This window comes from Agrobacterium sp. LR_9 (genome assembly GCF_041954855.1).
GTDB classification, from domain to species: Bacteria; Pseudomonadota; Alphaproteobacteria; order Rhizobiales; family Rhizobiaceae; genus Agrobacterium; species Agrobacterium leguminum.
In genome coordinates this window covers 56753-168034 of record NZ_JAVAYA010000007.1, presented here as the reverse complement: position 1 = coordinate 168034, position 111282 = coordinate 56753, and the positions used below count along the sequence as shown (strand labels likewise).

The 111282-nt window shown below is 60.0% G+C and carries 110 protein-coding genes and 4 tRNA genes; 60 read left to right on the top strand and 54 right to left on the bottom strand.

Annotated elements, in window-relative coordinates; genetic code table 11:
• Nucleotides 1–199: 199 nt before the first annotated feature.
• The 5 genes from RAC79_RS11195 to RAC79_RS11175 all read right to left on the bottom strand — a co-directional run bounded on the left by RAC79_RS11195 (nucleotide 200) and on the right by RAC79_RS11175 (nucleotide 5047).
• Nucleotides 200–625: an NUDIX domain-containing protein gene (locus tag RAC79_RS11195; protein ID WP_142845086.1), complete on the bottom strand. Its 426-nt coding sequence runs from the start codon at nucleotides 623–625 to the stop codon at nucleotides 200–202.
• Between the two features lie 8 nt (nucleotides 626–633).
• Complete coding sequence (locus RAC79_RS11190; RefSeq protein ID WP_003520451.1) at nucleotides 634–2130, bottom strand: DEAD/DEAH box helicase; 1497 nt, start codon at nucleotides 2128–2130, stop codon at nucleotides 634–636.
• Nucleotides 2131–2349: 219 nt separating this feature from the next.
• Nucleotides 2350–3648, bottom strand: coding sequence for a M23 family metallopeptidase (locus RAC79_RS11185; RefSeq protein ID WP_174039355.1), 1299 nt, complete (start codon nucleotides 3646–3648; stop codon nucleotides 2350–2352).
• Nucleotides 3649–3740: 92 nt separating this feature from the next.
• Complete coding sequence (locus tag RAC79_RS11180; RefSeq protein ID WP_065655196.1) at nucleotides 3741–4565, bottom strand: ferritin-like domain-containing protein; 825 nt, start codon at nucleotides 4563–4565, stop codon at nucleotides 3741–3743.
• A 14-nt stretch (nucleotides 4566–4579) separates the two neighbouring features.
• The gene (locus RAC79_RS11175; RefSeq protein WP_020810868.1) at nucleotides 4580–5047 is read right to left on the bottom strand and encodes a peroxiredoxin; all 468 of its coding nucleotides are present in this window, start codon (nucleotides 5045–5047) and stop codon (nucleotides 4580–4582) included.
• A 233-nt stretch (nucleotides 5048–5280) separates the two neighbouring features.
• Here RAC79_RS11175 and RAC79_RS11170 point away from each other — a divergent pair, with 233 nt between their 5' ends.
• The gene (locus RAC79_RS11170; RefSeq protein ID WP_174039354.1) at nucleotides 5281–8664 is read left to right on the top strand and encodes a DUF3971 domain-containing protein; all 3384 of its coding nucleotides are present in this window, start codon (nucleotides 5281–5283) and stop codon (nucleotides 8662–8664) included.
• Nucleotides 8665–8903: 239 nt separating this feature from the next.
• Here RAC79_RS11170 and tyrS read toward each other — a convergent pair whose 3' ends face one another.
• Nucleotides 8904–10157 carry a tyrosine--tRNA ligase gene (tyrS, locus tag RAC79_RS11165; protein ID WP_125146578.1) on the bottom strand — a complete coding sequence of 418 codons (1254 nt, stop codon included), beginning with the start codon at nucleotides 10155–10157 and terminating at the stop codon, nucleotides 8904–8906.
• A 148-nt stretch (nucleotides 10158–10305) separates the two neighbouring features.
• Here tyrS and RAC79_RS11160 point away from each other — a divergent pair, with 148 nt between their 5' ends.
• Nucleotides 10306–11439 carry an anhydro-N-acetylmuramic acid kinase gene (locus RAC79_RS11160; protein ID WP_174039353.1) on the top strand — a complete coding sequence of 378 codons (1134 nt, stop codon included), beginning with the start codon at nucleotides 10306–10308 and terminating at the stop codon, nucleotides 11437–11439.
• A 242-nt stretch (nucleotides 11440–11681) separates the two neighbouring features.
• Here RAC79_RS11160 and RAC79_RS11155 read toward each other — a convergent pair whose 3' ends face one another.
• Nucleotides 11682–12359 (bottom strand): alpha/beta hydrolase, encoded by a 678-nt coding sequence (locus tag RAC79_RS11155; protein ID WP_035263309.1) that lies wholly within the window; start codon nucleotides 12357–12359, stop codon nucleotides 11682–11684.
• Between the two features lie 211 nt (nucleotides 12360–12570).
• Here RAC79_RS11155 and RAC79_RS11150 point away from each other — a divergent pair, with 211 nt between their 5' ends.
• From RAC79_RS11150 to sufA, 8 genes are all read left to right on the top strand, one after another.
• On the top strand, nucleotides 12571–13740 hold the full coding sequence (locus RAC79_RS11150) for a cysteine desulfurase family protein (RefSeq protein WP_174039352.1): 1170 nt from the start codon (nucleotides 12571–12573) through the stop codon (nucleotides 13738–13740).
• A gap of 197 nt (nucleotides 13741–13937) precedes the next feature.
• Nucleotides 13938–15407 carry a Fe-S cluster assembly protein SufB gene (gene sufB, locus RAC79_RS11145; RefSeq protein ID WP_065655190.1) on the top strand — a complete coding sequence of 490 codons (1470 nt, stop codon included), beginning with the start codon at nucleotides 13938–13940 and terminating at the stop codon, nucleotides 15405–15407.
• Between the two features lie 58 nt (nucleotides 15408–15465).
• Nucleotides 15466–15807, top strand: a complete 342-nt coding sequence (locus RAC79_RS11140; protein WP_174036131.1) for a GIY-YIG nuclease family protein — start codon at nucleotides 15466–15468, stop codon at nucleotides 15805–15807.
• 114 nt (nucleotides 15808–15921) lie between these two features.
• Nucleotides 15922–16677: a Fe-S cluster assembly ATPase SufC gene (sufC, locus tag RAC79_RS11135; RefSeq protein WP_003522658.1), complete on the top strand. Its 756-nt coding sequence runs from the start codon at nucleotides 15922–15924 to the stop codon at nucleotides 16675–16677.
• 24 nt (nucleotides 16678–16701) lie between these two features.
• Entirely contained in the window at nucleotides 16702–17973 is a 1272-nt protein-coding gene (gene sufD, locus RAC79_RS11130) for a Fe-S cluster assembly protein SufD (protein ID WP_174039351.1), read from the top strand.
• Complete coding sequence (locus tag RAC79_RS11125) at nucleotides 17966–19216, top strand: cysteine desulfurase (protein ID WP_174039350.1); 1251 nt, start codon at nucleotides 17966–17968, stop codon at nucleotides 19214–19216. The genes sufD and RAC79_RS11125 overlap by 8 nt, the downstream gene beginning before the upstream one ends.
• A 36-nt stretch (nucleotides 19217–19252) precedes the next feature.
• A complete protein-coding gene (locus tag RAC79_RS11120; protein ID WP_065655187.1) occupies nucleotides 19253–19636 on the top strand; it encodes an SUF system Fe-S cluster assembly protein in 384 nt (127 codons plus the stop codon).
• 106 nt (nucleotides 19637–19742) lie between these two features.
• Nucleotides 19743–20132, top strand: a complete 390-nt coding sequence (gene sufA / locus RAC79_RS11115; protein ID WP_003495415.1) for a Fe-S cluster assembly scaffold SufA — start codon at nucleotides 19743–19745, stop codon at nucleotides 20130–20132.
• A gap of 21 nt (nucleotides 20133–20153) precedes the next feature.
• Here the strand turns inward: sufA and RAC79_RS11110 are convergent, their stop codons facing one another.
• On the bottom strand, nucleotides 20154–20435 hold the full coding sequence (locus RAC79_RS11110; protein WP_174039349.1) for a hypothetical protein: 282 nt from the start codon (nucleotides 20433–20435) through the stop codon (nucleotides 20154–20156).
• A 174-nt stretch (nucleotides 20436–20609) separates the two neighbouring features.
• On the opposite strand from RAC79_RS11110, the gene RAC79_RS11105 reads away from it, so the two are divergent.
• Entirely contained in the window at nucleotides 20610–20843 is a 234-nt protein-coding gene (locus RAC79_RS11105) for a hypothetical protein (RefSeq protein WP_065655184.1), read from the top strand.
• A complete protein-coding gene (locus RAC79_RS11100; protein WP_174039348.1) occupies nucleotides 20812–21339 on the top strand; it encodes a DUF6714 family protein in 528 nt (175 codons plus the stop codon). Before RAC79_RS11105 ends, RAC79_RS11100 begins: the two co-directional genes overlap by 32 nt.
• Nucleotides 21340–21356: 17 nt before the next feature.
• Here the strand turns inward: RAC79_RS11100 and RAC79_RS11095 are convergent, their stop codons facing one another.
• Genes RAC79_RS11095 through RAC79_RS11085 form a run of 3 tightly spaced genes read right to left on the bottom strand, consistent with a single transcriptional unit; the run spans nucleotide 21357 to nucleotide 24587 of the window.
• On the bottom strand, nucleotides 21357–22565 hold the full coding sequence (locus RAC79_RS11095; protein ID WP_174039347.1) for an ABC transporter permease: 1209 nt from the start codon (nucleotides 22563–22565) through the stop codon (nucleotides 21357–21359).
• On the bottom strand, nucleotides 22555–23274 hold the full coding sequence (locus tag RAC79_RS11090; protein ID WP_174039346.1) for an ABC transporter ATP-binding protein: 720 nt from the start codon (nucleotides 23272–23274) through the stop codon (nucleotides 22555–22557). Before RAC79_RS11090 ends, RAC79_RS11095 begins: the two co-directional genes overlap by 11 nt.
• 14 nt (nucleotides 23275–23288) lie before the next feature.
• Entirely contained in the window at nucleotides 23289–24587 is a 1299-nt protein-coding gene (locus RAC79_RS11085) for an efflux RND transporter periplasmic adaptor subunit (RefSeq protein ID WP_374996999.1), read from the bottom strand.
• A gap of 237 nt (nucleotides 24588–24824) precedes the next feature.
• On the opposite strand from RAC79_RS11085, the gene RAC79_RS11080 reads away from it, so the two are divergent.
• Both RAC79_RS11080 and RAC79_RS11075 read left to right on the top strand, forming a co-directional pair.
• Nucleotides 24825–24980 (top strand): hypothetical protein, encoded by a 156-nt coding sequence (locus RAC79_RS11080; RefSeq protein ID WP_174044532.1) that lies wholly within the window; start codon nucleotides 24825–24827, stop codon nucleotides 24978–24980.
• Between the two features lie 366 nt (nucleotides 24981–25346).
• Nucleotides 25347–25808: a hypothetical protein gene (locus tag RAC79_RS11075; protein ID WP_236774877.1), complete on the top strand. Its 462-nt coding sequence runs from the start codon at nucleotides 25347–25349 to the stop codon at nucleotides 25806–25808.
• A gap of 132 nt (nucleotides 25809–25940) precedes the next feature.
• Here RAC79_RS11075 and RAC79_RS11070 read toward each other — a convergent pair.
• Together RAC79_RS11070 and RAC79_RS11065 are read right to left on the bottom strand one after the other, a co-directional pair.
• A tRNA-Arg gene (locus RAC79_RS11070) sits at nucleotides 25941–26017 on the bottom strand.
• Nucleotides 26018–26065: 48 nt separating this feature from the next.
• Entirely contained in the window at nucleotides 26066–26371 is a 306-nt protein-coding gene (locus tag RAC79_RS11065) for an ETC complex I subunit (protein WP_003507982.1), read from the bottom strand.
• Nucleotides 26372–26637: 266 nt separating this feature from the next.
• On the opposite strand from RAC79_RS11065, the gene RAC79_RS11060 reads away from it, so the two are divergent.
• A tRNA-Pro gene (locus tag RAC79_RS11060) sits at nucleotides 26638–26714 on the top strand.
• A gap of 53 nt (nucleotides 26715–26767) precedes the next feature.
• Here RAC79_RS11060 and RAC79_RS11055 read toward each other — a convergent pair.
• On the bottom strand, nucleotides 26768–27910 hold the full coding sequence (locus tag RAC79_RS11055) for a ceramide glucosyltransferase (protein ID WP_174039381.1): 1143 nt from the start codon (nucleotides 27908–27910) through the stop codon (nucleotides 26768–26770).
• A gap of 213 nt (nucleotides 27911–28123) precedes the next feature.
• Nucleotides 28124–28393: a DUF982 domain-containing protein gene (locus tag RAC79_RS11050; RefSeq protein WP_003522644.1), complete on the bottom strand. Its 270-nt coding sequence runs from the start codon at nucleotides 28391–28393 to the stop codon at nucleotides 28124–28126.
• Nucleotides 28394–28606: 213 nt separating this feature from the next.
• Between RAC79_RS11050 and RAC79_RS11045 the strand changes: the two genes are divergently transcribed.
• Nucleotides 28607–28855 carry a BON domain-containing protein gene (locus tag RAC79_RS11045; RefSeq protein WP_003522642.1) on the top strand — a complete coding sequence of 83 codons (249 nt, stop codon included), beginning with the start codon at nucleotides 28607–28609 and terminating at the stop codon, nucleotides 28853–28855.
• Nucleotides 28856–28915: 60 nt separating this feature from the next.
• Here the strand turns inward: RAC79_RS11045 and RAC79_RS11040 are convergent, their stop codons facing one another.
• Both RAC79_RS11040 and RAC79_RS11035 read right to left on the bottom strand, forming a co-directional pair.
• Entirely contained in the window at nucleotides 28916–29398 is a 483-nt protein-coding gene (locus RAC79_RS11040) for a DUF192 domain-containing protein (RefSeq protein ID WP_065655179.1), read from the bottom strand.
• Nucleotides 29398–29976 carry a cold-shock protein gene (locus tag RAC79_RS11035; protein WP_004442353.1) on the bottom strand — a complete coding sequence of 193 codons (579 nt, stop codon included), beginning with the start codon at nucleotides 29974–29976 and terminating at the stop codon, nucleotides 29398–29400. The genes RAC79_RS11040 and RAC79_RS11035 overlap by 1 nt, the downstream gene beginning before the upstream one ends.
• Before the next feature lie 192 nt (nucleotides 29977–30168).
• Between RAC79_RS11035 and RAC79_RS11030 the strand changes: the two genes are divergently transcribed.
• Together RAC79_RS11030 and RAC79_RS11025 are read left to right on the top strand one after the other, a co-directional pair.
• Nucleotides 30169–30609 (top strand): VOC family protein, encoded by a 441-nt coding sequence (locus RAC79_RS11030; protein ID WP_065655178.1) that lies wholly within the window; start codon nucleotides 30169–30171, stop codon nucleotides 30607–30609.
• Between the two features lie 156 nt (nucleotides 30610–30765).
• Nucleotides 30766–32040 carry a YcbK family protein gene (locus tag RAC79_RS11025; protein WP_174039345.1) on the top strand — a complete coding sequence of 425 codons (1275 nt, stop codon included), beginning with the start codon at nucleotides 30766–30768 and terminating at the stop codon, nucleotides 32038–32040.
• Between the two features lie 264 nt (nucleotides 32041–32304).
• Here the strand turns inward: RAC79_RS11025 and RAC79_RS11020 are convergent.
• Nucleotides 32305–32380: transfer RNA gene (locus tag RAC79_RS11020), tRNA-Lys, on the bottom strand.
• 282 nt (nucleotides 32381–32662) lie between these two features.
• On the opposite strand from RAC79_RS11020, the gene RAC79_RS11015 reads away from it, so the two are divergent.
• A complete protein-coding gene (locus RAC79_RS11015; protein ID WP_003523449.1) occupies nucleotides 32663–33409 on the top strand; it encodes a cytochrome c biogenesis CcdA family protein in 747 nt (248 codons plus the stop codon).
• A 34-nt stretch (nucleotides 33410–33443) separates the two neighbouring features.
• Entirely contained in the window at nucleotides 33444–34382 is a 939-nt protein-coding gene (locus RAC79_RS11010; RefSeq protein WP_065655176.1) for an AEC family transporter, read from the top strand.
• Here RAC79_RS11010 and RAC79_RS11005 read toward each other — a convergent pair.
• Nucleotides 34366–35574, bottom strand: a complete 1209-nt coding sequence (locus RAC79_RS11005) for a UbiH/UbiF family hydroxylase (RefSeq protein ID WP_174039296.1) — start codon at nucleotides 35572–35574, stop codon at nucleotides 34366–34368. The genes RAC79_RS11010 and RAC79_RS11005 overlap by 17 nt on opposite strands.
• A gap of 209 nt (nucleotides 35575–35783) precedes the next feature.
• Here RAC79_RS11005 and pcsA point away from each other — a divergent pair, with 209 nt between their 5' ends.
• The 12 genes from pcsA to RAC79_RS10945 all read left to right on the top strand — a co-directional run bounded on the left by pcsA (nucleotide 35784) and on the right by RAC79_RS10945 (nucleotide 47856).
• On the top strand, nucleotides 35784–36509 hold the full coding sequence (gene pcsA / locus RAC79_RS11000) for a phosphatidylcholine synthase (RefSeq protein ID WP_035263562.1): 726 nt from the start codon (nucleotides 35784–35786) through the stop codon (nucleotides 36507–36509).
• A gap of 211 nt (nucleotides 36510–36720) precedes the next feature.
• The gene (locus RAC79_RS10995; protein ID WP_174039314.1) at nucleotides 36721–38280 is read left to right on the top strand and encodes an ABC transporter ATP-binding protein; all 1560 of its coding nucleotides are present in this window, start codon (nucleotides 36721–36723) and stop codon (nucleotides 38278–38280) included.
• Entirely contained in the window at nucleotides 38270–39361 is a 1092-nt protein-coding gene (locus RAC79_RS10990) for an ABC transporter permease (protein WP_003523441.1), read from the top strand. The genes RAC79_RS10995 and RAC79_RS10990 overlap by 11 nt, the downstream gene beginning before the upstream one ends.
• Nucleotides 39361–40281 (top strand): ABC transporter permease, encoded by a 921-nt coding sequence (locus tag RAC79_RS10985; RefSeq protein ID WP_161987886.1) that lies wholly within the window; start codon nucleotides 39361–39363, stop codon nucleotides 40279–40281. Before RAC79_RS10990 ends, RAC79_RS10985 begins: the two co-directional genes overlap by 1 nt.
• Nucleotides 40282–40316: 35 nt before the next feature.
• Nucleotides 40317–41390, top strand: a complete 1074-nt coding sequence (locus RAC79_RS10980) for a BMP family ABC transporter substrate-binding protein (protein WP_003523439.1) — start codon at nucleotides 40317–40319, stop codon at nucleotides 41388–41390.
• A 382-nt stretch (nucleotides 41391–41772) separates the two neighbouring features.
• Complete coding sequence (locus tag RAC79_RS10975; protein WP_142845166.1) at nucleotides 41773–42510, top strand: FadR/GntR family transcriptional regulator; 738 nt, start codon at nucleotides 41773–41775, stop codon at nucleotides 42508–42510.
• Between the two features lie 223 nt (nucleotides 42511–42733).
• On the top strand, nucleotides 42734–44095 hold the full coding sequence (gene glmU, locus RAC79_RS10970) for a bifunctional UDP-N-acetylglucosamine diphosphorylase/glucosamine-1-phosphate N-acetyltransferase GlmU (RefSeq protein WP_142845111.1): 1362 nt from the start codon (nucleotides 42734–42736) through the stop codon (nucleotides 44093–44095).
• Nucleotides 44096–44196: 101 nt separating this feature from the next.
• Nucleotides 44197–46023, top strand: a complete 1827-nt coding sequence (gene glmS / locus RAC79_RS10965; protein WP_174039295.1) for a glutamine--fructose-6-phosphate transaminase (isomerizing) — start codon at nucleotides 44197–44199, stop codon at nucleotides 46021–46023.
• Nucleotides 46020–46523, top strand: coding sequence for a GNAT family N-acetyltransferase (locus RAC79_RS10960; protein ID WP_142845113.1), 504 nt, complete (start codon nucleotides 46020–46022; stop codon nucleotides 46521–46523). Before glmS ends, RAC79_RS10960 begins: the two co-directional genes overlap by 4 nt.
• A gap of 13 nt (nucleotides 46524–46536) precedes the next feature.
• A complete protein-coding gene (locus tag RAC79_RS10955; protein ID WP_142845114.1) occupies nucleotides 46537–47205 on the top strand; it encodes a DUF502 domain-containing protein in 669 nt (222 codons plus the stop codon).
• A gap of 118 nt (nucleotides 47206–47323) precedes the next feature.
• Nucleotides 47324–47569: a CopG family ribbon-helix-helix protein gene (locus tag RAC79_RS10950; protein ID WP_065655213.1), complete on the top strand. Its 246-nt coding sequence runs from the start codon at nucleotides 47324–47326 to the stop codon at nucleotides 47567–47569.
• Nucleotides 47566–47856, top strand: a complete 291-nt coding sequence (locus RAC79_RS10945) for a type II toxin-antitoxin system mRNA interferase toxin, RelE/StbE family (RefSeq protein ID WP_065655168.1) — start codon at nucleotides 47566–47568, stop codon at nucleotides 47854–47856. The genes RAC79_RS10950 and RAC79_RS10945 overlap by 4 nt, the downstream gene beginning before the upstream one ends.
• A gap of 24 nt (nucleotides 47857–47880) precedes the next feature.
• On the opposite strand, the gene RAC79_RS10940 is transcribed toward RAC79_RS10945, so the two are convergent.
• Both RAC79_RS10940 and recG read right to left on the bottom strand, forming a co-directional pair.
• A complete protein-coding gene (locus RAC79_RS10940) occupies nucleotides 47881–48153 on the bottom strand; it encodes a hypothetical protein (protein WP_078052681.1) in 273 nt (90 codons plus the stop codon).
• Nucleotides 48154–48165: 12 nt separating this feature from the next.
• Entirely contained in the window at nucleotides 48166–50271 is a 2106-nt protein-coding gene (recG, locus tag RAC79_RS10935) for an ATP-dependent DNA helicase RecG (RefSeq protein ID WP_142845115.1), read from the bottom strand.
• A gap of 189 nt (nucleotides 50272–50460) precedes the next feature.
• Here recG and RAC79_RS10930 point away from each other — a divergent pair, with 189 nt between their 5' ends.
• From RAC79_RS10930 to RAC79_RS10920, 3 genes are all read left to right on the top strand, one after another.
• Nucleotides 50461–50772, top strand: coding sequence for a succinate dehydrogenase assembly factor 2 (locus RAC79_RS10930; RefSeq protein WP_077982075.1), 312 nt, complete (start codon nucleotides 50461–50463; stop codon nucleotides 50770–50772).
• Between the two features lie 4 nt (nucleotides 50773–50776).
• Complete coding sequence (gene mfd, locus RAC79_RS10925) at nucleotides 50777–54274, top strand: transcription-repair coupling factor (protein WP_374996998.1); 3498 nt, start codon at nucleotides 50777–50779, stop codon at nucleotides 54272–54274.
• Nucleotides 54275–54641: 367 nt separating this feature from the next.
• Nucleotides 54642–54986 carry a hypothetical protein gene (locus RAC79_RS10920; protein ID WP_174039294.1) on the top strand — a complete coding sequence of 115 codons (345 nt, stop codon included), beginning with the start codon at nucleotides 54642–54644 and terminating at the stop codon, nucleotides 54984–54986.
• Nucleotides 54987–55044: 58 nt separating this feature from the next.
• On the opposite strand, the gene RAC79_RS10915 is transcribed toward RAC79_RS10920, so the two are convergent.
• From RAC79_RS10915 to RAC79_RS10905, 3 genes are read right to left on the bottom strand one after another with little or no spacing between them, the layout of a single operon-like run.
• Nucleotides 55045–55977, bottom strand: a complete 933-nt coding sequence (locus tag RAC79_RS10915; protein WP_174039293.1) for a DMT family transporter — start codon at nucleotides 55975–55977, stop codon at nucleotides 55045–55047.
• Between the two features lie 51 nt (nucleotides 55978–56028).
• Nucleotides 56029–56697 (bottom strand): DsbA family oxidoreductase, encoded by a 669-nt coding sequence (locus tag RAC79_RS10910; protein WP_003523423.1) that lies wholly within the window; start codon nucleotides 56695–56697, stop codon nucleotides 56029–56031.
• Nucleotides 56698–56741: 44 nt separating this feature from the next.
• The gene (locus RAC79_RS10905; RefSeq protein ID WP_174039292.1) at nucleotides 56742–58589 is read right to left on the bottom strand and encodes an extracellular solute-binding protein; all 1848 of its coding nucleotides are present in this window, start codon (nucleotides 58587–58589) and stop codon (nucleotides 56742–56744) included.
• A gap of 307 nt (nucleotides 58590–58896) precedes the next feature.
• On the opposite strand from RAC79_RS10905, the gene RAC79_RS10900 reads away from it, so the two are divergent.
• On the top strand, nucleotides 58897–59553 hold the full coding sequence (locus RAC79_RS10900) for an invasion associated locus B family protein (protein WP_174039291.1): 657 nt from the start codon (nucleotides 58897–58899) through the stop codon (nucleotides 59551–59553).
• A gap of 92 nt (nucleotides 59554–59645) precedes the next feature.
• On the opposite strand, the gene hspQ is transcribed toward RAC79_RS10900, so the two are convergent.
• The 4 genes from hspQ to RAC79_RS10880 form a co-directional block, all read right to left on the bottom strand.
• Nucleotides 59646–59975 (bottom strand): heat shock protein HspQ, encoded by a 330-nt coding sequence (gene hspQ / locus RAC79_RS10895; protein ID WP_003523419.1) that lies wholly within the window; start codon nucleotides 59973–59975, stop codon nucleotides 59646–59648.
• 88 nt (nucleotides 59976–60063) lie between these two features.
• On the bottom strand, nucleotides 60064–60984 hold the full coding sequence (locus tag RAC79_RS10890) for a DMT family transporter (RefSeq protein WP_174039290.1): 921 nt from the start codon (nucleotides 60982–60984) through the stop codon (nucleotides 60064–60066).
• 100 nt (nucleotides 60985–61084) lie between these two features.
• Entirely contained in the window at nucleotides 61085–62494 is a 1410-nt protein-coding gene (gene glnA / locus RAC79_RS10885) for a type I glutamate--ammonia ligase (protein WP_003523416.1), read from the bottom strand.
• Nucleotides 62495–62565: 71 nt separating this feature from the next.
• Entirely contained in the window at nucleotides 62566–62904 is a 339-nt protein-coding gene (locus tag RAC79_RS10880; RefSeq protein WP_003515720.1) for a P-II family nitrogen regulator, read from the bottom strand.
• 358 nt (nucleotides 62905–63262) lie between these two features.
• Here RAC79_RS10880 and RAC79_RS10875 point away from each other — a divergent pair, with 358 nt between their 5' ends.
• Nucleotides 63263–64738 (top strand): bifunctional ADP-dependent NAD(P)H-hydrate dehydratase/NAD(P)H-hydrate epimerase, encoded by a 1476-nt coding sequence (locus RAC79_RS10875; protein WP_065655158.1) that lies wholly within the window; start codon nucleotides 63263–63265, stop codon nucleotides 64736–64738.
• A 258-nt stretch (nucleotides 64739–64996) separates the two neighbouring features.
• Here the strand turns inward: RAC79_RS10875 and RAC79_RS10870 are convergent, their stop codons facing one another.
• Together RAC79_RS10870 and RAC79_RS10865 are read right to left on the bottom strand one after the other, a co-directional pair.
• A complete protein-coding gene (locus RAC79_RS10870; RefSeq protein ID WP_065655157.1) occupies nucleotides 64997–66037 on the bottom strand; it encodes a GlxA family transcriptional regulator in 1041 nt (346 codons plus the stop codon).
• A 271-nt stretch (nucleotides 66038–66308) separates the two neighbouring features.
• Entirely contained in the window at nucleotides 66309–66527 is a 219-nt protein-coding gene (locus tag RAC79_RS10865) for a hypothetical protein (RefSeq protein WP_059760262.1), read from the bottom strand.
• Between the two features lie 126 nt (nucleotides 66528–66653).
• On the opposite strand from RAC79_RS10865, the gene RAC79_RS10860 reads away from it, so the two are divergent.
• Nucleotides 66654–67592, top strand: a complete 939-nt coding sequence (locus RAC79_RS10860) for a LysR family transcriptional regulator (protein WP_020810641.1) — start codon at nucleotides 66654–66656, stop codon at nucleotides 67590–67592.
• Between the two features lie 53 nt (nucleotides 67593–67645).
• Here RAC79_RS10860 and RAC79_RS10855 read toward each other — a convergent pair whose 3' ends face one another.
• Nucleotides 67646–68566 (bottom strand): methylenetetrahydrofolate reductase, encoded by a 921-nt coding sequence (locus RAC79_RS10855; protein WP_174039236.1) that lies wholly within the window; start codon nucleotides 68564–68566, stop codon nucleotides 67646–67648.
• A gap of 90 nt (nucleotides 68567–68656) precedes the next feature.
• Nucleotides 68657–69433, bottom strand: a complete 777-nt coding sequence (locus RAC79_RS10850; protein ID WP_174039311.1) for a formyl transferase — start codon at nucleotides 69431–69433, stop codon at nucleotides 68657–68659.
• Nucleotides 69434–69625: 192 nt separating this feature from the next.
• Here RAC79_RS10850 and RAC79_RS10845 point away from each other — a divergent pair, with 192 nt between their 5' ends.
• Together RAC79_RS10845 and RAC79_RS10840 are read left to right on the top strand one after the other, a co-directional pair.
• The gene (locus RAC79_RS10845) at nucleotides 69626–69787 is read left to right on the top strand and encodes an entericidin A/B family lipoprotein (RefSeq protein WP_003495552.1); all 162 of its coding nucleotides are present in this window, start codon (nucleotides 69626–69628) and stop codon (nucleotides 69785–69787) included.
• A gap of 118 nt (nucleotides 69788–69905) precedes the next feature.
• On the top strand, nucleotides 69906–70658 hold the full coding sequence (locus RAC79_RS10840; RefSeq protein WP_374996997.1) for a phosphodiester glycosidase family protein: 753 nt from the start codon (nucleotides 69906–69908) through the stop codon (nucleotides 70656–70658).
• Nucleotides 70659–70667: 9 nt separating this feature from the next.
• Here RAC79_RS10840 and RAC79_RS10835 read toward each other — a convergent pair whose 3' ends face one another.
• Nucleotides 70668–71018 carry a hypothetical protein gene (locus RAC79_RS10835; protein WP_065655212.1) on the bottom strand — a complete coding sequence of 117 codons (351 nt, stop codon included), beginning with the start codon at nucleotides 71016–71018 and terminating at the stop codon, nucleotides 70668–70670.
• Between the two features lie 392 nt (nucleotides 71019–71410).
• Nucleotides 71411–71677, bottom strand: coding sequence for a hypothetical protein (locus tag RAC79_RS10830; protein ID WP_162934087.1), 267 nt, complete (start codon nucleotides 71675–71677; stop codon nucleotides 71411–71413).
• Between RAC79_RS10830 and RAC79_RS10825 the strand changes: the two genes are divergently transcribed.
• Both RAC79_RS10825 and RAC79_RS10820 read left to right on the top strand, forming a co-directional pair.
• Entirely contained in the window at nucleotides 71676–73079 is a 1404-nt protein-coding gene (locus RAC79_RS10825) for an L-serine ammonia-lyase (protein ID WP_174039234.1), read from the top strand. The genes RAC79_RS10830 and RAC79_RS10825 overlap by 2 nt on opposite strands.
• A gap of 65 nt (nucleotides 73080–73144) precedes the next feature.
• Nucleotides 73145–73579, top strand: coding sequence for a DUF1489 family protein (locus RAC79_RS10820; RefSeq protein WP_035260632.1), 435 nt, complete (start codon nucleotides 73145–73147; stop codon nucleotides 73577–73579).
• 85 nt (nucleotides 73580–73664) lie between these two features.
• Here the strand turns inward: RAC79_RS10820 and RAC79_RS10815 are convergent, their stop codons facing one another.
• The 3 genes from RAC79_RS10815 to RAC79_RS10805 form a co-directional block, all read right to left on the bottom strand.
• Complete coding sequence (locus tag RAC79_RS10815) at nucleotides 73665–74273, bottom strand: transglutaminase-like cysteine peptidase (RefSeq protein WP_003523403.1); 609 nt, start codon at nucleotides 74271–74273, stop codon at nucleotides 73665–73667.
• Between the two features lie 699 nt (nucleotides 74274–74972).
• Nucleotides 74973–75590 (bottom strand): PilZ domain-containing protein, encoded by a 618-nt coding sequence (locus tag RAC79_RS10810; protein ID WP_080856456.1) that lies wholly within the window; start codon nucleotides 75588–75590, stop codon nucleotides 74973–74975.
• Nucleotides 75591–75772: 182 nt separating this feature from the next.
• Nucleotides 75773–76330 (bottom strand): PAS domain-containing protein, encoded by a 558-nt coding sequence (locus RAC79_RS10805; RefSeq protein WP_162934086.1) that lies wholly within the window; start codon nucleotides 76328–76330, stop codon nucleotides 75773–75775.
• Between the two features lie 354 nt (nucleotides 76331–76684).
• Between RAC79_RS10805 and RAC79_RS10800 the strand changes: the two genes are divergently transcribed.
• Nucleotides 76685–77422: a rhomboid family intramembrane serine protease gene (locus RAC79_RS10800; protein WP_080856455.1), complete on the top strand. Its 738-nt coding sequence runs from the start codon at nucleotides 76685–76687 to the stop codon at nucleotides 77420–77422.
• 154 nt (nucleotides 77423–77576) lie between these two features.
• A complete protein-coding gene (locus tag RAC79_RS10795) occupies nucleotides 77577–78011 on the top strand; it encodes a CBS domain-containing protein (protein WP_142845125.1) in 435 nt (144 codons plus the stop codon).
• Between the two features lie 71 nt (nucleotides 78012–78082).
• Here RAC79_RS10795 and RAC79_RS10790 read toward each other — a convergent pair whose 3' ends face one another.
• The 3 genes from RAC79_RS10790 to folE form a co-directional block, all read right to left on the bottom strand.
• Complete coding sequence (locus RAC79_RS10790) at nucleotides 78083–79024, bottom strand: patatin-like phospholipase family protein (RefSeq protein WP_065655147.1); 942 nt, start codon at nucleotides 79022–79024, stop codon at nucleotides 78083–78085.
• A 94-nt stretch (nucleotides 79025–79118) separates the two neighbouring features.
• On the bottom strand, nucleotides 79119–79571 hold the full coding sequence (gene hisI / locus RAC79_RS10785) for a phosphoribosyl-AMP cyclohydrolase (RefSeq protein ID WP_065655146.1): 453 nt from the start codon (nucleotides 79569–79571) through the stop codon (nucleotides 79119–79121).
• Nucleotides 79572–79696: 125 nt separating this feature from the next.
• On the bottom strand, nucleotides 79697–80323 hold the full coding sequence (gene folE / locus RAC79_RS10780) for a GTP cyclohydrolase I FolE (protein WP_003495569.1): 627 nt from the start codon (nucleotides 80321–80323) through the stop codon (nucleotides 79697–79699).
• Nucleotides 80324–80605: 282 nt separating this feature from the next.
• On the opposite strand from folE, the gene RAC79_RS10775 reads away from it, so the two are divergent.
• The 4 genes from RAC79_RS10775 (at nucleotide 80606) to thrS (ending at nucleotide 84065) form a co-directional block, all read left to right on the top strand.
• Entirely contained in the window at nucleotides 80606–81052 is a 447-nt protein-coding gene (locus RAC79_RS10775; RefSeq protein WP_065655145.1) for an iron-sulfur cluster assembly scaffold protein, read from the top strand.
• Nucleotides 81053–81055: 3 nt separating this feature from the next.
• Nucleotides 81056–81415 carry a membrane protein insertion efficiency factor YidD gene (gene yidD, locus RAC79_RS10770; protein ID WP_142845126.1) on the top strand — a complete coding sequence of 120 codons (360 nt, stop codon included), beginning with the start codon at nucleotides 81056–81058 and terminating at the stop codon, nucleotides 81413–81415.
• Nucleotides 81412–81936, top strand: coding sequence for a DUF1697 domain-containing protein (locus RAC79_RS10765; protein WP_065655143.1), 525 nt, complete (start codon nucleotides 81412–81414; stop codon nucleotides 81934–81936). Before yidD ends, RAC79_RS10765 begins: the two co-directional genes overlap by 4 nt.
• A 125-nt stretch (nucleotides 81937–82061) precedes the next feature.
• On the top strand, nucleotides 82062–84065 hold the full coding sequence (gene thrS / locus RAC79_RS10760) for a threonine--tRNA ligase (protein WP_142845128.1): 2004 nt from the start codon (nucleotides 82062–82064) through the stop codon (nucleotides 84063–84065).
• 215 nt (nucleotides 84066–84280) lie between these two features.
• Here the strand turns inward: thrS and RAC79_RS10755 are convergent, their stop codons facing one another.
• A complete protein-coding gene (locus RAC79_RS10755; protein WP_003523389.1) occupies nucleotides 84281–85261 on the bottom strand; it encodes a hypothetical protein in 981 nt (326 codons plus the stop codon).
• Between the two features lie 110 nt (nucleotides 85262–85371).
• Here RAC79_RS10755 and RAC79_RS10750 point away from each other — a divergent pair, with 110 nt between their 5' ends.
• The 3 genes from RAC79_RS10750 (at nucleotide 85372) to RAC79_RS10740 (ending at nucleotide 87830) form a co-directional block, all read left to right on the top strand.
• Complete coding sequence (locus RAC79_RS10750) at nucleotides 85372–85953, top strand: nitroreductase (RefSeq protein ID WP_142845129.1); 582 nt, start codon at nucleotides 85372–85374, stop codon at nucleotides 85951–85953.
• On the top strand, nucleotides 85953–86570 hold the full coding sequence (locus RAC79_RS10745) for a flavin reductase family protein (RefSeq protein ID WP_080856453.1): 618 nt from the start codon (nucleotides 85953–85955) through the stop codon (nucleotides 86568–86570). Before RAC79_RS10750 ends, RAC79_RS10745 begins: the two co-directional genes overlap by 1 nt.
• 69 nt (nucleotides 86571–86639) lie before the next feature.
• Nucleotides 86640–87830, top strand: a complete 1191-nt coding sequence (locus RAC79_RS10740; protein ID WP_142845130.1) for a DUF2336 domain-containing protein — start codon at nucleotides 86640–86642, stop codon at nucleotides 87828–87830.
• Nucleotides 87831–87972: 142 nt separating this feature from the next.
• On the opposite strand, the gene RAC79_RS10735 is transcribed toward RAC79_RS10740, so the two are convergent.
• Entirely contained in the window at nucleotides 87973–88392 is a 420-nt protein-coding gene (locus RAC79_RS10735) for a hypothetical protein (RefSeq protein ID WP_078052701.1), read from the bottom strand.
• A 105-nt stretch (nucleotides 88393–88497) separates the two neighbouring features.
• Between RAC79_RS10735 and RAC79_RS10730 the strand changes: the two genes are divergently transcribed.
• The gene (locus RAC79_RS10730) at nucleotides 88498–88953 is read left to right on the top strand and encodes a GNAT family N-acetyltransferase (protein WP_078052702.1); all 456 of its coding nucleotides are present in this window, start codon (nucleotides 88498–88500) and stop codon (nucleotides 88951–88953) included.
• 183 nt (nucleotides 88954–89136) lie between these two features.
• On the opposite strand, the gene RAC79_RS10725 is transcribed toward RAC79_RS10730, so the two are convergent.
• Complete coding sequence (locus RAC79_RS10725) at nucleotides 89137–90375, bottom strand: AI-2E family transporter (RefSeq protein WP_065656017.1); 1239 nt, start codon at nucleotides 90373–90375, stop codon at nucleotides 89137–89139.
• A gap of 229 nt (nucleotides 90376–90604) precedes the next feature.
• Between RAC79_RS10725 and RAC79_RS10720 the strand changes: the two genes are divergently transcribed.
• On the top strand, nucleotides 90605–92338 hold the full coding sequence (locus tag RAC79_RS10720) for an ABC transporter ATP-binding protein (protein ID WP_059760228.1): 1734 nt from the start codon (nucleotides 90605–90607) through the stop codon (nucleotides 92336–92338).
• 24 nt (nucleotides 92339–92362) lie between these two features.
• Here the strand turns inward: RAC79_RS10720 and RAC79_RS10715 are convergent, their stop codons facing one another.
• The gene (locus tag RAC79_RS10715) at nucleotides 92363–92590 is read right to left on the bottom strand and encodes a hypothetical protein (protein WP_142845131.1); all 228 of its coding nucleotides are present in this window, start codon (nucleotides 92588–92590) and stop codon (nucleotides 92363–92365) included.
• 374 nt (nucleotides 92591–92964) lie between these two features.
• Here RAC79_RS10715 and RAC79_RS10710 point away from each other — a divergent pair, with 374 nt between their 5' ends.
• On the top strand, nucleotides 92965–94290 hold the full coding sequence (locus RAC79_RS10710) for an Nramp family divalent metal transporter (RefSeq protein WP_161987879.1): 1326 nt from the start codon (nucleotides 92965–92967) through the stop codon (nucleotides 94288–94290).
• Between the two features lie 6 nt (nucleotides 94291–94296).
• Here the strand turns inward: RAC79_RS10710 and RAC79_RS10705 are convergent, their stop codons facing one another.
• From RAC79_RS10705 to RAC79_RS10670, 8 genes are all read right to left on the bottom strand, one after another.
• Nucleotides 94297–94629, bottom strand: a complete 333-nt coding sequence (locus tag RAC79_RS10705) for a DNA-binding transcriptional regulator (protein ID WP_161987880.1) — start codon at nucleotides 94627–94629, stop codon at nucleotides 94297–94299.
• Nucleotides 94626–94778, bottom strand: a complete 153-nt coding sequence (locus RAC79_RS10700; protein ID WP_237680923.1) for a BrnT family toxin — start codon at nucleotides 94776–94778, stop codon at nucleotides 94626–94628. The genes RAC79_RS10705 and RAC79_RS10700 overlap by 4 nt, the downstream gene beginning before the upstream one ends.
• 87 nt (nucleotides 94779–94865) lie before the next feature.
• Nucleotides 94866–95000, bottom strand: coding sequence for a hypothetical protein (locus RAC79_RS10695; protein ID WP_269825597.1), 135 nt, complete (start codon nucleotides 94998–95000; stop codon nucleotides 94866–94868).
• A gap of 260 nt (nucleotides 95001–95260) precedes the next feature.
• Nucleotides 95261–99079, bottom strand: coding sequence for a vitamin B12-dependent ribonucleotide reductase (locus RAC79_RS10690; RefSeq protein WP_374996996.1), 3819 nt, complete (start codon nucleotides 99077–99079; stop codon nucleotides 95261–95263).
• Complete coding sequence (locus RAC79_RS10685; protein WP_272872067.1) at nucleotides 99069–99200, bottom strand: hypothetical protein; 132 nt, start codon at nucleotides 99198–99200, stop codon at nucleotides 99069–99071. The genes RAC79_RS10690 and RAC79_RS10685 overlap by 11 nt, the downstream gene beginning before the upstream one ends.
• A gap of 553 nt (nucleotides 99201–99753) precedes the next feature.
• Entirely contained in the window at nucleotides 99754–100251 is a 498-nt protein-coding gene (gpt, locus tag RAC79_RS10680) for a xanthine phosphoribosyltransferase (protein WP_003523375.1), read from the bottom strand.
• A 300-nt stretch (nucleotides 100252–100551) separates the two neighbouring features.
• Complete coding sequence (locus RAC79_RS10675; protein WP_125146679.1) at nucleotides 100552–101397, bottom strand: universal stress protein; 846 nt, start codon at nucleotides 101395–101397, stop codon at nucleotides 100552–100554.
• A gap of 219 nt (nucleotides 101398–101616) precedes the next feature.
• Nucleotides 101617–102408, bottom strand: coding sequence for a competence/damage-inducible protein A (locus RAC79_RS10670; protein ID WP_174039310.1), 792 nt, complete (start codon nucleotides 102406–102408; stop codon nucleotides 101617–101619).
• Nucleotides 102409–102686: 278 nt separating this feature from the next.
• Between RAC79_RS10670 and wrbA the strand changes: the two genes are divergently transcribed.
• Nucleotides 102687–103286 carry an NAD(P)H:quinone oxidoreductase type IV gene (gene wrbA, locus RAC79_RS10665; protein WP_080857032.1) on the top strand — a complete coding sequence of 200 codons (600 nt, stop codon included), beginning with the start codon at nucleotides 102687–102689 and terminating at the stop codon, nucleotides 103284–103286.
• 515 nt (nucleotides 103287–103801) lie between these two features.
• Here wrbA and RAC79_RS10660 read toward each other — a convergent pair.
• Together RAC79_RS10660 and RAC79_RS10655 are read right to left on the bottom strand one after the other, a co-directional pair.
• Entirely contained in the window at nucleotides 103802–104047 is a 246-nt protein-coding gene (locus tag RAC79_RS10660) for a DUF982 domain-containing protein (RefSeq protein ID WP_003523370.1), read from the bottom strand.
• Nucleotides 104048–104141: 94 nt separating this feature from the next.
• Nucleotides 104142–104447, bottom strand: coding sequence for a hypothetical protein (locus tag RAC79_RS10655; protein WP_174039228.1), 306 nt, complete (start codon nucleotides 104445–104447; stop codon nucleotides 104142–104144).
• A 708-nt stretch (nucleotides 104448–105155) separates the two neighbouring features.
• Here RAC79_RS10655 and RAC79_RS10650 point away from each other — a divergent pair.
• The 5 genes from RAC79_RS10650 (at nucleotide 105156) to RAC79_RS10630 (ending at nucleotide 110985) form a co-directional block, all read left to right on the top strand.
• Nucleotides 105156–105308, top strand: a complete 153-nt coding sequence (locus RAC79_RS10650) for a DUF3309 family protein (protein WP_003495626.1) — start codon at nucleotides 105156–105158, stop codon at nucleotides 105306–105308.
• A 239-nt stretch (nucleotides 105309–105547) separates the two neighbouring features.
• Nucleotides 105548–105621, top strand: a tRNA-Cys gene (locus RAC79_RS10645).
• Between the two features lie 232 nt (nucleotides 105622–105853).
• Nucleotides 105854–106525: a protein-L-isoaspartate O-methyltransferase gene (locus RAC79_RS10640; RefSeq protein ID WP_142845135.1), complete on the top strand. Its 672-nt coding sequence runs from the start codon at nucleotides 105854–105856 to the stop codon at nucleotides 106523–106525.
• 389 nt (nucleotides 106526–106914) lie between these two features.
• Nucleotides 106915–107922: a cell division protein PopZ gene (gene popZ / locus RAC79_RS10635; RefSeq protein WP_174039227.1), complete on the top strand. Its 1008-nt coding sequence runs from the start codon at nucleotides 106915–106917 to the stop codon at nucleotides 107920–107922.
• 219 nt (nucleotides 107923–108141) lie between these two features.
• The gene (locus RAC79_RS10630) at nucleotides 108142–110985 is read left to right on the top strand and encodes a valine--tRNA ligase (protein ID WP_174039226.1); all 2844 of its coding nucleotides are present in this window, start codon (nucleotides 108142–108144) and stop codon (nucleotides 110983–110985) included.
• The last annotated feature ends 297 nt before the right edge of the window (nucleotides 110986–111282 follow it).

The window sequence follows — 111282 nt, the reverse complement described above, 5'->3', positions numbered from 1 at the left end:
GTGGAGCTAATTTAAGCAATTTAAAATTGAATTAGGAAACTCCTGCGCAAAGACGTTCTTTCATTTTCGAATTTATGGAAAAGATATCGCGCGGAGGGAGCGAAGCCGGCTCCGAAGTCCACATCAACATAACTGCTTGATATGCCGGTTGACGGACATTGTCGCCTGCGAGCGAGTTCGGTCGGCCGTCTGTGCGGCTTTATTTAAGGGCGGCCAGGGCGTCCCTGGCAAAGGCGGAGATGGGTTCGGGAAGCTTATCCGGATCGAACCAGCCGATGGCGGAAAGCTTGTCGGGTTCGGTCAGTGCCGGCTCACCCTGCGCAGCGTGGGTGACGAAGATCAGCGAAACCCAGTGGTGGCGATCTTCCGTATCGATGAATTCGCTATGGCAGAGGAATTCGACGTTGCCGATCTTGAGCCCGGTTTCTTCTTCGGCTTCGCGGCGTGCCGCGGCGAGGGAGGTTTCAAGGTGATCGACCTTGCCGCCCGGAATGCTCCAGTATCCGGCTTCCGGCGCCTTCAGACGCCGGCATAAAAGCACGCGGCCGTCACGCAGGATGGCGAGGCCGACGCCGACACCCGGAAAATCGAGACCTGGCCTGGCGGTCGGCGTCATGCTGTCCATTCCCGCGGTCAGGCCTTGGCGTTGGCCACGATCAGCATGAAAGCGGGGATGTCGTCGCCGAAACCAACCGGTGTCGGGCCATCGTCATGGTCGCGATAATGGCGGCGGCGGTCGCGGTTGTCGTCATTGGCGTGCAACGGATTGCGGCTATTGCGGTCGGAATTGCGCGGGGTCTTTTCCTGCTTGCGTTCTGCTTTCACCTTGTCGTCTCCATGAGCCGCGATGTCCGTGTCCGCAGCGGATTGTGCACCCTGATTGATGTTTTCGACCGGCGCTGCGTCGCGACGGTTGCGGTCGCGGCCCCTGCCGCCCCGTTCCTTGCCCCGGCGGCCGGAATTGCTTTCAAAGCTTTCCATGGGCGCGGGAAGGGTGGAGAGGTCACCGTTCTGCCACTCAATCTTTTCGCCGATCAGCTTTTCGATCGCGTCGAGATACTTCGTGTCGCTTCTGGTGACGATGGTGAAGGCCTTGCCCGAGCGGCCGGCACGACCGGTACGGCCGATACGGTGGACATAGTCTTCCGAGTGAATGGGAATATCGAAGTTGAAGACGTGGCTGACATCGGGGATGTCCAGGCCGCGTGCGGCAACGTCGGAGGCGACGAGCAGCTTCAGATTGCCGTCCTTGAAGTTCTGCAGCATCGTGGTGCGCGAACGCTGGTCCATGTCGCCATGCAGCGCGCCGACGGAAAAACCGTGACGGTCGAGCGAACGGAAGAGGTCGGCCACATCCTTCTTGCGGTTGCAGAAGATGATGGCGTTCTTCAGTTCGGCTTCTTCGGCGCGGACGAGATCGCGCAGCACGGCGCGCTTTTCATAATCCTTGTTGTGCGCGGCAACGATGCGCTGGGCAACGGTCTTTGCCGTGGAGGAGGGCTTGGCGACCTCGACACGAACGGGGTTCTGCAGGAACCGGTCGGCCAGCTTCTGGATTTCCGGCGGCATGGTGGCCGAGAAGAACAGCGTCTGCCGGGTAAACGGGATCATCTTGGCGATGCGCTCGATATCGGGAATGAAGCCCATATCCAGCATACGGTCGGCTTCGTCGATGACGAGGATTTCCACGCCGGTCATCAAAAGCTTGCCGCGCTCGCAATGGTCGAGAAGGCGGCCGGGGGTGCAGATCAGCACATCGGCGCCGCGCTCAAGCTTGCGGTCCTGGTCTTCGAAGGAAACGCCGCCGATCAGGAGCGCGACGTTCAGCTTGTGATTCTTGCCGTATTTCTCGAAGTTCTCCGCCACCTGCGCTGCCAGCTCACGGGTCGGCTCAAGGATCAGCGTGCGCGGCATTCTGGCGCGGGCGCGGCCCTTCTCGAGCAGCGTGAGCATCGGCAGAACGAAGGACGCGGTTTTGCCCGTGCCGGTCTGTGCGATACCGCAGATATCACGCTTTTCCAGCGCCGGCGGAATGGCGCCAGCCTGAATGGGTGTCGGCGTCGTGTAGCCGGCATCTGCAATAGCGGAAAGAACTTTTTGGCTCAGGCCAAGATCAGAGAATGTTGTCAAAGGAAGAACTTTTTCCGTTCTGGTTCGGTAAGAACACCTGCGTGCCGCGACGGCACTTGCAAAGACTTGGCGCGGGGATATGCCCAAATTGCCGGAAAGTCAAGGAAACAACGGGAAAAGCGCGCGAAACAGCGGGGTTCGGGCGGGGCATCTTGGCCTTTGGTGCAGATTTCAGCGATTTATCGTAAAAAGCGCAAAAAAAGCATTAAAATCGGGCTGCTATTTTAAAAAGGTTTTGAGTTCCGTTCCGGCGATCAGGAACCGCATCGGATCGACCGGCGTATCGTTGCGGCGCACCTCGTAATGCACATGCGGACCGGTGGAGCGGCCGGTGCTGCCGGCGCGGCCGATGACGTCGCCGGCCTCGACCCTGTCGCCGGCTTTCACCAGAATGGCGGAGAGATGGCCGAATCGCGTCGAGACGCCCTGGCCGTGATCGATCTCGACCATATTGCCGTAGCCGCCGGAATTTTCCGCGACCGTCACCTTGCCCGCGCCGGTGGATTTGACGTCAGCACCGGTTTCAGCACGAAAATCGATGCCGGTATGCAGGGCCGGGCGGCCGAGAAACGGATCCATCCGGTTGCCGAATCGGCTGGTGATCGCCCGGCCGGGGGCCGGGTTGCCGAAGGGCAGGGTGGTCGCGGTTTCCTTGACGATGTCGAGCCGGTTCAGCGCATTGTCGAGATTGGTGAGCGACAGGTTGAAAGGATCGGTGTCCCCGCGCTCGGGGTCGGCATAGGGGCCGCCTATGTCATCGTTGCCGTTCTCTTCGATTTTCAGGCCCGCCTGCCGGATGATGTCCTGCATCGCATTCGCTTTGTCCTCGGCGTCGCTGGTCAGTCTGGCGATGCGCGATATCTGCTGGCGTTCGATATCCTTCAGCGACAGGGTCACCTTGGAAAACACCCGGTCGGCCCGGTCGGACGGCGTTTCGCCGGCTTCGGGTACATAGGCGGCGCGTCTGTCCGATGTGGCCGGCTTTTCCACCTGCGGCTTGCGTGGCGTCATCAGCTTTTCGATGGCTGAAAGGCCGCCGGAGAGGTCAGCGCGTTTTTCCGGCGCCATGGCGTTCGAAAGAGAAGAGGGTGCGGCCGGGGAGGCGGCGATGCCGGAATTTTCGGCGCGCTCCAGCAATTCGCTCATTCGGCCGTGCCGCGAGGTCAGCGCCGCCTGCTGTTCCAGCAGCTTTTCCACTTTCTTTTCAACGACCTGCTGATCGAGCAATTGCCGGGAGGTGACACGGTCCACCTGGGCTCTCAGCGCTGCGATGCGGTCTTCATAGTCGTTCTGCATGCGGGTCTGGCGGGCCATGGTCGCGCCGATCAGATCGTCACGCAAAATGAGATAGCCTGTGGCTCCGAGATAACCGAGCGAGAAAAGGCCGATCGTGCAGCCGGCAAGCGCCGCCATCCACGGACGGATGGTCATGTGCCGCACCCTGTCGCCGCGCGCGAGAATGAGCACGTGAGGCTCACGCTTTTTGCCGAATACCCGGTTTTCCGCCGTATCAGTCACAATCTCTCTCCGGACTGGCCGATTTCTTAAGGGAAATCATAATTCGTTAAGGTTAACGAAGTTTTGCCGGAGAGGCCTTTCGGCGATGTCGGCTATTGGCTGACGGATGTGAGCGAGCGGTAAAAGGAGGGCGTCAGGCCGGCCTCGGCGCGGGCAATGTCGTTGAAGGGCGGTTTCAAAGGGCCGCGGAAATTGGCGCGCACCAGCTGCCTGAAGGTCGCGGCCGGGTCCTTCTTTTCACGGGCGCACAGGAACCGGAACCATTTCGCGCCGATGGCGACATGGCCCTTTTCGTCATTATAGATGACATCGAGAACGGCGGCGCTTTCGAGATCGCCCGTCTCACGCATCTTCGCCTGCAGGGAAGGGGTGACGTCCAGTCCGCGCGCTTCCAGGATGAGCGGGACGACGGCGAGCCGTGCAGTGAGATCGTTGCGGGTGGAATGCGCGGCCTGCCAGAGCCCGTCATGGGCCGGCAGATCGCCATAGTCGGCGCCGAGGCTTCTCAGCCTGTCCCGCACCAGCCGGAAATGTTTCGCCTCCTCGAAGGCGACCTGCATCCAGCCGTCGAAAAAGGAATGCGGCACCGGCTCGCTGGCATAACGGGCGACAATATCGAGCGCGAGATCGACGGCGTTGAGTTCGATATGGGCTATGGCGTGCAGCAGCGCGATGCGGCCCCTGACGCTGTGAAGGGAGCGGCGTTCCACGGCGGTTGGCGGCACGAGTTCCGGTTTCTCGGGTCTGCCCGGCCGCTCGGGCAGCGGCGGGTCGAGAGGCGAGCGCAGCGACAGGCGGCGCTCGAACCAGCGTGTCGCCGTTTCCTGCGCGAGTGCGGTCTTTCTGTCGAGATCGGCGCTCACGATGGCATCCGTCGCGCCGCCTCGCAGCGAGATGATTTTGAACGGGGGCGTCACGACGGGTTGGTCCCTCAGAGCTTCTTCACAGCCTCGAGAACGGCCTGGGCATGGCCCGCGACCTTCACCTTGTTCCAGATTTCCGCGATTTTTCCATCCGGGGCAACGAGGACGGTCGTGCGTTCGACACCCATGTATTTTTTGCCATACATGCTTTTTTCCTTCCAGACGCCATAGGCTTCCAGAACCTTCCTCTCTTCGTCGGAAGCGAGCATGACGGATAGCGAATGTTTTGCCGCAAACTTGTCGTGGCTTTTGACGCTGTCGGGCGAAATGCCGATGACGACGGCGTTGGCTGCCTCGAATTCGCCGCCCAGCGCGCTGAAGTCGATGGCTTCTGCGGTGCAGCCGGAAGTATCGTCCTTCGGATAGAAATAGAGGATGACGGCCTTGCCTTGCAGTTTGGACAATGTCACCGTCCCTTCACCGTTGCGGGGCAAAGTAAAATCGGGAGCCGGGCCGCCAATCGTCAAGTCTGTCATAATCTACCTTTCTTTCGCCGGGATGTTGAGGAAAAGTCGCCACATTCGATATATAGCGAAACCGCGCGTCGTCCAGATCACTATTTAGATTTCAGGTCGAACGATCTTAAATCTCAATCGTTATCCGGGCTAAAGAATTAAAGCGGGATTCCGGACGAAAACCGCTTACACTTTTCGCCATCCCGCTTCGGTGTTGCGGCGAAACAAAGCTATTCAAGGGCAAACACGGGCGTATGGCTGAAGTCAGGGGTGAAAAGGTCAAGTTCGGCAGACGCGATATCATTGCGCTGCACGATCTTCCTTCGGCGCAGGCCGAAGATCCCATCATCGTGCATTGCCCGGCGCCGCGCTCCATGGTGCGTGCCTTCATCAAGATTTTCGCAGCGCTTTTCGTGCTGGCCTTCCTGTCCATCGGCGGCATCATTCTTTCCGTCGAGACAGGATCGATCGACGCGACGCTTTCCAGCCAGGCGCAGCAGGCGCTGGAAAGGGCGCTCGGCCCCCATTACAGCGCGCGGATCGGTTCTTCGGCGATCAGGTTTTCCACCGGGCTGCGCCTTGCGCTGGTGGCGGAGGATGTGGATATCATCGAGAAGGAATCCGGCCAGCATATGAGCCGGGCGCGGGCAATCGGCATGGCGCTCGATCCGCTTGCGCTTCTGACCGGCCGTGTCTCGGTGGAGAGCCTCGAGGCCGACGGGATGGAGCTCGATACGGCGCTTTTGCCCAAGGGTAACGGGTTCGATCTCGCCAGCGTCAAGCTCGACGCCGTGCCGCAGCAATTGCAGGAGGCCTTCGGGCAGCTCGACAAGCTCGCTCAGGCTTTTCTGAGCAGCGGAACCGAGGAAATCGATATTTCCAGCGTTTCGATTCACCTGCCACCCGGAGAGTTGGGCAAGCCGCGTACCGTCGAAGTGCGTGAACTGTCGCTGACGCCCGATCAGCAGGGCGGATATTCGCTCGATGGAGAAACGCTATTCAACGGTGAAATTGCCAGCGTGTCGCTGCAGACTTCGGGATCGGGCGGCCGGATAGACGGTTTTGAAGCCCGCATCGACGGTTTCGATATCGGCCCGTTTCTTGAGAAATACGATCCCGACGGAAATCTCCATGAAGGCCTGAACGTCAAGACGGGTATCAACATTGTCGCTCGGCGCGCCATGGAAGGGCAGGAGCCACAGCTGGAGATTGCGCTCGGCCTCGGCAATGGAACGCTGATGATCGGCGGTGAGTCCCAGACCTTTACGGCTGGCAACGTCCATGCACGTTATGACTTTGCCAAAAGCACCCTTGTCATCGACAATTCGCGGCTGGAGCTCGGGCGGACAATTCTTCCGGTCGCCGGTGAAATCAGCGATACGGAAGAAGGTTTCGGCCTTTCGCTGCGGATCGACAACGCCGTTGCTTCGTCCGAAGCTTCGGGCGAGGCCCCGGTTCCTTTCAGCCTGAAGGCCGACGGGCATTTTACGGCGGCGACGAAGCAGCTCGACGTTCCCTCGCTTTATGTGACAGGCCCGCTCGGAGACATGGCGGGATCGCTGAAAATCCGGTTCGGCCAGGGGTCGCCGGAAATCAGCTTCGGCGGGCAGATTCCGAAGATGGAGGCCACGGCGGTCAAGCAGCTCTGGCCGTTCTGGATGGCGCACAAGCCGCGCGACTGGGTGGTCTCCAATCTCTACGGCGGCACCGTCACCAATGGTTCAATCGCTGTCTTCATCCCGCAGGGGCGGATGTGCGGCCCCGGCTGCCCGCTGGTGCTCGGCGAAAGCGAAATGCAGATCCGCTTCGATATAGACGATACGCGTCTCAATACCACCGGCGACATTCCACCGTTGCGCGATGTCGACGCGCATTTCGACCTCGTCGGCGGCAAGATGGCCGTCGATATCAAGCGGGGGACATCCTATTTTCCGTCGAACCGGTCGCTTGCGCTGGAAAACAGCCGTTTTCTCATTTCCGCTGTTTACGACAAGCCGCTGCTCGGAAATCTCGAACTGAACGTTTCGGGCTCGGCCGATGCTGTGGCCGAGCTTGCGGCGCTCAAACCCATCAATGCGCTCAAGAATACGCAGTTCAAGCCGGAGGATTTCACCGGCGATGTCAAAGCCCATGCTAACCTGACCGTTGGCCTGCTTTCCAGCCATAACCCGCCTCCGCCGGTGTGGACGGCCGATCTCGATCTGAAGAACCTGTCGCTGACCAAGCCCTTTGCGGGCCACAAGGTGACTGCGCTCGACGGTTTCATGACGCTGGACGACCGCCAGCTCAAACTGGAGGGCAGAGGCCGCGTGGACGACGTGCCGATGGACATCGTGATGACGGAGCCGGTGAGCAAGAACAGCGATATCGCGCCGACGCTGTCGCTGAAGGCAAGCCTGAACGAAACGCAGGTTGCCAAGCTCGCTCCGGAACTTTCCACGGTCCTCGGCGGCACGACGGCGATTGAAATCGACGGCGCCGACCCGAAACGCCAGGATATCCGGCTCGATCTGACCAAGGCGTCGATCATTCTGCCGGGGCTCGGCTGGAGCAAGGGCATCGGCATTCCCGCCAGCGCCGCCTTCACCATGGAAATGGGAGACGGGCGCACGACGATCAGCGACTTCTCGCTCGACGGCGACGGCTTCGGCGCTGCCGGCGATATCGCCTTCAGCAAGAACGGGCTGATTTCCGCCGATCTCAGCCGCGTGCAGCTTTCGCCCTCCGATAATTACGCCGTTTCGGTCGCCGCTTCGAAGAACGGCTATATCATCAATGCATCGGGGAAATCCGCCGATGTCAGGCCTTTCCTCTCGAAGCTTCGCAGCTCTTCCGGCAGCGGCGACGGGACGTCGCGTTCGCAGCCATCCCTTGCCATCAAGACGCAATTCGACAAGGTCTACGGGTTCAACGATGAAATCCTTGCCAATGTCAGTTCCGATGTCAGCGTGCGGGATGGCAAGGTTCGCTCCATCGATTTCCGTGGCGTCACCGGCAACGGCCAGGCGGTGGTGGCGCAGACCGTCAATCGCGGGGCGACGGGAACCGTGACGCTGACCAGCAGCGATGCGGGTTCGCTCGCCCGTTTCGCCAATATCTACAGCCGCATTCGCGGCGGCCTTCTCAACCTTGCGCTGACGACCTCCAATGGCAGCGACTGGAGCGGATCGCTCGACCTGCGCAATTTTGTCGTCGTCAACGAAGCCAAGCTGCAGGACATCGTCGCCACGCCGACGGGCGAGGACGGCAGGAGCCTCAACAATGCGGTGCGCCGCAATATCGATGTCAGTTCGGAAAAATTCCAGCGCGGTTTTGCCCGGGTCGTTTACGTCAACGGTTCGGTGGCGGTGGAAAACGGCGTCGTGCGCGGCGAGCAGATCGGTGCGACTTTCCAGGGGCTTTTGAAGGACCAGAGCGGCCGTATGGACATGACCGGCACCTTCATGCCCGCCTATGGCCTGAACCGGCTGTTCGGCGAGCTGCCCTTCATCGGCATCTTCCTCGGCAATGGCCGCGACCGGGGCTTGCTCGGCATCACTTTCAAGCTCTCCGGCCAGACGGACCAGCCGAAGCTGACGATCAATCCGCTTTCGCTGATCGCGCCGGGCGTCTTCCGGCAGATTTTCGAGTTTCAGTGAATGGAGCGTCGCAAAGCTTGGCGCACGCGGCCGTTTGGCGAGAACGAGTGCACCCGCACTCCGTCACCCCGGACCTGATCCGGGGTCCAGTGCGATCAAGTCCTTGATCGCGCGAGAGCCCTTTCACGGCGCAGACGCGCCGTGGCTGGATGCCGGATCTAGCCCGGCATGACGGAAGTGGGGGTATCGGCGCATCGAGGACCGCTTTCGCAGTCCTCGACACGATGTTTTTGTAAGTCTTACGCCGGGCGAACCAGAACGTGCTTCTTCTTGCCGACCGACAGCTTGATGACGCCGTCGCCGGTGATTTCACCGGAACCGACCGTCTGGCGCTCATCCGAAACGCCAATGTCGTTGATCTTTACCGCACCGCCCTGAACGTGGCGGCGGGCCTCGCCGTTCGAGCCGGCGAGGCCGGCGCGGACGATGAGCGACAGGACGCCGAGGCCGGCTTCGAGTTCGGATGCCGGAACCTCGATGGAGGGCAGGTTTTCGGCGAGCGCACCTTCTTCGAAGGTCTTGCGCGCCGTCTCGGCCGCTTCTTCCGCCGCCGCGCGGCCATGCAGGATGGCCGTCACTTCGGTCGCGAGGATTTTCTTCGCCTCGTTGATCTCCGATCCGCCAAGGGCGGCGAGACGGGCGATCTCATCCATCGGCAGCGTGGTGAAGAGTTTCGCAAAGCGAACCACGTCCGCATCTTCCGTGTTGCGCCAGTATTGCCAGAAATCATAGACCGGCAGCAGGTCCTTGTTCAGCCACACCGCGCCGGAAGCCGACTTGCCCATCTTCGCACCGGAGGAGGTGGTCAGAAGCGGCGAGGTCAGGGCGTAGAGCTGCGGTGTCCCCATGCGGTGACCGAGATCTATGCCGTTGATGATGTTGCCCCACTGGTCGGAACCGCCCATCTGCAGGCGGCAGCCGGTGCGCTGGTTCAGCTCCACGAAATCGTAGGCCTGCAGGATCATGTAGTTGAATTCGAGGAAGGACAGTGACTGTTCGCGGTCGAGGCGCGTCTTCACGCTGTCGAAGGACAGCATGCGGTTGACCGAGAAGTGGCGGCCGACATCGCGCAGGAATTCGAGGTAGTTGAGGCCGCGCAGCCAGTCGGCATTGTTGATCATCAGTGCCGGATTATTGGCGCGGTCGTAATCGAGGTAATTGGCGAAGACATGCTTGAGCGAGGTGATGTTGTCCTCGATCATGTCGATCGTCATCAGCTTGCGGGCCTCTTCCTTGAAGGAGGGATCGCCGACCATGCCGGTGCCGCCGCCCATCAGCGAGATCGGCTGGTGGCCGGTCTTCTGCATCCAGTGCAGCATCATGATCTGGGTGAGGTGGCCGACATGCAAACTCGAAGCCGTCGGGTCATAGCCGATATAGGCGGTCACGGTTTCCTTGGCGAACAGTTCGTCGAGACCTGCCTCATCGGAGATCTGGTGAATGAAGCCGCGCTCATCGAGCGTGCGGAGGAAATCGGACTTGAACCTGGACATAACCTTTTACTTTCTGGTTTGATCTTTGCGGCCATCGAAAACCAATGACCGTCGCGGCTTTATCATTGTTTTTTGAAATGTGCACCCGTTTCGGCCATGAATGTCGGGATTCAAGCAAGCATGATTCGAGATTGCAGGGGAGCGGCAGGTGGGCGAGGTCAAAACGGCAATCGGGCTGATGAGCGGCACATCGATGGACGGCATCGATATTGCCCTTTTGCGCACGGATGGCGAAAGCGTGGTTCGGCATGGGCCGAGTGGGTATTTCCCCTATGATCCGGGCCTGCGCGCCATCTGGCAGAAGGCATTGGTCACCGCCAAAGCCATTCGTGAACGACGCGAACGTCCCGGCGATCTGGGTGAGGCCGAGCGCAAGCTGACGCTTGCCCATGCGGCGGCGGTGAAATCCTTCCTCCATCGTCACCGGCTCCAGCCCGGCGATATCGATGTGATCGGCTTTCACGGTCAGACGGTGCTGCACCGCCCGGACGAGGCGCTGACCGTGCAGATCGGCGACGGCGCGCTTCTGGCATCCGAAACCGGCATCGATGTGGTTTACGACATGCGGGCAAACGACATGGTCCATGGCGGGCAGGGCGCGCCGCTGATCCCGGCCTATCACATGGCGCTTTCCGCTAATCTGCCCGATGGGTTCGAAACGCCGGCCGTCTTCGTCAATATCGGCGGCATCTCCAATCTCACCTATATCGGTGAGGCGGGGCGGCTTGCCGCTTTCGACAGCGGCCCCGGCAATATGCTGATCGACCAGTGGATCGAGGCGCATACGGGCAAGGCCTTCGACAAGGGCGGCAAGACGGCGGCGGGTGGCAGCGTCGTCGCGTCGCTGGTGGTGCGTTATATGGAGAGCCCGTTTTTTTCAGCCAATATCCGTCGGTCGCTGGACCGCAGCGATTTCGTGCCGCCGAAAAAGGGGGAGGTCTCACTGGCGGATGGGGCGCGGACGCTGGCGCATCTGACGGGGGCTGCCATTCTGAAGTCGGCAAGTTATCTGCCGGAGGCGGCGAGGACCTACGTGGTCTGTGGTGGTGGGCGGTTGAACCCGGTGATCATGGAGGAGTTTGGTAACCTTGCCGCCAAGGTCGGCGCACGTGTGATTGCGGCGGAAGAGGCGGGGTTCGATGGCGGCGCGATGGAGGCGGAGGCCTGGGCCTATCTGGCGGTTCGGTCGGTCAAGGGTTTGCCGCTGACCTATCCCGGTACGACGGGGGTGAAGGAGCCGGTGACTGGGGGGGTGTTGGTGCGATCGGAAGGACGATCATAGTATAGGACGGAGGGCTTGGCTCACCCCCCTCTGCCCTGCCGGGCATCTCCCCCTCAAGGGGGGAGATCGAATCGTGGCGACCTTCTGGTCATTTTAGACGTAGAAACTTGGGCGAGGAGCAGGCGTCTAGCTGATCTCCCCCCTTGAGGGGGAGATGCCCGGCAGGGCAGAGGGGGGGTAAGCCACACCCACCATCGATCATTGTCTTTAGATCAAAACCTACCCTGCCAATGCTCGGCCAATCACCGAATGCGCTTCGCCGCCGGTTCCGGCACGAGTTCGCCATTGAGGCGGCGGTCGAGATAGTCCTCGCATTCGCCCATCAGGTCGTCCACCTTGCCGTTGAAGAAGTGGTTGGCGCCGGGAACGGTGCGGTGGGTGATGAGGATGCCCTTCTGGGTCTTCAGCTTCTCCACCAGGCCGTTGACATCCTTCTCAGGCGCGACCTTGTCGCTATCGCCGTTGATGATGAGGCCCGACGACGGGCATGGGGCGAGGAAGGAGAAATCGTAGGTGTTGGGCTGCGGCGCAATCGACATGAAACCTTCGATTTCCGGGCGGCGCATCAGGAGCTGCATGCCAATCCAGGCGCCGAAGGAGTAACCCGCGACCCAGCAGCTTTTCGAATCGGGATGCAGGCTCTGCACCCAGTCGAGCGCGGAAGCGGCATCGGAAAGCTCGCCGGCGCCATGGTCGAATTCGCCCTGGCTGCGGCCAATGGAGCGGAAATTGAACCGGAGCGTCGTGAAGCCGCGCTTCTGGAAAAGATAAAAGAGCTGATAGACGATCTGGTTGTTCATCGTGCCGCCAAACTGTGGGTGCGGATGAAGGATGATCGCGATCGGCGCGCTCTTTTCCTTGGAGGGTTGATAACGGCCTTCGAGGCGACCCGCAGGGCCGTTAAAGATGACTTCGGGCATTGGTACTCCGGTCGTGTTTTTTCATTCTCCAACCGCATTCTTCCGATGAGAAGACTTGACGAACTGTGTCATCTTTTCTAGAACGCAGTTTAGAATAATTCGAAACTTTGCGTGTGCTAAAGCACTCGGGTGGTGTCATAAGGCAAGCGCAACTGTAATTTCAAGAAAAATGCGTTTTGGCGCATTGAAGATTGGATGAAGCCTCATCGTCATGACGGTTTTGACGCGGACATATATGGACTGGAACGCCACGGCGCCGCTTTTGCCCGCCGTGCGCGATGTTCTCGTCTCCGCGCTCGATCTTGCCGGCAATCCATCTTCCGTCCACCGGGAAGGGCGTGCCGCCCGCGCCGCCGTTGAGGGCGCCCGCCGCGAGGTTGCGGCACTTGTTAGCGCGCAGGCTGCCCACGTCACCTTCACCAGCGGCGCGACGGAAGCCGCCAATCTGGTGCTGACGCCTGAATTCAAGATGGGGCGCGCTCCAGTGCGCTATGGCCATCTTTATGTTTCAGCCATCGAGCACCCCGCTTTCCGCGAAGGCGGCCGGTTCGGCAAGGCTGACGTTACGGAAATTCCCGTTACGTCAGCGGGTGTCATCGATCTTGCCGCGCTTGAGGCGCTGCTGTCGTCGCACGATGCTTCCACCGGCCTGCCGATGGTTGCCTGCATGATGGTGAATAACGAAACCGGCATCCTCCAGCCAGTGGCGGAAGCGGCGCGGCTGGTGCATGCGGCGGGCGGATTGATGGTGGTCGACGCCGTGCAGGCGGCAGGTCGTGTCCCTCTCGATATCAATGCGCTCGATGCGGATTTCCTGGTCATCTCGTCCCACAAGCTCGGTGGCCCCAAGGGGGCTGGCGCGCTGGTCTCGCGCGGCGAGGTAATGATGCCGAAGCCGCTTATCCATGGCGGCGGGCAGGAGAAGGGGCATCGTTCCGGCACGGAAAACACCCTGTCGGTCATCGGTTTTGGTGCCGCTGCCGCTGTTGCTGCCAAGAACCTCGAGATTGAAGCGGCGCGTCTTGCGGCTCTGCGGGCGCGGCTGGAAGACGGCATGCGGGCGAGTGCGCCTGACGTGATCATCCACGGTGAGGACGTCGCCCGCGTTGGCAATACCACGTTTTTCACCCTGCCGGGCCTGAAGGCGGAAACGGGGCAGATCGCTTTCGATATCGAAGGTATCGCGCTTTCTGCCGGTTCGGCCTGCTCATCCGGCAAGGTGGGGGAAAGCCATGTGCTGACGGCGATGGGGCGCGATCCCAAGCTTGGCGCACTCAGGATTTCCCTTGGCCATGCGACAGACGAAGCGGACATCGAACGGACGCTTGCGGCGTTTGCAAAAATTGCCGGGCGGCGCAGGCTTTCCGGTCAGGCCGCTTAAAATGCGGCAAAGAATTGCGGAATAGCAATTTTCCGCTTGCCGGGATGTGTGAAAAGCGCCATCCCGCACTTACATGGGTATAAGCTCCGCCCCGCTTAACGGCGCGGTGACATTGCCCGAAGATGGATAAGGCGGCTTTCCGCCTTGATACGTTGACAAGCCACCGGACCTTGGCTCCGGCGAGATTGGAGAACGACATGGCAGCGGTTCAGGAAACGATCGATCAGGTCCGCCAGATCGATGTGGACCAGTATAAATACGGCTTCGAAACCAATATCGAAGTCGACAAGGCCCCGAAGGGCCTTTCGGAAGAGGTGATCCGTTTCATCTCGGCCAAGAAGCAGGAGCCAGAATGGATGCTGGAATGGCGTCTTGAGGCTTACAAGCGCTGGCTGACGATGGAAGAGCCGACCTGGGCGCGCGTCAGCTACCCCAAGATCGACTTCAACGATCTCTATTATTATGCCGCGCCGAAGACCGCGCCCGGCCCGAAGTCGCTCGATGAAGTCGACCCGGAGCTTTTGAAGGTCTATGAGAAGCTCGGCATTCCGCTGAAGGAACAGGAAATCCTCGCCGGCGTCGAAAAGCGCCAGGTCGCCGTGGATGCCGTGTTCGACAGCGTCTCGGTCGTCACCACCTTCAAGGCGGAACTGGCGAAAGCCGGCGTGATTTTCATGTCGATTTCGGAAGCCGTGCGCGAGCATCCGGAACTGGTGAAGAAGTATCTGGGTTCTGTCGTTCCGACGACGGACAATTTCTACGCGACGCTGAACTCGGCCGTCTTCACGGACGGTTCCTTCGTCTTCGTGCCGAAGGGCGTGCGGTGCCCGATGGAGCTTTCCACCTATTTCCGCATTAACGAGAAGAACACCGGCCAGTTCGAGCGCACGCTGATCATCGCCGAAGAGGGTGCCTACGTCTCCTATCTGGAAGGCTGCACGGCACCGCAGCGCGACGAGAACCAGCTTCACGCCGCCGTTGTTGAACTGGTGGCGCTTGATGATGCCGAAATCAAATATTCCACCGTCCAGAACTGGTATCCGGGCGACAAGGAAGGCAAGGGCGGCATCTACAACTTCGTGACCAAGCGTGGCGATTGCCGCGGCAACCGTTCGAAGATTTCGTGGACGCAGGTGGAAACCGGTTCGGCGATTACCTGGAAATACCCATCCTGCATCCTGCGCGGTGACGATAGCCGTGGTGAGTTTTATTCGATCGCGGTTTCCAACGGCCATCAGCAGATCGATAGCGGCACCAAGATGATCCATCTCGGCAAGAACACGTCGAGCCGCATCATCGCCAAGGGCATTGCCGCCGGCTTTTCGGAAAACGTCTATCGCGGCCAGGTTTCGGCCCACCGCAAGGCGACCAACACGCGTAACTTTACGCAGTGCGACTCGCTGCTGATCGGCGACAAATGCGGCGCGCATACCGTGCCCTATATCGAGGCAAAAAACTCCTCCGCTCACTTCGAGCATGAGGCGACGACGTCTAAGATTTCCGAAGACCAGTTGTTCTATTGCCTGCAGCGCGGCATTCCCGAGGAAGCGGCGATCGCGCTCATCGTCAACGGCTTCGTGAAGGAAGTCATTCAGGAACTGCCGATGGAATTTGCCGTGGAAGCGCAGAAGCTGATCGGCATTTCGCTGGAAGGAAGCGTGGGTTAACTCTTGCTCGACGTCATCCTCGGGCTTGTCCCGAGGATCTGCTACGTGGGATGCGGCGATGAGCGGTTTCGTCTATATGATGTCCGAAAAGCCGCGAGGTGTGATCTACACCGGTGTCACCAGCGACCTGCCGGGAAGGATATATGAACATCGCACCGCGTCGCAGAAGGGTTATACCGAGAAATACAGGGCAAAGAACCTCGTCTGGTTCGAAACCCATCCAAATATCGTGCTGGCTATCCAGCGGGAGAAATCGTTGAAGCGTTACGTGCGCGAATGGAAAATTCGGTTGATAGAAGAGCTAAATCCAACCTGGATGGACCTTTACGAGCGCATCAACGAAATCGACAACGCCTATCGGCCGCACGAAAATACGCGGAAGTGGGGCGACTACAATTAACGGATTAGATCCTCGGGACAAGCCCGAGGATGACGGATGTGAGAATTGAGAGCGACCCGCAAACAGGGTCTTCGAGGCGGTCCTTGAAACCGCACCATGAACAGGAACAAAACCATGCTTGAAATCATCGACCTGCACGCAAAGATCGCCGATACCGAAACCGAGATCATCAAGGGTCTCAACCTGAAGGTTGCCGCCGGTGAGGTTGCTGCCATCATGGGGCCGAACGGTTCCGGCAAATCGACGCTCTCCTACATCCTGTCGGGCCGTGAGGACTACGAAGTCACCTCCGGTGACATTCTCTATAACGGCGAAAGCATTCTGGAGCTGGACGCGGCCGAGCGGGCTGCCAAGGGCATTTTCCTTGCCTTCCAGTACCCGGTCGAAATTCCGGGTGTTGCCACCATGCAGTTCCTGAAGGTTGCGATGAACGAGCAGCGCAAGGCGCGCGGCGAGTCCGAACTGACGACGCCGGACTTCATCCGCCGCGTCAAGGAAGCGGCCGGCGATCTGAAGATCGACATGGAGATGCTGAAGCGTCCGCTGAACGTCGGCTTCTCCGGCGGTGAGAAGAAGCGCGCCGAAATCCTGCAGATGGCGCTCTTGGAGCCGAAGCTCTGCGTTCTCGACGAAACCGATAGCGGCCTCGACATCGACGCCCTGAAGATCGTGGCTGACGGCGTCAACGCGCTGAAGTCGCCGGATCGCGCCACCGTGGTCATCACCCACTATCAGCGCCTGCTCGATTACATCGTGCCTGACAGCGTTCACGTTCTCTACAAGGGCAAGATCATCCGCTCGGGTGACAAGGCTCTTGCGCTGGAACTGGAAAACAACGGTTACGCCGACATCATCGGTGAAGCGGCCTAAGTCAAAGGCCAGGAGGTGATGTCCATGAACATTCAAGCTACCAACCGGCTGACGCCAGCGGAAACCGCGCTGGTCGACGCTTACACCGCCAAGTTCAGCGAATTGCCGGGCGACGGCGCTGTTGTTGCCGCCCGTGACGTGCTGTTCGACGATCTGAAGACCGGCGGTCTTCCGACCCGCCGCATCGAGGCGTGGCACTATACCGATCTCAAGAGCCTGCTGCGCGCCGTCCCGGAAGACCGGCCCGCGCCGGTTATCGAGAAGCAGGCGCCGACGGTTGCCGGTTCTCTGGTTGCCTATGTGCAGCATGGCGCGGCCGATATCGGCAAGATCGAGGACGTCCGTGTTTCGCGCTTTGCAGAAAGCCTGCTCGACGGTTCCGCTGCCGCCGGCCTCGCTGAAGCCAGCAAGGATGACGCGATTGGCCGCATCAATGGCAGCTTCGTGCGCGATGGCCTGGTGCTCGAGATCCCGGCCGATGCCGAGATCGAGAAGCCGATCGAATTGCAGGCGATCCATGGCGCAGGCCAAGTTCACAGCCGCTTCCCGGTCCGTTTCGGCAAGGGTTCCAAGGCAACCGTCATCGAGCGTCACCTTTCGGTGACTGCGGACGCGGCCTTTGTTTCCTCCGTCAGCGACATCGTCGTCGAAGACGGCGCGGAAGTGACCTGGATCATCTTGCAGCAACAGGGTGCAGCCGATATCCATCTTGCCCAGCTGCGCATGAAAATCGGCGCGGATGCCAAGATTCGCCTGTTCATTGTCAATGCCGGCGGCAAGCTGGTGCGGCAGGAACTGCGCATCAATGTGGAAGGCGAGGGCACTGACCTCATCGTTCGCGGCGTCAACCTTCTGGGTGGTGAAACCCATACCGACGTGACGATGGTTCTCGGCCACAACGTGCCGAACACGACCTCGACGGAAGTGTTCCGCAACGTGGTGTTCGACCGTGCAAAGGGCATTTTCCAGGGCATGATCCGGGTGGCACCCGATGCGCAGAAGACCGACGCAAAGATGGCCTGCAATACGCTGCTGATGTCTGACGATGGCGAGTTCTCGGCAAAGCCGGAACTGGAAATCTTCGCAGATGACGTTCAGTGCGGCCATGGTGCGACGGTTGCCGATATCAGCGACAACCATCTCTACTACCTGATGGCACGCGGCGTTCCGCGGGCGAAGGCACGGGCGATGCTCGTCAACGCCTTCGTCGCCGAGATCGTCGAGGAACTGGAAGAAGAAAATCTGGTAGAGGCGCTGGAGACGATCATCTCCGGCTGGCTGGAACATCATGCCTGAGAGCGAACGCGCCGCATTGGCGGCCCCTTATGACATCGAAGCCGTGCGCAAGGATTTTCCGATCCTGTCGCGCGAGGTCTACGGCAAGCCGCTGGTCTATCTCGACAACGGCGCGTCCGCTCAAAAACCGCAGGTGGTGATCGACGCCGTTTCGCATGCCTATGCCAATGAGTATGCGAATGTGCATCGCGGCCTGCATTTCCTCTCCAATGCCGCAACCGACGCCTATGAGGCGGCGCGCGAAAAGGTGCGCCGTTTCCTGAATGCCGGTTCGGTGGACGAGATCATCTTCACCAAATCCTCGACCGAGGCGATCAATACGGTTGCTTACGGTCATGGCATGCCGAAGATCGGCGAGGCCGACGAGATCGTCATTTCGATCATGGAGCATCATTCCAACATCGTGCCGTGGCATTTCATCCGCGAGCGGCAGGGTGCGAAGCTCGTCTGGGTGCCTGTGGATGATGACGGCGCGTTTCATATCGAGGCTTTCGAAAAGAGCCTGACGGAGCGCACCAAGCTCGTTGCCATCACCCATATGTCGAATGCGCTCGGCACTATCGTTCCGGTCAAGGAAATCTGCCGCATTGCGCATGAGCGCGGCATTCCGGTGCTGATTGATGGATCGCAGGGTGCGGTTCACATGCCGGTCGATGTGCGCGATATCGATTGCGACTGGTATGTGATGACCGGCCACAAGCTTTACGGTCCCTCGGGCATCGGCGTGCTTTATGGCAAGGCTGACCGCTTGCGCGAGATGCGGCCGTTCCAGGGCGGCGGCGAGATGATCCTCGATGTTTCCGAGGACAACGTGACCTATAATGAACCGCCGCATCGTTTCGAAGCCGGCACGCCGCCCATCGTGCAGGCGATCGGCCTCGGTTATGCGCTCGATTATATGGATAATCTCGGCCGCGCCGCGATTGCAGCACACGAGGCCGATCTTGCCGCTTATGCCGCAGAGCGGCTGCGCGAGATCAATTCGCTGCGCATCATCGGCAACGCGCCTGACAAGGGCGGCATCTTCTCCTTCGAACTTGAGGGCATCCATGCCCATGATGTCTCGATGGTGATCGACCGGCGCGGCGTTGCGGTACGTGCGGGCACCCATTGCGCCATGCCGCTCTTGAAACGCTTCGGCGTCACCTCCACATGCCGGGCATCGTTCGGCCTTTACAATACCCGCGCCGAAGTAGACTCTCTTGTCGAGGCGCTGGAATATGCGCGCAAATTTTTCGCCTGATATCGCAGCTTGAAATCAGGATTGAGGTTTAAGACCATGACTGCCGATGCCACTGCAAAGACCCAGGATGCGACCGAAGCTCAGGAAAAGGTGTCCACCATTCCGCCGGACGAGCTTGCACGCCTCAGCGACGACGTAATCGCGGCGCTGAAGACCGTCTACGACCCGGAAATTCCGGCGGATATCTTCGAACTCGGTCTCGTTTACAAGATCGATATCGAAGACGACCGGATGGTCAAGATCGTCATGACGCTGACGGCCCCCGGTTGCCCGGTGGCCGGTGAAATGCCGGGCTGGGTGGAAAATGCCGTCGGCGCCGTCGAAGGTGTTTCCGGTGTCGTGGTCGAAATGACCTTCGATCCGCCGTGGACGCCGGACCGCATGTCGGAAGAAGCACAGGTCGCCGTCGGCTGGTACTGACGTGATTTTGACGGGTGTCGTCCCTTGATGACATCGTCAGACGCACTTAAATTGAATTCCATAAGCATCGAGCCTTGAACTCGATTGTCGAAGGAGAAATGAGCCCATGGGCTTTGCGATCATGACCATGACCGGGGCTGCGGCCTCGCGCGTTAAAGCAATCGTCGAAAATTCCGGACCGGATGCCAGGGGCGTGCGCGTCGGCATCAAGAAGGGCGGCTGCGCGGGCATGGAATATACCATCGACCTCGTGACCGAGCCGGATGCGAAGGACGATCTGGTGGAGTTCGAAGGCGCTAAAGTCTGGGTTCAGCCTTCCGCCGTGCTTTATCTGCTCGGCACCCAGATGGATTTCGAAGTAACCAAGATGCGCTCCGGTTTCACTTTCAATAATCCGAACCAGACATCCGCCTGCGGCTGCGGTGAATCGGTTGAGCTGAAGCCCGCCGATCTGGCGGCGCTGGCGAAGCAGCGTGAGGCAGAGGCCAACGTTTGATTGGCCGCACTGCATTTCCGATCAGCGGGATGATTGCTGTTTCAGCGTATCGATAAAATCCGCCAGCGGATGAATCGATGGCGTCGTCATCAACAGCGGCTCGAGACCGGCTGCGATCATTGCGCAATCCTCCTTGGCAAGCGGCCGAAGGCTCGAAGTGATCTTGTTGTAGTCGGGCGTCCCGCGTGACGCGAGGGAGCGATTGATCACAAACAGCTCCGTCTGTCCGTCAATCCGTTCGACGAAGAGGGCGAGCGAGCCGCCGTCTGCGGCAGCGGCGCTATCCGATACCGATTTGAACATCCAAACTCCATCCGGTAAACTTGAGGCGAGCCTATCCGATTGACGCCCTGACGCAAGGTCAGCGAGGATATCGGATATTCCGCGAGGTTTGGCGGGAGAGGCGGAACCGCCTGCCGCCCATGCTGGAAGGCGTTTCGGACCGCCGACGGGATTGATCGTGGGGAGTGAACCGGAATGGACATCAGTAGCGCCTCGATTGATATCTGGACGATAGGGCTGATCGTCGCCAGCGTCGTGGCTGGCCTGACGCTGATTGCCGGTATTGTTTGCCTTGCGTTTTACCGGGAGGAGATAAAGGGATCTGCGGTATCCAAGGGTGATGCGTTGAACAGCCCCCCGCTCGAACGGACCGAGGGTGGAGACTGGCCGACAGCGCATGGTGACGGGAGTGGGGGAGCGCATCATTGAACAGGCAGACGATTTGATGAGGTCGCAACCCGATAATATTGCGAATGCGAAAGCCGCGGTGCGAGAGGCATTCGCGAGTGTTACGCTGGGTGGCGGCGTCGGCCTCTCCGAGGCGCAGGCGCTTGATGATTGTGCGAACAATGAGGTTCGCGCCGCATGTCGTGCTGGCGATGAGAAGAGTGATTGGTCCGCGATCCCGCTGGAGGACCTCAACAGACATTCCGGCAGCCCCGCCTTCCTTGATGCTGAAGGAATGCGATTTCATTTGCCCGCCTATATGATCGCCGATCTCGATGGCGACTACAGGCACGAATTCGCACCCTATTTGCGCGGATGTCAGGAGAGGTTTTCCTTACTGACCCCTTTGCAACGGAATGCCGTGGAAATGTATCTCCGCGCCATCAGTGAGAAGGAAAACCTGCCGTCCTATCAGGACGACATAGAGCGCGCGCTCGGAGAGTGGGTGGATAGTGCACGCTGCCCGGTGAGCGACTGAAGCGGATCGGCCGGCTTTCATTCATGCCGCAAGGCTTCTATCGGGCTCAGGCTCGCCGCCCGTCGTGCCGGGAAATAGCCGAAAATCACCCCGATGGCCGCCGAAAAGGCGAAGGCGAGGAAGATGATCGACGGGCTGGTGACGAAGGGCACGTTGAGATAACCGACGACGGCATAAGCAAGGCCGAGGCCGGTGAGGATGCCGACAAGGCCGCCGAAGGCCGACAGCATGACCGCTTCCACCAGAAACTGCGTCAGCACCTGTTTTTCCAGTGCGCCGATGGCAAGGCGAATGCCGATCTCGCGCGTGCGTTCCGTCACTGAAACCAGCATGATATTCATGATGCCGATGCCGCCGACCAGAAGGCTGACGGCGGCGACCGCGCCTAAAAGCCCGGTCAGCAGCGTCGTCGTGCCGGTCATGGCCGAGGCGATCTGTGTCATGTCGTTGACGGTGAAATCGTCCTCGCGGCCGATGCCGATGCGGCGGCGCTCGCGCAGCAGGTTTTGCAGGTCGCTCTGCACCTTGGCAGTCGATACGCCATCCTGCGCCGAGACCATGATCGAGGAGATGGTGGTGGTGCCGCCGATGCGTCGCTGGTGTATTTTGAGCGGCATGATGATCGTGTCGTCCTGATCGTCGCCGAGGCCGGACTGGCCTTTTCTCGCCAGCACACCGATGACGGGGCAGGAGATGTTGCTGACGCGGATCGTCTGCCCCACAGGGTTTTCCGCTCCGAACAGTTCCTGACGCACCGTTTCGCCGATGATGCAGCCGATCTGGCCGCCGCGATCTTCGGCGGGCTGGAAATCGCGGCCGAGCGCGATGGTCCAGTCCTGCGCGATCAGATAGTCGTTGGTGGTGCCGATGACGCTTGTCTGGTGGTTCTTGCCGCCGAAAATGACGGTTGCGGCAGAGCTGCGGTTCTGCGGCGCGACGGCGCGGATGCCGCTTATCTGGTTGCGGATGGCCTCGACATCGCGGTCATCGAAGCGCTTGGCTTCGGTGCTGGCCCTTCCGGGGCCGAACTGGCCGGGGCGAACGAACAGCATGTTGGTGCCGAGCCGCGACAGTTCCGATTTCACCTGCTCGGTCGTGCCGTTGCCGATGGTGACCATGGCGATGACGGCGGCCACGCCGATGACGACGCCGAGCACGGTGAGGAAGGAGCGCAGCAGGTTGCGGCTGATGGCGCGCAGCGCAAGACGCGACGTTTCAAAGAACATCGGCGGTCTCCTTTTTGTCCGTCGCACTGTCGGAGGCGAGGTGGCCGTCGACGAAACGCAGGAGGCGTCCCGCATGGGCGGCGATATCTTCTTCATGGGTGACCATGACCACAGTGATGCCCCTGTCGCGGTTGAGCGCGGTAATCAATTCCATGATTTCGATGCTGGTCTTCGTATCGAGATTGCCGGTCGGCTCGTCGGCCAGAAGCAAAGCGGGGCGGGTGACGATGGCACGGGCAATGGCCACGCGCTGCTGCTGGCCGCCGGAAAGCTCCTGCGTGGTGTGGTTCTCGCGGCCTTTCAGGCCCACCTGCGCCAGCGCCTCCATGGCGCGCGCGCGCCGCTCCGAGGCCTTCATGCCGCGATAGATCAGCGGCAGCTCGACATTCTCCACCGCCGAGGTGCGGGAGAGAAGGTTAAAGCCCTGAAACACGAAACCCAGCATGTGCCGGCGCAGCAGCGTCAGATGCTCATTATCGAAGCCGCTGGTCGGCACGCCCTGAAACAGGTATTCGCCTGATGTCGGCACATCCAGACAGCCGATGATATTCATCGAGGTGGATTTGCCGGAGCCGGACGGCCCCATGATGGCGACGAATTCCTTCTCATGAATGGAGAGGCTGACGCCATCGAGCGCGCGGATGGTCGCTTCGCCGCGGCCATATTGCTTGACGACATCGCGGAATTCGATAAGCGGCGGCTGTTGCATGGGCTTGTCCTCCGTCAGCCGGCGTTGCGGGCCGTTGCGTCGGTAATCACCTGATCGTCGGCTTTCAACTCGCCCGATTTCACCACGGTATGCTGTCCATCAGTGGAGCCGGTTTCGATGGCGACGGAGACTGGCGTGTTGTTGCGCAGCACCCAGACCGTCCTTTTGGCCTGCGCGGCTTGGCCGGCATCGCGGTTCTGCGAGCGGCCCATGCGCGGCGGGCGGAACAGGCTCATCAGCCCGCCGCCACGGGAGGCGGATTCGCGCGGCGGCGTATAACGAAGCGCGGAATTCGGGACCAGCAGCGTATCCTTGATCTCTTCGACGACGATATTGGCGGTCGCCGTCATGCCGGGGCGCAATAGCAGCTCTTCATTGTCGACGGTCAATATGCCCTTGTAGGTGACCACATTCGACACGGTCTCGGAAGCGAAACGCACGGTCTCGATCTCGGCCGGGAAACTGCGGTCGGGATAGGCATCGACATTAAACGTGGCCTTCTGCCCTGTCTCGACCTTGCCGACATCGGCCTCATCCACGGACACCTGCAATTCCATATGGCGCAGATCGCCTGCGATGGTGAACAGCACCGGGGCGTTGAGCGAGGAGGCGACGGTGGCGCCCGGATCCACGCTGCGGGTGAGGATGACGCCATCGATGGGGGAGACGATCTTCGCCTTGCCGAGATTGACTTCGGCGAGCCTCAGATCCGCTTCCGCCGAAAGCACGGTTGCTTCATTCACCTCCAGCGTCGCAGCGGCGGCATCGTGGGTGAACTGTGCCGCATCCAGATCCTGCTGGCTGGACACACGGTTCTGCACCAGGGATCGCAGGCGCTCCATGGACGTCTTTGCCGAGCCGAGATCGGCGCGCGCCTTCAGCACATTGGCTTTGGCAGAGGCGAGTTTGGCGCGGGCGCTTTGCACATCGGCTTCGAGCTTGTTGGTATCCAGCTCCGCCAATACGTCTCCGGCCTTCACAGGGCTATTATAGGTGACGTTGACCTTGCGCACGGTGCCGGAGAGTTCGCTTGATATATCGACCTGATCCGTCGGCTGAACCGAACCGGTGGAGGTGACGATGACCGAGAGATCGCCCTGCCGCGCCGCTTCCGTGGTATAGCTATAGGCGACGCCTGCCGCACGTGACTGGTAATAATAACCGAGACCCCCGCCAATCAGCACAAGGGCTGCTGCGGCATAGAGATACCGACGCGACTTTTTCTTGCGGCCGTTTCTGTTCGTTCCCAGAATCTCGCGCAGATCGGGCTGGCTGTTTTCGGTATCGCTGCCACTCGTATTGGCGTCATTCATTCTCGTCACCCGCAAAGTTCAAAATACCACAGAGGGTTGCCGCCGCTCTCCGGTTTGTCCGTCCATCTGTCGCCGTTGTATTCCTCTGATTGTGGGAAGTGACATAGCTTTCCCCAAGGGTGAAGTGAAAACTTGGTAATATTTATGATAGCTCTGGTCTGCTAGAGATAAATCCGGGAAGATCGATGCCATAAACGCGGCTGAGCTTTCAGCAGCGATAGTCAGGACGAAGATAGAATGAACGACAATGTGGTGAAGTTCCGCAAACCGGTGCCGCCGAAGAAGCCACGCGAACCGTTAGGGCCGAAAGCGAAGAAGGCTCTGACGATTGCGGCTGTCATTGCGTTTTTTGTGGCGGTGTGGGGGTATTTCACGTTGATTGGGCAGGGGTAGGCGCGTCTTTCGAGAGCGCATGAACCGCGAATCTGCACGACCGGAAGCGTAGTCACCTCCTGCATCTGGGCGCTTTGCGACAATTGATGCCGCCAGTTATCGTCGGTTATTGAATAGAGCCGCCTCAGCACGGTCATTTAATCTTGATCGATTCCACAGTATTGTTCGGCATAGCATTAGCGCCACGGTCGGGGGGACAAAATGGGGCGGGCGGTTTGCGCTATCGCAGTGGGAGTTTTGGTAAGTCTCGGCGCGTTTATGGTGCTTAGCCTGTTAGGCGTTGGGGTTGGCTGGTGGTTCTTAGACGCAATTGCCCCAACCGTATCCGGTGTGACCAAAAACACGAACACGGGAGAATGGGGGCGAATGCTTCTCTTGCCGTTGTCCATGACCGTAGGCATCGTCTGCGGAGCTCTCGTCTTTGACCCAGGCATGTCCAGCAAGACAGAGGCGATCGTGGTTTCGATCGTGTTTTTTCTTCTCGTATCTGTCTCCGGAATAAACTTCTGGACGAATGACAGCCTGATAAACGTGAACGCTCAGTTGGTGATCGACGCTTTCTTGAGCATTTCTGCTCTGGCCGTCATCATCCTGCTGCTTCGGTGGGAACCAACGCGTCCGACGACGCTGGCTGTCCAGAGAGTTGCGTTATTCCTGATAACTGTCTTTGGGTTCGTCTTGCCCCTATTTTACGGAACAAGCCTATTGCTGCAGGGGATGGGTTTCGAAGGTGAGCTGAAAACGATCTCCGACTTTATCGGCTTCATCTCCGCCGCATTGGGACTGGCTGTGGCAGCCGCGCCAAATCTGTTAGCGAAGCGTAGCTGATCCTCACCCTTGCGACAGGTGTCGGACCTCCTGATGAGGGGCTTATTGCAAACCGAATGAGTCCAGAGGCGCCAGACGCTGAGTTTCGGGGTCCTTGAGATATTCCGGACGTATCTGGCGTTGCAGAAAAGATGGCGACCCCTGCAGGACTCGAACCTGCGACCTACTGCTTAGAAGGCAGTTGCTCTATCCAGTTGAGCTAAGGGGCCGTCATGCCGGGCAATCGATGCTCCGGCAAAAACTTTGATCGTCGTGTTTCAGTGCGTCCAGGGCTGGGTGCGGTTGAAACGGAAATTGTCGGTGTAGGAAACCACCTTGCGGGTTGCTTCCTTCGGCTGGATGACGCGGTATTCGATGCCCTTGCGCTGGGCATAGGCTTCTGCCTGTTCCTGCGTCTCGAATGTCAGCTTGAGCTGCTGCTTCATGTCGGAACTGGAGGTGTAGCCCATGATCGGATCGATCTTGCGCGGAACCTCGGCGTCGAATTCCAGAACCCAGACATTGGTCTTCGCCTTGCCGGATTGCATGGCGGTTTTTGCAGGGCGGTAAATCTTCGCAGACATGTCGAAACTGCTCCGGTTGGACAGCGGGGCGAAACGCCCCGAATTATTCATCACGTACCTGAATAGAATAACCAAATCGTGTCAGGAACGTTGAATTTGAAATGGACTGACTTCAGGTGAGAGTCAAGACGATTATCCCCTTGCCGTCCGATCCTGCGCCGCCGCTTCGAGGTTACGTTTTGCTCATCGGGGTCGTGGCTGAACAAAGATGAATTTCCCTGTTGCGGACTGCGGGTGAACCGTGTATTCCCCAGCCATCGCCTCGGCGGAGTGTAGCGCAGTCTGGTAGCGCATCTGGTTTGGGACCAGAGGGTCGGGAGTTCGAATCTCTCCACTCCGACCATTTTAAAGCAAAACATCAGCTTTCGGGCGTAACTTCTTTCAAATAGCTCTTATTTATTCCGCGGACGGACCGGCCAGGGTGCTCTCTGCCGTGCCGATCGTCATGACATTGCCGCGCCATGCCACCGCGCTGCCGATCCAGCTTCGCGCCCAGACGACGGGCATGATTATGTCCCGGGCGATCATCGCCGGCAGCGTATGGAGCGATACCGGCCAGCGGTTGAGGGCTGCAAGCGCAAGTTCCGGCACATACATGAGGGCGAGGACGGCAAAGGCGGTTGCGGCGAGGTTTACATCCATCATGACGGCGGCGGCGAGCGCGAAGACAAGCGGGGGAAGCGCGCCGGTGAGGATTTCCGGCGCGAAATATTGCGGGAAGGTCACGCGTCGCAGCCGCGCCCAGCGGGTCTGGCGCGACCAGATCTCGCCGGCATGGCGCTGGCCGAGAGGCTGTTCGAAGGGGGCGCAGACCAGATGCACCTTGCGGCCGGCGCTTCGCACCAGCTTCGTCGAAGCGGCGTCTTCGGCGATTTCAGCGGCCAGTGCGCGAATGCCGCCATTGTCTTCCAGAAACGGCTTGTTCCACAACATCGACTTGCCCTGTGCGAAACCCATGCCGATGGCTTCCGCCGCATATTGCCAGCGGCCCTGCGAGCCGTTGAGGAAGGCGCATTCCACATGCGCCCAGAAACCCGCAGGCCGGGAGCCAAGCGGCGGCGAGCAGACGAGCCCGCTATCCTGCCGCCAGGCCGACATCATGGTCGCAATATAGGATTTTGGCATCAGCACGTTCGAATCGGCCAGAATCACCCACTCATGCCGGGCGGCCCGCCAGCCCTTGACGCAATTGTTCAGTTTCGGATTGGCGCTGATGCGGTCATCGCCAATGAGCAACTGCATGGAAACCGAGGGGAAGGCGGCTTGCGCTTTGCGAACCTCCTCTATCACCGGATCGAATTCATCGGCGACGCAGAACAGCAGCTCATAATCGGGCCAGTTGAGCTCGAAGGCGCGCGACAGCGTCAGGGGCGTGAAGTTCTCCACGCCGCGCAGCGGCACCACAAGCGAGACAGGCGGCTTTTGCCGGACAAGATCGTTTTCCGCGTCCCGTCTCGTCAGTCGCCAGCCGGCCAGAACGATGCCGAGAAGATTGAAGCCGAGGAGCAGAATTGCGCAAAGGGCAAAGACAGTTTCCATGCTGGCCAGTTCCACTCCCAAGCTTTTGGCGGTCTGCGCGCCAATCGATTCCATGGAATTCGTCTCTGCCGATTATAACGTTTGCGTGACAGTTACATGTCATCATCGGCCGGTGTGCAGGCTGCGCCGTGCATGGAGGCGTCGCAGAGGCCGCGCGCAAGAGAAAAAGCCCTCCGCATGGAAGGGCCCAATCGTCATGACGGTCGATGAATTTTAGTGGACGTTCAGGATATGGGCATGACTGCTTGCTATGAGAAACGATTCCCGTGCTTTCTCGATGTCGCATCTGCCGGCGATGGCATCGAGGCAGTTCCTGCGCGCCTCTTCATATTCCGGCCCGTGTTCCTCGGGCCAACGATACATCAGCATGTCCAGCGCCACCAGCGGGCTGTAGATTTCCACGGCTACGCACAGCGGCAGGTGGATTGCCACCGGCTTCATCCACGAGGCGTGGTGACACGGCTCCGTTCTGTTAATCAGCATGTCATTCTCCTCCCTGTTTTACCTGCCTTGAAGGCCTTTCACACTCCCATGCGCGAAATGCCCGCCTCACGAAATGGTTCCCGATCACCTAAAATGTGATCGATCAGGGGGTTCCAATTTTCCAAGATGAATGGAAGATGAACAAATAGATGAACCGGAGATGAACAAAACCGCCCTCAGGGCGTTGTTATGTCCATAAGAAGGAGAACGCATATGTTCAATTTGTCAGGCATTCAGGAAAGCTTCTTCGGAGACCGCATGGCCGGCGTATGCCAGGCAATCACATCGGCTCTGGCTTTCGAATCTGGTCTCGAGAAGTCGCGCATTTCCGCAACCGTCGAAAATGATGTGATCTATCTGGAAGGCACGGCCGATTCGGTCGAGGCGATCGACATCGCCATCAACCTTGCCGCTTCCATTTCCAATTGCAGGATTCTGAGCCATATCGAGCCGGTCTACTGAATATTGCGCCAGCCGGACGAAACCTCGTCCGGCTCCTTCAGACGCAATAACGCGGCAACGTCATTTCCGGTTGCCGATTTGCGCGCTGCGAACCATATCGCCCGGCTTGATGCCATAGCGCTTCGCAGTGCCGCCATTCAGTTCAAGCACAAATTTTACTGGCCCGCGGGAGCTGATGATCGCTTCCGAATGCGGAACCGCGTTTTCGTGAATATGGGTAATGCGGCCGTCACGGCCAATGAAAAGCATGTCGAGCGGAATAAGCGTGTTCCGCATCCACATAGCGACGTCACGTGGCTCACCAAAGTCGAACAGCATGCCGTTTTCAAGCGGCATGCTCTTGCGAAACATCAGGCCTTGTTCGCGCTGGGCGTTGTTCAGCGCCAGTTCGGCAGTGAAAGCGTGGCTCTTTCCCCCGGCGGTTTCAATCTGCAGCGGTTCGGAGGTGAATGTCTGCTGTTGCTGAGCCTGGGCGGCGGCGGCCAGCGTGAAAAAAAGAAGCGCCATAACGGCGCTTTTCACCATATGGGGCAGGGCGGGCATCAATGCGACATCCCGATGGAAACCGGGTTGTCGGGGTGAATTTCCGCCGCCATCAGGCCCTTGTCGCCATCGCCGTAACGTACCAGCACCACCTGGCCTGGGCGAAGCTCCGTCAGGCCGAAACGGCGCAGGGTTTCCATATGCACGAAAATATCTTCCGTTCCTTCGCCGCGCGTCAGGAAGCCGAAACCCTTTGTGCGGTTGAACCACTTGACGATGGCGCGCTCAAGCCCGCTCGAAGGCGTTACCTGCACATGGGTTCGCACCGGCGGCAGCTGCGAGGGGTGAACGGCGGTCGACTGGTCCATGGACAGGATGCGGAAGGCCTGGAAACCGCGGTCGCGCCGCTGGATGAGGGCGACGATGCGCGTGCCTTCAAGAATTGTCTGGTAACCGTCGCGGCGCAGGCAGGAGACGTGCAGCAGCACATCCTGCGTGCCGTTGTCGGGCACGATGAAGCCGAAACCCTTGGCGACATCGAACCACTTCACGACGCCGGTAATTTCGGTCAGGTCCACGGCATCGCCCGAAAGGTCCTCGACATCGACTATCGTTTTCGATGACATCCTATCAGCCATATCCTGCCAACCCCTCGATTACGCGCCATACACCGGTCAACTGATTCCTGTGCGCCAGATTAACATCTTGGTAACGGTTTCACGCAAGCCCTAGTTTTTGATTTACGCAGCTGCTTTTATGTCGCCGTCCTTGTCCGGGGCTTGCCATCATGCGTTTAACGGCTCCGGACCCGTGTAATGGAGAGGAAGAAAATGCGGTATCTGCACACAATGGTTCGCGTCAAAGACCTTGGCGAATCACTGAAATTCTACAGCGACCTGCTGGGTCTTGAGGAAATACGCCGAATCGAGAACGAAAAAGGCCGATTCACTCTGGTGTTTCTTGCGGCGCGCGACGACATTGCTGCGGCGAAGGAAAACAAGGCGCCGTGCCTCGAACTCACCTATAACTGGGATACCGAGGATTACACCGGCGGCCGCAACTTCGGCCATCTGGCTTACGAGGTCGACAATATCTACGATTTCTGCGCCCGGCTTCAGCAGAACGGCATCGTCATCAACCGGCCGCCGCGTGATGGGCACATGGCCTTCGTGCGCTCGCCGGATGGCATTTCCTTCGAAATTTTGCAGAAGGGCGAAAGCCTCGCACCAGCCGAACCGTGGATATCTATGCAGAATACCGGTTCCTGGTAGGGATTTTCCGGTGAGCAGCGGCGTTTTCGGGTGCTCTTGCCTTGTCCCGAGGGGATGAGGCATAGTCCGCGAATCAAAACGGCCAGTCCCGTTTTGGGGAAGCACACGCGCCCGTTCCCGTGCTGCTGTTGGAAATGCAAGATACGGAGGCCACCCATGACAACTGTCGAGAGCGCGAAAGGACGTCTGGTCCGTCAGCGTCTCGTCATCGCGGTTTCGCTGCTCGGGCTTTCCGGATGCGTTTCGGCAGTGACCGACGAAGAGATGGCCGCCGCGACCAAAAAGCCGGAAATTTCCGCACAACAGAAGCCGCAGACCGCCGCTTCAACTGCTGCGGCCGGTGCGCAACAGGGACACTACGTGGATCCGGCCGTGGCATCGGCGGCCGGAGCGGCCGCACCAGCCCAGCCGCAGGCATCGGGCGGCCCGGCGCAGGCCTATGGCGCTGCCCCGGATATCGGCGGATTGACGACGCAGCCAACGGCGATTTCCGCAGGAACGACAAGCATTTATTCCACCGCATCCGCAGCAGCAGCGCCCGCCGTTACCGCAGGGGCGTCGGGCACGGCCGCCGCTGCGGGCGCTCCTACCCAGAGAATCGTTCCTGCCGTCAGCAGCGTTTATTCGGCGCCGGTGCCGGCGGCGCAGCCGCAACCGGTGGCAGCGCCGGCTCAGGTCCCGCCAGCCGCACAGGTGCCGGCGGAGCAGCACAGCGAAAATCGTCAGCCGGCATCCGTACCCGTGCCGCAGTCGGCATCGGAACAGCTCGCGGCCGTTACCGCGCAACCAGCCGTGGACGCCAGGGCGGCGGGCGAGGGGCAGGAAAGCGAGGGTAAGGGCGTGACGCTTGCGGCATTTTTCGCCGGTGCGGCCAAAAAGCGCCTGCCGAAAATGATTGAAAGCGGCACGGCCGGCAATACGCAGGTCGCCGCATTGCCCGGCGTTTCGGACGGGACGATGGGCATTGCCCTTTCCGGCCGCTCGATGATGTCAGACGAATTCGACGACGCCCATCTCGATGAAGAGGATGACCAGCCGACCGGCCTGATGAAGCTAGCCTCGCTCTCCGGCCTCACCCGCGTCGCCCCGAACGGGCTTTTCCTGCAGACGGACCGGGTCGAAGTCGGCTGTTTCAAGCCGGAACTGATGCGGATGATCAAGGATGTGGAGCGCCACTATAACAGCCCGGCGATCGTCACCTCGGGCTATCGTCCGCCAAAGGGCATAAGGCAGGGTTCCAAGCACTACACCTGCGATGCCGCCGACATCCAGATCAAGGGCGTCTCCAAATGGGAGCTTGCCACCTATCTACGTTCCCTGCCGGAACGCGGTGGCGTCGGCACCTATTGCCACACCGAATCGGTCCACATGGACACGGGCGAGCCAAGAGACTGGAACTGGCGCTGCCGCCGTACTGCCGCGCGCAAGTGATATCCTGATTGGATTTGCGTGAATACTGACTGAGATTTCGGCCTGAGGAAATATCTCGAGCGATTGAAACGATTGCCCGGTCATGCCGGGGCGTTAGCGCCGAGCCGTGCCCCTTATTGCAGTGGTTGTTCTGAAACCCGGGCTTGCGGTGGATATCGTTATTTTGCGCTCGGAGACTGCGGCCGAATCTTTTCCATTACCGCCTGAGTTCGGCCACCTTCGGCGCTAACTCTTTGTGAAATATCTGAAAATTGTATTTGAAGGTGGTGAGAGCGCAGGGATTCGAACCCTGGACCTACTGATTAAAAGTCAGTTGCTCTACCGGCTGAGCTACGCTCTCCCGTGTCGGGGCTTGGCTGCCCTTCGGAAGTGCGCGGAACATATGTAGAGCGATCCGTTCGGTCAACCCAAAAAAAGCGGTTTCGACAATCAATCCGGTTTTTTTTGTCGCACCCCCGAAAAGGTGATTGGAGAGAGGGGGCGGCTGGGGATAAAACCGGCTTCAGACATGTCGGCCGGACGGGTGAAATCCTTTTGCAGCAATGACATGCACGAAAATGAAGCGTGAAGTGCCGGCGAAGCTTAAGAATCGCGGCGGCTTTGCGGAATGCGGAGTTCTTTCTTGTCGATTGCCGATATTTCCCTGTTCAGCGCGCTTCTGGCCGGCGCTCTTTCGTTTCTGTCGCCCTGCGTTCTGCCGCTGGTGCCGCCTTATCTCTGTTATATGGCGGGTGTTTCGGTCGAGCAGTTCAGGACGGAAGATACAGCGCCGCGGCCGGAGATTCGCAGGGCCGTGCTGTTTTCGGCCTTCTTCTTCACGCTCGGTTTCGCCACGGTCTTCGTGGCGCTGGGGGCCGGCGCCTCGACGATCGGTACGCTTCTGCGCCAGAATCTCGATATTCTCGCCAAGATCGGCGGTTTCATCATCATTCTGATGGGTCTGAATTTCCTCGGCGTGTTTCGCATTGGCCTGTTTTCGCGCGAGGCGCGGTTTCAGGGGGCGGGCAAGCCTGCCACGCTGTCCGGGGCCTATGTCATGGGTCTTGCTTTCGCATTCGGCTGGACGCCCTGCATTGGCCCGGTTCTGGGGGCTATTCTCGGCGTCGCCGCTGCGCGCGATACGGTTGGCGACGGTGCGGCGCTGCTTGCGGTCTATTCTCTTGGCCTTGCGGTGCCGTTCTGGATCGCGGCGGCGTTTTCCGGCTCCTTCATGCGTTTCCTCGTCCGCTTCCGCCGCCATCTCGGCCTCGTGGAAAAGCTGCTCGGCGTATTGCTGGTGCTGACCGGTCTCGCTTTCATGTCCGGTTTTATCACCAATGTGGCGATCTGGTTCCAGGAGACCTTTCCGATCCTGATGCAAATCGGCTAAGCCTCCCGCTGGAGTTGCTTGCGGGGGAAACATAGTGACGGATATCGTCGGATTGCTGTTACCGTTTTTCGGCCTGATCTTCATCGGCTACGGGGCGGCGCGCATCACGAAGCAGCCGGTCGAGGCGATGGGCTGGCTGAACACCTTCATCATCTATGCGGCGCTTCCGGCGTTGTTTTTCAAGCTGGTGTCGAAAACGCCGGTGGAAGAACTGGCGCGGATGGATTTCGTCGCGGCCAGTCTCGCCTGCACCTATGGTATTTTCTTGGCTGTGTTCCTGATCGGCCGGTTCGTGCGGAAAAACAGCCTTGCCGAAACCACGATCCAGAGTTTCGCGGCAAGCTACGGCAATATCGGCTATATGGGGCCGGGGCTTGCGCTTCTGGCGCTTGGCGAAAAGGCGGCGGTGCCGGTGGCGTTGATCGTCTGTCTGGAAAACGCCGCCCATTTCATCGTCGCCCCGGCGATGATGGCGGTTGCGGGCGGTGACAAGCGCTCTCCGGCAAGGCTTGCGCTGGATGTGGCGCGCAAGGTCATCACCCATCCCTTCATCGTCTCCGTCATCGCCGGCTTTCTCGCCGCGTCGCTGTCATGGCAGCCGCCGGAGGCGGTACAGCGGCTGGTGGATTATCTGGCGCAATCGGCGGCGCCCTGCGCATTGTTTGCCATGGGCGTGACGCTGGCGCTTCGGCCGATGAAACGGGTGCCGGTGGAAATCAGCTATATCGTGCCGGCAAAGCTGATCCTGCATCCGCTCGCCGCTTATCTCGTGCTCTCGTCGCTCGGGCGGTTCGAGCCGGTGTGGATCTATTCGGCCGTTCTTTTGGCCGCGCTGCCGACCGCGACGAATGTTTTCGTCATCGGCCAGCAATATCACGTCTGGCAGGAGCGGGCGTCGGCAACGATCCTGATTTCTACGGTGCTTTCGGTCCTCACGCTGACCGGCGTGGTGTATTTCATCCAGCCTTTTTGAAGCTGCCGAACAGCAGCGAGGGCAGGGCCTTCAGCCCACGGCCCGGTTCGATGCCCTCGCGCATCACCATGCTTCTAAGCGTGCCGATGCCGGAAAGCACGTGCAGGCCCGCCGCGCGCGCCATCTGAACCGGCAGGAGGTCGGAAAGCAGAGAGCGGTTCAGAAGATCGACGCTCAGCGTGCGGCTATAGACATCCGCCCGCCGCCTGCGGTCGAAGCTGCTGCCGGCATCGGCCGCAATCGGCCGGTCGGAGACGGCGCTCAGCAATTCCGTCAGCGCGATGATGTCGCGCAGGCTGAGGTTCAGCCCCTGCGCGCCGATGGGCGGAAAACCATGTGCGGCCTCGCCGATCAGGGCGACGCGGCCCTTGCCGAAGCGATGGGCGGTCATGGACGAGAGCGGCCATGCCTGCACGCTGTCCTCGACGGTGACGGCTCCCAGCATGGATTGCATGCGCTCCTCGACCCGGAGGCTGAGCGCTTCCAGCGGCAGCGCCGTCAATTCCTCCGCCTGTTGCGGGGTGACGACCCAGACGAGGCTGGATCGGTTGCCGGGCAGGGGAACCTGGGTGAAAGGGCCGGTGGGGGTGTGGAATTCCGTCGAGACATTGCCATGCGACCGGCTATGGCTGAAGTTCAAAACAATGGCCGTCTGCGGATAGGACCAGGATTTGACGCCGATGCCGGCAGCATCCCGCACAATGGATTTGCGGCCATCCGCGCCGATGACGAAATCGGCGGAGAGCGTTTCGCCATTTGCAAGCATCACCGTCACGCGGTCCTTGCCAATGTCGATTGTCTCGGCGGTGGCATCGAGGCGGGTAATATTGTGTTCCTGTTCGACCGCTTCGCTCAGAACGCCGAGCAGCGCCTCGTTGGGGATGTTCCAGCCGAAGGCGTCCAGCCCGATTTCGGACGAACGGAACTGCACGGTGGGTGCACGCAGCAGGCGGTCGGTGCCGTCGATGATCTGCATGGTGGAAAGGCGTGCGGCTGACGGCGCGATGCGCGACCACAGGCCGAGACGGTCCATGAAGCGGATGGACTGGTCCATCAGCGCCGTGGTGCGCTGGTCCCTCCTGTCGCTGGAAGGTGCAACGAGCGCCACGTGGCGGCCCGCCCGCGCCAGCGCGATGGCCGCGATCTGGCCCGCAAGTCCCGCACCGGTGATGGCGATATCGAAGTGTCTCATGGTCCTGATCCGTTGTTATTTCCAAAGCATCATAAAGGCTTTGGTCGGGTAAATCCACTTCGGTCCCGGAACATCCGGTTGTGAAGATTCGTTGGTTGTGCCGCGATATTAGTCTTAGGATAAGCGGATTGAGCCGGTTGCAAAGCGTGGTGAATGGCCGCATACCGGAATGAACAGGCGGATGAAAAAACGGGGCACAGACGCTGACTATGAAAATTTTCAACTATAAGCGTGTTCCCTACGCGGAAATCCGCGCCTTTTCCGTCCATATGCTCACGGCCTCCGGCTCGTTCCTGGCTTTTCTCGGCGTGGTCGCCGCAGCCGAACACCGTTTCGTCGACATGTTCTGGTGGCTGGGGCTTGCGCTTCTGGTGGATGGCATCGACGGTCCCATCGCCCGCAAGGTCAGGGTTAAGGAAGTGCTGCCCAACTGGTCTGGCGATACGCTCGATAATATCATCGACTATGTTACCTATGTGCTGCTGCCCGCCTTTGCGCTTTATCAGAAGGGCATGATCGGCGAGCCGCTGTCCTTCGTGGCCGCCGGCATGATCGTGGTGTCGAGCGCCATTTATTATGCCGACATGGGCATGAAGACGGACGAATATTTCTTCTCCGGCTTTCCGGTAGTGTGGAACATGGTGGTGTTCACCCTGTTCGTCATGGACGCCAGCGCCACCACGGCGATGATTGTCGTTACCGTTTCGGTGTTTTTGACATTCCTGCCGATCAACTTCCTGCATCCAGTGCGGGTGAAGCGATTGCGGCCGCTCAATCTCGCCGTGGTCTTCATCTGGTGCGCGCTTGGCGGTTATTCGCTGCTGATGCATTTCGAAACCCCGACCTGGGCCGTGATCGGCTTCGTGGCGAGCGGCATCTATCTTTATTGCATCGGTGGAATATTGCAGTTTTTCCCCTCGCTCGGCGCGAAATGAAAAAAGGGTAAAGCCGTTTATTGCTTGTGCAAATTGCATTTAAGCGGCTTCTTTTTCAGTTGTGCGCAGCAGCAAAACCGTTATCAATAAGTTCTGATCGCGTATCATTGCATACTTTTTGGTGCGGGATTGGGAACAATGACCGCAACCGTTTGAAACGCCTCGAAGAAGGCATGACGGTTGGTGAGAGAGGGAACTCGTGACTGGAACTTTGGCGCCGGAGGCCGTGCCTCTCCTGTCCGTTCGCAAGCTGACCAAGCTGTTCGGCAATTTCGCCGCCTGCAACGGCATCGATCTCGATATTGCGCGGGGCGAAATCCACGCGCTTCTGGGTGAAAACGGCGCGGGCAAATCCACGCTCGTCAAGATGCTGTTCGGCGTTCTCGCACCGACCGAGGGCGATATCATCTGGCAGGGCCAGCCGGTTTCCGTAGGCTCACCCAGTGAGGCCCGCCGGCTCGGCATCGGCATGGTGTTCCAGCATTTTTCGCTGTTCGAGGCGCTGACGGTTGCTGAAAACATCGCCCTGTCGCTCGATCCGAAAATTTCATTGAAGGAAATCGCCGGGCAAGCGGAAAAACTGTCGCGCGCCTATGGTCTGCCGCTCGATCCCAATGCGCATGTGGCCGATCTTTCGGTCGGCGAGCGCCAGCGCATCGAAATCGTCCGAGCGCTTCTACAGAATCCGCGCCTGATCATTCTTGACGAGCCGACCTCGGTGCTGACGCCGCAGGAGGCCGACAAGCTGTTCGAGACGCTGGAGAAGCTGAAAGCCGAAGGCCGTTCCGTGCTTTATATCAGCCATCGTCTCGAAGAGGTGCAGCGCATCTGCGACCGCGCCACCGTTCTGCGTCACGGCAAGGTGACGGGCGCCTGCGATCCGCGCAGGGAAACGCCTGCATCGCTGGCGCGCATGATGGTGGGCAGCGATGTCGCAAGCGTTTCGCGGGCCACGGGCGAGGCGCTGGGTGCGCCGCAGATCGAGGTCATGGGGCTTTCGGTCGCGCCGCGCACGCCTTTTGCCGTGGCGCTGAAGTCGATTTCCATGACTGTGCGCGCCGGCGAGGTGCTGGCGATTGCCGGCGTTGCCGGAAACGGGCAGGGCGAGCTGTTCGATGCGCTTTCCGGCGAATATCCGGTCTATAATAACGATGCGATCCATCTGCGGGGCAAGCCGGTCGGCCGTATCGGCATCAATGGTCGCCGGCTGATGGGCGCGGGTTTTGTGCCGGAAGAGCGCCATGGCCACGCCGCCGTTCCCGGCATGAGCCTTTCCGACAATCTGCTGCTGGCGCGGGCGCGCTCCGACCGCAAGGCGTTTCTGACCGGCGGTTTCCTGCGCATCGTGCGTGGCTCAGTCATTAAGGCGGCGGCGCGGCGTATTTCGGAAACCATGGATGTGCGCAAAAGCGGGGCCGATCCGCTGGCCGGGTCGCTATCCGGCGGCAACCTGCAGAAATTCATCGTCGGGCGCGAGCTTGACCGCCAGCCTGCCGTGCTGGTTGTCAATCAGCCGACCTGGGGCGTGGATGCGGGTGCGGCAAGCCGCATTCGCCAGGCGCTTGTCGATCTTGCCAAAGCGGGTTCGGCCGTCATCGTCATCAGCCAGGATCTCGATGAAATATTCGAAGTCGCCACCAATATCGCGGTCATTTCCGACGGCAAGCTCTCCGATACCCATCCGGTGGAGGAGATGACGCTTGAAAAGATCGGCCTTTTGATGGGCGGCATTCACACGTCACATTCGGGAGCCGCCCAGCATGCGCATTGAGCTTGAAAAACGCGCGGGGGTTTCGAAGCTTTTCACCCTGCTTTCTCCGCTTCTGGCGCTCACGCTGACGCTGCTTGTCGGCGCGGTCATGTTCGCCATGCTCGGCAAAAATCCGGCTCACGCGCTTTACGCCTTTTTCGTCGAGCCGCTGCTGGAAGTCTGGTCGCTGCACGAGCTGGCGATCAAGGCGGCGCCGCTGATCCTGATCGGGGTCGGCCTGTCGATCTGTTATCGCTCCAATAACTGGAACATCGGCGCGGAGGGGCAGTTCACCATCGGCGCGATCACCGGCTCCATTCTGCCGGTGCTTTATCCCGACTGGCATTCGCCGCTGCTTTTGCCTTTGATGCTGGTGATGGGCGCCGTGGGCGGCGCGCTTTATGCCGGTATTCCCGCACTTTTGAAGACGAAGTTCAACACCAACGAAATCCTCGTCAGCCTGATGCTGGTCTATGTCGCGCAGCTTTTCCTCGACTGGCTGACGCGCGGCATCTGGCGCGATCCGGGCGGTTACAACTTCCCGCAGACCAAGCCGTTCAACGACAGCGCCGTTCTGCCGGAAATGCTGGCATCGGGCCGTGCGCATTGGGGCTTCGTTTTCGCCATCGTCGCGGCCATCGCGCTGTGGTTCATGATGCGCTACATGCTGAAGGGCTTCGAGGTCACCGTGCTCGGCCAATCGGCGCGGGCAGGGCGCTTTGCCGGTTTTTCCTCCAGCCGCATGGTGTGGTTTTCGCTGCTGCTCTCCGGTGCGCTGGCGGGGCTTGCGGGCATATCGGAGGCTTCCGGTTCCATTGGCCATCTCCAGCCCAGCATTTCGCCGGGTTACGGCTTTACCGCCATCATCGTCGCCTTTCTCGGCCGTCTCAATCCGCTCGGCATCATCCTTTCCGGGCTGGTGCTGGCGCTGACCTATCTGGGCGGCGAGGCGGCGCAGCTGTCGATTGGCGTCTCCGATAAGGTGACGCGCGTGTTTCAAGGGCTGATGCTGTTCTTCGTGCTGTCCTGCGATACGCTGATTTTCTATCGCATCAGGGTCGTCTTTTCCGGCAAGGCGCATCGTAAAGAAGGAGCGGCATGATGGATATGCTTCAGGCCATTCTCCTCACCGTCATCACCGCCGCCACGCCGCTCGTCATCGCCGCTTCGGGCGAGCTGGTGACGGAGCGCTCCGGTGTCCTCAATCTCGGTGTCGAGGGTATGATGATCATGGGTGCGGTCTGTGCTTTCGCGGCCGCGCATATGACCGGGTCTCCCTATATCGGCATTCTGGCCGGCATTGCCTCGGGTGCGGTTTTCTCGCTGCTCTTCGGTTTCCTGACGCTGACGCTCGTTACCAATCAGGTGGCGACGGGCCTTGCGCTCACCATTCTCGGCCTCGGCGTCTCGGGTATGCTGGGTGAAAGTTTCGTCGGCCTGCCGGGTGTGAAACTGCAGCCCATCGTCTTTCCGCTGCTATCGGACATTCCCTTCTTCGGTCCGTTGTTGTTCCGGCAGGATTTGATCTTCTACCTCTCCATCGCGCTTGTCTCCGGCATCGGCTGGTTTCTGTTCAAGAGCCGGACGGGCCTGAAAATCCGCGCCATCGGCGACAGTCACGCTTCAGCCCATGCGCTCGGCATCAATGTCATCCGCACCCGTTATCTCGCCGTCATGTTCGGCGGCGCCTGTGCGGGGCTTGCCGGTGCGCAGCTGTCGCTGGTCTATACGCCGCAATGGGTGGAAAACATGTCGGCCGGGCGCGGGTGGATTGCGCTGGCGCTCGTCGTCTTCGCTTCGTGGCGCCCATGGCGGGTGCTGGCGGGCGGCTATCTGTTCGGCGCCGTCACCATCGGCCAATTGCACGCGCAGGCCTTCGGCATCGGGGTGCCATCGCAACTGCTTTCGGCACTACCTTACCTTGCAACTATTGTCGTGCTGGTCATCATCTCGCATAATCGCCGCACGACCTTGATCAACACGCCGGCCTCGCTTGGCAAATCCTTCGTGCCGGACAGGTGAAGCATTCTCACGTCTCCAAACCAACAGGGGTAAAAATGAAAAAACTGGTCATCGCACTCGCCGCTTCGGTTGCGGCTCTCGGCGGCGTCGTTTCCTCGGCGGAAGCCGCCGACGCCAAGAAGGTCTGCTTCATCTATGTCGGTTCAAAGACCGATGGCGGCTGGACGCAGGCGCACGATATCGGCCGTCAGGAACTGCAGGCGCATTTCGGCGACAAGATCGAAACGCCGTTCCTCGAAAGCGTTCCGGAAGGTCCGGATGCCGAACGCGCCATCGAGCGCATGGCCCGTTCGGGCTGCGAACTGGTGTTCACCACCTCCTTCGGCTTCATGGATGCGACCGTGAAGGTCGCCCAGAAGTTCCCCAAGGTGAAGTTCGAACACGCCACCGGCTTCAAGACCGCCGAAAACGTCGCGACCTACAATTCGCGCTTCTATGAAGGTCGCTACATTCAGGGCCAGATCGCCGCGAAGATGTCGCAGAAGGGTCTCGCCGGCTACATCGCCTCCTTCCCGATCCCGGAAGTGGTGATGGGCATCGACGCCTTCGTGCTCGGTGCGCAGTCCGTCAATCCCGACTTCAAGGTGAAGGTCGTCTGGGCCAACACCTGGTTCGACCCCGGCAAGGAAGCCGATGCCGCCAAGGCGCTGATTGACCAGGGCGTCGACATTCTGACCCAGCACACCGACACCACCGCGCCGATGCAGGTTGCCGCAGAACGCGGCATCAAGGCCTTCGGTCAGGCTTCCGACATGATCGCGGCCGGTCCGAAGACGCAGCTTACCGCCATCAAGGACACCTGGGGCGCCTATTACATCAAGCGCACGCAGGCTCTTCTCGATGGCACCTGGAAGTCCGAATCCGTCTGGGACGGCCTGAAGGACGGCATCCTGACCATGGCGCCCTATACCAACATGCCTGACGACGTGAAGAAGATGGCCGAGGATACCGAAGCCAAGATCAAGTCGGGCGAGCTGCACCCCTTCACTGGCCCGGTGAAGAAGCAGGACGGCTCGGAATGGCTGAAGGCGGGTGAAAAGGCTGAGGACGGCGTTCTGCTCGGCCTCAACTTCTACGTCGCCGGCGTGGACGACAAGCTGCCGCAATAACGGGATTTGCTGGCACTTTTGGCTTGCAGTTTGCGTCGCATCCGCACTTCGTCACCCCGGACTTGATCCGGGGTCCAGTGCGATCAAGTCCTTGATCGCGAAAGACTCATTTCTCACGGCGCAGACGCGCCGTGGCTGGATGCCGGATCTAGTCCGGCATGACGGAGGAGAGATTTGACGCCTGTTGTCACAATTGAGGCCGCGCATGAAATTCATGTGCGGCCTTTGTTATTTTCATATGTTTTACGCCGTGGACGAAGTTTGCCTTTGCTTTTCAGGCGACTTGATGTTTTTCACTATATTCTGACTTGAGATATACACGTCTGGCGCGATTTTTTAAGATCGCCAACCGAACGGAAGGACATGGCACTTGCAGCGCGGAATGCTCGATGCGGCTATCGGTTTTCGAAAGCTGCAGACAAATCATGCACAGGTCGTTCACAAGCTCGGTCTCGATATCGTGTCCGGCACCTTCAAGACGGGTGATATCCTGCCGGGCGATGCCGAGCTGATGGAGCGGCTGAAAGTATCACGCACAGTGCTGCGCGAAGCGATGAAGACGCTGACCGCCAAGGGCATGATTTCCCCCAAGGCGCGTATCGGCACCCGGGTGACGGAGCGCGAAAGCTGGAACATGTTCGACAGCGAAGTGCTGCTCTGGCATTTCGAGGCGGGCGTCAGCGACGAGTTTCTGCTGCATCTTTACGATATCCGTCAGGCCTTCGAGCCCTATGGCGCAGGGCTTGCCGCCATCAGGGCAAAGGATGCCGATATCGCCAAGCTCGCCGCTTATGCCAACGAGATGGGCAATACGGCCTATTCCAAGGAAAAGCGCGCGCTTGCGGATATGAATTTCCATGTGCTCATTACCGAAATGTCCGGCAATCCGTTCATGCGCACCGTCGGTTCGCTGATAAAGGCGGCTCTGGTGGGTATTTTCCGGATGAGCAACCCGGAAACCGATCCCAATGAGATTTCCGACGTCTCTGCCTCCCACCTGCGGCTCGTGGAGGCATTTCGCCTGCGCGATGAGGCCGCAGCACGCCGCGAGATGGAAAGGCTGATCGAAAACGGCCGCCAGCAGGTGCTGAAATTCACTGCCCGCAACCCCCGGCGATAAATCACACCGCGGGAGCGGGATGCGATCCCGTTCCAATCACGTTTGATGAAAATCGGTGCGGAAATTTGGTGCAGATTTGCATGGTTTCTTAAGTGGGCCGCCGTTATAGCAATTCCGGAATGAAATTACCGATGCGCCCGTTCGTTTTGCCGGACGGCGTGAAGTCAAACATATGCCGCCGTCCTGGCCGCCCTGCGGCCGGTGACAGGGTGTTGGAGGTCTTATGGAGCGCAGCTCTCTAGCCGTTATTCTCGCAGCGGGCGACAGCACGCGCATGAAATCGTCGAAATCCAAGGTGCTGCATCCGGTCGCCGGGCGTCCGATGATCAGCCATGTGGTTGAGGCGGTGGCTGGATCTGGCGTCGGCACGGTGGCGCTGGTGGTCGGGCGCGATGCCGACAATGTCGCTGCTGCCGCAAACATGAAGGGTCTTCAGGTCGAAGCTTTCCTGCAGACGGAACGCAAGGGCACCGGCCATGCGGTTCTTGCCGCACGCGCAGCCATCGAGCGCGGTTTCGACGATCTCATCGTTGCCTATGGCGATGTACCGCTCATCACTTCCGCAACGCTCGACCGGGCGCGTGAGGCGATTGCCGCCGGCGCCGATGTCGCTGTCATCGGTTTCCATACCGACCGCCCGACCGGTTACGGCCGGCTTCTGGTCAAGGATGGCGAACTTGTCGCTATCCGCGAGGAGAAGGACGCGACCGATGCGGAGCGTAAGGTCACCTGGTGCAATAGCGGATTGATGGCCATCAGCGGCCGCAACGCGCTGGACCTGCTCGACCGGATCGGCAACAGCAATGTGAAAGGCGAATATTATCTGACCGATGTGGTCGAGATCGCCCGTTCCCTCGGCCGCCGCGCCGTCGCGATCGATGCGCCCGAAACGGAACTGGTCGGCTGCAACAACCGCGCCGAACTGGCCTTTATCGAGAAGCTCTGGCAGGAGCGCCGCCGCCACGAACTGATGGTGGATGGCGTTTCGATGATTGCGCCCGAAACCGTCTTCCTCTCCTATGACACCAAGATCGGCCAGGACGTTTTGATCGAACCGAATGTCGTCATCGGTCCCGGCGTCACCATCGAGCCGGGCGCCGTCATCCATGCGTTTTCGCATCTGGAAGGGGCGCATGTCGCCGAAGGTGCGGCCGTCGGCCCCTATGCGCGGCTGCGTCCGGGTGCGAACCTGCATGCCAATGCCAAGGTGGGCAATTTCTGCGAGGTCAAGAAGGCGGAGATCGGTGAGGGCGCCAAGGTCAACCATCTGACCTATATCGGCGATGCATTCATCGGCGCGGGCAGCAATATCGGTGCGGGCACCATCACCTGCAATTACGACGGCTACAACAAGGCCGAAACGCGGATCGGTGCAAACAGTTTTATTGGTTCGAACTCGTCGCTGGTCGCTCCTGTCACCATTGGAGAGGGGGCCTATATCGCCTCCGGCAGCGTCATTACCGATGACGTGCCTGAAGATGCGCTAGCGTTCGGGCGCGCACGCCAGGAGGTGAAACCCGGTCGCGCGACGGTGGTGCGCGAGCGGGCGAAGGCGCTGAAGGAAGCGAAGAAAAAGTCGTCCTGACGGACGTTACCAAACGATACCGAAAGTGACCGGCGCCATAATTGCGGATTGTTCGGGAACGGTTAGTAGTTTCGGCGAAGAGATCGCCGCTGGAGAAATATATGTGCGGAATTGTCGGAATTGTCGGAACCCAGCCCGTTGCTGAACGGCTTGTCGATGCGCTGAAGCGTCTCGAATATCGCGGTTACGATTCGGCTGGTGTCGCCACCATCGACAATGGCGCGATGGACCGTCGCCGGGCGGAAGGCAAGCTGTTCAATCTCGAGAAGCTGGTTTCGGAAAAGCCGCTGCCGGGTGTGGTCGGCATCGCCCATACACGTTGGGCGACGCATGGTGTTCCCAACGAAACCAATGCCCATCCGCATTTCGTCGATGGCGTTGCCGTCGTCCATAACGGCATCATCGAAAACTTCGCCGAACTACGTGAAGAGCTGACCGCCGAGGGCGCGACCTTCACCACCCAGACCGACACCGAAGTGGTGGCGCAGCTTCTGGCGAAATATACCCGCGAGGGTCTTGGCCATCGCGAGGCGATGCTGAAGATGCTGAACCGCGTGACGGGCGCCTATGCTCTGGTGGTGATGTTCAAGGACGATCCCGGCACGCTGCTTTCGGCGCGCTCCGGCCCGCCGCTTGCCGTTGGTTACGGTCGGGGCGAAATGTTCCTTGGTTCCGACGCCATCGCGCTGTCGCCCTTCACCAACGAGATCACCTATCTGGTGGATGGCGACTGCGCCATCGTGACCCGGCAGGGTGCTGAGATCATCGATTTCTCCGGCAAGCCGGTGAAGCGCGACCGTCAGATCTCGCAGGCGACGGCCTATGTGGTCGACAAGGGCAACCATCGCCACTTCATGGAAAAGGAAATCTATGAGCAGCCGGAAGTCATTTCGCATGCGCTCAGCCATTACGTGGATTTTGCCTCCAAGACCGTGAAGCAGGCCGACACGGCCATCGATTTCGCCAAGCTTTCCGGCCTTGCCATTTCCGCCTGCGGCACGGCCTATCTGTCCGGCCTGATCGGCAAATACTGGTTCGAGCGTTATGCCCGTCTGCCGGTGGAAATCGATGTCGCCTCGGAATTCCGTTACCGCGAAATCCCGCTCGTTCCCACGCAGGCTGCGCTGTTCATTTCGCAATCGGGCGAAACCGCCGATACGCTGGCGGCCCTGCGTTATTGCCAGCAGGAAGGGCTGAAGATCGGCGCGGTGGTCAACACGCGTGAATCCACCATGGCGCGCGAATCCGATGCGATCTTCCCGATCCTCGCCGGTCCGGAAATCGGCGTCGCCTCCACCAAGGCCTTCACCTGCCAGCTTGCCGTGCTCGCTTCGCTTGCCGTTGCCGCCGGAAAAGCGCGCGGTACGGTCACGCCCCAGCAGGAAACCGAACTGGTTCGCCATCTCACCGAGATGCCGCGCATCATGAGCAAGGTTCTCAACAGCATCCAGCCGCAGATTGAAGCGCTGTCACGCGATCTGTCGAGGTTCAAGGACGTGCTTTATCTCGGCCGTGGCACCAGCTTCCCGCTGGCGCTGGAAGGCGCGCTGAAGCTCAAGGAAATCTCCTATATCCACGCCGAGGGTTATGCCGCCGGCGAGCTGAAGCATGGGCCTATCGCGCTGATCGACGAGAACATGCCGGTCATCGTCATCGCGCCGCATGATCGTTTCTTCGAAAAGACCGTGTCGAACATGCAGGAGGTCGCCGCGCGCGGCGGCCGCATCATCTTCATCACCGATGAGAAGGGGGCTGCCGCCTCCAAGCTCGACACCATGGCGACGATCACGCTGCCCAATGTCGATGAGCTTATTGCGCCGATGGTCTTCTCGCTGCCGATCCAGCTGCTCGCCTATCACACTGCCGTCTTCATGGGCACGGATGTGGACCAGCCGCGCAATCTGGCGAAATCGGTAACGGTGGAATGATCATCCGGCCGGAGCGTCAGGGCGATGAAGAGGCGATCGCTCGCGTTACGGAAGATGCTTTCCGTAACGTCGATTATAGCGACAAGACGGAACATCTGATCGTCGAGCGGTTGCGCAGGGCAGGCGCGCTCACCGTTTCACTGGTTGCCGAGGATAGCGAAGGCATCATCGGCCATGTCGGTTTTTCGCCTGTGACGCTCACCAGCGGCGAGACCGGCTGGTTCTGCCTCGCGCCGCTTTCCGTGACACCGGAACGGCAGGGGCAGGGCGTTGGCTCCAGGCTGGTGAGGGACGGGCTTGCCGTTCTGGAGCGTCTGAATGCTTCCGGCGCGGTTGTCGCGGGCGATCCGGACTATTATGGCCGCTTCGGTTTTCGCCATGTCGAAGGGGCCAAGGCGGAAGGGATTCCTGACGAATATTTCACAGTTCTTCGCTTGCATGGTGGAACTCCATCCGGCATTGTCGGTTTTCATCCGGGTTTCGATGGCGACAACGCTTAATTCCGAACGGTAAATGACCGATATTCCAGTTAAAATTTCATTCGCAGCCCGGCTGCGCAATAGTTTCCTCACGGGCGTTCTGATCCTCGCGCCCGTCACCATCACCATGTGGCTGGTGTGGAGCTTCCTGCAATGGGCCGATAGCTGGGTGAAGCCCTATATTCCGGCCCGTTACGATCCCGAGCAATATTTCGATGTGGCTATTCCCGGTTTCGGCCTGCTGATCGCCGTTATCGGTATCACGCTCATCGGCTTTCTCGGCAATAACCTCATCGGCAAATGGATTTTCGGTGTCGGCGAATCCGTCCTCAACCGCATGCCGCTGGTGCGGCCGATCTACAAGAGCATCAAGCAGCTGTTCGAATCCGTTCTGAAAGAGCATTCGAACTCCTTCAAGAAGGTCGGCCTGATCGAGTTTCCGTCATCCGGCACCTGGGCGATGGTGTTCGTTGCCTCCGAGGCCAAGGGCGAGCTTGCCCATCGTTTCAATGAAATGGGGCAGCAGATGGTCGCCGTCTTCCTGCCGCCGACACCGGTGCCGACAGCCGGTTTTCTGCTGTTCGTGCCGAAAGACAAGATCGTGATGCTGGATATGACGCCGGAAGATGCGGCGAAACTGCTGATATCCGGCGGTCTGGTGGCCCCGGATTTCAAGCCGCCGAAGATGATTGCGCCGGTTTGAACGCATTCGCAAGGCGCTAGATTCCTTCCTCCATTCTCACGGAGCGAGGTAAAGCCATACGGTTGACGAACCAATGTGGTTCACCAATAATCACAGTGAACCAACAAGGGTTGCGATTATGACTGCATTTACTGTGCGTCTGCCTGATGAGGTTGCCGACAAACTCGACCAATTGGCGGAAAAACTTGACCGGTCGCGATCCTACATGGCGGCGCGGGCGATTGAGGACTTTATCGCCCGCGAGGAGTGGCAGCTTGCCGAGATCGAGGCGGGTGTGGCGGAAGCCGATCGCGGCGAGTTCGGGACAGCTGAGGATCTCGCAAACATTGTCGGGAAATATGTAAAATCCGCCCGGCCGTCATGAGTGACCGGCGAATTCGTTGGACCTTACGGGCGCTGCGACGGCTCGATGAAATTGGTGCGCATATTGAAAAGGATAATCCAGCGGCTGCGGCCCGGGTAATTTCCCGCATTGTTTCAGCGGTTGATATGTTGGTGGAACAGCCAGCCATGGGGCGGGTCGGACGCATCAGAGGAACACGGGAAGCCGTGCTTCCCGACATTTCCTACATCATTGCCTATCGTGTGGACGAGGATATCGAAATTTTGACGATCATCCACACATCGCAGCGGTGGCCTTCGGCGCTTTAGCCCAACAGTCTCCGGACTTCATGGTCAGTCGTCGTCATCCAGATTATCCACTTCCGTACCGGTGGTCGTGGCGTGGAATACGGGAACGAAAAGCCGCATATAGACCAGCCGCACGCTCCAGCCTTCTTCCAGTGCCTGGCTCCACGCCTTCTTGCGGCCGGGCTTTTTGAACGCCTTGCCGATCGCCTTTTTTTCGCTTTTCGCAAATGTCTCGGGCTGCAGGATATTCTGCGGCGAACAGAGCGCGTAGCCCTTGCGGAAGGCGGGTGGCGGGCGGCGCGGGTCGATCATGTTCATGGGCGTTCACTTTCAGCCGGCGTGCAGGAAGCGGATCGCTTCGTCGCGGCGGTGCAAATAGAGCAGGGTGCGTAGCGCATTGCCGCGCGGGCCTGTCAGTTCGGGGTCGCGCTCGATCACGTAAGCTGCGTCCTTGCGGGCGATTTCCAGAAGATCGGCATGGGCCTCGAGGCTGGCGATGCGGAAACCCGGCGTGCCGGACTGGCGGGTGCCGAGCAGCTCGCCTTCACCGCGCAGCTTCAAATCCTCCTCGGCGATCAGGAAGCCATCTTCACTGTCGCGCAGGATGGAGAGCCGGGCACGACCGTTTTCGCTGAGCGGGCCTTTATAGAGCAGGATGCAGGTGGAGGCCTCGTCGCCGCGCCCCACACGGCCGCGCAGCTGATGCAGCTGGGCGAGGCCGAAACGCTCGGCGTGTTCGATGACCATGATCGTCGCATCCGGCACGTCGACGCCCACTTCCACCACGGTCGTCGCCACCAGCAGTCGGGTTTCGCCGTTCTTGAAGGCGAGCATGGCGGCGTCCTTCTCCGGGCCGCTCATGCGTCCGTGGATGAGGCCGATATTGGCGCCGAGCATTTGCGAGAGAACCGCGTGCCGCTCCTCCGCCGACATCAGGTCGGACTCTTCCGTTTCCTCCACCAGCGGGCAAATCCAGTAGGCCTTCTTGCCATCCTTCAGCGCTGAACGCAGTCGCTCGACAATGTCGCCGATCCGTTCGGTGGGGATCGTCACTGTCTGGATGGGTTTGCGGCCGGCGGGCTTTTCGGTGAGCTTGGAGACATCCATGTCTCCGAAGGCGGCCAGAACCAGCGTGCGCGGAATGGGCGTGGCGGTCATGACCAGCATATGCGGCGTGATGCCCTTGGCAGTGAGGCGCAGGCGCTGGTGCACGCCGAAGCGATGCTGTTCGTCCACTACTGCCAGCACGAGGTTCCTGTAACTCACGCTGTCCTGAAACAGCGCATGCGTGCCGATGACGATCTGCGCTTCGCCGGAAGCGATGCGCTCCTCGATCTCGCGGCGCTCCTTGCCCTTGGTGCGGCCGGTCAGCACTTCGACGGTGATGCCGGCTACCTGAGCGAGTTTGGATATGGTGGCGTAGTGCTGCCGGGCAAGGATTTCGGTCGGCGCCATCAGCACCGCCTGTCCGCCGGCTTCCACGGCCGTTGCCATCGCCATCAGCGCCACCAGCGTCTTGCCGGCGCCGACATCGCCCTGCAGCAGGCGTAACATGCGGTCTTCGCCGGCCATGTCGGTCAGGATATCTTTCACCGCAGCGCTCTGGCTCGCCGTCAGCGAGAAGGGCAGTTGCGACAGGATTTTTGCGGCGACATCACCCCTGGCGCGGATCGGCTGGCCCGCCACCTTGCGCAGTCGCTGGCGCACCAGCGCCAGTGACAATTGTCCGGCCAGAAATTCGTCATAGGCAAGCCGCCTGCGCGCCGGTGCCTGCGGCTCGATATCGGCGCTGTCGCGCGGATCATGCAGCTCGCGGAAGCTTGAGTCGACATCGCCGAAGCCCTGCCGGGTCTTCAGCGTTTCATCGATCCATTCCGGAAAGACCGGCAGTTTCGACAGCCCGCCTTCAATGGCGCGGCGCAGCACCTTGGGCGATAGACCGGCGGTCATGGGATAGACCGCTTCCACCAAAGGCAGGTTTTCCGCCTCGGAAAGCTTCACCATGAAATCCGGATGCACCATGGAAGCGCGGCCGTTGAACCAGTCCACCTTGCCGCTGACGAGAACCTCTTCATCAACGGGCAGGGCCTTGGACAGCCAGTCGCCCTTGGCGCGGAAAAAGGTCAGCGCCAGTTCGCCGGTTTCGTCATGCAGAAAAACGCGATAGGGCGCGTTGCGGTTTCCCGGCGGTGGCGGCTGGTGACGGTCGACGCATCCCTGAATGGTGACAATGGCGCCGGGGCTTGCCAGCGCAATGCCGGGGCGGTTGCGGCGGTCGATGACGTTGGATGGCGCGTGGAAGAGGAGATCGATGACGCGGGTGTCGTCGGCACTTTCCCGACTGAGGAGCTTAGCCAGAAGATCGGCAAGTTTCGGCCCCACACCGGCAAGGGTGGAGACGGAGGCAAACAGCGGATCGAGAATGGCCGGGCGCATGGGTCAGCAAAATCGGGGAAGGGGGCGGCTTATGCAAGACTTCGCTGGCCACAAAGGCGGGTTATCACCGGCAGATTTTCACCGCCGTGGCATTATTTCGATAAAAACCGGTTCCCAAGCGTTCGCCTCCTGTTCTATAGGAGGTCGCAGTCAACAATTTGTTGATTAATCAACCGAAAGGTGAATGCGATGACTGGACTGGTGCGCACGAGTGCCGACCTCGATCCGAGACGCCGGCGGATTCTTTACCGCTGCTGGCATCGGGGCATTCGCGAGATGGATCTGGTGCTCGGGCAATTCGCGGAAGACAATATTGCCGGGCTTTCCGATGAGCAGCTCGACGAGTTGGAAGTCATCATGGCGGAAGAGGATAACGACCTCGTCAAGATGGTGACCGGCGCCCTTGCCATACCGGAAAAATTTCAGACCCCGCTGTTCGAGAAGATCGCCTCCTACCGTCCCGATTTCGATCTCGTCACCACTGACACCCTGAAAGCGTGAGAATATGATAGCCGGATTCGATGCAAAGCTGGTGTCGTCGGCCGATACGCCGCTGACCATCGGAAACGTGCCTTCCGGCATGGAAGCCCTGTTGCTTGCCGATATGGCGCGGGCGGGCACGTCGGTCGCTTATGTGATGTCGGATGGCCAGCGGGTCGCCGATCTCGAACAGATACTCGGTTTCGTCGCGCCTGACATTCCGGTCATGACGCTGCCGGCCTGGGACTGTCTGCCTTATGACCGTGTGTCACCGAGTGCGGACACCTCGGCGCGCCGGCTGGCGGCGCTTGCCGGTCTTATCAGTCACGCGAAGAAACCGCATCCGGCCATCGTGCTCGTCACCGTCAACGCCATGCTGCAGAAGATGGCGCCGCGTGACGTCATCGAGAACCTCGGCTTTTCGGCCAAGCCCGGCAACCAGATCCGCATGGAAGAGATTGCCGCGCGGCTGGAGCGCAACGGTTTTGACCGGGTGGCGACGGTGCGCGAGGTGGGTGAATTCGCCGTGCGCGGCGGTATTCTCGATGTTTTTGTTCCCGGTACGGAAGAGCCGGTACGTCTCGATTTCTTCGGCGATACGCTGGAGAGCATCCGCACTTTCGATCCCGCCAGCCAGCGCACCATCGGCCAGGCGCGCTCGCTTGATCTGAACCCGATGAGCGAAGTGACGCTGACGCCGGATACGATCAGCCGGTTCCGCAAGAACTACCTGTCGCTGTTCGGCGCGGCGACGCGTGACGATGCGCTTTATCAGGCCGTTTCCGAGGGCCGCCGTTATGCCGGCATGGAGCACTGGCTGCCGCTGTTTTACGAGCAGCTGGAAACCGCCTTCGATTATCTGAAGGGCTTCCGCATCGTCACCGACCACACGGCGCGTGAAGCGGCGAAGGAACGCTCCAAGCTGGTGCTCGATTATTATGAGGCGCGGCGGGCTTCCGGCGAGACCAAGGGCTCGACGCAGGGCGCGCCCTACAAGCCGGTATCGCCGGGACAGCTTTATCTTGACGGCAAAAGCTTCGATGCGGCGCTTGCCGCCGTCAACGCCGTGCGACTGACGCCCTTCAACGAACACGATACTGAAGGCCGTCCCGTCGCAACGCTGGATGCGCATGTCGGGCCGCGCTGGGCGCGCCCTCCGACCGAAGGCAATAGCGAAGAGCGGATCAATGTTTTCGATCTGGCGGTAAAACACATCGCCGAGCGCCGCGCCAAGGGCTGGAAGGTGCTGATAACAGGCTGGTCGGAAGGTTCGCTCGACCGGCTGCTGCAGGTGCTGAACGAGCATGGGCTTGAGAAGATCAAGCCGGTCGCCTCGCTGAAAGAGGTGGAGAAGCTCGGCAAGGGTGAGGCCGCCTCGGCGGTGCTGAGCCTCGAAGCGGGTTTTGAAACCGGAACACTGGCCGTTATCGGCGAGCAGGATATTCTAGGCGACCGCATGGTGCGCCGCTCCAAGCGCCGCAAGCGCGGCGCGGATTTCATTTCCGAAGTGGCGGGGCTGGATGAGGGCTCGCTGGTCGTCCATGCCGAACATGGTATCGGCCGCTTCGTCGGCCTGCGCACCATCGAGGCGGCGGGCGCGCCGCGTGCCTGTCTCGAACTGCATTATGCCGATGACGCCAAGCTGTTCCTGCCCGTTGAAAACATCGATCTTCTGTCCCGTTACGGTTCGGATGCGGCGGAGGCGCAGCTGGACAAGCTTGGCGGCGGCGCATGGCAGATGCGCAAGGCCAAGCTCAAGAAGCGCCTGCTGGACATGGCAGACGAGCTTATCCGCATTGCCGCCGCGCGCCTGGTGCGCCATGCGCCGGTGCTGACAGCCCCCGACGGGCTTTACGACGAATTCGCCGCCCGTTTCCCCTATGACGAGACGGAAGACCAGCTTAACGCGATTGAGTCGATCCGCGAGGATTTGGGCGCCGGCCGACCGATGGATCGGCTCATCTGTGGCGATGTCGGTTTCGGCAAGACGGAAGTGGCGCTCCGCGCCGCTTTTCTCGCCGCCATGAACGGCGTGCAGGTGGCGGTGGTGGTGCCGACCACGCTGCTTTCCCGCCAGCATTTCCGCACCTTCTCGGAACGTTTCCGTGGGTTGCCGATCCGGGTGCAGCAGGCTTCGCGTCTCGTCGGCTCCAAGGAACTGGCGCTGACCAAGAAGGAAGTTGCTGACGGAAAGACGGATATCGTCGTCGGCACCCATGCGCTGCTCGGCGCGGGCATCAGCTTCGCAAATCTCGGCCTGCTGATCATCGATGAAGAGCAGCATTTCGGCGTCAAGCACAAGGAGCGCCTGAAAGAGCTGAAGAGCGACGTGCATGTGCTGACGCTTTCTGCAACGCCCATTCCGCGCACCTTGCAGCTGGCCATGACGGGCGTGCGCGAGTTGTCGCTCATCACCACGCCGCCGGTGGACCGTATGGCCGTTCGTACCTTCATTTCGCCCTTCGATCCGCTGGTGATCCGCGAAACGCTGATGCGCGAACATTATCGCGGCGGCCAGAGTTTCTATGTCTGCCCGCGCCTTGCCGATCTTGCCGATATTCACGCTTTCCTGCAATCGGATGTGCCGGAGCTGAAGGTAGCGGTGGCGCATGGCCAGATGCCGGCCGGCGAACTCGAAGACATCATGAATGCCTTTTATGACGGCAAATATGATGTGCTGCTGTCGACCACCATCGTCGAATCCGGCCTTGATGTGCCGACTGCCAATACGCTGATCGTGCACCGTGCCGATATGTTCGGCCTTGCCCAACTTTACCAGCTGCGCGGCCGTGTCGGACGCTCCAAGGTGCGCGCCTTCGCGCTCTTCACCCTGCCGGTCAACAAGGTGTTGACGACGATGGCGGAGCGGCGGCTGAAGGTGCTGCAATCGCTCGATACGCTCGGTGCCGGCTTCCAGCTGGCGAGCCACGACCTCGATATTCGCGGTGCGGGCAACCTGCTCGGCGAGGAACAGTCCGGCCATATCAAGGAAGTTGGTTTCGAGCTTTACCAGCAGATGCTGGAAGAGGCGGTTGCAGAAGTGAAGGGTGACGAGCAGGTGCAGGATAGCGGCTGGTCGCCGCAAATCTCGGTTGGCACCTCCGTCATGATCCCGGAAGACTACGTGCCGGATCTGCATCTGCGCATGGGTCTTTACCGCCGTCTCGGCGAGCTTGCGGATATCAGCGAGATCGATGGTTTCGGTGCGGAAATGATCGACCGTTTCGGCCCGTTGCCGAAAGAAGTGCAGCATCTGCTCAAGATCGTCTACATCAAGTCGCTCTGCCGCATTGCCAATGTCGAGAAGCTGGATTCCGGGCCGAAGGGCGTTGTCGTGCAGTTCCGCAACAAGGAATTCCCCAATCCGGCGGCGCTGGTCGGTTACATCGGCAAGCAGGGATCGATGGCGAAAATCCGCCCTGATCACAGTCTGTTCCTCAATCGCGATCTGCCGACGCCGGAAAAGCGGCTGGCGGGTGCGGCGATGGTCATGACACAGCTGGCGGAGCTGGCGCGGTCCTGACGGGAGCGTTGGTGGGTGGGGTTTACCCCCCTCTGCCCTGCCGGGCATCTCCCCCTCAAGGGGGGAGATCGATATGCGGCGGGGTTTCGACTATCTTAACGGTCGAGAATGAAGCGGCGAGAGATCGTCCTGTCGATCTCCCCCTCGAGGGGGAGATGCCCGGCAGGGCAGAGGGGGTAAAGCCCCACCCACCCTCGGCTTGCTAACAAATGGCCAATCCCCGAAAATTCCAACCCGCAAGGCTCAGCAAAAATTACCACGATGTAACCAAACGGACATGCGCCGGTAGCCTTCGCGGGCGTAGTCTAAGCCCCATACCCGGTGCGGCGGATCGGTAGATGCCGCCGGGTGATGAAGGAGCAGGACGATGTGGACCAACATTAACAGGTTTGCCACCGCTGGTCTGGTTGCCTTGACAATTGCGGGCACCACAATTGCCACCACCAGCCAGGCGGAAGCGCGCAATAATTTCGGCCGCGGCCTTGCCGCCGGCCTTGCCGGCACGATCATTGGCGGAGCGCTGATTGCGGGTGCAAGACATCCCGGCTACGCTTATGGCCCCGCATATTACGCGCCCGCCTACGGTCCACCCGTTTATGCTGCGCCGGCCTATGGCCCGCCGGTTGTTTACCAGCCGGCCTACCCGCGCTGCCACGTGGCGTGGAGGCAGAACGCCTGGGGCGATATGTATCGGGTCAAGGTTTGTGATTGATCGAATGCCATGCCGGCGACGCGAATACGCGTTGCCGGTTCTTCGCATTCGTTAGGCTTCAGCGCCCGTCTTCCGGCGTGATGCCGACGGCCACGTTCTGGTCGGTGGCGGCGATCGAGGCGGGCAGCGGCACCTTTCTCTGCTTCTCGCGGATCAGCGTCAACAGGCCGGAGCCGACGATGAGGGCGATGCCGACCAGCATCCAACCGTCGATACGGTCGCCGAAAATCAGGTAACCGAACAGGATGGCCCAGAGCATCTGGCTATATTGCGTCGGTCCGATCATGGCGGCGGGCGCATATTGGGCGGCATACATGACCAGGACGTTGCCAAGCGCGCCGAGCAGGCCATATCCCGCCAGCAGCAGCCATTGCTCGCCGGCTGGCATGACAAAAGTCGGCACCATGGCGATGCCGCTTATGGTGAGACAGCCGAGCACACCGGCACCATAAAGCGAGACGTTCTTTTCCGACGGTCCCATGGCGCGGAAGATGACAATGCTGAGCGCACCGCTGAAGCCGCCGATGATCGCGCCGAGATGGCCGATGCCGAGTTCGCGGAAGCCCGGACGCAGGATGACCAGCACGCCGAGGAAACCGATGATGACGGCCGACCAGCGCTTGATGCCCACCTGTTCCTTCAGGAACACCACCGACATGATGGTGACGAAGGAAGGGAGCAGGAAGATCAGCGCGAAGGCTTCCGCCATGGAAAGATGGGTGAATGCGGTCACGCTGCCCACTGCGCCGGTGCCGGCTGCAAAAAAGCGGATGATCCACAAGGGGCGGTTCGTCGTCTTCACCACGTCCACCCAGCGATCATTGCGCTTGCGGATGAAGGGAAGGGCGACGAGGCCGAAAAGGGCGCCGAAGAAGGCCGATTCGATCGGCGAAATCTGGCCTTCTATGAGTTTAACGCTTGCATCGCTCCAGGCGTAGGCAGCGAAGGCGGCAAAGGCGAGCAGAATGCCTTTCAGGGTCTGGTCGGACACGGAAACACCGGCGAAAAATCGAGTTGATGAAAACCGCCGGTGGTTTGACCGTCAGTTCATCGATCTATGCTCGTCCGCCTTGATTTTTGCAATATCCCGCAGTGCAGCAATCAATACATCCGGCGTTTGTGCACCGCTTATGGCGTATTTCTGGTCGATGATGAAGAAGGGCACGCCGGCGACGCCCATTTGCTGCGCCGCATCGATTTCGGCGATGACGGTGTCCTTGTCGGCGTCCGAGGCGAGAAGCCGGGCCACGACCTTGGCGTCCATGCCGGATTTTTCGGCCACATCGGTCAGCACCGCGTGATCGCCGATGTTGCGCCCTTCCTCGAAATTGGCCTTGAACAGGGCGGTGACGACCTTTTCCTGGACGTCGCGGCCTTCGGAATGCGCCCAGAGCGACAGCCGATGGGCATCGAGCGTGTTCGGGCCGATCTTGATCGCATCGAAATCGTAATTGATGCCGACTTCCCTGCCGAGCTGCACCAGCGTGGCATGCGCCTGTTCGAGGCGTTCCTTGCCGAGCTTTTCCTCGAGAGCGGCTTTCTGGTCGACGCCTTCTGGCGGATAATCCGGGTTGAGGCGGTAAGGACGCCAGTTCACGTCGACGCTGATTTCGTCCTGCACCTCGGCAATGGCGAGATCGAGCCTTGCCTTGCCGAGATAACACCACGGGCAGACCATATCCGATACGACGTCGATAACGATGCGTTCCATGGTTTTATCTTCCCTTTTTCTCTGCCGGGGATGGGTGGTGCGGTTTATTGCGCCCGCGCATCCCACCAGGTCTGTTTCTGATTGCCGGATATCGGCGTCATATCCGGGCGGTCGATATATTTCCAGCGGGCCACCCACTGCGCGCCGATATAATAGAGCGGAATGACATAGTGGCCGGCAACGAGAAGGCGGTCGTAACCGCGCACGGCCGCCTGAAAATCCTCCGTCGACCTTGCCTGCAGCAGGGCCTCGATCATGCGGTCTATATCGGGATTTGCGGCACCGGCATAGTTGAAGCTGCCCTGCGCATCCCGCGAGAGCGAACTCCAGCGGTTGAGCTGTTCCATACCCGGTGAGAGCGAGGAGGGCAGGGAGCGGATGATCATGTCATAGTCGAAGCTGTTCGAGCGGGCCTGATATTGCCCGTCATCGACCGAGCGGATGCCCATGGCGACGCCGATCAGGTTGAGCGAACGCTGATAGGCAAGCGCGATGCGCTCCTGCGCCGGGTTCTGGGTCATGATTTCGAAGGCAAGCTGACGGCCGTTGGCGTCGGACATCCTGCCGTTCTTGATGCTGTAGCCAGCCTCTTTCAGCTTGTCGACGGCCATTTTCAGAACTTTGCGGTCCGCGCCGGTGCTATCGGTGGTCGGCATGGCATAGGTTCCCGCCAGCAGTTCCGGCGGCATGGTTTTCGCCGCGTCGCCAAGCAGGGCAAGCTCGCGCTCGTCGGCGGCATTACCATAAGCGCCGAGCGGGGAGTTCTGCCAGTAACTCTGCGTGCGCTTGAAGGAGCCTCCGAGGATGTTCTTGTTCATCCATTCGAAATCGAGCGCATAGGACAGGCCCTCGCGCACCTTTTCGTCGGCGAAGACGGCGCGGCGGGTGTTGAAAACGAGGCCGAACATGCCGGTGGGCAGACGCGGCTGGAAGACGTCCTTGACGATATCGCCGCGATGGACGGCCGGAAAATTGTAAGCCTGTCCCCAGTGGGAGGTATCGGAAGTACCGTTGATGGCGTCGCCTTCAGGATAAATGTCGATATCACCCTTCTTGAAGGCCTCGAACATGGTGGTGACCTGAAGGAAATAGGTGACGCTGATCTCGTCGTAATTGTCGAAGCCGACCTTGCCGGGAATATCCTTGCCCCAATAGTCCGGGTTCCGCTCCCAGATGATTCGTTCGCCCGGCCGCAGGGTTTTGATTCGGTATGGACCCGAGCCAACGACCGGGCCGAGGCCCGCCTGCTCGAATTTTTCCGGATCGATCGCATGTTTCGGCAGGATCGGGGTGGAGGAGGCGAGAATGAGCGGCGTTTCGCGGTTCGCCTTGTCATTGAAGGTGAAACGCACGCTGCGATCGCCGATCTTTTCCAGCTTCGCCACACCGTCCAGACGGGTGTTGAAGGGCGGGCGGCCTTTTTCCTTCAGGAGACTAAAGGTGAAGATCACGTCATCTGCGGTCACCGGCTCGCCGTCGGACCATTTTGCCTTCGGGTTGAGGTTGAACTGGACGAAGCTGCGCTCCTCATCCCACTCTGCGGTTTCGGCGAGCAGGCCGTAAAGGCTGAAAGGCTCGTCGCTGGAGCGCAGCATCAGCGGTTCGTAGAGAAGATTGCCGAATTCCGGGTCCCAGACCCCCCGTGCGGTCGTGCGCATTCCCTTGAGAACGAAGGGATTGAGGCTGTCGAAGGTGCCGACGACGCCGTAAGAGATTCGGCCGCCTTTCTTCACGTCCGGATTGACGTAAGGGAAGTGGCGGAAATCTGCCGGCATGGCAGGCGTGCCATGCATGGAAATGCCGTGAAGCGGCTGTGCCAGGGCGGTTCCGGCGGGAAGCAGGGATGATCCCAGAAGGAACAATGCGGGGATGAAGGCCGCAAGGTTGCGCATGTCACTATCCTGTCTCAACGGTCAGTCCGATATGTGGACCTGACCGGTTTATCGTCATGATTCTGGCAGATATGTAGCACACGGACATTGCATGACCCATGCAACGGCGGGAAATCTTGGGTCAGCTCAAGAAAAAGTTAAAGAAGTGCTGGATATCGCCGCGATCGGCATGTAACAGGGGGACCGGAAGAGACGGGTCACGCATTTGCCTCATTTAAACGACAGTTGAACGGGCAGAAGGATACCGCCATCGGCGAACAGGATCTTGCGGTTCTGTTCTGGCAGACATTCAGGAGACGGAACTCTTATGATGCACAAGGCAAACACATTCACCCGGACGGCTCTGTCCGCTCTGGTCCTTTCTCTCGGCGCAATTTCCGCTCCGGCCATCTCGCAGGCGCAGGATGCTGCTCCCGCCGCTCAGGGCGCTGGCGCTCCGCCGCTCGGCTGGTTCAAGACCTGCTCCAAGCAGGAAGACAACGATGTCTGCGTCGTGCAGAACGTGGTTCTTGCCCAGAACGGCCAGATGATCACCGCCGTCGGCCTCATCACCGTTGAAGGGAAGGTCAACCGCAAGCTGCTGCAGGTCTCCGTTCCGACCGCGCGTCTCGTTCCTCCGGGCGTGATGATGCAGATCGACGGCGGCAAGGGCCAGAAGCTCGATTACGCCGTTTGCCTTCCTGACAAGTGCACGGCTGAAGTTCCGCTGACGGACGCCATGATCGCCTCCCTGAAGAAGGGTAGCGAGGTGGTCTTCACCTCCATCAACTTCCGCCGCGCGCCGAACCCCATCAAGATCGCGCTCTCCGGCTTCACCGGCGCTTATGACGGCCCGGCGATCACCCAGTCGCAGCTTGCCGAAAGCCAGCGCAGCCTGCAGGAAGGCATGCAGAAGAAGGCTGAAGAGGCCCGCAAGAAGCTGGAAGCCGCTCAGGACGCTGCCAAGGGCGCGCCGAAGCCCTGATTGCAGCGTAAGCTCCAAAAACAGGAAAACCGGTCTGGCGACAGACCGGTTTTTTTACGCCCCTGGGAGGGAGGGGAGAAAATTGGCGGGCGTCAATGCGCCGTCGACATTTTCGGGCGCCATTCGCCGTTCGGCGCCTTGTCGAAGATGCGGCCGATATTGGGGTTTCGGAGCGGCGTCTCGTTTTCGTCGTGGACGAGGTTCTGTTCGGAAACATAAGCGACATATTCCGTCTCCTCGTTTTCGGCCAGAAGATGATAGAAGGGCTGGTCGCGATCCGGCCTGATTTCCGCAGGGATGGCGTTCCACCATTCCTCGGTATTGGCATATTCCGGGTCCACGTCGATCACCACACCGCGGAACGGAAACACCTTGTGGCGGACGATTTCGCCAAGCGTGAATTTTGCGTTTCTTTGTTTCATGGCATGTACTTCCTTTCCCAATACTAGGTGGTATCGGAATGCGAAATATCAAGACCTAGCGGTTTTGGCGCCGGTCTGGCTTCCGCGTTCAGCGCCTTATGCCGATGGGCGCGGTGGCGATGATGACGCCGCCGGTGACCAGCACGATGCCGACGGCGTGATAGGTCTCGAAAGTCTCCCCCAGAAACAGCGTGGCCATGAGGATCGAGACCGGCGGCATCATGTAAAGCGTGACGCCAGCGGTCGCGGGACCGAAGACGCGCACTGTATGAGTGAAGCAATAAAAGGCCAATAGTGAGGCGAACAGGATGATGCCGCCGATCTTGGCCCAGGCCATTGGCGTGGCGGGTAACATGCCGCCCTGCGCCAGTTCCAGAGCCGCCGGCGGCAGAAGCACGAGCGCGCCGGAAAAGGCGATCAGGCCGAAAAGGCTGAAAGAGGCCATCTGCCGTGCGGCAGGATCGCGCAGCAGCAGCGAATAGACCGCAAAGGCGATGGCCGCCGTCAGGATCGCGAAATCGCCAATGTTGAAATTCAGCTGCCAGAGAGCGGACATATCGCCCTTGAGCACGATGGCCGACACGCCGGCAAAGGCGATGACCATGCCCGCCACTTCCAGCTTCCGGATCGGGCGGCCCTGAAAGACGCGCTGGAACAGGATGATGAACAGCGAGGACGTGGTGTAGATCAGCGTGCCGTTGGCGGCCGTCGTCATGGTTAGCCCCCAATAGACCACGCCGCCGCAGATGCCCATGCCGAGAATGCCGAGGACGAGCCAGAGCAGCGTTTTTCGCCGCACGAAGGCAAGGCAGTTGCGCCAGTCGGCGATCATGAAAGGGGCGATGATGAGGGTCGAGCCGATCCAGCGGATGAAGGCGGCGATGAAAGGCGAGACTTCGCCGACGACGCCACGGCCGAAAATGACATTGCTGGAGAAAAAGAACGGCACCGCCAGAAAGATGAGCCAGTCCGTGAGGCGCGTTTGCTGAGAGGCTGGCTTGTTCGACATTCTTCGCAATGATGGCTGGGCTTCAAAAGAAAACGGCGGCTTTCCAGGGAAAACCGCCGGAATGGATGGAGCGCCCCGATGGGAGCGCTCCAAAGGCCGATCAGGCCGAGTAGTACATGTCGAATTCGACCGGATGCGGGGTCATTTCGAAACGCATGACTTCCTGCATCTTCAGCTCGATGAACGAGTCGATCTGGTCGTCGTCGAACACGCCGCCGGCGGTCAGGAACTTGCGGTCCTTGTCGAGGCTTTCCAGCGCTTCGCGCAGCGAACCGCAGACGGTCGGAATCTTCTTCAGTTCCTTGGCAGGAAGATCGTAAAGGTCCTTGTCCATCGGCTTGCCGGGGTGGATCTTGTTCTTGATGCCGTCGAGGCCGGCCATCAGCATGGCCGCAAAACCGAGGTACGGGTTCTGGGTCGGGTCCGGGAAGCGGACTTCGACGCGCTTTGCCTTCGGGTTGGAGCCGAAGGGGATACGGCAGGAGGCGGAACGGTTGCGCGCGGAGTAGGCGAGCAGAACCGGCGCTTCATAACCCGGCACCAGACGCTTGTAGGAGTTGGTGGTGGGGTTGGTGAAGGCGTTGATGGCCTTGGCGTGCTTGATGATGCCGCCGATGTAATAGAGGCAGGTCTCGGAAAGACCGGCATATTCGTCACCCGCGAAGGTCGGCTTGCCGCCCTTCCAGATCGACTGGTGAACGTGCATGCCCGAGCCGTTGTCGCCGAAGATCGGCTTCGGCATGAAGGTTGCCGTCTTGCCATAGGCATTGGCGACCTGGTGCACGACGTACTTGTAGATCTGCATCTTGTCGGCGCTGGAGACGAGTGTGTCGAATTTCACGCCCAGCTCGTGCTGTGCGGCAGCCACTTCGTGGTGGTGCTTTTCGACGACCACGCCCATTTCGGCCAGAACCGTCAGCATTTCAGAGCGCATGTCCTGCAGGCTGTCGATCGGCGGAACCGGGAAGTAGCCGCCCTTGACGCGCGGACGGTGGCCGAGGTTGCCGGTCTCGTAATCCGTGTCGTCGTTGGACGGCAGTTCGGACGAATCCAGCTTGAAGCCGGTGTTGTAGGGATCAGCCTTGTACTTCACGTCGTCGAAGACGAAGAATTCCGGCTCCGGGCCAACGAAAACGGTGTCGCCGATGCCGGATGCCTTGAGGTAGGCTTCGGCCTTCTTGGCGGTGCCGCGCGGGTCGCGGTTATAGGCTTCGCCCGAGACCGGGTCGAGGATGTCGCAAAGGACGACCAGGGTGGACTGGGCGAAGAACGGGTCGATATGGGCGGTGGCCGGATCGGGCATCAGCACCATGTCGGACTCGTTGATGGCCTTCCAGCCGGCGATCGAGGAGCCGTCGAACATGACGCCATCGGCGAACATGTCTTCGTCCACACAGACAACATCCATGGTGACGTGCTGCAGCTTGCCCTTGGGGTCGGTAAAGCGCAGGTCCACGAACTTGATGTCGTTATCCTTGATCTGCTTCAAGATATCGTTTGCGGTCGTCATTTAAACGTTTTCCTTGAGTGTGATGATGACGAGGTGAAAACCCAAGCCTCCCCGGCTCGGGACATTCTTGATTATATGGCGTCCACGCCTGTTTCACCGGTACGGATGCGGATGACTTCCTCGACATTGGAAACGAAAATCTTTCCGTCGCCGATACGTCCTGTCTGCGCCGCATTGCGGATCGCCTCGATGACGGCTTCCGCATTCTCATCCGCCAATACGACTTCGACTTTTACTTTCGGCAAAAAGTCCACGACGTACTCTGCTCCGCGGTAGAGTTCCGTGTGGCCCTTCTGACGACCAAAGCCTTTTGCTTCCGTGACCGTGATTCCCTGAAGTCCGACTTCCTGAAGGGCTTCCTTCACTTCATCGAGCTTGAAAGGCTTAATGATCGCTTCGATCTTTTTCATGAGAAAATATCTCTCCGCTTCTCCCGTTAAAGCAGGTAACTCCCGCTCTGCCACAAGAATGCACGTATTGTGCCAGATCGGAAGCGGGCTTGAAGAAAAAACTTCGATCCCCCGGCTTTCCGACACAAAATGCATTCGCTTTTTGCGCTTTTCCAGCCAATTTCTCGCGGAAACCCGAAAAATCCATCAGCATTTCTGTGAATTTGTATTATTTTAGTTGATTTGAATATTTGGAAAGGTGCGAACAGGGGAGTGGCCTTTTGTTTATATTTTATGCATTTGTCTATTATTTAGACATGACAATTTGCTTATTTTTGTATCGATTGCCTTTCCGGCGTTTTGAAGGGATGATCGGGACATGAAATCCCTTCCGCGCCTCTTCCTGATCGACCCTGTTGCCATGGCCCGCATCGATGCGGCGGCCGGGCAATCCGGCATTCCTCTTTATGACCTGATGGAGCGGGCGGGGCAGGCGGTTGCGGCCTCGGCGCTGCGTCACTATCCGCAGGCGCAGCGTTTCGTCGTGCTCTGCGGTGGCGGCAACAATGGCGGCGATGGTTATGTGGCGGCGCGGGCGCTTTTGCAGAGCGGGGCGGTCGTCGCGGTTTATCATCTCGGCGATGTCGGTGCGCTCAGTGGCGATGCACGGACGGCATTCGAGCGGAGCGGCGTGACGCCGCTGCCGCTTGATGGCTATGCGCCTCTTGCCGGCGACGTGGTGATCGATGCGGTGTTCGGGGCCGGATTGTCCCGCGATGTTCCGCAGGAGCTTATTCGAGTGATTGAGGCGGTCACGCGGGCGAAGGTGCCGGTTCTCGCCGTCGACCTGCCCTCGGGCCTCTGCGGCAGGCGGGGCGTGCCTCTCGGCGCATCGTTCAGGGCGGAGCGGACGGTGACCTTCATGGCGCGCAAGCCGGGTCATCTGCTGATGCCGGGGCGGGAGCTTTGTGGAACGCTCGAGGTGTTCGATATCGGCATTCCGTCCCGCATCCTTGACGCCCATGCGGGATCGGTGGCGGAAAATGATCCGCTGATCTGGCGGGATGCCTTGCCTCACGCCGATATGGAAACCCACAAATTCCGTCGCGGGCATCTGACCGTCTTTTCCGGCCCGGCACATGCGACGGGCGCAAGCCGCATGACCGCGCTTTCGGCACTGAAGGCGGGAGCGGGGATCGTCACCATCGCTGCGCCTAGGCAAGCGCTCGATGTGCTCTCCGTCACGCTGACGGCGGTGATGAACGCACCGGTGGACGATGCCGACGATCTGCGGTCGTGGCTGGACGATGGGCGTCATGGCACTTTCGTTCTCGGCCCGGGTTTCGGCGACCTCGAAAAGGCGCGCCACTTCGTGTCTCTGCTTGGAGATAAGGCGGTCGTGCTGGATGCCGATGCGATCACGGCTTTCAGGGATCACAGGGATGCCCTGTTTGCGCGTGTCACGTCGGGCACAGGCAAATTCGTGCTGACGCCGCATGAGGGCGAATTTGCGCGACTGTTTCCCGATCTTGCCGCCGACAAGATGCTGAGCAAAGTCGAGAAGGCGCAGGTCGCCTCGGCCCGCAGCGGCGCCGCGCTGGTCTATAAGGGCGCGGATACGGTGATTGCCGCGCCGGATGGCCGGGCGCTGGTCAACACCAATGCTCCCGCGAGCCTTGCGACAGCTGGATCAGGCGATGTGCTGGCCGGTATCATCGGCGCGCTGCTGGCGCAGGGCGCGCCTGCCTTCGAGGCGGCTGCGGCCGGGGTCTGGCTGCATGGCGAGGCGGGCCACCGGGCAGGCGACGGCTTGACGGCGGAAGACCTTGCCCATGCGGTTCGGCCGTTTGGGTGAAGTGGTCTGATTGTGTTTGTTAGCAGCTGACAGATTCGGTGGTTTAGCAAAGTTCCATCATCCCCACTCAGTCACCCCGGACTTGATCCGGAGTCCAGCGCGATCAAGTCCTTGATCGCGAAAGACTCTTCTCACGGCGCAGACGCGCCGTGACTGGATGCCGGATCATCCTCGGGCTTGTTCCGGGGACCGGCATGAGGGAGGAGCGGTTTTTTATCCTGAAACAAGCTCCGTCGCGTTTGCGGCATTAGCCCGCATTCAATGCGCAGCCTTGCCTGCCTGGCTCGCCATCGCCATTCGCGAGGCGCTGATCAGGAGCTTGCGCTCAGCGCGTTCCTGCTGCGGCGTGCGATTGTAGATTTCGCGATAACACTTTGAAAAATGCGAGGCGGAGACGAAACCGCAGGCGACGGCGACTTCGACCACCGGCATGGCCGATTGCACCAGCAGGTGGCGGGCGCGGTCGAGGCGGATTTCGAGATAATAGCGGGCGGGCGAACGGCCCATTTCCTGGCGGAAGAGGCGCTCCACCTGCCGGCGCGACAGATCGGCGGCATCGGCGATATCGAGCAACGACAGCGGTTCGGCAAGATTGCCTTCCATCAATTCGATGATCGACAGGACCTTGCTGTTCTGCACGCCGAGGCGGGCGCGTAGCGGCAGGCGCTGGCGGTCATTGGGGCTGCGCACCCGGTCGGTCAATTGCTGTTCGCAGACGCGGTTGACGAGGTTTTCGCCGAAATCCTGACCGATCAGGCTCAGCATCATATCAAGCGAGGCCGTGCCGCCGGCGCATGTATAGATGTTGCTGTCGACTTCGAAAAGATCTGCGTAGACTTCCACCTGCGGGAAGGCTTCGGAAAAGCCGGGCAGGTTTTCCCAGTGGATCGCGCAGCGCTTGCCGTTCAAAAGGCCCGCCTGTGCGAGAATATGGGCGGCGGTACAGAGGCTGCCAATGGCGATGCCGCGATTATAGGCTTCGCGCAGCCAGGCATTGACGGATTTGTTGATGTGTTGATCCACATCGATGCCCGAACAGATGATCGCCATTTCCGGGCGGTTTTCGCCGTTGACGTAGCGCCGCTCATCGGCAAGACAGGTGTCGGGCTCAAGACAGATGCCGCTTGACGACATGACCTTCTGGCCATCGAGCGAGGAGAGCCGCCACTCATAGGCCTGATAGCCCAACATTCGGTTGGCGATGCGAAGCGTTTCAACCGCTGCGGCGAATGGCAGCATGGTAAATTGCGGAATGAGAAAAAAGACGATTGAGCGCTTCTTCTGGGAGTTTCTGCTCATTTGCCCGTGCTCCGTTGCGAATACGCAATTCCTCCCTTGGAATTGGTCTTCTGGATGTCCTGTCTACGACATCTTTAACGAAAAATACGCCGTGGAATCGGGGCTGTCAAAAAATCGCTTTTGAAATATGCAAATTTTGCGACAAGCCTTTAAAAAAGGCGGCGTGTCGCATGTAAAACAGGCACGCTATTTTGCGCCCTTGTTCCTCCATCCGAAGGGCGGGCAGGGATGGCTCGCACGTCTGGAAACGTTGCGGGCCACCGGTTGAATGTCATCTGCGGATGACGTTTATGCGGCTGTTGTCCGTCGTCGGCCATCCGATATCCTTCAATGTTTCAGGTGGCAATGCTTCCAGTGCGCGAAGCATTTTTTCGCGACGCCATGCGGCGTAACGGGCGGCAACATGGTCGGACAGGCGATGAAGCCAGCCGCTGGATGACGGACGGTGCGAGGAACGGTTCGCCACGGGGAGATAATGTATCATGGTCATGTCTTGATCCTTTCCTGAACCACGATCCTGTTTGCGACTTCGGTATGCGCTTGCCGACGAGGCTAAATCCGCCCCGTCAATCGATGTCCCGGATGGTGCGCGCTTGTTGACATTCAATCAAACGAAATGATATCCATCTATAAATCAAAATATTTGAAGGTGCGTGCCATGACCGTGACTTTCCGCCAACCGCTGCCGTTGCTGGATAACGACATATTGAGAACCTTCGTCGCCATCGCGGAAACGGGAAATTTCTCCACCGCCGCAGAAGTGGTGTTCAGAACGCCGTCTGCCGTTTCCATGCAGATCAAGAAGCTCGAAGAGCAGTTGAAAACGACGCTTTTCCTGCGCGATGCCCGTTCGGTGACATTGACGGCGCATGGGGAGACGCTTTTGACCTATGCGCGGCGCATGATTGCGCTGTCCAACGAGGCTGTGTCACGTTTCGTCATGCCGGAGCTTTCCGGCGTCGTCCGTCTCGGTGCGCCGGAGGATATTGGCGAGCGTGGCCTGCTGCCGGGCATTCTCAAGCGTTTTGCCGAGGCTTTCCCCGGCATCATGATCGACGTCACCATCGATTCCAGCTCCAATCTCTATAAGCGCATGGATGAGCAGAGGCTCGATCTTGCCCTCGTCAACTGTGCCTCTCATCCCCTTCGGGATACGGGCGAGGTGCTGATGCGCGAGCGTCTGGTCTGGGCGGGTGCAAAGTGTGGCACGGCCTATCTGCGCGATCCGCTGCCAATCTCCATCTGGGAAGAGGGTTGCATCTGGCGCTCGGAAGCGATCCATTCGCTGGAGAAGCGCGGCCGTAATTTCCGCGTGGCCTATCTCAGCGGCCATACCATGGCGCAGCGCGCGGCGATTGCCGCCGATCTCGCCATCGCGCCGCTGCCGCGATCCTATGTGCAGAACGACATGGTCATTCTGGGCGACAAGGAAGGCCTGCCGGAACTCGGCTGTTTCGATATCCGCCTGATCATGGGTGACAAGGCGTCCCGCCCTGTTCTTGCCGTGGCTGAAAGCATTCGAAACGCTTTTGTCGAAGTCGCCAAGGCGGCCTGAGATATTGGAGGTGCGCGGCGGCCGTGGCCCGTCGCGCCGTTAGAATCGCGGTTTTAGCCGGTCATCGAATCCGGCGATGCCGAACGGTCCACCGCGCCGGTTTGCCAGCTTCCACGCTTGACCAGCCAGTCGGCCGAATTCTGCAATCCGCCGAAGGGGAAGACGTGAATTTGCCGGATCGGCCCTTGCGGATTGGCCTGCCAGTGCCGCTCAATCGGCCCGACGATGCTTTCCGGCGAATGGCCCTTGGCAAGCGTCGTCAGCGAAAGCGCGTTCTTCTTGAGATAGGCGATTGAATTGCCGACGCCGCAAAGCGCGGCATATTTCAAAAGCGTCGTGATCTTGGCCGGGCCGGAAACGCCGATATGCACCGGAAGCTCGATGCCTGACGCCGCTAACCCTTCCGCCCAGGCGATGAAACGCGCGGGATCGAAACCGAACTGGGTGACGATGCGCATAACGGCATCGCTTCTTTCGGCAAAATCGCGTTTCAGCCTGAGTGCGGCCATCGCCGTTTCGTCGTTGAAATCCGGGCTGCCTTCCGGGTGGCCGGCGATGGCGATCTGCCTTATGCCGCAACGGTCGAAAATGCCGGTGGACAGCATGTCCATGCTGGATGCGAAGGGACCGGCCGGGCGGTCGACGCCGCCGCCGACAACCAGAACATCGGTTACGCCCGCTTCTCCGGCAAGCCGTTTTACCTGTTCCTCAAACGCTGTGCCGGAGGGCATGCGTCGTGCAGCAAGATGCGGCACCGGCTCATAACCGAGATCGCGCAAATGTCCTGCAGCTTCGACGAGCCTTTCCTGCGAGGCGGCTCCAGTGTCAGTGAGATAGACGCGTACACCCTGCGGAAAGAGACCGGCAAGGTCGGTGGAGCCAAGCACCTGCGCGGGCGAGGCTTCGATGGAGGCGGGAATGATGGAAGCGGTGGAGATATCGGGCAATTTGTGCGTGATCCTTTTTATTATCATGCACCTATTTTGCGGCGAAGTCTGTGCCTGTTGCGGCAAGACAGGCTTGCATCTGCGACGAAGCTCGGCCCCAATCCCTGACGCGTGGCTTCACCAGATCCGTTTCGTCAGGCCGTTCCAAAGCCATGTCCAGATGGTCGGCGGGAAGCGCAGTACGGATTTGCCGGGTGAGGGCGGCTGCGGCGCAAGGCTGCCGGAAAGGGCGTCCTCGATGGCGCTGATGGCGATATCCACCGAAGCGGCGGTCAAAAGCAGGGGGTAAGTGGCAATCGTGTCGGAAGGCGATGGTTTCAGCCGCTTCTCGTAGAGCGTGGCGCCGGTATCCACGCCCTTGTCGACCAGATGCACGGTTGCGCCGAAATTGCCGCGGTCTTTTTCCACCAGCGCCCAGTATCCGCCCATCTGCCCGCGATAGGCAGGATTGATGCCGGCATGGAAATTGATGACCGGGCATTGCAGGGCCTGAAGCGTGGTCGGCGTCAGCAGGCGGCAGGAAATGGTGAAGATCGCCGCCGGTTTCAGCAGATTGGCGGCCTTGCGGCATTCCTCATCGTTGAGCGAGGCGAATTGGGTGACGGGGAGACTGTGATGGAGATCGGGAGAAAGGCCGTATTCGGCGATGATCGCATCGCTTCTGCGAAGCGTTAAGCGCTTCCCGAGCCGCGAGGCGATCATCGTCGCCATCTGGCCCGCAGCGACAATCCAGCCGAGCCGGCGCGCGCGCCGCCTGAGAATGACCGACTTGCTTTCCGGTTGCTCCATGAAAACATGGATGTCGGGAAATCGGGCCGCCAGCGCATTGATCATGACATTGGGGTTCACCCCGCCCGCCGTCATCACCAGAAGCCGATTGTTGATGTCAGTCATATCACCCACGGGATTTTCCTAAGCCATGATCCAGACGCCGAGTTTCACGCGTGAACTTCAAAACCATGTTAATTTTCATCGACAGGATTTTTTGAAATGTCGCTGGAACGGATTTTTGGGACTCACGTTATTGTGACGCATATCACATCGGTACTTGCCTTTGGACGGCAAGTCATAGGGGAGTAGTTTCACATGATCACACGCATTCTTTCGACCGTTTTCGTGGCTTTGTTGACCGTTGTCACCCTGAGCTCCTGTGGTAACACCATTCGCGGCATGGGTCGTGACACGGCGAACGCCGTCGACGCGACGCAGGATGCCGGCCGCAATGTGGACCGCGCCGCCCGTCGCTGACGACATCTCCCCTTAAAGGTCCGGCGTCATCCTGAAACACGGGTGACGCCTTTTCTTTGACCGAATTTTTCTGCGAATGTGCCCCGACAAGAATCACGGGGCGGGCATGAACGGATTGATGAAAAGACTGGCCAAGCTGCTGTTGCCATTGCTGTTGCCATTTTCGGCTCAGGCCGGCGGGCAGGCGGATTTCTGCAGGATCATGGACCATGCGGGCGATCGTTATACCGTCTGCAGTTTCGACCCGGCAAAAAGCACCATCCGGATATACTACCGCGATCATGTCTCCGGCCAGGGATATGGCTCCTTCGCCGCTCTCTCGTCGGCGCTGTGGCGGCAGCACATGTTCAGCGTCTTCGCCATGAACGGCGGCATGTACCATTCGGACTATTCCCCCGTCGGGCTCTTTATCGAAAATGGCATCGAACGCTCGCCGATCAGCACCGGCGGCGGCTGGGGCAATTTTCATCTTCTGCCCAATGGCGTGTTTTATCTGAAGGGGGCGGCGGCCGGCGTGCTGGAAACGCAGGCCTATCTGGCAGCGGATCTCAAGCCGGACTTCGCCACGCAGTCCGGGCCGATGCTCGTCATCGATGGCAAGCCGCATCCGCGCTTTCTGCCCGATAGCGACAGCCTGAAGCGGCGCAACGGTGTCGGCGTTTCCCGCGATGGCATGGTGCATTTCGCCATTTCGGAAAATACCGTGCGCTTTTACGATTTCGCCACGCTGTTCAGGGATGTGCTGGACGCGCCGAATGCGCTCTATCTCGACGGCACCATATCCAGCGTCGATATTCCCGCAATGAAAAGGCGGGACTCGCTGTTCCTGATGGGGCCGATCATCGCTGTTGTCGACAGGGTGCCGGATTAGCCTGAACGATCAGATCGGCGCCTTGGGATAGGCTTTTTCGAGACCGGCCGATGCCGTCAGTCCCTTGCGGAAGGCGAGAAAAGCGGGGTGCTGGCTCGCCCTTGCGGTTTCCATGATGCGGATCTGCAGGCGGGCAGGGGCATTGCCGCCAAGCCATTCGCCGGTTGTTTCCAGCTTCAGGCTGTTGAGGAAGCGGGCATTGGTCTGCTGGTCGAGATAAAGATTGAGGCCAGCCAGCAGGTTCTCGTCCTGCAGGGCATTTTCCATCAACAGCAGCACCCAGGCTTTATCCTCGCTTGCAAGCGAAGTGAGTTTCGATGCGACCGTTTCGCGATCGGGGAAGGAGGATGCCTGCTGCATGGGGTGACTCGCATCGTTGCCGTTGCCATCGTCGATAAAGCACAGGTCATGCCCTTTCAAGGCGCGACGCTTCAGCGCAAGAAATTCGACCGTAAGGTGTTCGGCCGGCGTGGTTTTTAACAGGTGTTTGTAGGAAAGCTTTAAATAACGGTTACACTTTAGCCTAAATTGCGGCGAAGCCCCAAATGGCGCTTATACGGGCCTCACGCTAACACCTTGTTTTTTCACATACCTATGCGCGGGGCGAATGGCAGCCTGTCGAAAACGCCTTCATTTAGCCGCTTTTTGCATTTGCCTTCGCCGCCAGATTTTAATAAATGCTTGCCTCAACGGGCCGGGTCTTGAAGACCGCCCGGAGAGTGAATAGCTGGAGTAATCATGGAAGAAACCGCTCAGAAATCCTGCTGGGGCGTCACCTTGCGCGCACTTGCAGGCTTTGCCGCTTTTCTCGCATTGACGTACATTTTTGGCAGCCCATAAGCATCTCTCCTGAATGACGGGTTTTGAAACGGCGCGGTTTTCCTTTGGAAACCGTGCTGTTTTCGTTTGAGGGCAATTATGTCGCAGCTGCGCAAACCGCTGACGCTCTTTTGTGGCGATCCGTTTTGGCTTTGGATATGATGGTGGTGGAATCCATTCTCATTCAAGGCGAACTTCATGTTTCTTTCGGTCTTTGACGTCTTCAAGATCGGTATCGGTCCTTCGAGCTCCCATACGATGGGGCCGATGACGGCAGCCAACCGCTTTCTGGCGCTGATCCTTAGCGATGAGTGGCCACGGCCGGCAGGCGCGGCCGTTGCGCAGCTGAAGGTCAGCCTGCATGGCTCGCTCGCCTTTACCGGCATCGGGCACGGCACCGGGCGTGCCGTCATTCTCGGCCTCACCGGCGAACGGCCGGATATTGTCGACCCCGATGCGATGGACGCCATTATCGAGACGGTGGAAAAGGCCGGCACCGTGACGCCGCCCGGCCATCCGTCCTATGTGTTCCGCCCGGCCGAAGATCTGGTCTTCGACAAGAAGAACCCGCTGCCCGGCCATGCCAACGGCATGATCTTTTCCGCCTTCGACAATCAGGGCAGGCTGCTCATCAAGCGCATCTATTATTCCGTTGGCGGCGGTTTCGTCGTGACCGATACGGAGCTCGAGGCGATCAAGCAGCGTGGCAAGACAATCGATAACGGTCCGCGCGTGCCTTATCCCTTCGCCACCGCGCGGGAAATGCTGGATATGGCGGCCCGTTCCGGCCGCACCATCGCCCAGATGAAGCGGGCCAACGAGGAGACGGTGGTTTCCCGCGAGGAGCTGAACGAGCGTCTCGACCAGATCTGGGAAGCGATGAACGGCTGCATCGAGCGCGGGCTGAAGGTGGACGGCATCATGCCTGGCGGCCTGAAGGTGCGCCGCCGCGCCCGTTCGATTTACGAGAAGCTGAATGCGGAATGGCGCAGCAACCGGCTGAACCCGGTCATGGCCAATGACTGGCTGAGCGTTTACGCCATGGCGGTGAACGAGGAAAATGCCGCCGGCGGCCGCGTGGTGACTGCGCCGACCAACGGTGCGGCGGGCGTCGTTCCTGCCACCGTCAGATATTTCCGGCATTTCCATGAGGATGCGAGCGTCGATGACGTGCGCGACTTTTTGCTGACGGCGGCCGCCATCGGCGGCATCATCAAGCACAATGCCTCGATTTCAGGCGCGGAAGTGGGCTGTCAGGGCGAGGTGGGCTCGGCTTCCGCCATGGCGGCGGCAGGCCTTGCCGCGGTCATGGGCGGATCCCCGGAACAGGTGGAAAATGCCGCCGAGATCGCGCTCGAGCATCATCTCGGCATGACCTGCGATCCGATTGCCGGGCTTGTACAGGTGCCGTGCATCGAACGTAATGCCATGGGCGCGGTGAAAGCGGTGACGGCGGCCTCGCTGGCGCTGAAGGGCGACGGCCAGCATTTCGTGCCGCTCGACGCCTGTATCGAGACCATGCGCCAGACCGGCAACGACATGAGCGAGAAATACAAGGAAACCTCCACCGGCGGCCTTGCCGTGAACGTTGTGGAGTGCTGAGCGGGCAGGGCGTCAGGCATGGTTGCCATGCTTGACGCCCGCCGCAAAAAGGCATTGATAGAACCATGCCTTTACATCTCATCAAACTTTGCGTCGGTGCGGATTCAATCCAGGACTTGAGAGACTGGGTCGCGCATCGTGCGCTGACCGCAATTGCCGCAGGCCTCGAGCCGCACAGCGTCCACACAACCCGGATGATCCCGAAACGTGTCGAGGAACTGCTCGAGGGCGGTTCGCTCTACTGGGTCATCAAGGGGCAGGTGCAGGCGCGGCAGAAACTTCTCGATATCCGCTCCTTCAAGGGCGAAGACGGTATTTCCCGCTGCGATCTCATTCTCGGCCCGGAGGTCATCGAAACCTCACCTGCGCCGAAGCGCCCGTTTCAGGGCTGGCGTTACTTGAAGGACGACGAGGCGCCCCGCGATCTCGGCGGCGGCACGGGCGGCGAGGACATGCCTTCCGATCTCAGGCGGGAACTGGCGGAGCTTGGGCTGCTCTGACGCTTAACGGATTTGACAATGAAAAAGCCGGCATCCTTGCGGAGCCGGCTTTTTCTTTTGGGGGGAGACGGGTCGTTTTCTGGCTTCAGTTGATGCCGCCGACCGCAGTGGTGGCGCGGCCATCCTGAATTTTCACCCAGCGGCCGGGATTGGCGGTGTCCTGGCGCTTCAGGTAGGTATATTCGGTTTCAGACCAGTTCATGACCTTGTTGCGCATGTTGTCGAGAACGAAATCGCCACGATCGGTGCGGACGGTCAGAACGGCGTGGCCTTCGCCATTCGGCTGCAGAACCACGGTGATCAACAGGTTGGAGGCGGAGAAGCCCTTGTTCATCAGCATCTTGCGCTTCAAGAGCACGAAGTCTTCGCAATCGCCGACCGTGGTGGGATAGGCCCAGCGTTCTTCAACGCCATAGATTTCCATGTCGGTCATCGGCGTGATGGTGGTGTTGACGGTGTAGTTGACGTCGAGCATCGTCTTCCAGCGCTCTTCGGTCAGCTTCATCGGGCCGTTGTCCAGCGAGGTCGGCTGGCATTCGCTCTGATAGGTCTGGCAGAATTCATAGTGGCCGATCGGCGGGTTGGCCTTGCCGATGACGCGCATGACGGCGGCCGGCGAGGCGCTTGCCTGATGCGCGAAGGCGCTGACGATGAATGCGATCAGAGTGAAAACGAAACGGTTGTTCTTGTTCATTGCTTGTCTCCCCGTGGTGAGAAGACATTCGCAGGTATATTTTGACCCGGCGGAAATTTGCGAAGCGCAATTTGAGCTTAAATTTCAGCAAATTAGCCGTTGTTTTGAACTGTATTCGAACTAGTTTTTATGCGTCTTTGAAGCAAATTTTATTACAATTTTACGCATCGTGGCTTTAGGTTTTTGGTAGCCATCTAGACCGCTGTATTGACAGCCATTTTCCGCGTGCTGCGGTTTCCGTGATCGTGTGCGGCCGGCTTGCGGCGCGTGGCGAAGAGCTGGATTTCCCGTTTTGGGATGGCTGTTTCAGGCTGATACAGGCCGGAAAAAGCGACAAAAAAACTTCAAAAAAACTGCATTTTTTCTGGAAAAAAGTTTTGCGGAGCGGTTTTCGCGCCGTGGATGAGCTGGCCAATGGCGCAACATGTTCCGCCGCGCTCATCCCTTTTACCGACTATGATGGATCCAGGCCGGTCTGCCGTAGGCGTCAGGGCGTGAAAATGGAAGTTCGGTAACGAGAAATGAGAATGAAGAACCTGACGACAGGAGCGGCCCGATATAGCCGAAGACAGAACATAGCCCGTCAAGGCGCCGTCCGGGAATCTTCGCAATTATGCGATTGGGGCGAGCGCAAAACGCGCCAAAAATGCTGCACGCATTCTTACGGGCGCAAAACCTGCCGTGTCCGGGTGGAATGAGTTAGAGAAACTCGATCAGTGCGTCGGGCGACTGGACGCGGTCGAATTCGACGGCAACGCCTTCCATGAAGTGGCGCACGATCTTGCCGCTCATGTTCTTGCCGAGCTGGACCCGGCTTCCGAGCGGCGGCCGGTTTTCGATCTCGATTGCGGCACCCGACAGGGAAAGGTCGATCAGCCGGCAGGCGACGAGCACGCCATCTTCCAGAACGAGCTGGGCTCTCGCATTGCGCGGCGTCAGGCGGTCGTGGCGGCGGTCCTCCGGCAGGCCGAGCAATTGACGCTTGGCGATCCAGGCGAGCTGCGCTGTGAGTTTTTCCCGCTTGCGCTCCGGCGCGTTGATGGCGATGAGGAAGCCCGATGCGGTGAGCGATGTCACCGTGCCTTCGATCCGGCCGATATGCTGGAGATAGGCGATGACGCGGTCACCGCGGCGGGCAATGCCCGAGCAGGTGAACTGCGCCCTTTCGGCGGTCATCTCGGTCGCGGTGCAATCATATTCTTCATGGTCGGGCAACATCAGGCGGCCGGTGAAGGACACACGGACGGCGTCGTCGAGATGAGCTTCCTCAACCGGACGCAGGATTTGGGCGGTGTTGACCGAGCGGGACGAAAACATGGGCAGCGCAATTGTAATGAATGATGACGGTAAATTTCTACCGTGCGCGAGTTAACAGACTGTATTGTTTAACCTCTACAATTTTTCTGATCGGCAATATTGTTGCAGTTCTGACGTATTTTTTTGAGATTCCGGCGCTGTCGGACCTCTCCCGGAGGGGCGGGAGCGTTGGAACAGGTCCGTCAGCAGCTTTCGGCGCGCGGTGTATCCTCGGCCCCCTTGTTCACCGGAAACCCTGCCGGGGCGATGTCCAGGCGCAGCAGGCGGCTGCTTTTTATGGACAGGCACTGGATTGGCGCGGCGAATTCGTGTCTTGGCCGCTCTGCAAGCAGCGCCCCGAGCAACCTTGGGGCGGCGTCGGGATCGGTGCGAAGCGGCAGGAGCAGCATTTCGAATGCCAGCGGTGCGGCGCCATGGCCGTCCTCCGCCTCGACATCGAAGACCACGGGTAACTGGTGGTGCAGGATGCCGCGCGCGACGCGGCAGGGGAAGACGGCATTTGCCGGCTGCCACAATTCCGAAAACGGGCGATCCCGCAATTCCCGCCCGAACAGATCGCAAAGACGAGTACCGGCAAGGCGGAAGAACGGCGTGTTCTCTCCCTTGTCCGTGAGGATAAAAAGATCGCCAAGGTGATGTTTCAGCTTCGCTGGATCGAGGTCCTCGCGTCGCGGGGCCGATCGCTTGCCGCGCAGTTCATCCCAATAGGCATATATGTCCAGTCCGGCCATGCTCTTCATAGCATCTCTCCATGTTCGTTTTTGGGACATCATGTCCATCCGAACGTCTGTATCTGGAGGTGTAGCGATTTTCGTGCCAAGTGGATTTAATAAGGTTAACAAAGGGTTGATGTTGCGCGATGGCGATAGTCGTGGCATCGGAGCGGCCATGTCGGGGAAAGCTCCGTCAGCACAATTCGATGGCGTCGCCTGTTATTTTAAGGCGGACCCGCAAGCCGGACCGCACGCGGCCCGGCGTCCTTGCCGATTGCGGTTTGGGCGTCGAGCGCTTCAAGGGCGGGACGGCTTTTTTTTCGTTCGGGCTTCCTATATTGCTCGGGGAACGCAAAATTCGACCAAGACAGGGATGGGATCATGTCCTATGGGGACGGCGAACAGCCGCCGGTTTCGGAAACGCCGGAGCCGAAAGACGACACGAACAATCCCGTCTTCAACCTGCCATCGCTGCTGGTCGGCATTCTGGCCGCGCTGATCGTCGCTTATGTCGTTCCCGCCTATCTTCTGTCAGAGGAAGGCAATGGCTGGTTCATCTTCACCTTCGGCTTCATTCCGCTGCGTTATGCGGTGCCGTTTTCCCAGCAGGGGCTGGAATGGCTCTGGACGCCGGTGACCTATTCTTTCCTGCATGGCGGCATCGAGCACATTCTCTTTAACGGATTGTGGCTGATGGCCTTCGGCGCGCCGGTTCTGCGCCGGATCGGAACAGTGCGCTTCGTGCTGTTATGGTGCATTTCCGCCGCCGTTTCCGCCTTCGGCCATGCGGCGCTGAACTGGGGCGATGTGACGGTGCTGATCGGGGCGTCGGGTGTCGTTTCGGCGCTGATGGGGGCAGCCTGCCGCTTCGCTTTCCCGGCACGTGGCGGATATAGCGCCTCCTTCGGCCATCTGATGCCGCGGCAGAGCATTCTTGGGGCGCTTTCCAACCGCACCGTGCTGATCTTCACGCTGATGTGGCTGTTCGGTAATGTGCTGATCGCTGTCGGCGTGCCGCTGTTCGGCGATGTCGGCGGCGAAATCGCCTGGGACGCGCACGTCTTCGGCTTTCTGCTCGGCTTCCTGTTCTTCGGGCTTTTCGATCGACGACTGGCCTGAGCCGATCACGCTCCTTGTCGGCCGTGGCGCAAATTTGCTTTCGTGCGTCCCATCCGGGATTGCATTCATGCGGACCTCAGCGCACGATATCCCATGATTTGCAACCGCCGGGGGAGACTGCGGCGCTGCGTATCGCTGAAAAGAGGAGGAAGGCATGCCAACATTCGTAAAGGATCTTCTCGACCGCAAGGGCCGGGACGTCGTGACTGTCGGTCCGGAGGTCAGCATCGGTGAGGCGGCGGGAACGCTGCACGCGCATAAGATCGGTTCCGTCGTCGTGACCGACGCCGATGGCGTCGTTCTCGGCATCTTCACGGAGCGCGATCTCGTAAAGGCCGTGGCGGGCCAGGGTGCCGCTTCCCTCCAGCAATCCGTGTCGGTGGCCATGACCAAGAATGTCATACGCTGTCATCACAATTCCACCACCGATGAGCTGATGGAAATCATGACGGGCGGGCGCTTCAGGCATGTGCCGGTTGAAGATAACGGCCGCCTTGCCGGCATCATTTCCATCGGTGACGTGGTGAAGGCGCGGATCGGCGAGATCGAAGCCGAAGCGGAGCACATCAAGGCCTATATTGCCGGGTGAGTTAGTTCGCGAAGCGTATTAATTCCCTCATTCCTGTCACAAGCACAGGAATGAGGCGAGGGTCTCGCGCATCAGCGCCGGAATGCCTGCTGCATGCGCTCAAGCTCCGGAATGCGGGAGCGCGTTTCCTCATATCCCCGGTCGATGGCTTCGCTGGCGCGATGGAATTCCGAGAGGCCGATATCGTTGATTCGGGGATGCATCATCAGGTCGGGAGGATCGCCCGCCAGGCGCGAGCGCGAAATCCGGTCCTGAATAATGTTAAACGCCTGCACCATGACGCCCGGCAGGCCGGGACGCGGCGGGCTTTCCACCGCCGGTGCTGCGCCGCCATGCGACGGTGAGGCGGCGTGCTTGACCACGGCGGAACGGCCGAAAAGGTCGTAATTCAGATTGACGGCGACGACCAGCGCCTGCTCATAGGCCCGGCAGACCGAAACCGGCACGGGGTTGACGAGCGCACCGTCTATCAGGGTGCGGCCGTTGCACTGCACGGGTTCGAAGATGCCGGGCAGGGCATAGGAAGAGCGCAGCGCGGTGACGAGATCACCCTGGTGAATCCACACCTCGTGGCCGGTGCGCAGTTCCGTCGCGACGGCGATGAAGGGATGGTCGAGGTTTTCGACGCGCAGGCCTTCCAGATGTTCCTGCATGCGTTTGGTCAGCCGCATGCCGCCGAAGAGCCCACCGCCGCCGATGGTGAGGTCGAGCAGGCCGGCAATGCGGCGCATCGTCAGCGAACGGGCGAACTCCTCCAGCTCATCGAGCTTGCCGGCGAGATAACAACCGCCCACCAGCGCGCCAATCGACGTGCCTGCAATCATGCCGATCTTCACGCCAGCCTCGTCCAGTGCCCGCAGGACGCCGATATGGGCCCAGCCGCGAGCTGCGCCGCCGCCAAGGGCGAGCGCTATCCGGTGTTTGTCGACGATCTGGGTGACGGGCGGCTCATTGCCGGTGGCTTCGGGATTTCCAGCCGCAAGTTGATTGTGACGATTTCCCCATCCCAACATGACCGCACTCCCTGCCAGTTCCTCAGGCTCCCCTCAAATCCCTGGAGCCCGCTATATTGGTAGCAAATTGGTGCGGCCGATGGAAGGTGGCCGTTTATGTGTCCGAATAGGTTGTGGCCGGATCGAAATGGCGGGTGTCGTCGGTGATCTTCGTGACCGCATCGCCGTTGGAGAGCTCGACGGTACGATAAAAACAGGAGCGGCGGCCGGTATGGCAGGTCGCGTCATGGCCGGCGACGGAGACCTTCAGCCACACGGCGTCCTGATCGCAATCGGTGCGGAATTCCTTCACCGTCTGCAGATTGCCTGACGTTTCGCCCTTCTTCCAGATTTTGTCGCGCGAACGGCTGTAATAGTGGGCGATGCCGGTCTCCAGCGTCAGCGACAGAGCTTCCGCATTCATATGGGCGACCATCAGCAACTCGCCGTCACGGGCATCGGTGACCACGGCGGTGACGAGGCCGTGAGCATCGAATTTCGGCGAAAAAAGACCTGCGTTTTCGAGCACTTCCTTGTCCGCAGGTGCGGACGGAAACGAAATGGACATGGCTACCCCGGGAGAAAAGCGGAAGGTTTCAGAGCGGCGGAGGCAATGGAATCAGTCCGCCACTCCAAAATTTGTCTGGGCATCGGGTTTCTCGGAAACCCGCGCTACACTTTTCGGTCCAGCGCTTAGCGGTTCCGCACCATGGTCATGAAGCGCACCTGTTCGGCCGGATCGTTCTTGAACGTGCCGGTGAAGCTGGTGGTCAGCGTCGTCGACCCCTGCTTGTTTACGCCGCGCATGGACATGCACATATGTTCGGCGTCGATCATGACGGCCACGCCGCGCGGTTTCAGGGTTTCCTCGATCGATCTGGCGATCTGCGCGGTCATGTTTTCCTGCGTCTGCAGGCGGCGGCCGAAGATTTCGACGACGCGGGCGATCTTCGACAGGCCGAGCACGCGGCCGGCCGGAAGATAGGCGACATGGGCCTTGCCGACGATCGGCACCATATGGTGTTCGCAATGGGAGAAGAAGGGGATGTCGCGCACCAGCACAACATCGTCATAACCGCCGACTTCCTCGAAGGTCGTGCCGAGCACGTCCTGAACGTTCAGCTCATAACCGGCAAAAAGCTCGCGATAGGCCTTGGCGACGCGCTTCGGCGTATCCAGAAGTCCTTCGCGGGCGGGATTTTCTCCTGCCCAGCGCAGAAGAACGCGCACTGCTTCTTCCGCTTCGGCCTGGCTTGGGCGAGCTTCTGCCACGTCGGGTTTTGCGCCAGCGCCGGGGAAATTCTTCACGATCGCATCCATTCCGTCTCTCCCGATGCGGGTAAAGGCCGCACCTGAATTCGTTTTTCATCGCGAACTCATGTTCGCAGTTGCTGCTATCTGGTTGTTTTACAGCATTTTGGCAAGACCGATGCTGTTATTTCGGTATCGGAGCCGTTAATTTCATCACGGCTTGATGTCCAGAAAGCTCGTTAGCATATAATGAGAATGGAGGGCAGGAAAGCTTCACTGCGACAAACGCTGTGTTTGAAAAATTTGACCTGTCCTGTTTTTGGGCAATCTCGAGCGCGCCGGGCACCGACGATGGACGATATCTATAATAATCGCATTCTGGACTTTGCCGGGAATATTCCGCTCATCGGCGTTCTTGAGGATGCCGACGCCAGCGCCGAGAAACACTCCCGGCTGTGCGGCTCTAAGCTCAAGGTCTATCTGAAGGTCGAAGGCGGCATCGTGACGGCGTTTTCGCATGAGGTTCGCGCCTGCGCGCTCGGCCAGGCCTCCGCCTCCATCATGGCGCACCACATCATCGGGGCTTCCAGCGGCGAAATCCGGCAGGCGCGGGAAGACATGCTCGCCATGCTGAAACAGGACGGTGAGGGGCCGGCGGGCCGTTTCGAAGACATGCGGGTGCTTCAGCCCGTCCGCGATTTCAAGGCGCGCCACGCCTCCACCATGCTGACCTTCGAAGCGGTGGTCGATGCGCTCGACCAGATCGAGGGGCGGCCGGCTCTCAACGCCGCGGGTTAGGCGATGTGCGGCGAACCGGGCTGCCGGCACAAGCAGACGGCGGAAAAAGCGGGCCGATCCCGCAACTGGACGGGCAGCTTTGCCAAAACGCCGGGGCGGCTTCTGGGCGTCGGTTTCATCCGGCTTTATCAGCTGACGCTATCCGGCTTCATCGGGAATTCCTGCCGTCACATCCCCACCTGTTCCGAATATGGCTATGAAGCCATTGCCCGACACGGGCTGTGGGCCGGCGGGTGGATGACGCTATTTCGCGTCGCGCGCTGCGGGCCGGGCGGCACCAGCGGGCTGGACCCGGTGCCGGAAGCGCTCGATGGCGGCAGGCGCTGGTGGATGCCCTGGCGTTACTGGAGCCTGCATCGATGAATGACTATGTGGCCCTGCTGCACAGCATCGTGCTCGGCGTGGGCAAGCGGCTCGTCATGGCCGATCTCAGGGCCTTGGGGGAAGAGCTGGGATTTGCCGAATGCAGAACGCTGGTCGCGACTGGAAATCTGGTTTTTCGCGCCGGGGCGGCACCTGTTCGTGAGATTGAGGACAGGCTGGAGCGCGCCTTCGAAGACCGCTTCGGCAAACATGTCGATATTCTCGTTCGTTCGGGCGGCGACTGGCTGAAATTGGCAGCGGACAATCCCTTCGCCCAAGGCAATCCGCCGGATGTCTGCGTTCGGGTGATGCGGGCGCCGCTGGACAACGGCGTCCTCGAATTGCTGGAGAAATACCGTGAAAGGGAAAAGATCGCTCTTGCCGGCGGCGATCTATGGATCGATTTTTGCGGCAAGCCGAGCGAGAGCAGGCTGCTGTCCGTGCTGACCACCAAAAGGCTCGGTATCGGCACGACCCGCAACGCCAATACGGTCAATGGTCTCGCGCAAATGCTTCGCTAAGCTATCCTTCGCCTTTGACTGCAATGGCAAAAGCCTTTATCAGCCTGCCTGTCCGCTCGTCGCGGGCAAATCATTATTCCAACACCACCCGCATTCGTTGGCGGGACTGGACAGGAGATTAGACAATGTCTGAAGCTGTTTCCCTTACATTTCCCGATGGATCCGTGCGCAGCTACCCCGCCGGTACGACCGGCCGCGAGGTCGCCGAATCCATTTCCAAATCGCTTGCCAAGAAGGCTGTCGCCATTGCGCTTGACGGTACCGTGCGCGATTTGTCCGAGACCATCACCGATGGGAAAATCGAGATCGTCACGCGTGAAGACGGCCGTGCGCTGGAACTCATCCGCCACGATGCCGCCCACGTCATGGCCGAAGCCGTGCAGGAGCTCTGGCCCGGTACGCAGGTGACGATCGGCCCTGTCATCGAGAACGGCTTCTATTACGACTTCGCCAAGAACGAACCCTTCACGCCGGAAGATCTGCCGAAGATCGAAAAGCGCATGAAGGAAATCATTCTGCGCAACAAGCCGTTTACACGGGAGGTCTGGTCGCGCGAGAAGGCCAAGGAAGTGTTCGCCGCCAAGGGCGAGAACTACAAGGTCGAGCTGGTCGACGCCATTCCGGAAGGTCAGGACCTGAAGATCTATTATCAGGGTGACTGGTTCGATCTCTGCCGTGGTCCGCATATGGCGTCCACGGGGCAGATCGGCACGGCCTTCAAGCTGATGAAGGTGGCCGGGGCCTATTGGCGCGGTGACAGCAACAATGCGATGCTGTCGCGCATCTACGGCACCGCCTGGGCGACGCAGGAAGAGCTGGACAATTATCTCCACGTGCTGGCGGAAGCCGAAAAGCGCGACCACCGCCGCCTCGGCCGCGAAATGGACCTGTTCCATTTCCAGGAAGAAGGCCCGGGCGTCGTGTTCTGGCACGGCAAGGGCTGGCGCATGTTCCAGACGCTGACGGCCTATATGCGCCGCCGGCTCGCCAATACCTATCAGGAAGTCAACGCGCCGCAGGTGCTGGACAAATCGCTGTGGGAAACCTCCGGTCACTGGGGCTGGTATCAGGAAAACATGTTCGCGGTGAAATCCGCCCATGCCTTCACCCATCCCGATGACGAGGAAGCCGATCAGCGCGTCTTCGCCTTGAAGCCGATGAACTGCCCGGGTCACGTACAGATCTTCAAGCATGGCTTGAAGTCTTACCGTGAAATGCCCGTCCGCCTTGCGGAATTCGGCACCGTGCATCGTTATGAGGCTTCGGGCGCTCTGCACGGCCTGATGCGCGTTCGCGGCTTCACGCAGGACGATGCGCATGTCTTCTGCACGGAAGAGCAGATGGCGGCGGAATGCCTGCGCATCAACGACCTCATCCTGTCCGTCTACGAGGATTTCGGTTTCAGCGAAGTCGTCGTCAAGCTCTCCACGCGTCCGGAAAAGCGCGTCGGTTCCGACGATCTGTGGGATCGCGCCGAAAGCGTGATGATGGATGTTCTGAAGACCATCGAGGAACAGTCCGAAGGCCGCATCAAGACCGGCATCCTGCCGGGCGAGGGCGCGTTCTACGGGCCGAAGTTCGAATATACGCTGAAGGACGCCATCGGCCGTGAATGGCAATGCGGCACGACGCAGGTGGACTTCAACCTGCCGGAACGTTTTGGTGCCTTCTATATCGACCATAACTCGGAGAAGACCCAGCCGGTGATGATCCACCGCGCCATCTGCGGCTCGATGGAGCGTTTCCTCGGCATTCTCATCGAGAACTTCGCCGGCCATATGCCGCTGTGGTTTGCGCCGCTTCAGGTCGTGGTTGCGACGATTACCTCGGACGCGGATGATTACGGCCGCGAAGTCGCCGAAGCGCTGCGCGAAGCGGGCATGGCGGTCGAGACCGACTTCCGCAACGAGAAAATCAACTACAAGATCCGCGAGCATTCGGTGACCAAGGTTCCGGTCATCATCGTCTGCGGACGGAAAGAGGCGGAAGAGCGCACCGTCAACATCCGCCGTCTCGGTTCGCAGAACCAGACGCCGATGTCGCTGGAAGATGCGATTACGAGCCTCGTGGACGAGGCGACGCCGCCGGATGTGAAGCGCAAGCTTGCGGCGAAAAAGCAGGTTGCCTGATAGCAGTTACGGCCCCTTCGGGGGCCGTTTTGTTTTTGGGGATGTGCGGGTAATTTCACTGGCAAAGGCGACGCATTCACCTCCGTCACCCCGGACTGGATCCGGGGTCCAGCGCGATCAAGTCCTTGATCGCGAAAGACTCTCTTCACGACGCAGACGCGTCGTGGCTGGATGCCGGATCAAGTCCGGCATGACGTATGAGATGTAGGTGACGCCTACTCGAAGTCCCCGGTCATATCTTCCGGCGCCTGATCCTTCATCAGCACTTCCACGTCCGAATCCCGGCCGGAGGTCACTTTGAAGTTGCGCTGGTAGACCTTGTCCTTGTTGCGGGCGATGGCGGTATATTCGCCTTCCGCCAGCACCATGGTCGAAAAGGCGCTGACGCTTTCGTTCACCACATCGCCGCCGCCGTTGAGCACCGACCAGGCCGTATCGGCAATGGCCTCGCCGCCCTCTTCGGAAACGAGCTTGAGGGTGATCTGGGCAGCCTGGTGCTGGAGCGTCGCTTCCGTCAGCTTGCCGGCTTCCACCTGGATGTCGGCGCGCACCACCGCGTTGACGTTGCCATATTCGGAAACCACGTGATAGGTGCCGGCATTCAGGCGCACGATGGTGTTGGGCTTGATATCGGCCATGACGAGGCCGCGCTCGCCATCGGGGCGGGCGTCTGACGAATAGACGGAAAATTTGAGCTGGTTGCCGGAAATCTGCTTGTCGGAGCCCGCAACCGCATTCAGCACGAAGCCGCCAGCATCGAGAATCAGCACCTGTTTCTGCACATTGCCGGAGGTCGGGACATTGAGTTTCTTGGTAACGCCCGCGCGGCCGAAGGCGACGTTGACGAAATATTCGCCCGGCACCAGATGGAATTCCGCCGAGCCGCCTTCCGAACTTGCCAGCATCGGCAACTTGCCGTCCGCGCCGGGAATGGGGCTGAAGACGCGCCAGGACAGGCCTTCCTTCACCGCTTCGCCTTCGCTGGTCAGCTTGGCTTCCATGTTGATATCGCGGGCGGTGCTTTCCGGGGCGTTGGGTGCGGAAGGGGCGGTGAAAGCGTTCAGCTTCGGCATTTTCGGCGTGCCGCCGAGCTGCTTGAAGTCTTTGAAGGCGTCCTGTGAAAAAGCGGCTTGCGATAAAAGACCAAGCACGGCACATGCAATGGTCAGACGTGCCGCGATTTTGATTGCCGACATTTTCGATACCGATTGACTTCTTGATTTTCCCGGATCACTTCAAAACCAATGCCGTGGCTATTTCAAGGCCCATGTTTTTGCGATGACAGCAGAATGGAAGATTTTTGATCATGACAAATGATATCAAGCTCCTCGATTATCTCAAGGTTCGCCGTTCCACACCGGCCTTGCAACTTGCCGAGCCGGGGCCTTCGAAGGGGCAAATCGAGGACATCCTGCGCCTTGCCGTGCGTGTGCCTGACCATGGCAAGCTCGCCCCCTGGCGCTTCGTCGTCTATCGCGGCGAGGAGCGTGTGCGTCTCGGTGAGACTGCGCTGAGAATCGCGCTTGAAAAGAACCCGGAACTGGACCTGCAGCAGCAGGAAGCAGAACGCACCCGTTTCACCCGCGCGCCCGTCGTTATCGCCGTCATCAGCACCGCAAAGCCGCATTTCAAGATTCCGGAATGGGAACAGGTCATGTCCGCCGGTGCTGTGTGCCTCAACCTCATCTTCGCCGCCAATGCCAGCGGTTTTGCAGCGAACTGGCTGACGGAATGGCTTGCTTTCGATTCCGCATTTCTCGCGGAAATCGAGGTCGGCGCGGAAGAGAAGGTGGCCGGGTTCATTCATATCGGCTCGACGACATTCCCGCCGGTGGAGCGGCCGCGGCCGGAGCTTGCCGATGTCGTCACTTGGGTCGGGGACGTTTGATGTTCTACACCACGGACACCAACCAGCATGGCCTGCCGCATGATCCGTTCAAGGCCATCGTCGCACCGCGTCCGATCGGCTGGATCGGCTCGAAGGGCAGGGATGGTTCCCTCAACCTCTCGCCCTATTCCTTCTTCAATGCGATTTCGGACCGGCCAAAGCTTGTGATGTTTTCCTCCAGCGGCAGGAAGGACAGCCTGCGCAATGTTGAGGAAACCGGCGTCTTCACCGCCAATCTCGTCAGCCGCCATCTGGTGGAGCGGATGAATGCGTCTTCGGCACCCGTCGGCTATGATGTCGACGAGTTCGCCCTTGCCGGCCTCACCGCCGTTGACGGGCGGGTGGTGGATGCGCCTTTCGTGGGCGAGGCGCTGGCGGTTCTGGAGTGCCGCGTGACCCAGATACAGCAGCTTAAGGACGTGGATGGCCAGCCGGCGGATTCGTGGATGGTGATCGGACAGGTCATGGCGATCCATATCGATGAAACGATCATTCGCGACGGGCGCATCGATATGGGGCTGTCGCGACCCGTGGCGCGCATGGGCTATATGGATTACTGCGATGGCGGCAGCGATGTATTCCAGCTGCAGCGCCCCTCTACTGCGCCGTCAATATAGTCCTTGTTCGGCGGCGGTTAATTTTTATGGTGAACCAAACGTAAACCATTTGCGCCTAGAGTTTTATACATGGTGGCGGCGATGATGCCGCCATCCATTGTTGCGAATGTTTTCGAGGCTCAGGTGATCGTACAGGCATTTCTTCGCTGGTCTGAAAAGGCTGGATCGACCGAGCGGGCGAAAGCTGCCAATGCTCTCGGCCGTGCCTATCTTCAGTCCGACATGGCGCGCGAGAACCGCGATGCCGCCTATATGGCGATGACCTATCTGCTCGACGATCCTTCGCCGCGTGTGCGGCTGGCGCTTGCCGAAGCGCTGGCGGATGCCCATGACGCACCGCGCGCCATTCTCGTCTCACTCGCCGAAGACCAGCCGGAAATTGCCTGCACCGTCATTGCACGTTCACCGGTTCTCGGCGAGGCCGATCTGGTCGATCTCGCCGGGCGTGGAGAAAGCCTGACGCGCGCGCTCATCGCCGCAAGGCCGGGACTGCCGCGCGGTGTCTGCGCAGCGCTTGCCGAAGTCGGCGATCTGCCGGAAACCATCATCCTGCTCGAAAACGACGATGCCTTCATCACGCCGTTTTCGCTCAGGCGCATCGCCGAGCGCCATGGCTCGGACGCCGATATTCGCGACCTCCTGCTCCGCCGCGAGGCGCTGCCCGCCGATGCACGTCACCTGTTGATGGGCCGCATCAGCGAAGCTCTCGCGGGCTCCGCGTTGGTTCACGCAATGATCGCACGCAACCGCGCCGACAGTCTTTTCCGCGAGGCGGAAGATTCCGCCACCATCCTTATCGCCGCCAGTGTCTCCTCGCCGGAGCTGCCGGCGCTGGTGGAGCATCTGCGCCAGCGGCTGGAACTGACGCCGGCGCTGCTCATCCATGCCGTCTGTTCGGGCCGGCTGGAATTTTTCACGGCGACCATGGTCAATCTCTCCGGTCTCGATGACCGCAAGGTGCGCGCCATTCTGGCGACCGGACGGCCGCATGCCTTGAAGGCGCTGTTCCAGTCGGTCGGTCTTTTCGGCGATGTTGTCGATGTCTTCATGGAGGCGACGCTGATGTGGCGCCGTGCCGCCCGCTCGCAGCTCTCTGATGTGGCGGCCTCCGTCTCGGCGGAACTGCTGGCGCATTTCCGTGACGTCAACGGTTCCGAAACGCTGTTCGAACTGCTGCATGCCGTGCGCAAGCTCGCCATCGCCGAAGAGCGGCAGAAGGCGCGGTATTATGCGGAAGCGCTGACGGTGGAGGCGGCGTGAGGTCCGGGTATTTCGCGGGTGCATCCTCTCACCCTCATTCCTGTGACAAGCACAGGAATGAGGGAAGTGGGGGCTTTGCTGTTAGAGGAAATCTCTACCTCGCATCGGCAAAGTAAACCGCCGCCGCTTTTTCCCAATCGCCTCACTTATCGAACCGCTTGGCGATCCACGAATAGCTGTTTTCAACCATCCTCACCGGTGTGCCCAAAAGATGCTTTATGCCTTCGGTGGAAGGCAGGATACGGCTGACGCGGCTGATTGCCTGTTTGGTGAGGCTTTCCTCTTCCTTCGGCGTAACAGCCACCGTTGCCTGCGGTGCAGTGGCCGGCGCCGAGGCGGGAGGTTGCGTGCCGGCCGTCTGCGGAGCCTGTTCGCCCGGTGTCTGGCACACGGCCACCACCACGGGGTAAGGCGCGTTAGCGTAACGCTCCAGCTCCTTTTCCGACACGGCGTCGCACAGTTCGATGCTCGTCCAGCGCTGCTGGGAGGTGGCGAGGTAATGGCAATCGGTGGCGCTGTCGTCGCAGCCAAGGAAGGTCATGAGAACGAGGGCTGTTTTCATGGTGTGTGTTGCCTCTGTCGGGAATTATGCTCTAGAAACTCATCTATCCCGATTGCAGTGACATTACGACGAAATACGCATTTTATAGAGAAGGCAGGCATCGCATTGGCCACCGAAATCAAGCTTGAAACACCCCGGCAGGATGCGGTTCTGCGCCTCATCGACCTTTCCAACGCCTATATGGCCTCGCTTTACCCGGCCGAGAGCAATCATCTGGTCGATATCGGCGCGCTCGAGCAGGACAATGTCTCGTTTTTCGTGGCCCGGCACGATGGCCGCGTGGTCGGCTGCGGCGCGCTGGTGGAGGCGGGAGACGGCACGGCGGAGGTGAAGCGCATGTTCGTCGATCCCGATGCACGGGGATTGCGGATCGGCAAGCTGATCATGGACACGCTTGTCGCGCGCGGCGCCGAGCTTGGCCTTTCCGCCATCCGCCTCGAAACCGGCATCAGCCAGCCGGAGGCGATCGGTCTTTACCGCAAGGCGGGGTTTGTGGAGATCGAGGCCTTTGCGCCCTACAGGCCGGATCCGCTCAGCCTGTTCATGGAGAAGGTGCTTTAGGCCTACGGCGCGAGATTGCCGTATCCTGCACGTCATCCCTCGGCCCTGTGCCGAGGATCCAATCACGTATCGTAGAATCAATCGGTGGCAGATGCTCGGGACAGGCCCGAGCATGACGGATGCGCCGTTTAAGGACTATCTATAGGCACCAGCGTCGAGGCGTGTGCCCGTAGGCTTCACCGATCAAAACGCCGCTTTCCGAAACGCCGTCGTTTCCTCGCTATTGTCTTCGAGCGCGGCAACCTCATCAACGGCGTTTTCCTGCGTGGGCGGTGGGGGCGGAACCTCGGCGCTGGCGGCGGCGGAGATTTCCACCTCACGCACCCATTCGCGCCAGATCGCGACCAGGAGCGCCATCAGCACCGGGCCGATGAAGAGGCCGAGGAAGCCCATGGTCTTGACGCCGCCGACGAGGCCGAAAAAGGTGGGCAGGAAGGGCAGCTTGATCGGCCCGCCGACGAGTTTCGGACGGATGGTCTTGTCGACGATGAAGAGTTCCACCGAACCCCAGACGAACAGCGCCAGCCCGTGGGCGGGCGAGCCGCTGGCGACCAGATAGATCGACACCAGCGTAAAGGAGAGCGGCGCACCGCCCGGAATGAGCGCCATGACGCCGGTGAGCACGCCGAGCGTGACGGGCGAGGGCACGCCGGCGATCCAGTAGGCGATGCCGAGGATGATGCCTTCGCCGATGGCGATCAGCGTCATGCCTGTGACGGTGGAGCTGATGGTGGCGGGCACGACGCGGGAAATGCGTTCCCACCGCGTCGGCAGGATGCGTTCGCCCACCAGATCGACCTGCCGGGTGAAGCCCGCGCCGTTACGGTAGACGAAGAACAGCGCGATCAGCATGAACAGCAGGGTCAGCACAAGGTGGAACGCGCCGTTGCCGGCGGCAAGGATCGCCCGGTAGATATTGCCGATATTGGCACCGCTGACGAGCTGGATGAGTTCGCCGATGGCGCCCGGCGTGCCGATATATTTCACCCATTGTTCGCCGAGCCAGGGGCCGACGGCGGGAAGGGCGGCGATCCAGTCCGGCACGGGGGCGCCGGTCTTGTTAACATGCACCGCCCAGCCGAACCATTCGCGGATTTCGCTTGCCGTATAGGAGGCGGCGATGAAAATCGGCACCACGAGGAAGGCGAGGATGAGGATGATGGCGATGGTGGCGCCGAGCGTGGTGTTGCCGCCCACCTGCCGCAGAAGCCGGGTATAAACTGGCCAGCTGGCGAAACCGATGACGAGAGCGGCGAGAACGGGGACGAGAAAGCCATGGAAGAAATAAATGCCGGCAAGGGCGACGAGAACGAGAAGCCAGCGCGCAGCCGAGATGGGCGGGATCAGGGCGATCCGCGTCGGGCTGGCGGGACCAAGCCATCTTGGTTCGCCACTGGGCTTACGGCTGTCAATGTTACTCACGGCAGGCTCTTTCTCGCATTCTCCCCGAAGGGTGCATTCACTCTGTCACACCGATACATATAAGTGCAATATAATCGGATCACATTACCGTTGTGTGTTTATTGCTGAACCTATTGAACGATTTTGGTAAAAATAGAACATCGGTCTTGGCGCGCGCATCGAAATATGAGAATTGAACTCCGTTTTTCTTGCGGCGTAAGGTTGCCGCGCCCGATCTCCAGGTCATGCCATGCTCCGCCGTTTCTTCGCCTATTATCGCCCCTATCGCGGTCTGTTCATTCTCGATTTTTCCTGCGCGGTGTTGTCGGGCGTGCTCGAACTCGGTTTTCCGATGGCGGTGAAGGCCTTTGTGGATGTGCTGCTGCCGGGCGGTGAATGGGCCATCATCCTTGCCGCCTCCGTGGGGCTGCTGGTCATCTATGTGCTGAATACCGGGCTGATGGCGACGGTCACCTATTGGGGACACATGCTCGGCATCAATATCGAGACCGACATGCGGCGTCTGGCCTTCGACCATCTGCAGAAGCTCTCCTTCCGTTATTTCGACAACCAGAAGACCGGCCATCTGGTCGGGCGGCTGACCAAGGATCTGGAAGAGATCGGCGAGGTGGCCCACCACGGCCCCGAAGACCTGTTCATCGCCATCATGACCTTCATCGGCGCTTTCCTTTTGATGCTTTCGGTCAATGTGCCGCTGGCGCTCATCACCGCCGCCGTCGTGCCCGTTACCGCCTGGGTGACCAGCCGTTACGGCGGCCGCATGACGCAGAATTTTCGCGCGCTTTATGGCCGGGTAGGGGATTTCAACGCCCGTATCGAGGAAAATGTCGGCGGCATGCGGGTGGTGCAGGCCTTCGCCAATGAGGATCACGAGCGGGCGCTGTTCGAGAAGGACAATCAGAAATACCGCCGCACCAAGCTCGATGCCTACAAGATCATGGCGGCCAGCACCTCGCTCAGCTATATGAGCATGCGCCTGACGCAGATGATCGTGATGATCTGCGGCGCCTGGTTCGTGCTGACGGGCAGCCTGACGGAAGGCGGCTTTGTCGGCTTCCTGCTGCTGGTGGGCGTGTTTTTCCGGCCGGTGGAAAAGATCAATTCCGTCATCGAGACCTATCCGAAGGGCATTGCCGGTTTCCGCCGCTTCACCGAGCTTTTGGACACCGCGCCTGATATCGTCGATGCGCCGGATGCGGTGGAAGCGCCGTTGCTGCGCGGCAATATCGAATATCGCCATGTCGGCTTCGGTTATGCCGAGGGCAAGACGGTTCTTACCAATATCGATCTGAAGATCAGCGCCGGCGAGACGGTGGCCTTTGTCGGTCCTTCGGGGGCGGGCAAGACGACGCTCTGCTCGCTTTTGCCGCGTTTTTACGATGTCACCAGCGGCGCGATCACCATTGACGGCATCGATATCCGCAAGATGAAGCTTGCTTCGCTGCGCAACCAGATCGGCATCGTGCAGCAGGATGTCTTCCTGTTCGGCGGCACGATCCGCGAGAATATCGAATATGGCCGGCTCGGCGCTTCGGATGCGGATATCATGGATGCGGCGCGGCGCGCCCGTCTCGACGGCGTCATCGAGGCCATGCCGCTCGGGCTCGACACCGTCATCGGTGAGCGCGGCGTCAAGCTTTCCGGCGGCCAGAAACAGCGTCTCGCCATTGCCCGCATGTTCTTGAAGAACCCGCCGATCCTCATTCTCGATGAGGCGACCTCCGCGCTCGACACGGAAACCGAACGCGCCATCCAGCAATCGCTGACGGAGCTTGCCAAAGGCCGCACCACGCTCGTCATCGCCCACCGGCTGGCGACGATCCGTGACGCCTCGCGCATCGTGGTGGTGGACCAGACCGGCATTGCCGAAACCGGCGCCCATGCCGAGTTGCTGGCCGCCAAGGGCCATTACAGCCGGTTGCATGAGGCGCAATTCAGCGGGCACCTTGCGGGCCTTAGTTGATAAGCGGCGCGTTGGGGCCGCAATCTATCCGCTGTTTTCCGCTGCCTGTTCCTCCACGATGCCGGGGTTGGGCTCCGGCTTGCCGGGATGGCTGGTGACGAGATAACCCATGGCGACCGCGGCGGCGACAATGAACAGCAGCACGATGCCGCTGATCGTCATCAGCCAGTCGCGCGGCTTTCTGTGCGCCATGATATATTTCGGCCATCGGCTCGGATGGTTCACCAGGCTGAATTTGTGGCCCTGTTGCATGAGCTTTCCCGCAATAGGTTGCTTCCTGAAAGATCAACGCAGGCGGGTGTGCGGCCGTTCCGAAATCGACGGGGGCAGGGCGATGACAAGGCCGTGAGGCGCTCGAGATGACAGCGCCTCCGCATTCGCCGCCGCCCTTTTTCCCCGACCTCCATCATCCCGGCCTTAGACGTAATCCAACCGGCGCACGGCGGGAGGGAGAGGAGGGCCAGCCATAAGCGCGTGATCGTCTGCCGGTTCGTGCCCGAACCGGACGCGCGTCTGCGTCATCGCACCCTGATATCCGGCCGTAAAACTCCCCTTGCCAGTCGCTGCTGCTTATGCGAATGATTTGCAATTGCACCAATTCAATCTCCCATTTGAAAGCGCAGAAAATGGATAAGCCAGTCTTTGGATGGCGACGGAACGGCGACGATCTCTCGTTGTCCGACGTTCACAGCTCGATCCGCGTCAAACCGAATGCCGGCACGTTTCGCCGGGCGATGGCCTTTTTCGGCCCCGGCTATCTCGTTGCGGTCGGTTACATGGATCCCGGAAACTGGGCGACGTCGCTCGCCGGCGGCTCCAGATTCGGCTACACGCTGCTCACCGTCGCGCTGGTCTCGAACATCATGGCGATCGTGCTGCAATCGCTCTGCGCCCGTCTCGCGATCGCGTCCGGCCGCGATCTCGCACAGGCCTGTCGCGATGCCTATCCGAAGCCGGTGGCGATGGTGCTGTGGCTGCTGGCCGAAATCGCCATCATCGCCACCGATATCGCCGAGGTGATCGGCACGGCCATCGGCCTCAACCTCATTTTCGGCATTCCGCTGGAACTCGGCGTCCTCATCACCGCGCTCGATGTACTCCTGATCCTTTATCTGCAAAAGCTCGGCTTCCGCTGGGTGGAGGCGCTGGTCATCACACTGCTTGGCGTCATCGCCGTGTGTTTCGCCATTCAGGTGGCGCTCGCCGACCCTGACTGGGGGCAAGTGATCCTTGGTTTTGCGCCGACGACCGAGATCGTCACCAATCCTGACATGCTCTATCTGGCGCTCGGTATTCTCGGCGCGACCGTCATGCCGCATAATCTCTATCTGCATTCGGGCATCGTGCAGACCCGTGAAATCGGCGAGACGATTGCCGAAAAACGGGAGGCGCTGAAATTCGCGACCCTCGATTCCACCATCGCGCTGATGTTCGCGCTCCTCATCAACGCCTCGATCCTCATTCTGGCGGCGGCGACCTTCTACAAGGCGGGACAGACCAATGTCGCCGAACTCGGCGAGGCCCATAATCTGCTGGCGCCTCTGCTTGGCCTTGCGATTGCGCCGACGCTGTTCGGCGTGGCACTGTTGTGCTGCGGCATCAATTCCACCGTCACGGCAACGCTTGCCGGCCAGATCGTGATGGAGGGTTTCCTAAAAATGCGGCTCGCGCCCTGGCTGCGCCGCCTCATCACCCGCGCCATCGCCATCATCCCCGCCGCCGGCGTGACCATTCTTTATGGCGATAGCGGCACGGGCGAACTACTGATCTTGACACAGGTGGTCTTAAGCCTGCAACTCTCCTTCGCCGTCTTCCCGCTCGTGATGTTTACCGCCGACAAGACCAAGATGGGCGAGCTGCGCTCACCACTCTGGCTCTCAGGCTTCGCATGGCTGATCGCGGTGGTGATTGCGGCGTTGAATGTGAAGCTGCTGATGGATTTTATCGGGTGAGGCGGGTCAGGCCGCGCCTTTACGGAGCGCGGCCGCCGTGCCCTCCGGGTCGACGGCGATGACCTTAAGATAAGCGCGGGCCGGCTGGTCCGGCTCGCTACGTCCCTGTTCCCAATCACGCAGGGTGCCAAGCGGAATATGATAACGTGCGGAAAACTCTTCCTGCGTCAGCTTCAGAGCCCGGCGGATGATCTTGATGCGCGGCATTCTGGGAGCCGAGGCAAGTTGTTCGGCGGAAAGCGGCAGATTATCAGGGTCGGCCAGCGCATTGGCCTCCGCTTCTTCGTCGGTCATGGCGTGAAGACGGGCCCAGTCTGTTTGATCGATTTCACCAGTCATTGTCGTCGGACTTCGCCGTAATTAGCCGAACGATCATCGATATCCACGGCAAATGGATCGTCAAAAACCTTGCGGGCGGTTTCAAAGCTGACGCCATGTTTGGCGAGATTGGTTAAAGCCTTTCGGTCATTCCACTCGGAATATAACATTGTGGACTACGGGTTTCCATTAGTGAAATAACTAAAATATCAAAGCAACAAGGGCTCTTTCATTTCCGAAAGAGCCCTAGGTATGCATCATTTCTTTTTATTCGGTGCTTGAGTTAATGCAGAGGCCGCAACTTTTTTTACAGCTGCGGGTGTCTTGGGGTTGCTGAGCAATTTTCCTGCCGTAGATGCAACCGACTTGGACGTACGTTCATTGGAGGCCATCTAGAAAACTCCTTGTTGATGGCTACCGAAGTTACCTCGACTTCAATTCTCTCATGCTCCATAATCACTGCGCCAACAGAGGAGGCACTTGAGTCTCTTCGCCCCGCGTGAGCTTCGGCTTTTTCGCGGTATACAAGCCGGGACTTCGTGTCCCGGCTTTTGTATTTCAAATCACAAATCCGATTCTCGTTTTGTTCCCTTTGAAAATCCAGCCCGACAAAAATGTCGGGCTGGAAATTTACGAGTTATCCACAGCTATCTCAGCTGCAACCGCTCGTCGCACCGCACGTATCGCACTTCTCGCAAGTGCCGTTCCGCACCATTGTGAAGTTCTGGCATTCCGAGCACATGTTGCCGGTATACCCTTGAGCGATCGAGCGCATGCGGCGTTCGTTTTCCACCTTCTTGGCTTCCGTCTTGGCCGATGCAGCGTCGGCGGCGGCCTTGTCGGAGAAGAGGGCGGTGGCCGTCTGCTGGGATTCCTGGGCGACGTCGTCGATCACTTCCTCGGCGATTTCTTCGGCCAGTTCCCTGGCGCGCTCTTCATAGTCCCGCTTGAAGGAGACGATTTCTGAGGTCGCGACGGAGACGGTCGGTTCCAGCTTGCGGGCGGCGGAGCCGGCAAAGGAGGTCACGTTGGCCGAAGCGCGGGCGGGGGCTGCCGTTGCCGAGCCCTTCGGCTCGGAAGACGACCGTTCGCCGCCATTGCTGGAAACCAGCGTCGGCTTGTAACCGCGGGTCCAGCCGGTGGAAACGAGGTTGGTCTTGCCTTCCTGGATACCCTTGCCGAGCGCCGTGTTGGAGAAATCCGACGTATCGACATGGGCGAGATCATGGCGGCCGAGATAGGAGACGGCGAGTTCGCGGAACACGTAGTCGAGGATCGACGTGGCGTTCTTGATCGCGTCGTTGCCCTGCACCATGCCGGCCGGTTCGAACTTGGTGAAGGTGAAGGCCTCCACATATTCTTCCAGCGGCACGCCATATTGCAGGCCGAGCGAAATGGCGATGGCGAAGTTGTTCATCATCGCACGGAAGGCCGCACCTTCCTTGTGCATGTCGATGAAGATTTCGCCGATGCGGCCATCGCCGAATTCGCCGGTGCGCAGATAGACCTTGTGACCGCCAACGGTCGCCTTCTGGGTGTAACCCTGACGGCGGTTCGGCAGCTTTTCACGCTCACGCGAGACACGCTCGATGACGCGTTCGACGATCTTTTCGGTGATCGTCACGGCCTGCTGTGCAGCCGGCTGCTGGATGAGTTCTTCGATCAGGTCTTCTTCGTCCTCGTCTTCCACCAGCGAAGCGTTGAGCGGCTGGGAAAGCTTGGAACCATCGCGGTAAAGGGCGTTTGCCTTCAGCGCCAGCTTCCAGGAGAGCATGTAGGCCGCACCGCAATCCTCAACCGTCGCATCGTTCGGCATGTTGATCGTCTTGGAGATCGCGCCGGAGATGAAGGGCTGTGCCGCCGCCATCATGCGGATATGCGATTCGACCGAGAGGTAACGCTTGCCGATCTTGCCGCAGGGGTTGGCGCAATCGAAGACCGGCAGATGCTCGGCCTTCAGGAACGGTGCGCCTTCCAGCGTCATCGCGCCGCAGACGTGAACGTTTGCCGCTTCGATGTCCTTCTTGCCGAAGCCGAGGTGCTCGAGCAGGTTGAAGCTCATGTCGGAGAGCTGCTCGTCGGAAACTTTCAGCGTTTCCTTGAGGAAGTCGGCGCCGAGCGTCCACTGGTTGAAGACGAACTTGATGTCGAAGGCGCTCTTCAGCGCGCCATTGACGGCCTCGATCTTCTCATCGGTGAAGCCCTTGGCCTTCAGCGTGGAAGGATTGATGCCGGGCGCCTGGTTGAGATTGCCATGGCCGACGGCATAGGCCTCGATCTCGGCGATCTGGCTTTCGGAATACCCAAGCGAACGCAGTGCATCCGGAACGGCGCGGTTGATGATCTTGAAGTAACCGCCGCCGGCGAGCTTCTTGAACTTCACCAGCGCGAAGTCGGGCTCGATGCCGGTCGTGTCGCAATCCATCACGAGGCCGATCGTGCCGGTCGGCGCGATAACCGTCGTCTGGGCGTTGCGGTAGCCGTGCTGTTCGCCGAGCGTCAACGCCTTGTCCCAGGCGGCGACGGCATGGGCGATCAGGTCCTGATCCGGGCAATCGCCATGGATGAGCGCGACCGGGTTGACCGACAGGCCCTCATAACCTTCAGACTGGCCAAGGGCGGCGCGGCGGTGGTTGCGGATGACGCGCAGCATGTTGTCACGGTTCGGCGCAAAGCCCGGGAAGGGGCCAAGCTCGCCGGCCATTTCAGCCGAGGTTGCATAGGACACGCCGGTCATGATGGCGGTGAGGCTACCTGCAATGGCGCGGCCTTCGGCGCTGTCATAGGGAATGCCCGAGGACATCAGGAGGCCGCCGATATTGGCGTAACCGAGGCCCAGCGTGCGGTACTCATAGGAGAGTTCGGCGATCTGGCGCGACGGGAACTGCGCCATCATGACGGACACTTCGAGCACGACGGTCCATAGGCGAACGGCATGTTCGTAATCGGCGATATCGATGCGCTTCGTCGCCTGATCCTTGAACTGCAGAAGGTTCAGCGAGGCGAGGTTGCAGGCCGTGTCGTCGAGGAACATATATTCCGAGCACGGGTTGGAGGCGCGGATCGGGCCGGCGGCTGGCGAAGTGTGCCAGTCGTTCATGGTGGTGTTGAAGTGCAGGCCCGGATCGGCAGACGCCCAGGCGGCGTGGGAAATCTTTTCCCAGAGGTCGCGGGCCTTCAGCGTCTTCATGACCTTGCCGTCCTTGCGGGCGGTGAGGTTCCAGTCACCGTCATTTTCGACAGCGCGCAGGAAGTCGTCCTTCAGCGAGACGGAGTTGTTGGAGTTCTGGCCGGATACCGTGAGGTAGGCTTCCGAATCCCAATCCGTGTCATAGGTCTTGAACTGGATGTCCTTGTAACCCTGCTCTGCGAACTGGATGACGCGCTTGACGTAATTTTCCGGCACCATGTCCTTCTTGGCAGCGCGGATTTCGCGCTTCAGGGCAGGGTTCTTGGCCGGGTCGAAGCAATCGCCATTGTCGGCCTCGCAATTGACGCAGGCCTTCATGATCGCCTTCAGATGCTTGGCGACGATCTTGGAGCCGGTCACGAGAGCGGCAACCTTCTGCTCCTCGTTCACCTTCCAGTCGATATAGGCTTCGATATCCGGATGGTCGGCATCGACAACGACCATCTTCGCCGCACGACGGGTCGTGCCGCCGGACTTGATGGCGCCTGCTGCGCGGTCGCCGATCTTGAGGAAGCTCATCAGGCCGGAAGAACGACCGCCGCCGGAAAGCTTTTCGCCTTCGCCGCGCAGATAGGAGAAGTTGGAGCCGGTGCCGGAACCATATTTGAACAGGCGCGCTTCACGCACCCACAGGTCCATGATGCCGCCTTCATTAACGAGGTCGTCTTCCACGGACTGGATGAAGCAGGCATGCGGCTGCGGATGTTCGTAAGCGGACTTGGACTTGGTCAGCTTGCCGGTGAAGGGGTCGACATAGAAGTGGCCCTGGCCGGGGCCATCGATGCCATAGGCCCAGTGCAGGCCGGTGTTGAACCATTGCGGGGAGTTAGGGGCAACGCGCTGGGTGGCGAGCATGTAGGCAAGCTCATCGCGGAAGGCCAGCGCATCTTCTTCGGACGAGAAATATTTGCCCTTCCAGCCCCAATAGGCCCAGGTGCCGGCCAGACGGTCGAAAACCTGACGCGCATCGGTCTCGGAACCGAAACGTTCGGCTTCCGGCACATCCTTCAGCGCCTTTTCATCGGGCACAGAGCGCCACAGGAAGGAAGGAACGTCGTTTTCCTCAACCTTCTTCAGGAACTTCGGCACGCCGGCCTTGCGGAAATATTTCTGCGCCAGAACGTCGGTGGCAACCTGGCTGAACTGCGCGGGAACGTCGATATCCGCCAGACGGAACACGATCGATCCATCCGGGTTCTTGATTTCACTGACGGCCTTGCGGAAGTCGATCTCCGCATAAGGCGATTGGCCGGGCTTCGTGAAGCGGCGTTCAATGCGCATGGTTTCTGTCCTCGTCCATTGGGCGCCCGGTGAAGGGCGCAAAAATCTGGTCCAGCCGTGCGATGCCTTCGCGCAGCCGGTTGTTGCCGATCTGAAAGGGATGTTCATCCTTGGATGTCATCCCTGTATCTCGTGGCTTATTCGGCTGCAAGCATGTCATGGAATACTAAATATAGTATCAACAGCTTCCTGCCGCCAGTCCCCGCGTCATGTTTTGGCGGTTCCGAAAAGGCGCGCAAAAGCCTGCGGCGAACCACCCCCTCATGGCCGGGACGCCGCTTTGGACATGCGCGCTGAAGATGGAGAGGAACCGGCCTCGTTACTTTCCGGTCCGTTGCCGCCGCAACATAATTGTCACTTTCCTCTCGCGGCACAGATTCGTCAAGCCATAGATTGAAACCCATTTTTAACCACAAGATATTGTGTGGAGTGCCTGTGGAAAACGGGGATAGGAAAAGCTCTTAGAAAAATCAGTGACTTGGCGGCAAAGTTTGAAGCTTGCGCGAGGCTGGTTTCCGCAACGGAAAGGCAAAACCCCGCATTTCCGGGGTGAGGCATAAAGGCGACACTGCGGTTTTTCCGTGTTTTTTAGCTGTCGTCAGAAAGGCGTTTCCCGACAAAAAAACCGCCCCGATGGGGCGGTTTCAAAGCGTGATTTTTCTCTGCGGGGCTGGTCAGCCGCGCGATCCCTTGGCAATCGGCTCCTGATATGTGAAGCCCATGTCCCAGGGGAAATAAATCCAGGTGTCCTGGCTGACTTCGGTAACGAAGGTGTCGATGGTCGGCACGCCCTTCGGCTTGGCGTAAACACAGGCGAAATGCGCCTTGGGCAGCATTTCGCGCACTTCGAGCGCCGTCTTGCCGGTATCGGTCAGGTCGTCCAGCACCAGCACGCCTTCGCCGCCATCCGCCGAAAGTTCCGGGGCGACACCCTTCAGCAGAACCGTTTCGCCCTGATTGACGTAATCATGGCGGGTGGCGATGCAGACCGTGTCGATCAGGCGGATATTCAGTTCGCGGGAAATGATCGCCGCCGGCACGAGGCCGCCGCGGGTGATACAGACGATCGCGCGGAACTCCCGCTCAAGGCCGGCGAGACGCCAGGCAAGCGCACGGGCATCGCGGTGAAACTGGTCCCAGGAGACGGGAAAGGCTTTATCGGGAAGGGACATGTCGTCTACCATCTGGTCAAAATTGTCGATGGCTTTGGCTAATAGCCGCAAGACCGGCAAAAAGGCAAGCTTTCCGCTTAAAGGACAGAGCTGGAGGTTGCCGTTTGTTTCTTCTCCCCGCCGGGGAGAAGGTGGCCCGAAGGGTCGGATGAGGGGGCAACGCTGCCGTAACTCACTGCCCTTGCCCCCTCATCCCGCTGTCGCGGACTTCTCCCCGGCGGGGAGAAGAAACAAGGGGCAGACGCTCGTTTTAACCGAGATGGCGGGGCTTGCGGCGCGCTGTTTACGCCGCATCCATTTTTAACGCGACAGTAGCGTCAGCGCCGTCATGGAATCGAGCAGGGTGCGGGTGACACCGCCAAACAGCAGTTCCCACCAGCGGGAATGGCCGTAAGCGCCCATGACAAGAAGGTCGATGCTGTTATCGGACAGCCGGTTTTCGATGGCCGCCTGCGGCGAGACACCGGCGATCTTTTCCTGCGAGGTCACGGTGACGTTGACGCCGTGGCGGGCGAGCGTGGCGGCCAGTTCCGCACCGGCGAGGCCGGAAGACTGCGTTTCGCTCTCGGCCTGATCCACGGAGAATATCTCGACGCTATCGGCTGCCTTGAGGAAGGGCAGGGCGTCGAAGGTGGCGCGGGTCGCCTCGCGCGAGCCGTTCCAGGCGATCAGGACGCGCTTGATCGGTTTCGCAACTGTCAGCACATGCGGCACGAGGAGAACGGGGCGACCGCTTTCATAGAGGAAACCGTCAATATCCGAGCGGCTGTCGGAAAGTGCGGAGGAGCTGCTCTGGCGGGCGACGACGAGATCGGCGCAACGGGCGCTGTCGATTGCCGATGCGGAGGCGTAACCCACCGATGTGACGAAGCTGCGCCATTCATGCGAGATGCCGTTGGCGGCCAGCGTACGCTCGAAGATGGTTCCGACGTCGGTGGTTTCCTTATGCGCCACATCCTGCAGCGCCTGCACGGTGGCGGGGTCGGGAATTTCCATCGGCGCGACGAGGGGAACGGCGGCCAGCGTTTCCATATGCAGGCCGATCACATGCGAGGAAAACTGATCGGCAAGGCTTACCACGAATTCGCCGAGCTTCTGCGTGTTCGAAACATTGTCGACCACTGCCAATATCGTCTTGTAACCCATTTCTCTCTCCTCGGTGACATGTCGTTTTCAGATCGTTCTGGTCTTTCTTCGAATCGCCAGATCGATCCAAGTCTCTGTTTTATGCATTGTCCGGGCGGAAAAGCTGTTCCGCTTTTCCTGGAATGCTCAGGGGGAGAGTGGCCGCCTTTACAGGCCGCCACCTTGATTTTGGTCAAAGCTTCCCGTCTCAAGCCTTTTCTGTCTCAAGCTTTTTCTGCCTTAGGCGGTTGCATCGCCCTTGCTGGCTGCCAGTCTTTTTTCATGGCCGATAGTCTCGATCATGGCGGCAACCGCCTCTGCTGCCGCCTTCAGGACGCCGGCGTCGCGGGCGCGCACCACGATCTCCGTCGAAAAGCGCTGCCCGTCATATTTGGGATAGGAGCCGATGCTGGTTTCGGGATGGGCTTTCTGGATGGCTGTCAGCGGCGTGCCGATATCGCCTTCGCCATAGGGCGACCGCACCGCCTGCGACATGACCTTCGCGCCGGTGCGCAGCGTCGGCATGACATTGTCCAGCATGGCCTGAAACACCTGCGGCACGCCGGCCATGACGTAAACATTGCCGATGACAAAGCCGGGGGCGACGGAAACGGGATTGGCGATGTGGGCGGCTCCTCTCGGCATACGCGCCATACGCTTGCGCGCCTCGGTGAATTCCATCTCGCGGACGCGATACATGTCACCCAGCAGGCGCAGCGCCTCGGCATCGTGCTCGCAGGGCAGGCCGAACGCCTCAGAGACCGCATCCGCGGTGATGTCGTCATGGGTCGGGCCGATGCCGCCTGATGTGAAGACATAGTCATAGCGGCCGCGCAGCGCGTTCAGCGCTTCCACGATCGCTTCCTCCTCGTCGGCGACGATGCGCACTTCCTTCAGGTCGATGCCGGACATGGTGAGGACATCCGCGAGGTGGCCGATATTCTTGTCCTTGGTGCGGCCCGAAAGCAGTTCGTCGCCAATGGCAAGCATGGCGGCGGTCACGACGGATTGGGCGGAGGAGGGATTGGACATGGTTGCACTCGTCATCTGTTTCACCCGACGTTAACGCCGCGCCAGCGCGAATGCAAAGCGGTTTTGAAGAAACGCAAAATGGGGATTGGTTGACGATGGCTCCGGGCGTTCACTCATCGTGAACAGTGCGTATGCCAATCCCCGGCTGGCGGCGGACCCATCCGTCCGCTACCTTTTTGTCATACGTTTTTTACGGGTCAAAGCCGATTATCATTGAGTTTTTAAAGAAGCTTGTCGCCGGTACGCCGGAAACAGTTCCAGCAAAGGAAACGAAGAGAATGACGAAGGTTCTGGTACTTTATTACTCCTCTTACGGCCATATCGAGAAAATGGCCTATGCCGTTGCCGAGGGCGTGAAGTCCACCGGCGCGGAAGCCGTGGTGAAGCGCGTTCCCGAACTCGTTCCGGAAGAAGTTGCAAAGTCTTCCCATTTCAAGCTGGATCAGCCGGCTCCGGTGGCGACGGTGGACGAGCTGGCGGATTACGACGCCATCATCGTCGGCGCCGGCACGCGTTTCGGCACGGTCGCCTCGCAGATGCGCAATTTCTGGGACCAGACCGGCGGTCTGTGGTTCAGCGGCAAGCTGGTCGGCAAGGTCGGTTCAGCCTTCACCTCTTCCGCCACCCAGCATGGCGGTCAGGAATCTACCATCCTCGGTTTCATCCCCACCTTCCTGCACCATGGCATGGCGGTCGTCGGTCTGCCCTATGCTTTCCAGGGCCAGATGGGCGTCGATGAAATCAAGGGCGGCTCGCCCTATGGCGCCTCCACCATCACCGATGGCGACGGCTCGCGCCAGCCTTCCGAAATCGAACTGGAAGCCGCCCGTTTCCAGGGCGCGCATGTGGCGAAACTCGCCGCCAAGCTTTCCGCCTGATTGGATCATCTGTTGAAAAAAAATGCGGCCCACAAGGCCGCATTTTTTAATACCGGAACGTCACGTCGCCGGTCGTGTCGAAGAAGAATTTTTGCCGTGGCTCAGATCGGTAGGTTGACCATGAAAAGGCAGCTTGCGACCACGAAGCCGAGCATCGAGATTTCGAGAAAACCGTTCAATCCGTCACGCATTCCGATCCTCCTCCTGTTGGGTGAAAAGAGAACGATCAGAGTTTATCGCGGTTCCATAACGAAAGAATGAAATTCAGGAAATTCCAATGTCCACTCGCCCCGTCTTCCGGCGAAGGGGATTTGGGCGCTTCAGCCGGTGACGACGAAGGCCACCACGAGGTGGCCGAGAAGGCCGATCGCCAGGCAGGAGAGGAGAAAAATGAACAGAGCCTTTTTCATGTTTCCGGAAGCTTCCATCTGTTGCGATCCATCCCACGTCTTATCCTGAAAAAGCTGACGCCGCAGGCGGCATTTTTTAGTCCACGGCCGGCAGGTGTTCCGCCGTCAGGCCTTGATATCGAGGCCGGCTTCGATTGCGGCTGCGATGAACGCCTTGCGCGCATCCTCGGGCTTCTTCCTGCCGGCATCGACGGCGGCGCAGATCAGCAGCGCCTTGTCCAGCGCATCGCCGTCTTCGATTGGCCAATCCTCGATCAGCGCCCAGGAGGCCGCCTGCGTGGTGTCAATGCTCGTATAGTCGCCCGGCGTTTCGAACGCGATCAGGACGGGTTTTTGCCAGCGCGTATTCATCGCCTATCCATTATGGTTGTTGCGCCCGGCTCTAAACCAAGCGGTCAGGATGCGCAATCCCGTTCCCGGCCCGTTTCGCGCCGTTGCGGTGCGGTCAGTCGTCGCGCCCGAACAACCATTCGCGGATGATGCGGCGGTCGATGAGTTCCAGCGAGCGGTCCGGCGCGATGCGGTAGGTTTCCACCGCCCGCGTGCTGCCGTCGATGCGGAATTCATGGGTGAAGGTACTGCCGATCGGCGATTTCGTCAGCTTGGTGCGCGGCTGGCCCCTGTAGATAATACTGCCGGGAATGGGTTCGACATAGGGCGCGGGGCCGACATAGGCGGCCGGGCCGGCCGTGGTGCATCCGGCAAGCGCCAGTGTAAGCGCGATAGCGGCCGATGATACGAGCGTTTTCATCCTGTCCTCCGAAGTGCGTCCGTGAAAACGATGTCGAGGCGCGGCGGTTCCCGGCGGGCAGGGGCCGGAGACGATTTCCCCGACTATTTGCTCTTCGGATTCTGAATGTCGCGCGCGACCCAGCGAAAGAAAAAGTAGACGAGGAGGCCGAAGATGAAAAGCGGGATGAGGTTCGCAAAACCGGACATATGATTCTCGTTTCTCCCTCCCGGTCCGGGGTCTAGCCGGAGTGAAACCGGCAAGGCAAGGGGAACGAGAACACAGTCGGTAAAATATCCGTGTGCCTGCAAAGGAGAATTCGAGGAGCGTGGGGAGGGGCGGGAGAGATCTGGCGCACTGCCAGTGATGCCAGATCTCTCCGTCTCCCGCCAGTTTCAGGGTACGGGGGACTGGCGCTAATATGACGGACAACTGCCGATAGACATAGGCCGAGAAATTACCTCGAATAAATCGCTGCTTTGGTCGATCCCGGTGAAGGCCGGCCTGCCGCGGGCCTTCAGGGGCTTTTTGCGGCGATATAATTAGCCAGAGAATTACTTCTCGAGACGGAGCAGCCAAAGGCCGCATTCCCGAATTCCCGGTGTAACTCGTTGAAACGGAAGAGGATGCCTTTCCACCGTTATGCTGCCGGCTATACAGTAAAGGGAACTTTTTGCGCATTTCATCGTTCAAACAGGCAGGACACATGCCAATAGTGGAGGGTTACACATGCTCGGCACCATCCTCGTCATCCTGCTCATTCTTTTCCTGATCGGCGCACTGCCAAGCTGGGGTTACCATAATTATGGTTATGGCCCGTCAGGCGGTCTCGGACTGGTTCTGGTCATCGTCCTGATCCTCGTTCTGCTTGGGCGGATCTGACCGGCTGGTACAGGAAATGCAGCATTGCCCGCAACGGCGCAAACGTGCCGGATGCGGGCTTTGTTTCTTCTGAAATATAAGGCAGATACAAAAAGCTTCGGAATCTTAAGTGCTTAAGCAGCTTGCCTTAGCGGTATGCCGGTGCGATCCGAAAAAACACTACATTCGGAACGAACCCTCTTGCGCCCATAATGGATTCGTTCTAAATGCCCGCCATCGCTTGATTGATGAGCGTGTGAGGCCTCGTGGCGGAGTGGTGACGCAGAGGACTGCAAATCCTTGTACCCCGGTTCAATTCCGGGCGAGGCCTCCAAAAATTTCCACGAACGCAATGTTTTTTCGATATTTGACCCCGCTTCGCGGTCATTTGCTGTTCCGGAAATCTCCACTGTTTCGCTTTTTCCCACACATCCGGCTTAGCGCGCTTGAAAGCGTGCGCTTGGGCAATTATGAGATTATCCAAAGGCGAGGGGGAGCCCCTGCCGTTTTGAGCTTTTGGAGCCGAGGCTTCCCGACCGGCATCCGTGAAATTGAGGCGATACGATATGATGGATTTCGAAACCGCACGCGCCAATATGGTCGACAGCCAGTTGCGCACGACCGACGTGACGTCGCATTCCGTGCTGAAGGCGTTTTTGAGCGTGCCGCGCGAGGCATTCGTGCCGGCGGGCGTGCGGCAGATAGCCTATGTGGACGCGGACCTGCAGATCTGTCCCGCCCGCGATGGCCGTCCGGCCCGTTATGTCATGAAGACCTCGCCGCTGGCGAAGCTGCTGCAGCTTTCGGCCGTGTCGAAGGAGGACGTGGTGCTGGAAGTCGGCGGCGGTGCAGGTTATGCAGCCGCCATCCTTTCGCAGCTTGCCGGTTCGGTGGTTTCGCTTGAAAGCGATGAGGCGCTGGCCGCACAGGCGACCGAGACGCTCGCCTCGCTCGGATATGACAATGTCGCGGTCGTAACCGGCGACCTCGAAAAGGGCTATGCGGGCGAAGCGCCCTATGACCTCATTTTCATCAACGGCTCGGTTGAGGAAGTGCCGGCGGCACTGACCGACCAGCTGCGTGACGGCGGCCGTCTGGTTGTCGTCGTCGGATATGGCGGCGCCGCGAAGGCCACCGTCTATCGCCGCGATGGCAACAGCACATCGGCCGCCACTTTCTTCAATGCTTCCGTCAAGCCGCTGCCGGGTTTTGCCAAGGCGGCCGAATTCGTTTTCTGATCGGCAAACGATCATCTTCTTTCTGACGCCGGGGTGGAGTTTCCGCCCCGGCGTTTTTACGTTCGGTTTGCCGGCGGAGCGCTTCCTTTCGGGCCGTCCTCACAAAGCTGTGCATCATCACGAAACTTGTCGAATCAGTGATTTAGTTCCTCGCTATGCTGACCTAAACTAAGGGTGATTCGGGGTGTGCGTATTTCTGCCCCGCATGATCCTGCGACAGGGACGGCGAAATGCCCAGGCGCTTGGCCGGCCATGTTTCAGAGCATCGGTGTGACAATCGATTTCGGTTGTCGAAAACGCGATGTGAAAATTGAACAGGTCAAGGAGCGCTCATCCGGTGTCCGAGGGATGCGGCAAGGGCGTTCGAAGAGTGGAAACCGGGGATTGATATGGCTCAGCCAAGCGTAGCGCGTGAACCGTCCATGGAAGAGATTCTGGCGTCTATCCGCCGGATCATCGAAAGCAACGAGACCGGACCTGCCGGTGCGTTTTCCGGGCAGTTGCCGCCGGTCTATGACGATGAAGACGAGGCGGCGAGCGAAGCAGCCTTCGTGGCGGAGCCCATCAGCCCCCCAGCGCGCGTTCCCCCCGCCGCAAACCAGGCTTTTGGCGCACGGCCTGCGCAGGATTTTTCGCCGATTTCTGAAGGGCCCATGGCTGAACGGCAGGAAAGCGCCGCCGAGAAGACCATGTCGCTTGCAGATGTCGCTGCCCGTGTGCGTGCCGCCGCAGACCGTAACGCCGCCATGGGGCCGCAGGCTTTCGCCGCGCAGGCCCAGCGCGGCGCGGCCGAGACCGCGCCGTCGGCTGCTGCGCCGACCGTATCGCAGCCTTTGTCCGCGCCGTCTTCCGAACGCGCCGCACCGCAGCGCCCGACGGATGTTCGTCCGCTGATGGCGGCTGCGGCCGCCGCGAGCGTGAGCGAGCAGCCGGCATCCAGCGTGAACGAGCAGCCGGTATCTTTTGCCGCCGAGGATCGCGCTGCCGCTGCCGCCATCGAAAGCGCGTCTTCGGCCGAAAACCGCTTCGATCAGCTTTCGCTGCGCGGCGCCCTCGAAACGCCGCTGACAGCGGAACGTTTCGACATAGCGGTGCTGGAACCTGTCGTTGAGAAACCGGCATTCGATCTGGCCGAGCCACAGGCAAAAGACGAGGCGGGTGTTGAGGGCGGTCTGTCGCTCAATCTTCTTTCCGCCGCTGCCGGTGCGCAGATCGCCCGTTCGTTCAGCGAGCTTGCAGAGGTTTTCGACGGTGTCGAGCGGCGCTCTATCGAGGATATGGCCGCCGAAATGCTGCGCCCGATGCTGCAGGATTGGCTGGAAGACAATCTGCCGACACTCGTGGAGCGTCTGGTGCGCGAGGAAATCGAGCGCGTGGCGCGCGGTTCGCGCCGCTAAGTTCCGCTCCGGCCGCATGTGCGATTGCGGCGGATGCGACGAAACAGGGGCCGCTCCGGCATCGGGGCGGCTTTTTTGTTGAAGATGAAGGTGTTATGGGGTCATAGTCACCCGTGGGTCCGCTCAATGGTTGGCTCGCGGGCGGGTTTCTGTTGACTCTCTCCCGTCCATCCTTATTTAAAAAAATCCACACAAGAACTCTAAAATTCAGGTCAGGAAATGCTCGAAAAGACCTACGATTCCGCATCCGTCGAACCGAAGATCGCCAAAGCCTGGGACGAGGCTCACGCTTTTCGTGCCGGCGCCAACGCCAAGCCGGGCGCGGAAACCTTCACCATAGTCATCCCGCCGCCGAATGTGACCGGCTCCCTGCATATGGGCCACGCGCTCAACAACACGCTGCAGGATATTCTGGTCCGCTTCGAGCGCATGCGCGGCAAGGACGTGTTGTGGCAGCCGGGCATGGACCATGCCGGCATCGCCACGCAGATGGTCGTCGAGCGCAAGTTGATGGAGCAGCAGCTTCCGGGCCGCCGCGATATGGGCCGTGAGGCTTTCGTGGAGAAGGTCTGGGAGTGGAAGGCCGAATCCGGCGGTCTCATTTTCAACCAGCTGAAACGCCTTGGTGCCTCCTGTGACTGGTCGCGTGAGCGCTTCACCATGGATGAGGGGCTGTCGCAGGCGGTTCTCGAAGTTTTCGTCACGCTCTACAAGCAGGGCCTGATCTATAAGGACAAGCGCCTCGTCAACTGGGACCCTAAGCTGCAGACGGCGATTTCCGACATGGAAGTCGAACAGATCGAGGTGAAGGGCAACCTTTGGCACTTCCGTTATCCGCTGGAAAAGGGTGTCACCTATCAATATCCGGTCGCTTTCGACGAGGAGGGCAAGCCCACCGATTTCGAAACGCGCGATTATATCGTCGTCGCCACGACGCGGCCCGAAACCATGCTCGGCGATACCGGCGTTGCGGTGAACCCGAAGGATGAACGGTACAAGGGCATTATCGGCAAGCATGTCATCTTGCCGATCGTTGGCCGCAAGATTCCGATCGTCGCCGATGACTATGCCGACCCGACGGCCGGCACGGGCGCGGTTAAGATCACGCCTGCGCATGACTTCAACGATTTCGAAGTCGGCAAGCGCTGCGGTCTGCGCGCCATCAACATCATGAATATCGACGGCACGATCTCCATCAAGGAGAACGAGGATTTCCTCGAAGGTCTCAGCCATCCCGCGGCGCTGCATGGCGCATGGGATCGTCTGGAAGGGCAGGACCGCTTTACCGCCCGCAAGATCATCGTCGAAATCTTCGAGGAAGCCGGCCTGCTCGACAAGATCGAGCCGCACAAGCATGTCGTGCCGCATGGCGACCGTGGCGGTGTGCCGATTGAGCCGCGCCTGACCGACCAGTGGTGGGTGGACAACAAGACGCTCGCCCAGCCGGCGATTGCCTCGGTTCGCGAAGGCCGCACCAATTTCGTGCCAAAGAACTGGGAAAACACCTACTTCCAGTGGATGGAGAACATCCAGCCCTGGTGTATCTCGCGGCAATTGTGGTGGGGTCACCAGATCCCCGCATGGTATGGCCCGGACGGACAGGTCTTCGTTGAGAAGACCGAAGAAGAGGCGCTTCAGGCGGCCATCCAGCATTATATTGCCCATGAAGGACCATGGAAGGCCTGGGTCGAGGAGAAGCTTGAGAACTTCAAGCCGGGTGAAATCCTGACCCGCGACGAAGACGTGCTCGACACCTGGTTCTCGTCGGCGCTCTGGCCGTTCTCGACGCTTGGCTGGCCCGAGCAGACACCGGAACTGGCGCGCTATTATCCGACCAACGTGCTGGTGACCGGTTTCGACATCATCCCGTTCTGGGTGGTGCGGATGATGCAGATGGGTCTGCATTTCATGAAGGACGATGCCGGCAACCCGGTCGAGCCTTTCAGCACGGTCTATATCCACGCGCTGGTTCGCGACAAGAACGGCCAGAAGATGTCGAAGTCCAAGGGCAACGTCATCGATCCGCTGGAACTGATCGACGAATATGGTGCGGATGCGCTGCGTTTCACGCTTGCCATCATGGCGGCGCAGGGCCGTGACGTGAAGCTCGATCCGGCGCGTATCGCCGGTTATCGCAACTTCGGCACGAAGCTCTGGAATGCGACCCGTTTTGCCGAGATGAACGGCGTGAAGCGCGATCCGCATTTCCTTGCCGAAACCGCGTCGCTGACCATCAACCGCTGGATTCTGACCGAGCTTGCCAATACGGCGCGCGACGTGACGGCGGCGCTTGAGAACTTCCGTTTCAACGACGCCTCCGGCATTCTCTACCGTTTCGTCTGGAACCAGTTCTGCGACTGGTATCTGGAACTGCTGAAGCCTGTCTTCAGCGGCGAAGACGAAAAGGCCAAGAGGGAATCGCAGGCCTGCGCGGCCTATGTTCTGGACGAGATCTACAAGCTCCTGCATCCCTTCATGCCCTTCATGACGGAAGAGCTTTGGGCGCATACGGCGGGCGAGGGCGAGGAGCGGGATAATCTGCTTTGCCTGACCGACTGGCCGGTGCCGGAATTCCGCGACGATGCCGCGGCGGCCGAAATCAACTGGCTGATCGATCTCGTCTCCGGCATTCGCTCCGCGCGCGCCGAGATGAATGTGCCGCCGGGCGCCACCGCTTCGCTGGTGGTTGTCGGCGCCAATACCTCCACCGAAGCGCGGCTCGACCGCCACGCCGCCGCCATCCGGCGCCTGGCGCGGGCGGATGAAATCCGCGCCGCCGATGTCGCACCGAAGGGCTCCGCGCAGATCATCGTCGGCGAGGCCACGGTTTGCCTGCCGCTCGGCAAGCTCATCGATCTGGCGGCCGAGGAAGCCCGTCTCGAAAAGGCGATCGGCAAGGTCGATGCGGAAATGGAACGCATCGACAAGAAGCTGTCGAACGAAAAATTCGTGGCCAATGCCGATCCGGAAGTGGTCGCCGCCGAGCGCGAGCGCAAGGCAGAGCTGGAAGTGCAGCTTGCAAGCCTGAGAACGGCGCTCACGCGGGTCAGCGAAGCGGGTTAATAGCTGCCCCCGGCTCTTTTCTGAAAACAAAACGCCCCGTTCGAAACGGGGCGTTTTTGTTTCTATGTAACAATTCGTCTCGATTGATTGCTGCACCGCAACGGCGAATCATGGGCACCCGAAAGAGCGATTATTTCACGCCATGCCCGGCCAAAAACCTCTGAAACAGCCAAAAAATCCAACAAAAACGGCCTGATAAGCGCGTTTCCTCGGGAAACCCGTGAGTGTGGTTATTTGGCGACAATTCCTGCCTCAAGTGGGAATTTGTTTCATTTTATGTCTGATTGCTTCAATGGG

Bases quoted from the DNA above. Each gene is read 5' to 3' on its own strand.
- sufB (WP_065655190.1), top strand. From the start codon at position 13,938: ATGGCAGCGGTTCAGGAAACGATCGATCAGGTCCGCCAGATCGATGTG.
- RAC79_RS10800 (WP_080856455.1), top strand. From the start codon at position 76,685: ATGTCCTATGGGGACGGCGAACAGCCGCCGGTTTCGGAAACGCCGGAG.
- RAC79_RS10930 (WP_077982075.1), top strand. From the start codon at position 50,461: ATGACTGGACTGGTGCGCACGAGTGCCGACCTCGATCCGAGACGCCGG.
- RAC79_RS10640 (WP_142845135.1), top strand. From the start codon at position 105,854: ATGATGGATTTCGAAACCGCACGCGCCAATATGGTCGACAGCCAGTTG.
- sufC (WP_003522658.1), top strand. From the start codon at position 15,922: ATGCTTGAAATCATCGACCTGCACGCAAAGATCGCCGATACCGAAACC.
- RAC79_RS11155 (WP_035263309.1), bottom strand. From the start codon at position 12,359: ATGCCCGAAGTCATCTTTAACGGCCCTGCGGGTCGCCTCGAAGGCCGT.
- RAC79_RS11045 (WP_003522642.1), top strand. From the start codon at position 28,607: ATGTTCAATTTGTCAGGCATTCAGGAAAGCTTCTTCGGAGACCGCATG.
- RAC79_RS10765 (WP_065655143.1), top strand. From the start codon at position 81,412: ATGAATGACTATGTGGCCCTGCTGCACAGCATCGTGCTCGGCGTGGGC.
- RAC79_RS11035 (WP_004442353.1), bottom strand. From the start codon at position 29,976: ATGGCTGATAGGATGTCATCGAAAACGATAGTCGATGTCGAGGACCTT.
- RAC79_RS10795 (WP_142845125.1), top strand. From the start codon at position 77,577: ATGCCAACATTCGTAAAGGATCTTCTCGACCGCAAGGGCCGGGACGTC.
- hisI (WP_065655146.1), bottom strand. From the start codon at position 79,571: ATGTCCATTTCGTTTCCGTCCGCACCTGCGGACAAGGAAGTGCTCGAA.
- RAC79_RS10830 (WP_162934087.1), bottom strand. From the start codon at position 71,677: ATGAAGTTCGCCTTGAATGAGAATGGATTCCACCACCATCATATCCAA.
- RAC79_RS11105 (WP_065655184.1), top strand. From the start codon at position 20,610: ATGGACATCAGTAGCGCCTCGATTGATATCTGGACGATAGGGCTGATC.
- pcsA (WP_035263562.1), top strand. From the start codon at position 35,784: ATGAAAATTTTCAACTATAAGCGTGTTCCCTACGCGGAAATCCGCGCC.
- RAC79_RS11025 (WP_174039345.1), top strand. From the start codon at position 30,766: ATGACAACTGTCGAGAGCGCGAAAGGACGTCTGGTCCGTCAGCGTCTC.
- RAC79_RS10865 (WP_059760262.1), bottom strand. From the start codon at position 66,527: ATGACCATGATACATTATCTCCCCGTGGCGAACCGTTCCTCGCACCGT.
- RAC79_RS10840 (WP_374996997.1), top strand. From the start codon at position 69,906: ATGAAAAGACTGGCCAAGCTGCTGTTGCCATTGCTGTTGCCATTTTCG.
- wrbA (WP_080857032.1), top strand. From the start codon at position 102,687: ATGACGAAGGTTCTGGTACTTTATTACTCCTCTTACGGCCATATCGAG.
- RAC79_RS10825 (WP_174039234.1), top strand. From the start codon at position 71,676: ATGTTTCTTTCGGTCTTTGACGTCTTCAAGATCGGTATCGGTCCTTCG.
- RAC79_RS10940 (WP_078052681.1), bottom strand. From the start codon at position 48,153: ATGAACATGATCGACCCGCGCCGCCCGCCACCCGCCTTCCGCAAGGGC.
- RAC79_RS11030 (WP_065655178.1), top strand. From the start codon at position 30,169: ATGCGGTATCTGCACACAATGGTTCGCGTCAAAGACCTTGGCGAATCA.
- RAC79_RS11140 (WP_174036131.1), top strand. From the start codon at position 15,466: ATGAGCGGTTTCGTCTATATGATGTCCGAAAAGCCGCGAGGTGTGATC.
- RAC79_RS10985 (WP_161987886.1), top strand. From the start codon at position 39,361: ATGGATATGCTTCAGGCCATTCTCCTCACCGTCATCACCGCCGCCACG.
- RAC79_RS10660 (WP_003523370.1), bottom strand. From the start codon at position 104,047: ATGAATACGCGCTGGCAAAAACCCGTCCTGATCGCGTTCGAAACGCCG.
- RAC79_RS10835 (WP_065655212.1), bottom strand. From the start codon at position 71,018: ATGCAGCAGGCATCCTCCTTCCCCGATCGCGAAACGGTCGCATCGAAA.
- RAC79_RS10900 (WP_174039291.1), top strand. From the start codon at position 58,897: ATGATGCACAAGGCAAACACATTCACCCGGACGGCTCTGTCCGCTCTG.
- RAC79_RS10950 (WP_065655213.1), top strand. From the start codon at position 47,324: ATGACTGCATTTACTGTGCGTCTGCCTGATGAGGTTGCCGACAAACTC.
- RAC79_RS10630 (WP_174039226.1), top strand. From the start codon at position 108,142: ATGCTCGAAAAGACCTACGATTCCGCATCCGTCGAACCGAAGATCGCC.
- RAC79_RS10745 (WP_080856453.1), top strand. From the start codon at position 85,953: ATGTTCTACACCACGGACACCAACCAGCATGGCCTGCCGCATGATCCG.
- RAC79_RS10700 (WP_237680923.1), bottom strand. From the start codon at position 94,778: ATGTTATATTCCGAGTGGAATGACCGAAAGGCTTTAACCAATCTCGCC.
- RAC79_RS10705 (WP_161987880.1), bottom strand. From the start codon at position 94,629: ATGACTGGTGAAATCGATCAAACAGACTGGGCCCGTCTTCACGCCATG.
- RAC79_RS10890 (WP_174039290.1), bottom strand. From the start codon at position 60,984: ATGTCGAACAAGCCAGCCTCTCAGCAAACGCGCCTCACGGACTGGCTC.
- RAC79_RS11040 (WP_065655179.1), bottom strand. From the start codon at position 29,398: ATGCCCGCCCTGCCCCATATGGTGAAAAGCGCCGTTATGGCGCTTCTT.
- glmU (WP_142845111.1), top strand. From the start codon at position 42,734: ATGGAGCGCAGCTCTCTAGCCGTTATTCTCGCAGCGGGCGACAGCACG.
- RAC79_RS10690 (WP_374996996.1), bottom strand. From the start codon at position 99,079: ATGCGCATTGAACGCCGCTTCACGAAGCCCGGCCAATCGCCTTATGCG.
- folE (WP_003495569.1), bottom strand. From the start codon at position 80,323: ATGGATGCGATCGTGAAGAATTTCCCCGGCGCTGGCGCAAAACCCGAC.
- RAC79_RS10990 (WP_003523441.1), top strand. From the start codon at position 38,270: ATGCGCATTGAGCTTGAAAAACGCGCGGGGGTTTCGAAGCTTTTCACC.
- RAC79_RS10880 (WP_003515720.1), bottom strand. From the start codon at position 62,904: ATGAAAAAGATCGAAGCGATCATTAAGCCTTTCAAGCTCGATGAAGTG.
- recG (WP_142845115.1), bottom strand. From the start codon at position 50,271: ATGCGCCCGGCCATTCTCGATCCGCTGTTTGCCTCCGTCTCCACCCTT.
- RAC79_RS10710 (WP_161987879.1), top strand. From the start codon at position 92,965: ATGGATAAGCCAGTCTTTGGATGGCGACGGAACGGCGACGATCTCTCG.
- RAC79_RS11050 (WP_003522644.1), bottom strand. From the start codon at position 28,393: ATGCTGATTAACAGAACGGAGCCGTGTCACCACGCCTCGTGGATGAAG.
- RAC79_RS10920 (WP_174039294.1), top strand. From the start codon at position 54,642: ATGTGGACCAACATTAACAGGTTTGCCACCGCTGGTCTGGTTGCCTTG.
- RAC79_RS11090 (WP_174039346.1), bottom strand. From the start codon at position 23,274: ATGCAACAGCCGCCGCTTATCGAATTCCGCGATGTCGTCAAGCAATAT.
- glnA (WP_003523416.1), bottom strand. From the start codon at position 62,494: ATGACGACCGCAAACGATATCTTGAAGCAGATCAAGGATAACGACATC.
- RAC79_RS11175 (WP_020810868.1), bottom strand. From the start codon at position 5,047: ATGACAGACTTGACGATTGGCGGCCCGGCTCCCGATTTTACTTTGCCC.
- RAC79_RS10815 (WP_003523403.1), bottom strand. From the start codon at position 74,273: ATGAACAAGAACAACCGTTTCGTTTTCACTCTGATCGCATTCATCGTC.
- RAC79_RS11100 (WP_174039348.1), top strand. From the start codon at position 20,812: ATGGTGACGGGAGTGGGGGAGCGCATCATTGAACAGGCAGACGATTTG.
- RAC79_RS10960 (WP_142845113.1), top strand. From the start codon at position 46,020: ATGATCATCCGGCCGGAGCGTCAGGGCGATGAAGAGGCGATCGCTCGC.
- mfd (WP_374996998.1), top strand. From the start codon at position 50,777: ATGATAGCCGGATTCGATGCAAAGCTGGTGTCGTCGGCCGATACGCCG.
- RAC79_RS10685 (WP_272872067.1), bottom strand. From the start codon at position 99,200: ATGACATCCAAGGATGAACATCCCTTTCAGATCGGCAACAACCGGCTG.
- RAC79_RS10875 (WP_065655158.1), top strand. From the start codon at position 63,263: ATGAAATCCCTTCCGCGCCTCTTCCTGATCGACCCTGTTGCCATGGCC.
- RAC79_RS10975 (WP_142845166.1), top strand. From the start codon at position 41,773: ATGCTCGATGCGGCTATCGGTTTTCGAAAGCTGCAGACAAATCATGCA.
- hspQ (WP_003523419.1), bottom strand. From the start codon at position 59,975: ATGAAACAAAGAAACGCAAAATTCACGCTTGGCGAAATCGTCCGCCAC.
- RAC79_RS10755 (WP_003523389.1), bottom strand. From the start codon at position 85,261: ATGTCGGCAATCAAAATCGCGGCACGTCTGACCATTGCATGTGCCGTG.
- RAC79_RS10650 (WP_003495626.1), top strand. From the start codon at position 105,156: ATGCTCGGCACCATCCTCGTCATCCTGCTCATTCTTTTCCTGATCGGC.
- sufA (WP_003495415.1), top strand. From the start codon at position 19,743: ATGGGCTTTGCGATCATGACCATGACCGGGGCTGCGGCCTCGCGCGTT.
- RAC79_RS10735 (WP_078052701.1), bottom strand. From the start codon at position 88,392: ATGAAAACAGCCCTCGTTCTCATGACCTTCCTTGGCTGCGACGACAGC.
- gpt (WP_003523375.1), bottom strand. From the start codon at position 100,251: ATGTCCCTTCCCGATAAAGCCTTTCCCGTCTCCTGGGACCAGTTTCAC.
- RAC79_RS11120 (WP_065655187.1), top strand. From the start codon at position 19,253: ATGACTGCCGATGCCACTGCAAAGACCCAGGATGCGACCGAAGCTCAG.
- RAC79_RS10980 (WP_003523439.1), top strand. From the start codon at position 40,317: ATGAAAAAACTGGTCATCGCACTCGCCGCTTCGGTTGCGGCTCTCGGC.
- RAC79_RS11055 (WP_174039381.1), bottom strand. From the start codon at position 27,910: ATGGAAACTGTCTTTGCCCTTTGCGCAATTCTGCTCCTCGGCTTCAAT.
- thrS (WP_142845128.1), top strand. From the start codon at position 82,062: ATGTCTGAAGCTGTTTCCCTTACATTTCCCGATGGATCCGTGCGCAGC.
- RAC79_RS10855 (WP_174039236.1), bottom strand. From the start codon at position 68,566: ATGATAATAAAAAGGATCACGCACAAATTGCCCGATATCTCCACCGCT.
- RAC79_RS11095 (WP_174039347.1), bottom strand. From the start codon at position 22,565: ATGTTCTTTGAAACGTCGCGTCTTGCGCTGCGCGCCATCAGCCGCAAC.
- RAC79_RS10670 (WP_174039310.1), bottom strand. From the start codon at position 102,408: ATGTCCAATCCCTCCTCCGCCCAATCCGTCGTGACCGCCGCCATGCTT.
- RAC79_RS10675 (WP_125146679.1), bottom strand. From the start codon at position 101,397: ATGGGTTACAAGACGATATTGGCAGTGGTCGACAATGTTTCGAACACG.
- RAC79_RS11110 (WP_174039349.1), bottom strand. From the start codon at position 20,435: ATGTTCAAATCGGTATCGGATAGCGCCGCTGCCGCAGACGGCGGCTCG.
- RAC79_RS10810 (WP_080856456.1), bottom strand. From the start codon at position 75,590: ATGTTTTCGTCCCGCTCGGTCAACACCGCCCAAATCCTGCGTCCGGTT.
- RAC79_RS10910 (WP_003523423.1), bottom strand. From the start codon at position 56,697: ATGGAACGCATCGTTATCGACGTCGTATCGGATATGGTCTGCCCGTGG.
- RAC79_RS10820 (WP_035260632.1), top strand. From the start codon at position 73,145: ATGCCTTTACATCTCATCAAACTTTGCGTCGGTGCGGATTCAATCCAG.
- RAC79_RS11005 (WP_174039296.1), bottom strand. From the start codon at position 35,574: ATGAGACACTTCGATATCGCCATCACCGGTGCGGGACTTGCGGGCCAG.
- RAC79_RS11075 (WP_236774877.1), top strand. From the start codon at position 25,347: ATGCTTCTCTTGCCGTTGTCCATGACCGTAGGCATCGTCTGCGGAGCT.
- glmS (WP_174039295.1), top strand. From the start codon at position 44,197: ATGTGCGGAATTGTCGGAATTGTCGGAACCCAGCCCGTTGCTGAACGG.
- RAC79_RS10790 (WP_065655147.1), bottom strand. From the start codon at position 79,024: ATGTTGGGATGGGGAAATCGTCACAATCAACTTGCGGCTGGAAATCCC.
- RAC79_RS11080 (WP_174044532.1), top strand. From the start codon at position 24,825: ATGAACGACAATGTGGTGAAGTTCCGCAAACCGGTGCCGCCGAAGAAG.
- tyrS (WP_125146578.1), bottom strand. From the start codon at position 10,157: ATGTCCAGGTTCAAGTCCGATTTCCTCCGCACGCTCGATGAGCGCGGC.
- RAC79_RS10715 (WP_142845131.1), bottom strand. From the start codon at position 92,590: ATGCAACAGGGCCACAAATTCAGCCTGGTGAACCATCCGAGCCGATGG.
- RAC79_RS10945 (WP_065655168.1), top strand. From the start codon at position 47,566: ATGAGTGACCGGCGAATTCGTTGGACCTTACGGGCGCTGCGACGGCTC.
- RAC79_RS10860 (WP_020810641.1), top strand. From the start codon at position 66,654: ATGATATCCATCTATAAATCAAAATATTTGAAGGTGCGTGCCATGACC.
- RAC79_RS10740 (WP_142845130.1), top strand. From the start codon at position 86,640: ATGGTGGCGGCGATGATGCCGCCATCCATTGTTGCGAATGTTTTCGAG.
- RAC79_RS10805 (WP_162934086.1), bottom strand. From the start codon at position 76,330: ATGAAGAGCATGGCCGGACTGGACATATATGCCTATTGGGATGAACTG.
- RAC79_RS11125 (WP_174039350.1), top strand. From the start codon at position 17,966: ATGCCTGAGAGCGAACGCGCCGCATTGGCGGCCCCTTATGACATCGAA.
- RAC79_RS10845 (WP_003495552.1), top strand. From the start codon at position 69,626: ATGATCACACGCATTCTTTCGACCGTTTTCGTGGCTTTGTTGACCGTT.
- popZ (WP_174039227.1), top strand. From the start codon at position 106,915: ATGGCTCAGCCAAGCGTAGCGCGTGAACCGTCCATGGAAGAGATTCTG.
- RAC79_RS10850 (WP_174039311.1), bottom strand. From the start codon at position 69,433: ATGACTGACATCAACAATCGGCTTCTGGTGATGACGGCGGGCGGGGTG.
- RAC79_RS10955 (WP_142845114.1), top strand. From the start codon at position 46,537: ATGACCGATATTCCAGTTAAAATTTCATTCGCAGCCCGGCTGCGCAAT.
- RAC79_RS11195 (WP_142845086.1), bottom strand. From the start codon at position 625: ATGGACAGCATGACGCCGACCGCCAGGCCAGGTCTCGATTTTCCGGGT.
- RAC79_RS10870 (WP_065655157.1), bottom strand. From the start codon at position 66,037: ATGAGCAGAAACTCCCAGAAGAAGCGCTCAATCGTCTTTTTTCTCATT.
- RAC79_RS11085 (WP_374996999.1), bottom strand. From the start codon at position 24,587: ATGAATGACGCCAATACGAGTGGCAGCGATACCGAAAACAGCCAGCCC.
- RAC79_RS11065 (WP_003507982.1), bottom strand. From the start codon at position 26,371: ATGTCTGCGAAGATTTACCGCCCTGCAAAAACCGCCATGCAATCCGGC.
- RAC79_RS10695 (WP_269825597.1), bottom strand. From the start codon at position 95,000: ATGGCCTCCAATGAACGTACGTCCAAGTCGGTTGCATCTACGGCAGGA.
- RAC79_RS10655 (WP_174039228.1), bottom strand. From the start codon at position 104,447: ATGAAAACGCTCGTATCATCGGCCGCTATCGCGCTTACACTGGCGCTT.
- RAC79_RS10720 (WP_059760228.1), top strand. From the start codon at position 90,605: ATGCTCCGCCGTTTCTTCGCCTATTATCGCCCCTATCGCGGTCTGTTC.
- RAC79_RS10750 (WP_142845129.1), top strand. From the start codon at position 85,372: ATGACAAATGATATCAAGCTCCTCGATTATCTCAAGGTTCGCCGTTCC.
- RAC79_RS11170 (WP_174039354.1), top strand. From the start codon at position 5,281: ATGGCTGAAGTCAGGGGTGAAAAGGTCAAGTTCGGCAGACGCGATATC.
- RAC79_RS11150 (WP_174039352.1), top strand. From the start codon at position 12,571: ATGACGGTTTTGACGCGGACATATATGGACTGGAACGCCACGGCGCCG.
- RAC79_RS10905 (WP_174039292.1), bottom strand. From the start codon at position 58,589: ATGCGCAACCTTGCGGCCTTCATCCCCGCATTGTTCCTTCTGGGATCA.
- yidD (WP_142845126.1), top strand. From the start codon at position 81,056: ATGTGCGGCGAACCGGGCTGCCGGCACAAGCAGACGGCGGAAAAAGCG.
- sufD (WP_174039351.1), top strand. From the start codon at position 16,702: ATGAACATTCAAGCTACCAACCGGCTGACGCCAGCGGAAACCGCGCTG.
- RAC79_RS10775 (WP_065655145.1), top strand. From the start codon at position 80,606: ATGGACGATATCTATAATAATCGCATTCTGGACTTTGCCGGGAATATT.